This is a genomic window from Microvirga sp. KLBC 81, assembly GCF_003075415.1.
In the GTDB taxonomy this organism is placed as follows: Bacteria; Pseudomonadota; Alphaproteobacteria; order Rhizobiales; family Beijerinckiaceae; genus Microvirga.
The window spans coordinates 1-87,234 of sequence record NZ_QDAH01000016.1 but is presented as its reverse complement, the minus strand read 5'-3'; the positions used below and the strand labels follow the sequence as shown (position 1 = coordinate 87,234).

Genomic DNA, 87,234 nt, shown 5'->3' with positions numbered 1-87,234 from the left:
GGCTCTCCGATCGGGAACTCGATGACCTCGGCATCAGGCGCTTCCAGATCGACCGCATCGCTCGCCGGCGATAGCGGTCTAACATCGTGCGGCACCACAGCGCGCGTCGACGCCCGCTGAAGAGCGGGCGTTTGCGTGATGGATCATGTGCCGCACAACATCCATGCGTCCGCTCGCGCCACCGTATCCTGCTCCATTATCTTTCGGTCCGCGCTGATGATCCCAATAGGCGCGGGGGTTCGATCGCTTTGAAGATCCCGGAGGACTGCCATCGCGGGCGACGCGGGGCACTGGAGCCGCTCTCAACACAGGCCTTGGTGAGAGGATACAAGAAAAGACGAGTTCCTTCGGGACCACCGATATTCGGCCGCTACCCAGCCCAGTCCTCGGCGGCCCCGTCATATTCCCATCGCAACTCACTGATGGCCTTGTGCGCTTCCGCCTTTGTGGTCTTAAGATCCGGGGCTTCAACAACCATATCGTCCGGAACGATCTCTTGCTCGTTTACGAGGTCGAAGTGGCAGCGCATCACCAGCCCTGGGCGACAGGTCGTTGACCGCTTGGCGATATCTCAGGGATGGGTGCTGCGGCTGGTGTCCGCAGCACCCGTTTGCGGCTAGTGGACGACGAAATAATCGCCCGGGCTGGTGTGAACGTCGTCGGCGTTGACATTCACCAGAGTGATGCTGTCGCCGTTGCCGAGATCGACCACCGTGTTGTGGCCGACCTGCTGAACGCGGCTCGCAAGATCGTCGGCAGTGGCAATATCGGTGCCGTTGATCCCTTTCGAGATCTGCAGGAGGTCCTGACCGGCCTTGAAGTCTAGCACGACATCGTTGCCGCCGCCGCCATCCAGGATGTCATCTCCGGCGCCGCCGCGCAGGATGTCGCTGCCAACGCCGCCCTGCATCAGATCGTCACCGGAACCACCTTCAATGATGTCATGTCCGCCGCCACCGAGTTGGATGTCGTTGCCATGGCCGCCGCGGAGGTCGTCGTCGCCAGCGCCGCCGAGTTGAACGTCATCGTCGTTGCCGCCGAACAGACCGTCATTGCCGTCGTTGCCGTCCTGGACGTCAGCTCCCTCGCCGCCAGACAGCCAGTCGTCGCCAGAGCCGCCGGACATCCAGTCATCTCCGCTCCCGCCAAAGATGACGTCCTGGCCTTCGTCGCCGGAGAGAGCGTCGCCCCCTCCTCCGCCGAAGATCAGGTCATCACCGCCGTGCCCAAACACCACGTCGGCAGTGGCAGTGCCGTGCAGGACATCACCGTATGCCCCGCCTCCAATCGTCGCCATGTCTCGTCTCCTTGGTATGCGCGCCACGTGAGTGGACGCGCAGGGTCACAAGTATCAACGTGAAGCAGGGTGTAGCAGTCAGCACCCTGCCTAGGGTTTCTAATTGAAATTCTATGCCTCGTAAATATTTACATCGTAAATATTAGTATTGTCGACTAAAATGCAGAATGTTCGACTGGTTTGATTTTGAAAAATGACAATATTAGTTTCGCAATAAAACGAGAATACAACGATGTTCGAACCATTTTACCACTGGGTTCAGCGAAGTAGCCAGCACTTCGGATGAGAACAACATATCTCAGGAAAGGGCAAGGGATAAGGATCGGGGCCCGGCTGACGGATTGGGCGCGCTATCTACAAGGATGTCATTGCCCTCTCCCCTGCCGCCGGAGACCGCCGGTGCCGGAGTCTGTGAAGGCTGCAGCGGCGGCAACTGCCGCCGATGTCTCAGCCTCGTCGACCTCATCCCGGACGTCTCCCCGTACTGAGCTATCTCGATGAGGCGATCATCCTGCCCGTCGCGAGGGTTCGGCCTGCCATGCGGCAGTCGCCTCCTCGGAGAACCGCACTGTGAGGCTTCTCCGCTGGCGCAGGCAGCGTCATGATCGGCCCAGTTTGTCCCTCTGCGCCGCTGCCTGGGGATGCAATGATGGCGAGCGGCATGGATCTTGACCGGCTTGGCGGATCTTGGCTCAGACAGCGAACAGGCCGCTACGTTACCTCCTTCCGGGTCGCTCCGTGGTCACGAGAGGGCCTTCATTGGCAGCCTGCACGCGGAAGGCCGAGACGAACAGCGCTGTCGCGACGGCAACGACCGTCACCAGGAGCGTTTTGGGGTTCATGTTAACCTTGCAGGGTTGTTCAGCGACGACGCCGGGTGAGTTTTTTACGCGCCGCCCGGCTGGCCTCCTCGATCGAGGCAAAGACGGTCAGATCGAGGGACTTGAAGGCGAAGCCGGCGGCGAAGAACCGGAAGCCGCCTTCGACGGCGACAACGATGCCGGCGGTAACGTCTCCGACTTCAATAACGTGAGTGGTATGTGGCATGACAGAAGCCCCCTGCCGCCAACGCTGGGTTGGCAAGGATGCGGTTGTCTCAAGGACGGGAAAAGGCTGTTTAATAGTGGCGACACCAGCTCCGGGTGCCGCGAGCCCGACGCACCATTCGATGCAAGGCGAAGTTCAGCAGAGCAACAATCATGATCGCAACCCTTCGATGGGATCACGAGGCGCATGCGACGCATCGTGACGCTTTAGCGTTTGGTTTCGCGGCGCAAGCTGCTCACTTCAAATCACCGCGGTCTCGAATGCCAGATCGGGTTCTGAGACCCTGAGAAAGTGGCTTGGCCTCATGGCTCCGTCAACGGGAATGGGTTTTTAATTCATCGCTCAAACGCGAATGACTTTCTGTCGGAAAGCGAACGAAAGAAAACCTTTCCGCAATTTGATGGTGGAGCTTGCTGGATCGGCAGCCCCGTTCCATTAACCTGGACAAGTCACAATATGATGACCGTAGCTCCAAAGCTCTTCAGGGGCACACAGCGAGTGTGATCCTAAGGCTCCCATTGGCGCCGAGGTGGACCTGAGCGCTCGACGGGTGGCCCTGATGATCCTGTTCAAGCCCTTTGAGGCGCAGCGTTTGCTTTGTTTTAACGACAGCCCTGAGCTAAGCAGGCACCAGATCAGCTGAGGACATTCACTCTTCGAAGTTTGTCCTCGCCCCCATCACGCAACGCGGCGCAGCTCCTTCTCAGTCACGCCGAGGCTAGTCAACAGCTGAGCGCGCAGTTGCGCGACGCGTAGCTCGCGCTCTCCTCTGTCAGAGGGTAAATTGACTTCCAGATCCACCGTGAAACGGCCCTGATCGAGAATAAGAATGCGCTGTGCCAGGCGGATTGCCTCATCGACATCATGCGTCACGAACAGCACTGCCGGCTGGTGACGGGCGCACAGATCGAGCAGAAGGGCCTGCATCCGCAACCGGGTCAAAGCGTCGAGCGCTCCGAACGGCTCATCGAGCAGGAGGAACTCAGGCTCGCGGACCAGCGAACGTGCTAGGGCAGTGCGCTGCTGTTCGCCGCCGGAAAGCCGCATCGGCCAAGCGGTTGCGCGCGGCGCCAGGTCGACTTCCTCCAAAGCCTTAAATGCGCGCTCGCGGGAGGCCCCTCCCTTCAATCCGAGCGTGACATTGTCAATCACCTTCTTCCACGGCAGCAGTCGGGCATCCTGGAACACGACCGAGATTGCGTCGGGAGTGTCAACCTGGCCTGAGCCTGGAACGCCATGGTCAAGGCCAGCGAGTGCGCGCAGGATCGTGCTCTTGCCGGAGCCTGAGCGACCGAGCAGAGCGACGAACTCGCCGCGGCCGATATCAAGATCGACGCCGTCGACAATCGTGCGCTCGCCGTAACGGCGCCTGAGCCTGCGCACCTGCACGACAGGCTCCCGGATCAGTCCGCCAAGATCTTTCGCCATGGGAGGGTCTTTCGCGTGATAAAGCGTACCAGCCAGTCCGAGCTCAAGCCGAGCGCAGCATAGACGGCAAGGCACAGGATGATGACTTCGGTCTGCCCGTAGGTGCGGGCAAGATTGATCATATAGCCCAAGCCACTGGTGGCATTGACCTGTTCGACGACGACGAGCGCCAGCCAAGCATAGGTGACGCCGAAGCGTAGGCCGAGAAGAAAGCCCGGCAGAGCTGCCGGAAGCACGACATGGCGCAGGAACTGCAGGTTGCTGAGGCCGAGCGTCTCGGCCAGCTCGATGAAGCGGGCGTCGGTCGAGCGCAGGCCGTCATGGGTCTGGATATAGATCGGTGCGAACGTGATCAGTGCGATGGTCAGAATCTTCATGCCTTCGCCGATGCCGAACCAGAGCATCAGGAGAGAAATCAGGGCCAACGCAGGGATGGCGCGCTTGATTTGGATCGGACCGTCGACGAGATACTCGCCGATGCGGCTCAGGCCGGCGATGACACCAAGCGATGCCCCAGCGACGATGCCCCAGAACAGACCCCAGAAGGAACGGGCGAAGGAGGTCCAGAGATTCTCCTGTAAGCGGCCATCTTGGATCAGTTCAAGGCCGGTCAGCGCGACAGTCCATGGTGCTGACAGGATGCGGTCGTCGATATAGCCAGTGGTCGAGCCGATGCTCCACAAGATGAGGAGTAGCGCAGGGCCAATCGCAGCCCCATAAGGGACGGTCGGACCTGGTCCAAGCTTGCGCCGCCGCTGGCGTCCGGTCCGGTTGCTCGTGGTCGATGGCGAGGATTGGATCCTGCCAAGGCTCGGCCTTCTGAGCCATTGCTGGTGTCTTGGTGCACCGGAGGAAGAATCGGCGCTTGGGATCGAAAGGTTCACCATGGTTTACTCTCCCCGATAGGCAGCGCCGGCAACTGTCTCGAATCGGCGGTCGAACAGGGTTTCCGCTTTCAGGGCCGGCTTCTTCAGTTCTTCCGCGAGCAGGTCGACCGTTTCCTGTTGGCGTTCAATCGCCCCGTTCCAATCGAGTGGCACATCCGGATGGCCGTTCGATTCCACCAGAAACCGCGCAGCGTCCTCTTTCAGGCCCTGGTCCTTGATGTAGTATCCGTTGATCCATTCTTCGGGATGCGTCTCGATCCATTTCGTGGCACGGCCCCATGCCGCGACATAAGCGCGGATGGCTGCGGCCTTATCAGGATCCTCAAGAGAGGATTTCACCACATACAGATACGCGGGATCGTCACGCAGGCCGTGCGCGAGCGCCTTAGCCCCGTCCTTGGCGTAGTTCTGAATGAAGCGCTGCTTATTCGCCTCCGCAATCGGCGCTGCATCGACGAGCTTACTCGCCAGCGCATTGACATAGGCATCGCCGACACTCGGCAATTCGACGAGTTGGACGTCGTCGCGCTGCAAGTTAACCTTTTTCAAGACCCGTAGGACGAGCGCACCCTGAGCCTGCCCAGGACTGAAGGCAATTCTCTTGCCTTTGAGATCGTCGAGCTTGTCAATGCCGGAATGCGGTGCGGTGGCGATGACGTAGATAGGATGCCCCACCGGATCGAGGCGGAATTTTGCCGCGACGATCTTGACATCCAAGCCAGTCCATTGCGAGTGGATCGGAGGAATATCAGCGACTGAACCAACGTCCAGCGCCTTGGCTCGGAACGCCTCGATCGTCTGCGGGCCGCCCGAGATGTTAGCCCAATCGACTTGGAAAGGCAGGTTGCCCAGTTCGCCCGAAAGAGTGAGCGCGACTCGGGTTTGCGGATCGCCGATGACCAGCCTGGTCCCTGGGGCGATCGTGCTGGGGACAGGTGCATTGTCGGGGAGAGGCTCGGCAAGGGCTGCCCCGGTCATCAGGAGGGCTGTCGATAGGATGCATCGGATAGCGGTCGGAAGGCGCAAATATGCTTTCATCATGGTCCTCCACATGAGCTCTGGGTGCAATAATCCCCATAAGGTTATGACCGGGAACTCATATAGTCTATAGAATTAGTATACTAATGTTGCGACGATTGAAGAAGAGTTTTTGGCGAAGCGAGACGTGAGGAGAATATCTTTCAAGTGAGCCGGGGGATGTCGCTTGATGTGCCCGCAAGCGTCTGCCTTCATCGGCTTCTCGCGGTCGATGATGTCGACAACAAGCTGGAACCGACTGGCGACGGCGTTGAGCCCTTTCGTGTCGACAAGGTGGCGAGGAAACGGTGCGTCGAGGTCATGACCTCTTAGATCGATCCCGATCATGCGCTTGAGTTGCTCTAGCGAAGCGGCCGGCTGAATCAACTCGTTAAGCTCCTCCTCCAGTCTATCGGCCTCTGCCTGCATCGAGCCGAGATAAGGACTGATGCCGGGGAGGACGCGAATATGTTCCGGCTGCCGTCCGAGCGCGGAGGCACGGGTCTTTATATCGGCATAGAAGGACTGCGCGCTCGCCAGCGTCTGGTGTGCGGTGAAGATTGCCTCGGCGTGCTGGGCCGCGAAAGAGCGGCCGTCATCAGACGAGCCCGCCTGGACGTAGACCGGCCTCCCCTGGGGTCCGCGCGCGATGTTGAGCGGCCCGCGGACCCGGTAATGCTTGCCCACATGGTCGATGCTGTGCACCTTGTCGGTATCGGCAAAGACCCCGCTATCGGGATCAGCAACGAGCGCCTCGTCCTCCCAACTGTCCCAGAGCTTGGTCACCACCTCAAGAAATTCGCGCGCCTCCTCGTAACGGTCACCATGCGGGGTGCTCCGGCAAGCCGAAATTCTGCGCCGCTCCGGCATCACCTGTGGTGACGATGTTCCACCCAGCCCGCCCTTTGCTCAGGTGATCGAGCGAGGCGAAAAGGCGGGCGAGATTGTAGGGCTCGGTGTAGGTGGTTGAAGCCGGCGCAATCAGCCCGATTTTCTGCGTCGCTGCTGCGATCGCAGCAAGCCAGGTGAGCGGCTCGAAGCGAAGACGGGAGGAATAGCGGACGCTCTCCGGGAGTGAGGGCCCATCGGCGAAGAAGATCGCGTCGAACTTTGCCGCCTCCGTTCGTTGCGCGAGTTCCTGGTAGTAGCTGATGTCGAGCACTCGCCCAGGTTCGGATTCCTTGAACCGCCAAGCCGCCTCGTGGTGGCCACCAGGATAGACGAAGAGATTCAGGGCCAGTTGGCGCTTGGGATTGGACATGGAAACCCTCGCTTCAGAATAGTCGGCTCCGAAGTCGGCAAATCGTGTCACCGCCTCTTCGAGCCAGATTCACCGGCAACGCGATGTCGCTGAACGATGACAAGGGTGATACAAATTGGTCAAGAGGTAATGTTTTTTAAAAAGAACGCAGACAAGAGAATAATAGGCTATGCTTGCACGAGACGCTAAGACTTGTTAGGCGAGTCTATTGCTAGGCAAACAATAGTGTGGGGTAGCTAAACTAAACTTGGCGCGTAAATGACAGCAAGAATAGTGTTCTCCTTGTGGTTCTTCATATCGAACAGTCCTATCAACGAGCGTCAGCCAGCAGGCCCTGATTGATCGAGCAGATCAATGATGCTGACTGTCGATCTTATCAGAGGGAAAAGGGTGAGGCTGACCAACTGCCGTCGTGCAGGCACGAGATGTTGCTGATCGCGGGTTTGGGCCTGAAACTCTCGTCGGCGCCCGCGTGGACATCGCCGGAAGCCACTGTGGGTCGCCAAGCCGTTCGGCGTTGTTGAGTTGCTCCCCTGAAGGGCGAACGACGATAGTCGATCAAGAGGCACGACAAACCATCGAGTCGATACACGGCGGGGGAGACGGTCCGTTGTCGCTAGGAACCGAAAACCGTTGCTGAAATGTCGTTAGTTGATAGAACTAATCGAATATCGACGATGGCTGGGGTATAGGGGTGTTAACCAATAAGGGCAAATACGGACTCAAGGCAATTGTTCATCTCGCGAGGCTCGATGCCGGGGAGACGGCTCAGGTCGCAGAGATTGCTCAGACGAACAACATCCCGAAGAAATTTCTTGATGCCATCCTGCTGGATCTTCGCAATGCCGGCATGTTGAGAAGTAAGAAGGGCCCAGGCGGGGGCTATGCTTTGGCCAAGCCGGCCGGTACCATCAAAGTCGGTGCCGTTATTCGAGCACTCGAGGGTCCGCTCGCGCCGATAGCGTGCGCTAGCCGATCCGCGTTCCGCGCTTGTGACGATTGCGGCAAAATCGAGTTATGTCCTGTTCGTTCGATCATGAGCGAAGTGCGCGATGCCATCGCCTCAGTCGTCGATAACACCACCGTTGCCGATCTCGCCAAACGCACCCCATCACGCTTCAGAACAACGAAGCCGAAATAGACTGATCGCTATTTATCCACCAAGTTAATCGATAATCCTTTAACGATACCATCGTCTGACCGCTCCCAGGGACTTGCGCTGCATGGCGTGTGCCTATCGTTCTCGCAGTCACGGACGGTCTCCATGAATCAACTGATCCGTAGCCTAGAGTCTGCTGATATCGAGCCCTCCGCTTTCCGATCAGTGATGCGCCACATCGCCGGCGCCATCGGCGTTGTTATGGCCTCGGCCGGAGCCATCCGTGCCGGACTGACCACGACTTCGCTGACCGCTGCACCGACCGAGCCTTCATCCGCCCTCATTTGTGTCAATCGGAGCGCGTCTGCTTGGCCGGTTATCCCGTAGGCCTGGCATTTCGCTATCAATATCCTGGCGATCCAGCATCGATCGATTGTTGACCGTTTCGCTGGCCGCGGCGGAATCAAGGACGAGGCGCGCTTTTAGGAGGGCGACTGGACGCGGCTCATCACCGGCGCGCCTGTCCTGAACGGTGTCTTGGCGTTTCTCGATTGCGAGACAGAGGACGTGATCGGCCGCCATTCGAACACGATCCTGATCGGTCGCGTTAAGGCGATCAGTGGGGATGATGAACACGTGGCCTCCTGTGCTGGTGCAGCGATTATGGCGGGTTGGATGAGACCGTCCAGCACGGTGCGGGGATTTGACCGTTTTTCGACAAAGATGAATGATCGCGTTCGGAAGAAAATTCTAAAGCTGAAACTTGTTCTGGGATCGCTGTTCCATCATTTGCCCTGAATTTGGCAACGCGTTTCATTGACCGTTTTTCCCGTGAGCCTGATACTTCTCGGCAGCAGAGGAGGACCAATTATGACTATTCTTATGGTCCCCGGCTTCAAGGGCTCTGAGCCGGAACATTGGCAGAGTCGCTGGGAAGCCGAGTTGAACGACGTCGAACGAGTCCAGCAGGTGCACTGGGATGCACCGGATCTCGGAGTCTGGCTCGCGGTCTTGGCGCACCACGTGAAGAGAAGGCCGGGGGCCATTCTGGTCGGCCACAGTCTCGGAGCGATCTTGATCGCCCATCTGGCACTGCGCCATCCGGACCTGGACATCGGCGGCGCCCTGCTGGTCGCACCAGCCGATCCTGAGGTGCGACGATCCCGCGTGCCTGGGATCACTTCGTTCGGCCCCTTACCGGTTGAGCCCCTCGGTTTTCCAGCCATATTGGTTGCCAGCCGGACCGACCCCTACATGGCGCAGGATCGTGCCCGTATCATCGCCAATCTGTGGGAAGCAGCCTTCGTTGATGCAGGAGAGGCCGGTCACATCAATGTTGCCAGCGGCCACGGCGCTTGGCCGGAGGGTCTCCGTTGGCTTGCCCGCTTGCGGGTCCGTCAGCGTGCCTTCGCGCAACCGCCCCTGTCGCGGAGGTCGACCGGCTCGAGACATTCTGCGCCGTGAGCGCTTAGCGGGGATGCGGCTCGAGCGGTCTGCTGTCGGACACTGCGAAGCCGTCCGAGGTACGATCGCCATCTACTAGTGGGCAATCGCACCTCGCAATGACGCCAAGCGAGAGGCATCCGTCTCTGCTGGCCTTGTTGCAACTTTGCAGAACTCCGAGATGATCATGACGACAACCATCCATTCGGCCTCGCTGCCTCCGATTGACGTCAAAACCTTTTGGCAGACCCTCGCTGAAAGGGTGAGTGGCATGACCATTGTGACCGCTCACGGGGATGACGGCCCGGCTGGTCTGCTGGGGCTTTCGGCTGCGCGCGTCACGGCCAACCCGCCGACGATCCTCGTATCGGTTGATCAGAAGACGACTGCGCTCGGCGCGATCCTCTCGCGTCGCCACTTCGCGGTGAATTACCTGCCGGCCGGAGCAGAAGCTGTTGCAGATGCATTCAGTGGCAAGGCGGGTATTTCAGGGGCCGATCGCTTCATCGAAGGCCAGTGGGACACCCTGGTGACCGGTGCGCCGGTGTTCAAAAAGGCTCTCGGCTCCTTCGACTGTGTGGTGGATGACGTCATTCAGCGTGGCGATATTTCGATTGTGATCGGCATTGCTGTTGCCTCTCGCGTAGACTCCTCACGACCACCGCTCGTTTTCTTTCGGGGAGCCATCCGGAGTGATCTTGGCGGATGATGACTAGCCTTAATCGCAGCCTTCCGGATGCGGGCGGCGAGTGGCGCGACGTGACCGATGGATTGCGACCGCATCCCCAACTGCTCTGGCGCCACCTTCGGCACAAAAGCCGCGGCCGTTTCCTTCAGCATGCCTCAAGCATGCGGGACACGCACCGTCACCGGATGCCGCCATCGTCGGTTGCTCGCATCGCCCAAGCACAAGCCTCGGGTCTCCTGAGGATCGTCAAGGGTCATTTCCACAAGGCGTTGAAGACCGCGCGTGGCACCACTGTCACTTATCGTCCTTCCGGCGGCAGCGAACCTGTAAGACTCGAAGTGTCGCATGCTCTCAACTGCTGCGGTTTCAGGCGCCTCTCGCTTCCCACGCAGAACCGTCTCATGCAGTCTATGCCGGACGGTGGGTTCGCCCGCGCGGACGAATTGAAGCTTGGTCTCGGCTTCGATCAGCACGAAGCCTTGATTGAGTCTCACGGTCGAAGCGCGGAGCGGATCTTCGGCATCGGCCCTCGCATCCGTGGCGCCTCTTGGGAGATAACTGCCGGGCCCAACCTTCGAGAACAGGCAGCCCGCTTGGCTGAACTCCAGCTGGGCATTCCTGGCCTGTCCATCTCGGATGCCTGTCGGGACATCCGCTGAGGAAGGTGAGAGGCCAATCGTCCTCTCACCGTCGCAATCCGCGCTAAACCTCTTCTCTTTTCTACAGCAATTATGAAATGGACGCGGGAGGCGAATCACTATTAGTCTACTTAATCTATAGACTTATAGGAGGAGACGCCATGTCTACAATCGATATCCTCGGCCTCGCCGGTAGTTTCAGCGTACCCTCCCGCACTCGGGGCCTCGTCGAAGAAGCCGTTGCCCGCACTATGGCTCGCTTCGGCGGGCGGTCCAAAGTCGTTGATCTGTCGCAGCTGGGGCCAGATTTTGCTGGCGCCCGCAATCTCACGGAGCTCACTGGACCCGGGCGCGACGTGGTCAGCTCGATTGTCGACGCCAAAGCACTGATCGTTGCGACGCCGGTCTACAAGGGAAGCTATCCGGGCCTCTTCAAACATCTCTTCGACCTGATCGATCCAACGGCACTTGCCGGAAAACCGGTTCTTTTGGCCGCCACGGGAGGAGGCGACAAGCACGCTCTGGTGATCGAGCATCACCTGCGTCCGCTCTTCGCATTCTTCGAGGCCCAGACGCTCGCCACGGGCGTCTATGCCTCGGAGCGAGACTTCGTGGACGGCCAGCTTTCCTCTCCCAGCCTCATCACCAGACTGGACCGCGCGGTTGGGCAATTCGCGCCCCATCTGAAGCAGGACGACCGGGACGTGGTGTTCACGGCAAAGACCGAACGCCGGCGCGGTACCGCAGAAGCGGTCGCTGCCAACGCGTGACCTACCCTCCCCTCAAGTCAATTAGGTGAATTCAGATATGACCCGACAGATCAAGCTAGGTGCCTTTCTGCCCGGCGGGGGCCAGCACATCGCTTCATGGCGTCACCCGGACCAGCCGGCGGACGGCGCCACCAGCTTCGAATTCCATAAGCGGCTCGCGCTCACAGCCGAGCGCGGCCTGTTCGACGCTTATTTTCTCGCCGACGGCCTGGCGGTGTCGTTCGGCGGCGCCTCCGAGGGCGGCAGCGCAAAGGTGGCGGGACTGGAACCCGTAACGCTTTTCTCTGCGCTCGCGCCGCTGACCTCCCAAATTGGATTCATCGCAACGGCCTCCACGACCTATGAAGAGCCATACAACCTCGCGCGGAAGTTTGCGTCCCTCGACCTCATTTCCGATGGCCGGGCCGGCTGGAATGTCGTGACGACAGCCACCGAGACCGCAGCTCACAACTTCAACCTTGATCAGCAGCATCCACATGCGTTTCGGTATGCCCGCGCCAAGGAGCATCTCGACGTGGTCAAGAAGCTCTGGGACAGCTTCGAGGACGACGCCTTCATCCGCGACAAGGAGAGCGGCGCGTTCTTTGATCCGGACAAGCTGCATGCCACCGATCACCGGGGCGAGCATTTCAAGGTGAAGGGGCCACTCAACGTGCCGCGGTCCCCACAGGGACATCCGGTGATCGTGCAGGCGGGGCAATCCGAAGACGGCCGCGGACTCGCCGCCGCGACCGCGGAAGTCATCTTCACGGCGCATCAGCGGCTGGAGACGGCCCAGGAATTCTACCGGGACATCAAGTCCCGCGCGCAAGGGCTTGGCCGTGATCCGCGCCACATCCTCATTATGCCCGGGGTCTCGCCATTTGTCGGCAGAACCTCAGAAGAGGCTCGCGAGAAGTATGACCGCCTGACCAGCCTGATCCTGGAGCAGGACGGGATTGCGCTGTTGAACGGCCTCACCGGCGGTACGCTCGACCTCAATGGCTATGACCTCGACGGCCCTCTTCCTCCCGCAGCGCCCACCGAAGGGAATAAGAGCCGTCAGGCGCTCATCCGGCAGATCGCTGACGAGAACAACTTCACCATCCGTCAGCTCTATCAGTGGGTCGCCTCGGCCCGCGGCCACTTCACGGTGGTCGGCTCGGCGATCCAGATCGCCGATACACTGCAGGAGTGGTTCGAGAACGAAGGAGCGGATGGCTTCAACATCCTGCCGCCCTGGCTGCCGACTGCACTCGAGGACTTTATCGACCTCGTCATCCCTGAGCTGCAGCGGCGCGGGCTGTTTCGCCGGGCATACGAGGGCCGCACGCTTCGAGAAAACCTCGGACTTCCCTATCCGCGCAACCGCTGGTCCGTCGCAAGACATACCGTCCAGGCCGCAGAATGAGGCTGAAGGAAAGGATCAAATCATGTCTTTGATCGATACAGAACAGGGCCATGCCTACCGTCGAACCAGATTTGACAGTGCCTTTGCCGCGGGACTTGCCGAAAAAGCCGCAGCCGGCCTAATTCAAATCGGCGCCCGCTACGGCGTGCTCGTCGGCTTTCTGGTCTTCTGGCAAGTCGCAAGTGAAGTCGGTTGGCTGAACCCCGCGGTCTTCCCGCCGCTCGACAGGATCCTTGCGGCCCTTTGGAACGGCCTGGCCGGCGGATTTCTGCTGGACGATGTGGCCATCAGCCTGCAGAGGGCCGGCCTCGCCTTCTCGGCGGCCGTCGTCATCGGCATTCCGCTTGGGTTATTCATGGGCCAGGTGAAGGCGGTCGAGCGCAGCCTCGATCCGATCCTGCAACTGTTCCGGCAGACGTCGGCCTTGGCGCTCTATCCGGTCTTCATCCTTCTGCTCGGCCTGGGCGAGGCTTCCAAGGTCTTCGTGATCTTCTGGGCCACACTCTTTCCAACGCTCCTGGCCACGATTGGCGGCGTGAAGCAGGCGGATCCGAAGCTCGTCGAGATGGCCCGCGTCTACGGGGCGTCGCGGCTGACGATCTTCCGCCGCGTGGTGCTGCCGGGCGCGGTGCCGTCCATCTTCGTCGGCCTGCGGCTCAGCGCGACCACCGCCCTGCTTCTTCTGATCGCCGCCGAAATGATCGGCGCCAACCGCGGCGTCGGCTTTCAGGTCATGAATGCCCAGTACAACTTCCAGATCCCGCTGATGTTCGCGGCCATCCTGCTGCTCGCGCTTCTGGGACTGAGCGCAAACTACGCGCTGGAGCGCCTGCAGGGCAGGCTCTGCCGCTGGAACCGCCTAGGCCGATAACATCACCCGTCCATCCTCAACCGAAAGGTCATCCCCTGATGAACATCACCCGCAGGTATCTCAATCTCCTGGCGCTGCGCTCGGCCGCGCTCTTCGCCAGCACCGCGCTCATGGGAGCGGCGCAGGCCGCAGAAGGGACGACGAAGCTCCGCTACCTGGCCAGCCACGGTGGCATCTCGGCCTACGAATTGGCTGCCGAACTCGGTTACTTCGAGGGAACGGGAATCGTGCTGCAAAACATCGGCTATGCCGCCGGCGGCCCCGAGTCCCTTTTTGCTCTGGCATCCGGGAACGTGGAGATCGGCGGCGCCGCAACGGCGGCAGTGATCAATTCAATCGCCGGCGCCAATGATTTCGTCGCGGCCTATCCGAGCAACGGGATCAATGATCAGGTTCAGAGCAAATTCTATGTCCTCGAAGACAGTCCGATCCGCTCAGTGAGAGACATCGTCGGCAAGACCGTGGCGATCAATACGCTTGGTGCGCATCTGGACTACACGGTGCGCGAAGCCCTGCATGCCGAAGGCCTGCCTGAGAATGCGGCACGCCTGGTCGTCGTTCCGGGCCCGCAGCTTGAGCAGGTGCTGCGTTCCAGGCAGGTGGATGTTGCCGCCTTCGGCTATTGGCAGACGACCTTCGAGGGCGCGGCGCGCCAGAATGGCGGTCTGCGCCCGATCTTTGACGACACCGACGTGCTGGGCGAAATCGCCGGCGGCTTCGTGGTGCTCCGCCGGGACTGGGTGCAAAAGCATCAAGACGCAGCCAAAACATTCGTCGCGGCTTGCGCGAAGGCGCTCGATTTCGCCCGCGAAAACCCCCAGAGGACGCAGGAGATCCTGGCCCGCGTCTTGAAGGCCCGGGGCGAGAATTCGGACGTCGCGAAATATTTTGCGGGTTATGGCGTGCGGCCCGGCGGCCGCGCAGCCGACCGGGACCTGCAGTTCTGGATCGACGTGCTGGTTCGCGAAGGCAAGCTGGCTCCTGGTCAACTCAAGGTGTCGGATATCCTGTACGCCCCTGAGACGGCCGCGCGCGGAGGTTGATCATGGCCGAGGCCCAGACCATCGGACGCGGAGAGGTCTCCATACGGAATCTCTCCAAATCTTTCTCCCTCAACGGGCGCGACCTCGACGTGCTGCGAGGCATTGACCTTGAAGTCGGCAGCGGCCAGTGCGTGGCGATTGTCGGGGCCAGCGGCTCAGGCAAGACGACCTTGCTGCGCATTCTTGCAGGCTTGGAGCCCGCCGACGGCGGCGACGTTCTGATTGACGGTGCGCCTATCCGTGGCGTGGGGTCTGAGCGCGCCGTCATCTTCCAGGAGCCGCGTCTTCTGCCCTGGCTCACGGTGATGGGCAATGTCGCTTTTCCCCTTGAGGTCCGCGGCCTTGCAGCCAATGAGGCCGCGCAGCGGGCACGCCGCTACCTGCGGCTTGTCGGACTTCTCGATTTCGCAGACGCCTATCCTGCCCAATTGTCCGGAGGGATGGCGCAACGGGTGGGCATCGCCCGGGCGTTGGCAGTGCAGCCGGAACTGCTCCTGCTCGACGAACCTCTCGGAGCGCTCGATGCGATGACGAGGATGACGATGCAGGAGGAACTTGCGCGGATTTGGGCGGAGGAGCATCTGACGATGGTACTTGTCACCCATGATCTCGAAGAAGCCGTGTATCTCGCCGACCGGGTCCTGATCTTGCCAAAGCACAAGGGCAGTGCCATCCGCACCATCGAGGTGGATCTTCCGCGCCCCCGTGACCGCAGCGATTCTCGCTTCGTCTCGCTGCGTCAGTTTCTCTTGGCCGAGTTCGGGCTGCATTAGAGCATTTTTCGACGAAGTGTATCCGGTTCACCGTCAAAACATGCGGCACAGCAAAGAGCAGAGCCGATTCCACTGAGGTGGAATGGGCTCTAGACCGCGTCACGGGAATGCTACAGATCCTATGCGGGTGGATAGCGGTTCACTCTCTGGCAGAGTGAGGTTGCTGAACCACTCACGCTGGAGACCAACCGATGTCCGTCGAGGCCCGATTTGAGCAAACCGCTATCCGCACTGATCTTGGCGCAATCTTCGTCTCAATGGAACTCAGTCGCTCGGTCTGGCTGATCACCTCGCTGTCGCCCGGGGCCGGCGAGACGATGTCCAAGCACAGCGTGCGCGGCGGCGATGTGGCGGGCCTGCTGACGCGGTTTGCGCAGTTGCAGGAGAAAGCGCGCGCTCGAACCGGTCAGATGTTTCCGATTATCGCGGTTCAGGAGGCGGGTCTGGATGGGTTCTGGATCCATCGCGTGCTGGAGAGCGAAGGTATCGAAAGCTACGTGGTCGATCCCGCCTCGATTGCGGTCTCCCGCCGCTGCCGGCGGGCCAAGACCGACAAGATCGACGGGGAGGCCCTGGTGCGCACGCTGCTGGCCTACAAGCGCGGTGAACCACGGGTGTGTGCGATGGTCCGGGCGCCGACACCTGAGGAGGAAGACCGTCGCCGCCTCAGCCGCGAGCGCAAGACGCTGACCGCCGAGCGGGTCCAGCATGTCAACCGGATCAAGGGGCTGCTGTTCGCGCAGGGGATCGGCGACTATGAGCCCCTGCATCGCGACCGCCGGGCCCGGCTCGACGCGCTCATGACCGGCGATGGCCGGCCGCTGCCGGTCCATCTCAAGGCCCAGATCCGGCGCGAACTCGACCGGTTCGAGCTGTTGCTGGAGCAGATCAAGGCGGTCGAAGCCGAGCGGGATGCCCTGCTTGTCCAGGCCGATGAATGCGCCCAGCTGCCGGCCCTGTTGGTCGGCCTCAAGGGCATGGGGTCAGAAGCCGCTGCCCTGCTCTGGGCGGAGGGCTTGTTCCGCACGTTCCGCAACCGCCGGCAGGTGGCGGCCTATGCGGGTCTGGCGCCGACGCCCTGGAAGAGCGGAGCGGTAGATCGCGAGCAGGGCGTGTCGAAAGCTGGCAACCCGCGCCTGCGCACCACCATGATCCAGTTGGCCTGGCTGTGGCTGCGCCATCAGCCCGCCTCGGCCCTGAGCCTGTGGTTCCAGGAGCGGGTCCGGCGCAACGGCGGGCGCCTCAGGAAGCCGATGCTCGTGGCGCTGGCCCGCAAACTTCTCGTCGCGCTGTGGAAGTATGCGACCGCCGGGGTGGCCCTGGAGGGAGCCGTCATAACGCAGGCCTGATTCAAGGGACGCCTTACCTCTCGTCTCCCCCGGGACCTGATCAGTGCCGGGGATCCAGGTGGACGGACCGAAGTGCAACATGGCTTGAAACGCCGCACTACAGAAGGGTCCCGTCGCCTGAGCCCTCGTCCGCTGCAAGCGGGATTATGGTGCGGCTGCGTGCGAGCAGCGACCGGATGTGAGTTGGAGCTGGCGACTGAAACGGGCCAGATCATGCAACGGGCTCAGACCTTGGATGCGCAACATCAACAGGAGGTCTCATCAGTGTCGCGTTCCCCACCCTGTTGACGGATCACTCTCCATGTGAGTTGCACTGGATCGCTCCAGATTGCGCATGATCAGGAGGCTGCAGCAACCGGAGACAGAAGGCTCTTCTCGGCGCCTATAGCAAGCACGACGATGCGGTAGAGCCCGAACGGCAGCCTCTTAGGCGCCATGTCTGCCAATAAGATGACCGGTTGCTTCTCCTGCGGAGCAGTCTAGGCCGACTGCTCCGCAGGAGAAGTAGCCCATGAATAACCACCATCGCACGCCTTGCTCGATCGGGATCGATATCGGCAAGGAAGTCTTTCATCTCGTCGGCTTCGGCGCCGACTGTCGCTGGACATCTTGGCGTGAGATTCCGACTTGTGCAGTAGCCATAGACATGTTGGCGTGAGACCCCCCAGCGCAAGAATCTCAAGTCAATGTCCAATTTGAAACAGGATTTCTGTCTCCCCTTCCCTGCTAATGCTTGGTTTTGTGCCAAGCACTGCATGCCGCTCGCCCACTCCGAATCCAGTCAACGTTTGTGACCCGGCGTCTTACGTTCAATGCTCAAAGTGGACGAGAGTCTCACGTCAAATATCCAAACTGTTGTCTCACGACAACAGCTAAGCACCTGAAATTATTGAATCGGCTGTCTCACGCCAAAATGCTCAGTGACACTCGGCTATCATATCTTCCACGTTTCGGAGGCTCAGGCTGTAAGCCACATACCTCCGGACGCAGAGCAGGATGATTGAGCGATCAAAATGGCGGCCCTTGAACATCAAACATCTTCCCGCTCTCATAGGAGTGTATCAGAGGTGTCCGTTAAAGCGAGGGACGATCAGCCTTGGGGTCGGCGTGGCAACGGACTCTGACTCCGTTAGTCTTGGTTCGAATCCAGGTCCCCCAGCCACTTGATTTTGCTCATCTTTTTCCGCTCCCGACGCGACGGAAATGGTAATTCCGACCCCGGTCGGGAGTTCAGTCGGGAATTTTCCTCTTCTTTTTAGTCGCTCTCTTGGTCTCCCGGACGTTGTGCGAGTCCTCAAGTTTTCGAATTGCAGTCTCCGCGAGTTCTGGATCTCGGCTCAGGTAGTGTTCGTCGAGGATGGAACGCACGTCCCTCAGCGAATGTCCGGTGATGGTTGCGATCTCTGCCTCCGTGCAACCCGCCACGGCCAAACGCGTCACCGCAGTCCCTCGAAGGTCATTGAACGTAAGGCCATTCTCGCCAAACTTGATGCCAGCCTTAATGCAGGCCTTCCGCCAGGAAGAGCGGAAGCCATTGGGAGTCCACGGAACGCCGTCCAAGTTCACGAGAATCCTCTCGCTACGCCTCGGCGTACTGTCGAGGATGCGTTTCAACGGTAACCCGACCGGAATTACGACCTTGGCACCTGTCTTGGACTGCTTCAGCCGGATGTGCGTACCATTATAGGCGGACCAGGGTAATTTCAGGAGGTCGCCTTGCCTCTGCCCAGTCCAGAGGGCCAGGACGAATGCGAGGCGCAAGGGGGCGGAAGCAACATCGAGAAATGCTTTCTCGTGATCCAAGGTCCACACCTTGTCCTTGCGGGATCCCTTGTAAAGGCGCCCGCCCTTGGAACAAGGATTTGCGTCGACCTCTCCCATGTCCATGGCCCAGGACAGGATGCGGCCGAAGACGCTCCAGACGTAGTCTGCCTGCCGACGGGAGCTGCGTGCAAGTTGGGTCCTCCACCTCTTGAACTCGCCACGCGTTCGCTTGTCCTTCAATGCAGCAAGGGGGAGGTCGCCGAACTCCTTCTCGATCTTCCGGATGTTGTATGCATAACCCCTTTGGGTGTTTTCGGAGAGGTCAAGGAAAGCCTCACTCTGTTGATAGGACCGAAGAATCCTCAGGAGGGTATCGGATGCCGAGCCGCGCCCTGCCTTTGTCGCAGCGAAAAAGTTCGCGATGAACTCAGGAGACCCGAACTCGCCGTGCACTCGCGGGCCGCCCTTTCCGGCATAATAGTAGGTTCGCTTCGTACCATCGGCGAGTGTCTTGGTTTTGGAATTGAGACCCTTAAGACGTACGCGCATCGCGTTTGGCCCTCCATGCATCATAGGCGGATTGGGCAGGATCCGGATCCTTCTGGTCCGGGCTGCCTGAGACGAGCACGATTTTTCCCTCTGCATCGATCTCGACGCGCGATACGTGAAGGCCAGCGGCGGTAGCGCCCTTCACGGCGCGCACGATATCGGCTTGCTTGACACGTTGGTTACGAGTCATGGCGCAGCCTCCCCTGCCGCACCGCACGGCCACGCGCATTGTGGGAGGCGTGGAGTGGACGCGAGTCCTTTGCAAACCAGCCGGGAAGCAGTCCGACCGCTTGCGGGGGTGCGTGGGCACCGTGGATGGGAACGGCGCGGATCCTGAGACACATCATAAAGCTCTCCTGTTGCCGCGAGCGATGGCTCGCGGATTGAGTCCCCTTGAAAAGGGCCGCTGATCAGGCTTCGAAGGTTTCAGTCCACTCGACTTGGACCCGTCCAAATCGAGTCGGCATCTTGCCAGGGCAGCGTCCGTTTGTCCGGAGGGGTCGTACTGTGGGCAGGTTGTGCAAGGATTCCTTGGGCGATGCCCGTCATCCCTTGCGAATCCTCCTGAGCACGCGGATAGCCGACGTTGGCACCATCGCCACCGGTGACGCAGCCGACGATCTCCTCGAGGGAGGCTCGCGCGCGCACCACGAGATGGTCGGAGAGGTTCCCGAGGGCGCTCCTGCGCGCACCCAGCATTGCGCGCGCGCGTCCCAGGCATTCGCTCAGGGTGCGCTCCACTGCGCTCCTGAGGGACGGGTCAGCGCGCAGCCGCCGCAGCAACTCGGCGTCGTCGTTCGGCGACAGGTACGCGAGTCCATCGCCCAGACCGAGCGATGCCTCGAGGGCAGTCGCCAGTGCCGTGGCCCGCTGGAGGTCGCTCCCGTCTGACCCGCCGCTCCCGTCGCCCCGGGTTCCGAGCACGATCTCCTCGGCAGCCAGCCCCGCCAGAAGCCCCGTGACCTCGGCGAGGTAGCCGGACCGCGTGCGCACGATGCCGATGCAACGCCTGTAGACGGTGTGCCCGGCGGCCGACTCCGGCGAGACCTCGCGGAACACGCGGACCTCCACGGGGGTCCGCCCAGCTTCCTCCGCGAGCAGGCAGCCGACGACCGCATGCCCCGCCTCGTGCACGCAGGCCCGCCGGAAGGCCTCGTCGGACAGCCGAACGCGCCTGGGCAGCGCCGCCAGCAGGTCGTCGGGGGGTGAACTCCCTCCGGTCCGTCCTGGCCCGGCGTCGGGCGTCGCGCACGACCTGCTCGATCACCGCACCCGATGCGCCCTCCAGCCGCTCGGCCGCCTCCGTCAGGTCGGTGCCCGGCAGCGCATCGCGCAGGTGGTGGCGCAGGATGCCCTTGCGGGCTTTCAGGTCGGGCAGCGCAATGACGATATGCCGGTCGAGGCGGCCCGGCCGCAGGAGCGCGGCGTCGATCTTCCAGGGCATGTTGGTGGCGCCGACCACCACCACGCCCTCGCGCCCATCGGCACCGTCGAGGCATTCCAGGAGGGCGTTGATGACCTCCCGGGTGTACTGCTCGTTCTTGCCCTCAAGCCGCTCGCGGTCGCCGAACGCATCGAGCTCGTCGAGGAACAGGATGCAGGGCGCATCCCTCTTGGCCGCATCGAAGGCGCCGCGCATGGCCTTGAGCAGGTCGTTGAGGTAGCCCCTGGCCTGCCAGCGCGCGAGGGAATGCACGTGGATCGGCACCAGGCACGTGCTGGCCAGCGCCCGGGCGAAGATGGTCTTGCCCGTCCCGGGCGGGCCGCTGACGAGGATGCCGCGGTCCACGTCGGACCACGGGATGCGCCCGGCCCGGTAATCCGCGAGATCCCGCGCCAGCGAGCGGCCCCGTTCGGCGGCCTCACCGAGGCCGTGCAACTCGTCCAGCGTCGGTCCGTCCTGTCCCCTCGTACGCTCCGCCGGTTCGCCCGCCTGGATCGCCCGCAGCATGCGGATGGCCCGGTGCAGGTTCCGGCCGGGCCTGATGATCGTACCGAGCGTGGCGAGCGGGACACCGTCCGCCGCATCCAGGAGATCGTCGGGCGGGGCATGGCCGAGAACCGCCTGCACCGCTCCCTTGAGCGCGTGGCGGCTCACGGGATCGGGCACGATGATCGCATCGGCCGCGGCGCGGAACAGCGGCGGGAAGTCGTCGGGCGTGGGGGCGAAGGCGAACAGGCGGCTGCGCGAGACCAGCCGGTCCCGCACGAGGCTCGCGGTCTTGCCGGAGCGGTTGATCCCGCCGCCCTCGATCGTGATGACGTCGAAGTCCGGGTCGAGGAGGTCGAATTCGTACTCGAAGGGATGGCGGGTCAGGTCGCGCAGCAGCGCCTTGCCGACCTCGGCGAAGACCTCCCGGTCCTCGTCGTGCGCGACAGCGAGGCCCACGGCGCAGGGCTGTCCGTGCAGGACGTGGTGCAGGCCAGCGTGCCTGAGCGTGCGGACGAGTGCGCCGCGGGCGAGGGCCTTCCCGACATCGGTGGGGCGGCGCACCGTCTCCCTATGCCTACCGGGAAAAGAGCGTGCGTGGGGCATCGGCGACCTCCGTCAGGTGCGGGAAGGGATGATCGGGAGGGATGCCCCGCGGTCCTGCCGGCCGAGGGCGTAGTACCGGGACATGGTCCGCGCGTAGCCGAGTTCGGGTGCCAGCACCCACAGGCCCGTCGTGACGCCGGGCCTGCCGTCGGAGATGTGCGGGTGGTTGAACATGACGCCCGTGAGGCACGGGTCGGGGCGCCGGATCACCTGCCAGTCGTGGAGCATCGGGCAGGAGGCCAGCGCGGCACCGTCAGGGTGCCGTCCGCGGCGGATGTCGTCGAGCGCCTGCACGAGGCCGTTCAACCGGATGATCTCGGACTCGAGCTGGGGCGCCGGGCCATCGTTCTTGATGATGAAAGTCATAAGGCATGCTCCGTCGTCGGTCCTGCGACTGCGGGTCGGACGACCTGGATGGATCGGGAAATGGAAGGTTCAGTCGTGGAGGCGGGAGACGCGCGTCTCCGGCCCGATGCGGGCCTCGTCGAGATCGATCTCCACGAAGCGTCGCAGGGCCATGGCGGCGATCGTGCCTATCGGATCGCGTCCGTCACGGATGACCTGCATGCACGCGGCGAGCGGCATCGGTCCCCGCTCATCGAGCAGCGTCAGCAACCGCACGCGGTCCCCGAGGGAGACGTGATGGTTGGCGTAGCGCAGGAGGTCGCGCGCGTTGTCGAGCCGGAAGCCTTCCGGGATGTCGGCTTCGGTGACGGTTTCGTACCGATGGCCCGCTGCGAGAGCCGCTTCCGCCAGCAACGGCGGCGGACAGGGCTCGCGGTTCGGCGGAAGCACGTCGATCAGGGTGGTGCCCGATGTTCGCGTGACTGCGAAATCCGGCACGTGAACGCCTTGCGCGTGATGCAGGATCATCGGCAGGCACGTCCACGAGATCACGGATGGATCGAGGTCGAGCAGGCATCCGAAATCACGCGCCGCCCGATGCCGGAACAACGGCCGACCCTCGCACCGCACCGTGCCGCGGGGGCTGAAGGAGAGTGCCGATGCCTCTTCGCGGATGCGGGCCAGGACATCGAGGCCATCGTCGGTGCCAATGGCGAAAGGTTGGGAGATTGGCATGGGTACGCTCGTCCCATTGCGGACGGCTGATGCCGTCGCGTGAACCGATAGGGCGGGTTCAGGAAGTCAGCGTATCGAGGCTATTCGAATACCGCGCAGGCCGATCGTGCGCTGGAAGCGCAATCCGGTACCGGCGACATATGCGGGAGCCTTGGTCATGACTGGAACAAATAGAAAACATGGCCAAGCTTGTCAACGCGATATTCGCTACCCCTTCCGAGGTTGGTTTGGATTACGGCCCGAACCCGGACCATGGGATCATCCATTCCTCAACACGGCTCGGCCTTGAGGGAACCCATGGCACCGTTCCTGTCCGTCGATGCCGCTGCCCTGCGCCTGGATCATCCCATGGAGAGTATGGTCTGAAAGTAGGGTTGGAACACCGCTTTGACGGTCTCGAATTCCGTCTCGCGCAGAACTTGGCGCTTCGCCTCGCCATAGGTGGCGATCGTGACATCCTCGAGATCGAACCCGCTCGCGTCCTCCGTCGCAACGATGGTCTGGGCATCGTCAGGGACATGGTCGAAGATGAAGTTTATCATCTGCGGCAGGTGCACCTTGTCCTGCCCCTGCTGGTTCGGCGCGTCGATGACGATCGGGAACCGGACGTTCTTCGTGAATTCCGCCTTCGTATGCAGGAACGCGTAGTAGTACGCGAGCAGCGACCTCGGCCCTTCGCTTCCACGGGCCGCCTTCACCGAGGCTATCGATTGCCTGTCCGGATCCTCCAATTGCACGTCCAGTTCCGATGAGTAGGCCGAGAGACGTGCCCTGAAGAATTTCAGTATCTCGCCGGTCCGCCTGGCATCCGCGAATGCGCTCATCGCCGCCCTGAAGGATTCGGCCCTGTTCCTTGAGCCATCCGCGGCAACGATCTTCTCGTCGAGCGAACGGCGCAGGATCCTTGCCGCCTCGGTCTTGCCCGCTGCGACGATGACGTCGCCCAACGACAGGGATTCCTTCCGCACGTCGAGGGTCTTCTGAATGAGCTCGAGGCTTCGACTGACTTCCTCGAGCTTCCGACGTTCGGCCTTCTCCCTCTCGGTCACACGCGCCAGCCTGGCTTGGGCGTCGGTGAGCGCCTTCGACAGCACACCCTCATCCGCGATCAAGGCGAACCTGTCCGCGAGTGAATTCTGGTATTCGTACCCGCAGGTGGGGCATTCAACCTGTTGCGGGAGTGCGGAAGCCAGCTCGAACTCCCCGCGCATCTCCTTCAGCGTCTCGAGAAGGAGATGTGCCTCTCCCCGGAGAAGATGCGCCTCCTCGTGGAGCTCGGACACGACCTGTCGGTGGCGGGTCTGTGCCTGAAGCAGCCGACTGCTTTCAGCGACGAGGGATTCGATTTCGCTCTCGAATTCCGCGAGATCGTAGGTTGGGCTCGTTCCCTCGATCTGCTGGATCTGGGAAACGGCGTCGCGGAGGGTTTCAACGCCGGCTTCAAGGGCATCCAACGTCGTCCGCTCCTTGGCCAGCTCAGCCTTGGCGAGATAGAATTCGTCGGGACGGATGCCGGAATGATAATCCGCGAGCGTCCTCGCGCTGCCGGGCAGGTAGAAGTCGTCGAACGATTTCCACGGATCCTTCCATCCTCCATCCTGGTCGACGTAGAAGGGAGCGACGAGATATGCGGGCGGCGGTGTCACGGTCTCGCCCTCCTTGTCCGCCAGCTCCAACTTGAAGTCGAAGAATTCGGCGAGCTTCGGACCCCAGTCCTTGACCAGGCGCTGACCCCAGAACCTCCTGTTGCCGTCCTGGTCGAAGAGGGAATAGACCCCGAGTGCCTTGACGGCAAACCAGGTGGATCCGCCGTATTCGAACTCAAGGCACGTCGATACGTCTGCCGTCTTCCAACGTCTGTCAACCTTGATCGGCGTCGTCCCGAACGCTTCGTAGAGGCTCTTCATGATCGCCGATTTGCCAAAGCCGTTTGCGCCTTGGATCAACAGCTTTTGCGAGTTCAAGGGTACGTGCAACGCCCTCCTTTCGACCTGTGACAACAGGTAGAGATTGACGAATTTTACCCTTGGCATTGCTGCTCTCGCTTAATTTTCTAAGAACTCGGCGAAGTCTTACGGTGTCGTTGCAGGTCATTTCATGGACTCCATCAGCTCGACGATGAGCGCGGACTGAAGGTCGAACAGTTCCGAGGACGGCTCTGCCAGGCCATGGCCCTTCAAGGCTACGGCGGCATCCAGTACGCTGTCCATGCCGTCCAATGGGGTTCCTGCCATGATGGTGCGGATCGCGTCGCTTAGGTCGGTAGCCTCACGCTCGCCCCTTCGGCGTGCGCTCCAGTAGCCAAGGCACTTGCCCCTGATCCTTTCGACGGCCAGCGCTCGATGGCCATCCTCAATGAGCTCCGACTGCACGCCCGGCCACCACTCGATGACGGTTTTGACCCTGCCCTGCACCTGCCCGATCAGTGCGTTGACATCGTCCCGGCCGAGGCCCTTTCTCTTCTTCAGCTCGACTACGCTCGGGGACTTCGTCTTGTCACCCGTGCACCTGCCGACTTCGGCAAGGAGAGCGACGTAGAAAGGACTCGCGCAGGCGACGCTCTCGGGGTGGATCCTTTCGAGCAGGGAGAGGATCCTGCCCAGGACGGTGGCGCGATGGCTTCCCGGATCGAACGGCACCCGCTCGAACATCAGCAGTTTCGTATGGGAATTCTCGAAGGCGCCGGGGAAATCCTTCTCCAGGGAATTCACCAGGGTCAGATGGTCCTCTGAACACAGATCGGCGAGCACGATCTCTCCATCATGTGGAGCAGGCGTCCCATCGTCGCCGAGCGTGGCGTTGAGCGGACGGTTCGAGAGGATGGCCGCTCGCCGGATCTGCGGGCCGAACTGGGCCACATTGTAGTATGCCTTGCCCACAATGGATCGCGGGAGATCACCCTTCGACGCACGATAGGCCAGCCGTGACGGTGTCCATGTGAGCTCCGTGGTCGCCTTCACCTGATAGAACGAAAGCTCGGAATCCTCTCCGTCCCCGACAAATAGGATCAGGTCATCGTGGTGGTCGAAGAATGCGACGTAATTCTCACCTGCCTGATGCAGGTCGAGGATACGCGCGATCGAGACGTTCATCTGGAAGTCAAACGCCCTGAACGCGTCTGAGCCTGCGGTCTCACGAGGTTTCTTCGAGGCTACGGTCGAGATGTCTGGCTTCGGCAAAGATATTATTCCGGACTGCGTGGGAAGTTCTTACTGCATGCAGCGGAAAATTAAAGTGCGCTCTACGTGCGAACCATCAGCCCCTCCGGGCGGTCACCCACAGCAGGCCGACGAGGCCGAGGTTCAGGCACGCCAGGCCGGAGAGAACGCCGAGCGCGGCATCCGTGCCGCCCCGTTCGATGAGGACGGCCCCGAGCGAGGGCGAGAGTGCCTGGGCGAGGAGGCTCGGCATCGCCAGCCGTCCCATCAGGGAGGCGTACCCGTCCGGTCCGAACAGCGCGAGCGGCAATGTGCCCTTCGCGATCGAGCCGATGCCGTTGCCCGCGCCGTACAACGCCAGGGCCAGCGCCATGATCGGGAATCCGACGAGCAGCAGGACGACCCCGCCCGCGACCAGGGTGACGGAGGCCGCCATGGTCCAGAGCGGATGGTAGTGGCGGCCGAACGCCATCTCGATGACGCGCGCGCCGACCTGCGAGGGGCCGACCAGCGCCCCGAGGGCGACCGCCGCCGCGACCCCGAGTCCCCGTGCCTGGAGGAACGTGAGGAGGTGCACCCCGATCATCGAGGCGGTGACCGCCCCGAGGGTGAGGACCATGGCGAGCAGGGCGAACGCGCGGGTCCGCCTGGTTCCCGTCAGGGGAGATGGAGCCCCCTGCCCCGCCTTCATGCCGGACGGACTGCCGGCGCGCGCGGCCGACCCGATGCCGGGCACGACAAAGGCGTGGAGCGGGAGAGAGACGAGGACGTGGATCGCGGCGTAGGCCGCGCAGGCGCCGCGCCAGCCGAAGTGCTCGACGAGCCAGGCGCTGAGCGGCCAGCAGACCGTGCTGGCGAAGCCGCCCCACAGGGTCAGGGTGGTGATCGCGCGCCGGGCATCCCTCCCGTACAGGCGGCCGAGCGTGGCGAAGCCAGCATCGTAGAGACCCGATCCCATGCCAAGGCCCATCACGAGCCAGGCCATCAGGTAGACGGGCAGGCTGTGGGCAAGCGCCAGGGTCGCGAGTCCGGCGGCGAGCAGGACCGAGCTGGCGACGAGGACGGGACGTCCGCCCCTCGCGTCGATGGTGCGCCCGACCCGGGGCGCGACCAGCCCGGCCGCGAGCAGGCCGACGGACAGCCCGCCGACGACCCAGGCCAGGGACCAGCCCGTGTCGGCGGCTATCGGCTTGGCGAGCACTGCGGGAAGGTAGAAGGACGATCCCCAGGCCAGGATTTGGGTGATCCCGAGGGTGGCGATGACCACCCTCGGACTCGGCTTCGGCATGGCGGGACTACTCGCCAAGGACTCGGTTGCGGAGTTCGACACGTGCGGATCTCAGCAGCAGCCTGCGGGTTCCGCAACCTTCTCCGTCACCGTCCGTTCCGGTGCAGCCGCGGGGCCGCATCCGCAGCCACTCTTTCCTTCGGCCTTGGCCTCGGCATCCGCGGCGCAGCAGGCATCGGCCTTCGCCGGGGCAGGACCGCCGCAGCAGCCCGATGATGCAGGCGCACCGTCGACGGGAAGGTTGGTCGAGCATACGCCCGTCTCCGGCAGGACGAGGTGGATGTCGTCGGCCGCCGCGAGGTCTCCGGCGATGGCTGCCACAACCGAGCGGACCTGCTCGTAGCCCGTGAGCATCAGGAAGGTCGGGGCGCGCCCGTAGCTCTTGATGCCGACCGTATAGAAGCCCGGCTCGGGATGGGCGAGCTCGCGGTGGCCATGCGGAGGCACCGATCCGCACGAGTGCAGGTTTGGGTCGATCAGAGGCCCAAGTGCCTTCGAGCTCTCCAGCCACGGGTCGAGGTCGAGCCGCAACTCGCGTGTCAGGTTCAGGTCAGGGCGTTGCCCAGTGGAGACCACGATCCGGTCGACGGGGCCGATCTCGCGGAGGCCCTGCGCCGTCTCGCCCTCGACTACGACCTGTTCGCCAGCGGTCCGCACGCGGATAACCGAGAAGCCGGGAACCAGCGTGACCTGCCCACTGTCGACGAGCGCCTTGAGGCTGGATCCGAGCGCACCTCGGGCGGGGAGTTGGTCGGCGCTTCCGCCGCCGTACACCCGCATGAGGTTTTCGCCACGCGTCGCCCACACGATGGACGCCGCGGGATTGCGCTCCGCCAGCTTCGCGAGGTCGAGGAGGACGTTCGCGGCCGAATGCCCAGCACCGACGACGAGGGTCGTCCTGCCCTCGTAGGAGGCACGGTCGCGCCCGAACACGTCCGGGATGCCGTAGGCGATCTTCGCCGCGTTCTCGGCCTCGCCCTCGGCGAGAATGCCGCCCGCGCCGAGCGGGTTCGGGGCCGTCCAGGTGCCGGAGGCATCGATCACCGCCCGCGCCAGGTCGCGCCGGATGGAGCCGTTGCCGTTGGAAACGGCGAGCACGAATGGCTTGGTCCCGCGGCCCTTGCTGAGCACCTTGTCGGCGCCGTGCCGGGTGATCGCCTTCACCTTGGCATTGGTCTCGATTACCGCCGCCATCTCCGGCGTCTCGGCGAGCGGCTTGAGGTAGGCCTCATAAAGGTCCGCTCCGGTCGGCATGGCCTTCCTGGGCGGCTCCTGCCAGCCGTGCGCCTGGAGCAGCGCGCGGGACGCCGCGTCGGTGTTGTACTCCCACGGCGAGAACAGGCGGACATGGCCCCAGTCGCGCACGTTGGCGGCGACCGTCTCGCCCGTCTCGTAGACCCTCACGGGAAGGCCGCGCAGGATCAGGTGGGCGGCGGCGGCGAGGCCGACGGGGCCTGCGCCGATGATGGCAACGGGAAGGGCTTCGAGCGAGGTCATGGGGGACTCCTTGGTCAGCAGCAGGAGGCGGGTCGGGGAGCGAAGCCGTCGCGCACGCGCTCGACGAAGACGCGCCCGTGGCAGCAGAGGATCTTGAGCATCCGCGAGGGATCGCGGTGGCGGGGCTGGGCCAGGGCGGCGAGGACGTCCGCCCGCTCGAGGCCGATGTCGCGCAGGAGATGGTCGTCCAGCTCGCCGAGGGCGGCGACGTGCCGACGGTTCCGGGCCGCGCGGGCGAGGTGGAGGACGAAGGGAATGAAGCCAGGCATCTGTCTCTCCTTTTCATATTTCCGGTACTATGGAAATACTGGACAAAAATAAATCAGGCGGCGTTCTCCGCCTGAGTGCCGCATCCGGCATCGGCGCAGCACTCGTCGGCCAGGAAGCCGATGAGGCCGTTCATCGCCGGGTAGCTCGCGCGGCAGATCAGGGTCGTGGCCTGCCGCTCCTGCGTCACCAGCCCGGTCAACAGGAGCCGCTGGAGATGATGCGAGAGCGTCGAGGCCGGAATGCCGAGACGCTCTTGGATCTGCCCGACGGGCAGGCCCGCCTCGCCGGCCCGCACCAGCATGCGGTAGACCTGGAGCCGGGTGACGTTCCCGAGCGCTTCGAGCTGCTTGGCTGCTTGTTCGACTTTCATGGAAATAAGATGCTGGAGACTGGATCGCCCGTCAAGCGATATTTCTAGGATTAACGAAATAAGGCGCCAGACATCGCGGGTGGATGTTGCGCCTCGACAGGCCGCGTGCATGCGTCCCGCGAGCGCGAAGAACCTGGGGAGTGACGGTGTCGCTTGGTTGACTCCGCGGCTGTGGAAAGCTCCGTTATGCAGCCGAGATGCGGAGCTTCACCCATGACCGATCAACCGTCGGAACTTGCACTAGCCGCCCTGAAGAAGCGGATCGAGCAGGACACCGTTCTGGACGCGGCCGTTCGGGAAGGCATGCTCCGGGATCTCGGATGCAGTGAGCCTCTCGCGTTCGAAGGCTTGATGACCGCGTTGAGGGGTGGGGGCAGCAATGAAGATAACGGCACTGCGGGCGAACAGCCTGCGGGGAATTCCGGCTGATTGGCCGGAGGTTGAATTCGGCGAAAAAGGCCTGGTCGTCTACGGTCCGAACGGTGTCGGCAAGAGTTCTCTGATCGACGCCCTGGAATTCGTCCTGACAGGAAAGCCAACACTCTATAGTGCGAACCGAGCAGGCGTGAACTGGCAAACCGGCGGCCCTCATGTTGCCGGCAGCGGCATGGCCGCTTCCATCATATTGCGGGCTGACGGGCAGGACCACCAGGTAGTGGCGGCTTCGACCCCACCTGTGGCCGCATCCGGGTGGTGCATGCAGGCACAGACTGCTGGCTTCGTCCTCCGCCGCCACATGCTCTTGGCCTTCATCGAGGCGCAGCCGAAGCCCCGCTACGAGCGGCTTGAGCCGTTCCTCAATTTACAGGAGTATCTCAAGGTTGAGAGTGCGCTCGCGGCGAAGGCCAAGGCGGCTGCCGATGATGCGACAGCCAAGGAGGCAGCTCATCGTCGGGAGGAGCAAAGGGTCAGGGGCACCTTTGGCTTCGCACCTGAAGTCGCCGTGACCGAGGCAACCCTGCTCGCGGCCTTGAACGAAGTGCTCGCGCGTGCCGGGCTGGCACTCGCCGACAGCTTTCAGACGCTCAGCGTTACGGCGGAGGCCGTAGCTGCCCAATTGGGAACGAACGCGGTCGACGAGCGCCTCGTCAAACTGCATGCGTTAAAAGGCAAAGCCCAGACGCTGGGCTTGGCGTCGAACCTGAAGCCGCTGATGGAAGGGGTCCAGAACGCGCTGTCAGAGTTGGAGCGCGAGGTTGGCGGTCGCGGCGCGGTGCTCATAACCGAACTCCTCACGAAAGGGCGTGACATCATCGTGACGACCCAGCCCGATGACTGCCCTCTGTGCGAGCAGGCGATCGAACGGGATGTCTTGATGGCGCGCCTCAATGAGCGGATCGCTGCTGATGAGCGCGTCACAGCGGCAAAGGCAGCGGTTGCCGCACGGCTGGAGGCCTTGAGCGAGCCCACGAAAGAACTGTCCCGGGAGATGCGGTCCTTCATGAAGGATTGGGAGGCCACGCTCTCCAGTCCGCTTCCGCCAATTTATGGGCAGACCGAGGCACTCCTCGACGCCATCTGCGAGAACACGAAGGGAGCGATGACTCGCGATACCGCGGCGGATTTCGTCGTGCGCCTGTCCGCAGCGGTGGCCTCGCATGGGGAAGTTATCACTGCCATCGACGACGCCATTGTCCGTGCGGGTGGCGGCGAGCACAGGAAGGATCTTTCAGACGCAAAACTGATGATCGACGGCCTCAAGACCGACTGGGTTCGCTGCCTCAAGGCTAAGGATGAGATGGAAGCCGCACGTAGCATGAGCGCAATCCTCGCACGCCTGCACGGCCATGCCACATCCGCCCGGAAGGAAACCGTTCAGGCTCTGCTGGACGAAGTAGCCGGCATTGCGAACAGGTTTTACGAGGTGATCCATCCAGACGAGCAGATCGCGAAATCCAAGCTGTTCGTGAAGGCGAATGAGGATGGCTCCGTTAACATCGAGACCGAATTCTATGGAAGGTCGGCACCGCCGATGCTGTACTACAGCGAATCCCACCTGGATACGCTCGGTCTCTGCTAATTCCTCGCCCTTCGGCGCAGGGAGGCCGATAAGAATCCCTCATTCAAGGTCCTCGTTCTGGATGATGTGGTTCACTCGGTCGACGCAAAACACAGGGCGCGATTTGCCAAGCTGCTCAAGGACGAATTCAGCGACCATCAGATCCTGATCTCAACCCATGACATCATCTTCTACCAGCGCCTGCGCGACGCCTTCGGCTCGAATGGCTTCAGGTATCTCGCGCTGACAGGCTGGGACATCGCGCGAGGTCCTATCAGGGGCGACGCGTCAACGGATATAGACCGCATCGTGAACGAGGAGATCCGGCTCTCGAAGTCCACGGAGGAACTATCGGCGGCGGGCGGGCGCTTCTTCGAGTACGTTCTCCAGAAGGCTACCGAAGCCTTGGACGTCTCGATACCAGCACGTTTTGACAAGAGGCACACGATTGGAAGCATGTGGCCGCCTCTCGCCAAGAAACTTCGGAAGAATCCCTACTTTAAGCAGATGTATCCGACGCTCGCCGACGACATCGACCGCTCTGGCTGGGTCAGGAACGAGGTCGGTGCACACTACAACGAGGCAGACGCTCCAGTTGATCCAGAAGAGGTGCGCGTGCACGCGAAGCATTTGGCGGATCTCTACTCCGCCATCTACTGTGATGACTGCACCGGGTTCATCAGGAAAGTGACGGATCAGGATTTCCGCTGCGGCTGTGAGATGAAAGCCTATCGGGTGCCCCCAGCGGTGCCGTCCGTGGAGGCAGCAGAATAGGTTCTGCGAAGCGTATGGCCCCGGCACGTCACTCGCCGACGGAGATCTCCCGTTGAGAGGACGTCGTACGCCCTATTCCGCGCTCGTACCAGTCCTGGCTGCGGTTCACGATCCAGACGACCGTGAGCATCACGGGCACCTCGATCAGCACGCCGACCACAGTCGCCAGCGCCGCTCCGGAGTTGAATCCGAACAGGCTGATGGCGGCGGCCACCGCGAGCTCGAAGAAGTTGCTGGCACCGATCAGGGCGGACGGGCCGGCAACGCAATGCTTCTCGCCCGCGATCCGGTTGAGGAGGTAGGCCAGACCGGAGTTGAGGTAGACCTGGATCAAGATCGGCACCGCCAGCATGGCGATGACCAAGGGCTGGGCGAGGATCTGCTCACCCTGGAAGCCGAACAGCAGCACGAGGGTGGCGAGCAGGGATACCAGCGACAGCGGCTGGAGGATTCGCAGCAGTCCCGTGAGGGCCGCCTCGCCACCCTGCGCGAGCAGGCGCCCGCGCAGGAACTGGGCCAGGATCACCGGGATGACGATGTAGAGCACGACCGACAACAGGAGCGTGTCCCACGGCACGGTGATCGCTGACAGACCGAGCAGGAGGCCGACGATGGGCGCGAAGGCCACCACCATGATGACGTCATTGAGCGCCACTTGGCTCAGGGTGAAATGCGGCTCGCCCTTGGTCAGGTGGCTCCACACGAACACCATCGCCGTGCACGGCGCGGCCGCGAGGATGATCAGGCCGGCGATGTACGAGTTGATCTGGTCGGCGGGCAGGTAGGGCCTGAACACGTACCCGACGAAGAGCCAGCCGAGCGCCGCCATCGAGAACGGCTTCACCGCCCAGTTGATGAACAGGGTCACGCCGATGCCACGCCAGTGCTCACGCACCCGCCCGAGCGAGGCGAAGTCGATCTTGATCAGCATCGGGATGATCATGAGCCAGATCAGCGCCGCGACGGGCAGGTTGACTTTGGCGATCTCCAGCGCGCCGACGGCGTGGAAGAACCCTGGGAAGACGTGGCCGAGGGCAATGCCGGCCACGATGCACAGGGCGACCCAGAGGGTCAGGTAGCGTTCGAACACGGACATGCGGGAATCCTTCAGGCGGTCGCCACGCGGCGTCCGTGCTCGTCGACGACCCGCTCGCCATCCTCCTTGACGAACTCGCCCTGCTGCGGCGGCAGGAGGTCGAGGACGGCCTCGGACGGACGGCACAGGCGCACGCCCTTGGGGGTGACGACGATGGGACGGTTGATCAGGATCGGGTGCGCCATCATCGCGTCCAGGAGCTGGTCGTCGGTCAGGGACGGATCGTCGAGGCCGAGGTCCTTGTAAGGGGTTCCCTTTTCGCGGATGACCTCGCGGACCGCGACGCCCATCCGCTCGATGAGCTGGCGCAGAAGGAGCCGGGTCGGCGGGGTCTTCAGGTACTCGATGACATGCGGCTCGATGCCGGCGTTGCGGATCAAGCCGAGCGTGTTGCGGGACGTGCCGCAGTCCGGGTTGTGGTAGATGATGACGTCCATCGGGAGTGACCTCAGGTCGGGCGAAAACCGCCGGGGAGCAGGGGCAAGGGGAGACGTCACCCCGCGGCAACCTCCTTGGGAGGGCAGCAGGGTGACAGGGCATCAATCAGCGGGGCGCACAGGCCCGGGTGCCCGCCGCAGCAGTCCTTGAGCAGGAAGGTCACCACCTCGCGGAGCCGATCGAGGTCGGCCCGGTAGATGATCAAGCGGCTCCTGCGCTCGGAACGGACAAGGCCTGCGCGGGAGAGGATGCCGAGATGGGACGACAGGGTATTGTGCGGGACCGCCAGTTCGCGGGCGATGTCGCCGGCGGGAAGGCCGTCGGGCTCGTGCCTGACCAGCAGCCGGAACACGTCGAGACGGGTCGACTGGGCAAGCGCCGCAAGGGCCAGGATGACGTCCTCTGATTCCATATGTCGAGACTTATGGAAGTGTTGTGTCACCGTCAATGGTCTCGAGTGGAGGTATTCATGGATTGCCTGCTGGGGTAAGCCGCCCCCCCGTATGAGCGTTTTTAGGAATCCCTTTTTTCCTTGAGGCTTCCTCATCGAATTCGGGTAAATTTAAAAAGAGCCATTGCCAGTTTTTTAGAAAAGTGCGAATTTGATGAGTATGGCTCATCAAAAATCGCTTGGGTTAAAAGCCCTTCTGGATCGCCTTCCACCCGGCTTCATGACTGATGCCGCGTGGCTCAAGCGGCAAGGTGTCGATCCGCGGTCGATCCACGAGTACGTGGAGCGCGGGTGGCTCGAAAGGGTAGCGCATGGCGTGTACCGCCGGCCCCTGCCCCCGCAGGCCGGCACGACGTCCGAGACGGATTGGCAAGCCGTCCTTCTCTCACTCCAATGGATCCTGGAAAAGGACGTCCATCTCGGTGGACTGAGCGCGCTCGAGGCCCGCGGACATGCCCATTACCTGTCACTCGGCGGGCCGGGCCGCGTCTACCTTTACGGCGACGTGCCGTCCTGGCTCCGGCGGCTGCCGGTCGACGAACGGCTCGTGATCAGGAGCCGATCCCTCTTCGGAACCGATCCACTGGGGGTCGAGAGTACCGAGCAGTCACCCGGGCAGGGAACCGATAGCGGAGGCGGACCGATGCTAAGTCCGTGGAGGTGGCCGATGCGCCTCTCGTCTCCCGAGCGCGCGATCCTCGAGGTTCTCGACGAACTGCCGGATCATGAGAGCTTCCACAACGTCGACATGATCTTCCAGGGACTCACGAATCTCCGGCCCCGGCGGCTGATGTCCCTCCTGCAAGCCTGCCGGAGCGTAAAGGTCAAGCGCCTGTTCTTCGTGTTCGCCGACAAGCACGGCCATGCTTGGCTCAAGCACATTGACAAGGCGGCCATCGATCTGGGATCAGGCCCCCGCGCCTTGGTCAAGGGGGGCAAGCTGCACCCCGCCTATCAGGTCTATGTCCCGGCGGACATGGTCCCGGCGGTGAAGGACGGAGACGGAGCGTATGCGTAACCTCTATGCGGAGCAAGTTCGGCTGCTCGTCCAGTCCCTGCCAACCATCGCCCGGGAGCCGGTCTTTGCGTTGAAGGGCGGCACGGCCATCAACCTCTTCTACCGGGACATGCCGCGGCTGTCAGTCGACATCGACCTGACCTACCTGCCGATCGAGGACCGGGCGACGTCCTTGCGCGGCATCGACGACGCGCTCGGCCGGATCGTCGCCGGGCTGTCGCAAGGCAATCGCGACATGCGCATCCAGCGCATCGCTGGAGGCGGCAACAACGAGACCCGCATCCTGATCGGGAATGCCCGGGCGCAGATCAAGATCGAGACCTCCCCCGTCATGCGGGGAACCGTGATGCCTCCGCGGTTGATGCAGGTCGCCGAGGCCGTCGAGGACGAATTCGGCTTCGCGGAAATGCAGGTCGTCTCGTTCGAGGACCTGTTCGGGGGCAAGCTGCATGCCGCCCTGGACCGGACGCACCCGCGGGACCTGTACGACGTGAAGCTGCTGTATGATCACGAGGGGCTGACGGATGACCTGTTCCGGGTCTTCCTTGTGTACGTGGCGTGCTCAGGGCGACCGATGCACGAGCTTCTGGGGACGGACAGACCCTCGCAGGCCGATCTCTACACCCAGGAGTTCGTCGGCATGACGCGGGAACCCGTGAGCCTGGAGGAACTCGAGGCAGCGAGGGAGCGCTTGGTCGGTGACATCCGATCCAGATTGGGCGGCAGCATCGCGGCCTTCCTGCTCTCGCTCCATGACGCGCAGCCCGACTTCGAGCAGATCGGTCTGCCGCAGGCGAAGGATCTGCCCGCCGTCCGTTGGAAATGCCTCAACCTCGAGCGTCTCAAGACCGACAACCCGGACAAGCACGCGGAGCAGCGGGCGCGGCTGGAGGCGCTGTTCAGGTGATGCAGCATTGAGAGACGGAATCGAATGCTTCAAGAATCCTTCCGCAAGGGCGGAAGCCGGTCGGGAAAACGCCTGTAAGCCATTGATATTTAGCTGTCGATCAAGTCCCTGGTCGGGCGGAAAAGCACAATTTATCAATAACTTAAAAAGGACTCTAAGTCGAGTATTCTTGGCACAGAGAGACAACCACATTCCGACCTTGAGCCTTGGCTCGGTACAGAGCGGTGTCTGCATTGCGGAGCAGGTCTTTCACGGTTGACGTTGCACTGGTCGCACAACCGACGCTGACAGTCACATCCACCCGCTGGCCGCGAACAATCTTCGCAACAGATGCAAACGAATGCCGGATGTGCTCGGCCAGTCTCCCAGCGGCTTCTTCGTCGAGAGGCACGATTGCGCTGAACTCCTCTCCCCCCAAGCGGCCGTAGATGCCACCGGGAAGGTGGTCGGACAAGATCGAGCCGAAGATTTCCAACACATAGTCACCCACCTCATGACCATAGGTATCGTTGATCTGCTTGAAGTTGTCCAAATCGAAGAGCAGACAACTGGTGGGCGCATGGCGCTGCTGTGACATCAGCGCTGAGGCATCTTCGAGAAAGGCCCTGCGGTTCGGGATCTTTGTCAGCGGATCGATCAAAGCTGCCCGCTTGTAGTGATCCTCCAGTTGCTCTTTCGCCATGGACAGAAAGACGAATGCGATCGTCGGCATGAAGGTCGCAGTTCCGATGGCCATCGCACCGGACCATGGTGGCACAGGGCCAGCGATCCAAAAAGACTGCGCGAGCGAAAATCCAAGCAGTCCTCGCAGTGTGTTAAAGCCAACCAGTCCCATCAGGAGAATGATGGCAGCGACTTGCGATGCCAGTCGATGACGGGCATGCCACCAGAGCTCCCAGGCCGACATCAGCGCGTAACCAGCGCCGATTGCGGAGGTCAGGACCAATCTTGTCGTTGAACTGTCAGCGATGAAGGGGAATGCCACCCACCACAGGACCACGCCCACCAAGAGCGACGGGAGACTGATCGATCGAGCATTGAACGCCTGACAGCCTCCGTAGAGGACACTATAGGCGGCTATCAAGAGAGTGTTGGCACTAAGCAGGGTGGCGAGGGACGGTGTCCCCTGCGCAACCACCATGATGCCCATCCCCATGAGGACGAGAAAGAACGCAAGTGCCCACCAAGCAAGGGCTTTGACCTGTCGATTGAGCGCCCAGGCGAAGAAAAGCAGTGCCGTGAGAATGGCTGTGTTCAGAACGAACACAGCACCAAGAGTGGGGAAGTCGAGCTGCATTGATCGTCCGAAGCCTTTGAGCTTCGCTTCAAGGGGGAGGGTCTAGGTCTTCTATAGCGTCGATTTGCCTTGCCAGGGGGCTTTGCAACGGAACCGAAATGATCGGCCTTATCGACGTCGCCTGCCGATGACAGAGATGAGACAGCCCAAGACTGCGCCTCCAAATGCGCCAAGACTGAGCTCGCGAAGACATGGATGACGACGTTCTCTGGAATTTGATGGGAGAAGCCATAATGAAGGTGATGGAGGGAGACAACAATCAGACTGAGCACACTCCCGGTCAGCATGAACAAGCCATCGCTGGCAGGTGCGACTCGGGCCCCTTGTTCATGCTGTCCCAGGATCCCGCTTCTTCTCTGCCACGGCAATGTTGACCGTCAGGAGCGGCTCGGGATGAGAGTCTCTGATCCGCACAGAGATCCGACTGTGCCGACCGACTGCATCCTTGGCGAGTTCTGCCGCGGTCAGGAGAGCCTCCCGGCGCGCATCCGTCGGATGGGGCAGCTCCATTCCGTCTGGATCGGTCAACCACGCTTCCTCATCATAACGAACGTCAAAGTGGTAACGCGGCATGGAAGCAAACCCCGTTGTGCTTAAAAGAAAGGGGCGGCTCTAGAGAGCAGCGGCTCAAGGTGCAGAGCGGAACGGCTCTGTTTTTGGAAACAGCCAGACGCTACGTGATCGTCACGCAGGGCGTTATACGAAAGCCTAAGATCGCGCAAGATCGTATCGGAAGTGAAATCGATTACATTCCATTTATTGCGCAATGGGCCTTTGCTGACGTTCCGACAAGAAAGGGTCACTGTTTCCAGTGGTCCGAAATCCAGTAAGGAAAACGCCCACCAAGAGTGAGTCGCTACACAGCAGTGCGGTGACGTCCTTCCATCCCGTACGTGAGTTGAATGGCGGTTCTCACCCGACATCTATGCAGTCTATGCATCACGCGAGTAAGGCAGCACGTTGATCTCTTGGCAGGGACTTGAGCGTGGTGTCTCCGGATGGGTGCGCCAAAAGATAGAACCAGTGAGCGTTTCCCGTTCCGTCGTCTTCTAGCGCGAGGGCAAGATTCAGCCTGCCATCAGGTCCCAAATCCCCTTCATCATGCTCGTGCGGAGGTGCGCCTCAATTATGCTCTTGGTGCCTGCCGCCCAAAGGGCAATCATCTGCTGCTGCTCTGCGGTCAGCTCTGCACTGGTAGGAATCATAGAACCTCCCTTGCCCGTCGATGCTGTCTGCGTCGGCCTTTTGCAGGTTGAAGAGCATCAAATCACATTGGCTATCACTCAGGAGCACTTGGGCCAGCTCATGCATTCCGTGAGCCGGAGCCAGGCGCAGGCAAGGGGGTGGAAGCCAGTCTTGGGATCAGCCTGCCAGATTACACCCCGCACCTGCTGCCGAATTTCCCAGGCAATCGGCTTGGCGTCTGTGCCTGAGGGAACAACGGGATGTTTACTCCGTACCGCTATACTCAAGACAGGCTGCGTTGTGTATCAAGCCTCCCAAACAGAACCCCGCTCGGCTCTACCCCGAGCGGGGTTTCTTTTTGTTGCCGTTGATGTGAGCCTTGAGAACTGGTGAGGGATTGAACCTGATCACTCGCCGCGGTTCAATCGGCACCTCTACACCTGTCTTGGGGTTTCGCCCCACCCGCTGGCCCTTTTCGCGCGCAGTAAAGGTGCCGAAACCCGACAGCTTCATGGTCTCGCCCGCTGCCAGGGTGGCGCAAATCCCCTCGAGGACCTGTTGAACCATTTCGGTCGACTCCGCCCGCGAGAGGCCGAGTTGCTGGCGCACGGCCTCCATCAACTCCTCCCGGGTTACGTTCTTGCCCACCACCATCACAACCTCGATAAAGAGAAGCACCCGCTGAGGCAGAGGCGCCGGAGTTCCAAGAAAGGAGCTGTCCCTCAGCTTCTCCTCATACACGAGAGGAGAGTGCCCTGGATGTAGGGCTTCGGCTGTACCCGGAAGGACACAGGAGACATCGGATATGCTCGGTGCTGAATTGAAGCGGCTAAGGGACGACAACACGGTCATCGCGGATCTGATCAATGAATTGGAGGAACGCTTGGAGCAGCCGCTCCCCCCTGAGCCGCCGTTTCAGGTCATGTCGGATGTGATTGCCCTCCAAGATCGGGTCTACGAAATGGCCAGAATGGTCGGCGGCAGAAAACGGGCGATCCGCGACGGGATCCTTCAGCAGGCGCTTGCCGCCGACTTCCCTTCTCTGGAAGACAAAATGTGAACGGCTCCCCTTGTACGGGGAGATCTTTGCTTACGTTGAAACTTATTCGCTCGGGGAAGGAGCCCTCGCGCACGCGCTCGCCTCTCCTCATGGTTCAGGCGGGCGAGAGGTCGGCAACCAGAAGCGCCCCGCGTGGCAGAGGCGCTTGAAGCCCAGAGAGGAGGCCCCCGGCCGCTGCATCATGGACCAGACCAGAATGCCGGATGATGCGCTCTCGGGGGCTGGCCAGCAGGAGACTGACACCGATCAGAGCCGCAAGGGAGGCGACAAATCGGATCGCAGCCGCCGTGAACGTCGGTGCCGGCCCAGGAGGCAAAGCAGGCGCTGCGACTTCTGTCTGATGCATGGGGAACACCTTCAGGAAATTCAGCTGGTTCTGGAAATTGGCAACGAGGCGAGCAGCCATGCCGCTCGGCCGGAGTTTCTCTGACCGATTTGCCCGCTGGTGTCCGTAGCCTTGGGGACACACGGGTCACCTTGATGCTGCTACATGGGGGCAGGCCTGTCTCCATCGTCAGTGAAGCTTTGCCCTCAGAACACGGACATGGCTCTTGTGACCTTCCCATCGACACCACCGACAGCAATTGAGAGTCATACGAAGCGGGACCCGCAAGCCCGCTGCCAGATGGGACTAATCCTCCGCCGCGTCAGCTTGTTTGGCCGCGTTCGTCTTTGACGTGGCTTGCGCGCATAAGAGTTAGGCCTGGGCGGATCTGCGGGTTTCTGCGATCTCGGTTTCTGGTTGCTGACGAACACCAGGCTGCAGGTCAGGACGAACAGGAACGGCATCACCAGAAAGGCGAAGATCTGAGGATCGGTCACTTCAATGAATTGAGGGGTGCTATGCGGGAAGGCCGACACTCATAGCAGGATCACGCTGATGAGCCATGCCGGTCAGCGATGGCGAGGGATGCGGCTCAGGCGTGGTGCAGCATGTCAGCGTCAGAGTATGGGTATTCTCATCCAAACATGATGACCTCGTGATGTGACGTGATGCACGAAAGTCTCAGCCCCATGTGAAATCCAGCCGCTGACTGAAACCGGCTTGATCGGCCGTTGGCCGTCTGCGCCTATGCACCAGTTCTTCAGCGGTATTCTGTCCGATGCTGCGTCTGTGTGTTGCCCTTGCCGTCGCCACTCTCACCGTCGGGTTCGCGGTGACGTTTATCCTGTGCCTGGACAGGTTCTCTTCCCGCCATCAAAGATGGCAGCAGGGAGCCTGATCGTCTGAAGGATGGGGACGATCGCCGCTCGAATGAGCAACGTTGACGATGCGAAGGATAAATCTACGTCCAAGGAAGCCTCTCGATCAGAGCCATCAGGTGCCGTGGACCGCAATTCAAGGGCGACGGATGCCGGCGGCAGCCAGCCTCGCCTCCCTGGCCCTGATCTGCTCACGGTGAGCGGTGTAGAGGCCGCTCGCCGCGATAACGAGCCCGCCGACGAGGGTCATGGCCCCCGGAACGGTGCCGAAGACGCCGAAGCCGAGCAGCCCGGCGAACAGGAGCTGGACATAGGAGAACGGGGCGATAGTGGACGCTGCGGCCTTGCGGTAGGCCAGGATGATGAGCCAGTGGCCCATGGTCGAGAAGGCGCCCATCAGGATGGCCAGGCCGATCTCCGCAGCGGTGGGGGTGCGCCAGTTGAACGGCACGAAGGCTGTCAGGGCGATCAGCCCGATCACCGCCGACCACGCCAAGGTCGCCTCGGGCCTTTCAGAGCTCATCCGGCGGGTGGCGATGGCGGCCACGGCCCAAGAGAGTGCGGCGCCGATCGGCAGCAGGGCGGCCAATTGGAAGGCCGAGCTGCCGGGCTGGACGACGAGCATCACGCCAAGAAAGCCCGCCGCCGCGGCCCAACGCAGGAGGCCCACCTTCTCTCCGAGAAGGGGGATCGAGAGGGAGGTGATGAAGATCGGTGAGATGAAGTTGATCGCCGTCGCCTCGGCGACCTGAAGGTGTTCCAGTCCGAGGATGAAGAGGACGGCTGAGCCGGCCACGGCCAGCCCCCGGATAATTTGGGGGCGCAGGCGCGGCGTGTGCATCGCCATCGCGCCACGCGCGACGAAGACCGTCGGAACGACCACCGAGCAGAAAACGATGTAGCGCAGCCACGTGACCTCGATCGCCGGGAGCGTGCCGGTCAGGACCTTCGCGGCGACATCGCCCATGGCGAAGAAGACGGTCGACAGGACAGCCAGGCCGATGGCGGCGAAGGTCGCATCCCTGGCGGGAGCGGTGCCTCTCGCGGTCGGTATCGCGGGGACACCTTCGGCGATGGATGGGCAATCCGCGACGGCGGAGACGGAGGGAGGAGGGCTCATGTGTGCTTGAAGGATCTCGGCGAGCGCATGGGGCTTCACCCGCTCTGTTGAGCTAGCACGATGAACTGACACTGCTGAATCTTGCGTGAACTGAGCTCCTCTTCTCGTGCGGGGGCCCCCTGCGCCGAGCGCATGGAAGTCGCGCCGCAGCTGCGGCGCCCGGTCACCTGCTCTTGGTATTGGAGGCTTATCCCGCGATGCAACTGGCACCAGCGCTGGCAAACGGCGGTGGAGCACTCCCGATTATCCTTGCGCAAAGCAAGAGCCAGAACGCTTGGGGCGCTCTGGTGCGCCATCGGCGATCTCTGTGATCTCTTCGAACCGCACGAGTGCGGAAACGACCTCAAAGCTACTGGAGATGCGCCTGTTTGATCATCCGATGCTGTAACTCCGACAGATCAGATTTCAGTGTGACTGCATGATCAGGTGCGGCGAACCTGCAAGCTTTTCCCAAAGGTGTTGTTCACCTCTGCGTCGACAAGCCAGACGCGGAGTTCTTCCAGAGTCGAAAAGCAATGTTCGATCTGTTTGATCGGAGCAGGTCTCTTGCTGCGCGGCAGATCCTCAAGCTGTTCCGCGGTGCACGTGTAGGGCTATCGTGACCCAATTCTCACCATTCAGAAGGAGGTCATAGGTACCGGGTGCGAGCTGGATCAGACGGTAGGTCATTGCGCGTCCTTCTCAGAGCGACGCTGCGCCTCAATCCATTCGTAGGCCTTAGCAAGAGCAGCTTCACGATCCGGCGCCATGATCAGGGTCGGGCGCTGCTTGGGCAGGGCCACGAACACCATCCACTCCAGGCCACTGGGGCTAAGGCGGATCTGATAACCGTTGTGCTCCACAAGGTCGGTTTCCTGAAGGTGATGCGGGTCAGTCATGGTCGTGATCGCAGGTTTCGGTTCTCAAAAGGCATACATAGGCGGTCGTCTCGACCTTGTGCTTGGATGGGCGGTAATATGGTGGGCCTGGAGGGACTTGAACCCCCCAACCAGACCGTTATGAGCGGCCGGCTCTAACCGTTGAGCTACAGGCCCCAGCGCTTCAACGTTCTAACATAGATCGGTCCGGAGATCTTGACCGGGAGACACCAAGTGCCTGACAGCCTCATCGGGATCGGCCTGGACACCCCGGCCGAGGCGGCGAGGCCCGTCTAGGGTGTCATCAGCGAAATTCCTGCCTTGGCTCCGCGGACATGAGATCTGCGGAGAGCCGTATGATCCACTATCGAGAGACGGCGTATTGCCGGTACGACGTCCTGCCCCGTGTTGATAGATGCCAGCCGAGGCTTGATCCTGGCACGCTCAATCATCTCGGAAGATCACACCGTCCAGAATTTCCAAGCCAATCTCCTCGCCAAGCCGCAGGCTCGTCCGAAGGGGCACCTCGACCTCCAGTGTTGTTCCATTGGCTTGCGAGACCTCGATCCGCCGTATGGATCCAAGGCGCCGAATCCCACTGATGGTGCCCGTGTAGTGTCCTTGGCCGATCGCTGTCGGCGTCAGGTGCCAGGGACGGCAGTAGAGACTGGCTCGTCCGATGGTGGATCTTTGAGCGGCGACAGGTACGGGCTTTCCGTTGACCAGCACCCGTCCGTCACGGATGTCGGCGGAGAAGCGTGCGGCCTGACCGAGAAATGTCATGACGAAGGGCGTCGCGGGATGATCCTGCACGTCATCGGGACTGCCAACCTGCTCCAGACGCCCCTGACTGAGGATTGCCACCCGGTCCGCCAGTTCCAGGGCCTCGTCCTGGTCATGCGTGACGAAGACCGTCGTCTTGCCGGTGCGCTCGTGAATGTCGCGCAGCCAGGCCCGCAGATCCTTGCGCACCTTGGCGTCGAGCGCGCCGAAGGGTTCGTCAAGCAGCAGAACACGCGGCTCAACGGCAAGGGCCCGCGCCAGAGCGACCCGCTGGCGCTGACCGCCAGAGAGCTGGGCGGGGAACCGGCTCTCGTAGCCGGAAAGCTGAACCAGATCGAGCAACTCCGCCGTGCGGCGCCGGATCTCGGCTTTCGGCGGCCGGTTCGCCCGCTCGCGCACCTGCAGGCCATAGGCGATGTTGTCCGCGACCCTCATGTGCCTGAACAGGGCGTAGTGCTGGAAGACGAAGCCCACCTGGCGCTTCTGCACGGGCAGAAAGGTGGCATCCTGTCCACCGAAGAACACCTGCCCGCGGTCAGCCTCCATCAGTCCGGCGATGATGCGCAGAAGCGTCGTCTTTCCGGAGCCTGAGGGGCCGAGCAGCGCCAGGAGCTCCCCGGGCCGCACGGTCAAATCGATGTCGTGGAGGGCGGCCGCGCCCCCGAACTCCTTCGTCACGCCTGCGACGCGGATGTCGACGGCCCGCCCCTGCTCAGTGGGATGCGCCGCCGGCGAGATCGGCTCCGTGACGCCACTCGAGGAAGGACTTGAGCGCCAATGTGAGGAGGGCGAGACAGGCGAGGAGTGAGGCGACCGCAAATGCCGCAACGAAGTTGTACTCATTGTAGAGAATCTCCACATGAAGCGGGATGGTGTTGGTCAGGCCGCGAATGTGGCCCGACACGACGGAAACCGCGCCGAACTCACCCATGGCGCGCGCATTGCAAAGCAGAACGCCGTAAAGCAGGCCCCATTTGATGTTGGGGAGCGTCACAGTCACGAATGTGCGCCAGCCACTCGCCCCGAGGGTCAGGGCTGCCTCTTCTTCCGCTGTGCCCTGCTCCTGCATGAGCGGGATGAGCTGGCGGGCTACGAAGGGAAAGGTTACGAAGATGGTCGCAAGAACGATGCCGGGCAGCGCGAAGGCGATCTTGATGCCGTGCGCCATGAACCAGGATCCCCACAATCCCTGAGCCCCGAAGAGGAGCAGGTAGATCAGGCCCGAGACGACCGGTGAGACGGAGAACGGCAGGTCGATCAAGGTGATCAGAAGGCTCCTGCCCTTGAACGTGAATTTGGCGATAGCCCATGACGCCATGAGACCGAAGACAAGGTTCAGTGGGACCGCGATGGCCGCGACGGTCAGCGTGAGCCTGATCGCCGAGAGTGCATCCTCTTCCTGGAAGGCCGCGAAATAGCCTGCCAGGCCCCGCTTGAACGCTTCCGCGAAAACGACGATGAGCGGGAGAACGAGAAACAGAAGAAGAAAAGCAAGAGCAATCCCGATCGCCACCCAGCGAACCAATTTCCGCTCAGTCACGACGCTGAGCTGTGATTCGACCGGCCGCGGCAATGCGGCACTAAGATCAGACATAACCGTATCTCCTGCGGCTCCAGGCCTGGATCAGGTTGATCAGCAAAAGGGCCGCGAAGGAGATCGCCAGCATGATCGTCGCAATCACGGTTGCGCCCGTATAATCATATTCCGAGAGCTTGATCACGATGAGCAGCGGCGCGATTTCCGAGACATAAGGAAGATTGCCTGCGATGAAGATGACGGAGCCGTACTCACCGACAGCACGGGCGAAGGCGAGCGCGAATCCCGTGAGCGCTCCAGGCAGGAGCGGCGGGAGCAGAACACCCCAAATCGTGCGCCATCGCGAGGCACCCAACGTTGCAGAGGCCTCCTCCAGCTCGCCCTCGATCTCTGCGATCAATGGCTGAACCGTACGAACGGTGAAGGGAAGCCCGATGAAGACCAGGGCCACGAAAATGCCGAGCGGGGTGTAGGCGACCCTGATGCCGAGAGGTTCGAGAAATGATCCGATCCATCCATTCGGCGCGTAGAGAGCGGCCAATGCGATGCCTGCCACGGCCGTCGGCAAAGCAAATGGCAGATCCACCATCGCGTCAACGAGCTTCCGGCCCGGAAAGTCGTAGCGCGTAAGGACCCAGGCAACGAGAAGCCCGAATACGGATGCGACGCCAGCTGCAATCAGGGAGACGCCGAAGCTCGTCCACAACGCGGCCGCGACCCGAGGATCAGCGGCGGTGGAGAGTATCCCGGTGAGGCCGATGCTCGTGGCCTTCGTCACGAGCGCGCCAAGGGGCAACAGCACGATCAAGCCGAGATACAGCAGAGTGTATCCGAGCGTGATGCCGAAGCCCGGAATCACGCTCGACTGCTTGAAACGCCAGGGGGAAGCAGAGCTCATGACTTAGCGCTTGCTGATCTGGTCGAAGAGTCCGCCCGAGTCGAAATTGTTCTTCTGGATGTCATCCCAGTTGCCCTGTAGGGATTCGATCGTGAACAGCTTCAGGTTCGGCAACTCGGCTAGATGCTCCGGCTTGGCGGCCTCGGCCTTGATAGGCCGGTAATGGTGCCTGGCGAAGATCGCCTGCGCCTTGTCGGTATAGAGGAACTTGAGATAGGCCTTGGCGACCTTGCGCGTGCCTTTCGCATCCACATTGCCGTCAACGAGGGCAACCGGCGGCTCGGCGAGGATCGACAGGGTCGGTACGACGATCTCGAACTTGTCGCGGCCGAATTCATCGAGCACGAGGAAGGCTTCATTCTCCCAAGCCGGCAGCACATCTCCCAGGCCACGCTGAGCGAAGGTTACGGTTGAGCCGCGTGCGCCGGTATCGAGCACCGGAACGTTTTTGTAGAGAGCAGTTACGAACTCCTTCGCCTTGTCGGCACTGCCGTCCTTGGTCTGCGCGTAGCCCCAGGCGGCCAGGAAGTTCCAGCGACCGCCTGCGGAAGTCTTCGGGTTGGGCGTGATCACCTGAATGCCGGGCTTCACGAGATCGTCCCAATCCCTGATCCGTTTCGGATTGCCCTTGCGGACCAGGAAGACAACGGTCGAAGTGTACGGCAAGGAGCTGCTCGGCAACTTGCTGCGCCAGTCGGCCGAAATCTTCTTGGTCGCTTTTGCAATAGCATCGATGTCGGACGGAATGCCAAGCGTCACGACATCGGCTTCGATACCGTTGATAACCGCACGAGCCTGTGCACCTGAGCCGCCGTGGGACGCACGGACGGTAACGGTTTCGCCGGTGATCGCCTTCCATTCATCCGCGAAGGCCTGATTGATCTCGCGGTAAAGCTCCCGCGTCGGATCGTACGACACGTTCAGCAGCTGTGTCTCGGCTGATGTGGTGCCGGAGAGGGTCAGAAGACCAGCGCCCCCGATGAAAATCAAACCGACGGCCCGCAAGATCGCCCGCAGCCGAGAATGTGCTTTCGCTCGAGCGATTTCTAGGGAATTGCTTTGCATCCTACCCTCCCGGGTCCCGATCAAAATGGGAGCAGGCGGCAAACCGCCGACCGCTCCCGAGCAGGGCAAAATGTATCCGCTAAAAAGAACAAGTGTCAAACGACTGTGATCATTCGCATCGTTGTTTTGCACCTTCCCTTTGTTCTTTTTGCAGGGATCAGACATAGGCTTGCAGAATAAAGTTCTACTTTATCCGTGTTGCCGTAGCATGTTCTTTTCGAAATCGAGCTTTTCAACGGAGGATTAATTTTTATTTGTTCGGGGCAATTGCCACAAAGGCTTCTACGCGGCTCAGATATGCCCGCAGTGTCTCCCGCTTAGAATATTCTTCTCTAAGCCGAGGCCTTTCAAATCAAGTTAATCCATCACCATAGGTTCGATAAAAAGAACATTTTTGTTGACTTGGTGTTCCTGCTGCCGGAGACTTCAACCGCTGCCAGCCGGTGCATTCTCTCCTCCGGTTCGACTTCGTCGGGAGCCATCTCGTTCAGTGCGAATGGCTGAGGCCGTGACGAGGATTTGGAACATGCGTCTTGTGGCTGGCAGCGAAACAATGAAACGCATGTGGTCGGAGCACTCGATTGCACACTGCTTTGCAAAAGGCAGAGACCGAACCACGTGTACCGGAGAAAGATCCCCTGCCATGACACTTCAAATCGGCCAGATTGCTCCAGATTTTGAGACAGTAACGACCGAGGGTCCAATTCGCTTCCACGAGTGGATCGGCGATTCCTGGGCGGTGCTGTTCTCTCACCCAAAGAATTTCACCCCTGTGTGCACCACGGAGCTGGGGCAAGTGGCGCGGCTCAAGCCCGAGTTCGACCGCCGTGGCGTGAAGGTCATCGGCTTTTCCGTCGATCCTATCGAGAAGCACGAGGCCTGGGCGCGCGACATCGAGGAGACACAAGGGGCGGCCGTCAACTATCCGATCATCGGCGATCCCGACCTCAAGATCTCCAAGCTCTATGGCATGCTCCCAGCCCATGCGGGCGAAACGTCCGAGGGGCGTACGGCCGCCGACAACCAGACCGTTCGCAATGTCTTCATCATCGGTCCCGACAAGAAGATCAAACTCGTCCTGGTCTATCCCATGACCACAGGTCGTAACTTCGACGAAGTGCTTCGGGTCATCGACTCCCTCCAGCTGACGACCGAGCATCGGGTCGCCACCCCTGCAAACTGGAAGCAAGGCGAGGATGTCATCCTCGCCGGCTCTGTCTCGGACGAAGAAGCAAAGAGCCTGTATCCCGGCGGCTGGAAAGCACCCAAGCCTTATCTGCGCATCGTGCCCCAGCCCACGCGGGCAAGCTGATCCGAGACTTCACACACGAAGCGAGGGGCTCTCGCCCCTCGCCCCAAACAGTGACGCCGTCGGCTTGATTGCGGACGGCGTCCAATTGCGCTGACGGCTGGGCTGCCCGACGCTCATATTCAAGGAAATGCAATGACCTGCATGAAAGCGCGCGTGTCCTGGGTCGAGGGCATGATGTTTACGGCTGAATCCGGGAGTGGGCACGCCATCGTGCTGGACGGCGCGCCTGAGAATGGCGGCCGCAATGTCGGGATCCGCCCCATGGAGCTCATGCTGCTGGGTTTGGCCGGTTGCACGGCTTTCGACGTGGTGCTCATCCTGAAGCGCGGTCGTGAGCCTATCGCCGATTGTGTGGTCGAGGTGGAAGCCGAGCGGGCGCAAACGGATCCGAAGGTGTTTACAACGATTCACCTCCAGTACCGTCTCTCAGGCCAGGGACTCTCACCCGAGAAGGTCGAGCGGGCCATCCAACTGTCCAAAGAAAAATATTGCTCCGCATCCATCATGCTGGGTCAGGTTGCGGAGATCACCCACTCCTGGACTGTCGATCCCCGTGTCGTTCCCTAAGTGCCCAGGATCTCACAATGACTATTTCACCACTCGTTTCAACCGAATGGCTTGCAGAGCATATCGCCGACTCCTCGATTCTGATTGTTGATATCCGCTCGGCGGAGAGCGGCGGGCAAGCTGCCTTCGAAGCTGGCCACGTTCCTCGCGCCGTTCACAGCGACTACGCTACTGATGGCTGGCGGATCACTGAGGGTGGCGCCGGCGGCCTATTACCCAACGTAGGTCATTTATCCGCGCTGCTGAGCCGCATTGGCACGACCCCGAGCATCATGTGGTCATCGTCCCGGCTGGGGAGGCTGCATCCGATTTCAGCGCCCTGCACGGGTCTATTGGACCTTCAGGGTTGCCGGGCACGGACGTGTGGCGGTGCTCGATGGCGGCTATCGATCTTGGCGAGAAGCCGGCAAACCCGCGGAAGCGGGATTGTCATGCCCAACGGTGAGCGAGCTTTACCCTTTGCGGCTGACAGGAAGTCTGCGAGCCGAGGTCCAGGCTGTCGAGAAGGCCGTCATGAGAGCCGGTGCTACGCTGCTCGACGGGCGCTCGCAGGCGCAGTTCGACGGGCGCGAGAAGAGCCCGCAGGTTGTGCGCGCCGGCGATCTGCCGGGTGCGGTGCACCTGGACCACAACGGAGCCTTCCAGCCGGGAACGGGACGCCTGCGCCCCATTGCCGAACTCGAGCAGCTCTTCGAGCCTGTTCCGCTAGGGCCCGTGATCAGTTATTGCAACGCCGGCCACCTCGCCTCGACGAACTGGTTCGTTCTCTCGGAAGTGCTCAAATGCCCTGCCATAACGCTCTACGATGGCTCGATGTCGGAGTGGACCCAGGATCCCGGACGACCCGTCGCCACGAACGCGAGCTAGAGCCTCGGATCCAACAGTGGATTTGCCCTTTCGGGATCTGTCCGATGCTCCATCTTGGATGAGCGCATCGTTTGAGCCAGAAAGCCGAGTTCACGTTTTTGCACGGTGCGCAACTTAGCCAAGGGCTTCCACAATGTCCCTCAGGGCATACCGGAAGGTGGAAAGGGCGGAGCTATGTCCATTGCAGAAAAAATCGGCTACCGACGCTTGCCGCGAAACCCAATCCGCCAGCTCTCTTCCAGATCTCGTTCCTCAGCCTCTTCATCTTCGTCTGGGTGCTCGAGGTGAAGCATGACGAGGGCGAAGCCGTCCCGTTGAGCATAGACCTGCTCGTAGAGTGTCGGTGCTCGCTCCCCCCGCTTGACCTCAATCCAGAGGTCAGGGATGCACTCAGCGGGATCGCTGGCGATGTTTTGCTCATGGAGGCCGCGGTGAAAGAGCGAGCCTGCGGGCACCGGGGCGCCCTTGGATGGAACAACGAACGGAAACTGAATGTGCTTATAGCACCGAAGAACTTTGCCATGTCTCGTGACGAGGATGGCAACTGGCTTCTCATGGTGCTGGGCATAGGCCCGCGCCATGGCCTCCTTACTGACCTTAAAATCTCGCGCCAGCTTCGGGATATGGGCCAAATCGGGCTCACGGTAGGGTCTTAAGGCCAACCTAAGAGCAGGCGGTGGAATCAGGATAAGGGAGGCGAAGCGATTGGCTTCAGCCTCCATCCTCTCGCGACGATCGGTCTCCTTAGCCCCGAGCCGAAGCATATCGGCACGGGAACACAAGAACTGCCCCTCCCGATCAGGGATGTGGTGGGGCATCAGAAAATGCCCCAGCTCATGCGCGATCGTGAACCGACGCCGCTCCTCGTATCCCTTCTTAACCAGGATAAAGCCGAACGAGCGGTCACTGTCAGTCAGAAGGCCTCCCTCGAAACCTTCTGACTCGAGGTCTTGGAAGTCCTCAATATCGAGCTGCCGGCAGAGCTCCTCGATAGGAACCGGGATGGACAGATTGGACTCGTACTGGAGGATCAAAGAGACGATCTTCTCGGGCGAGCCTGCATCGGCAAGGTCCATTCGGCAAACGGGCATCAATCCCCTCGTTTCTTCTCTTTGAAGCGCTTCATCAGGCCGCGAATGGCCTCGCGATCCCCCTCATCCAACTCCTTGAGGTCGCGGTAAAGAACAATCAGTTCCTCTTGCTCCTCGGAAGGTGGCTGTTCGCCGACGAGATACGAAACCGATACGTCGAAATATTCGGCAAGCTTGGTCAGGAGATCCATTGAAGGGTTCTTGCTGCCCCCTCGCTCGATCTCCCAAATGTGAGCTTTTGATGCGCCGACTGCGTCGGCAAGTTCTTGGAGCGACTTATTTTTTCTAACTCTGAGCTCCTTTAGCCGAGCTCCGATGCTCATAGTCCTGGTCCCATGGCTTTGGTCCTTTGCTGTCCTCAAGCACGATAGGGCGTCGCCCATAGCAGACACTTGTTCACAGGCACAAACGAAATCGTACTGCTTCACCTTGACGCGCGCAATCGTTCGTTTTATCTATACGGCCAAGGTCGCCAATGGTGGACGGCCCAGAATACGAGGCAACGGCTATGTATCAGACTGCAGCAAGACGAGCTCCCATCGGAACCAAGGCCCGGACGGGGGAAACCTGCCCAGAAAGCGGCGTGTGGCGGGTTGAAGGTACCCCCAGCACAACGGCCCCAATCTCCAAGGGCAACCGCATGCCGCCTTACGGAAATCGGGCGGTGACGTGGGTTCTCGTCCAGTACGCCTAAGCGTGTACTGAGCAACTTGAAGGAGATTGAAGGAGCCCGCCTTGGCGGGCTCTTTTCGTTTCGGAACGGTTGGCAGGGATAGCTTTGATCGCGTTCCCTAAGGCCCGTTCCGCGAAATCGGTCTTTGGCTCTCGTTTAGGATAGGAGCTGTCGCGCTCGCTCCAAATCAAGTTGAGTATCAACGCCGAGAGGCTCGCTATCGACCACGATGACCTCGATGTGGATGCCATGCTCCAACGCGCGAAGCTGTTCCAGGCTCTCTCGGACTTCAAGAGTGCCTCTTGAGAGGCGAACATAGTGCTCCAGAGCACTGCGGCGGTACGTATAGAGACCGATGTGATGGTAATGGGCCCCTTCCCAGCGGGGATCGTTGCGACTGAAGTAAATCGCACGTCCTCGCTTCGCACCATCCGGGTAGGAGAGAGCGATTTTGACAACTTGTTGCGCCTCAAGCTCCGCCCGGCTCCTGATGATATCCTGATGATAGTCGCCAAAGTTGAAAATATGGACTTGACTATCTTGTAGCGGTTCTAACGCTGCGCGAAGGATCGAAGGCGAAGCCGTTGGCAAGTCTCCTTGAAGAGCAACCACAACATCGTAGCGTTGCTCCCTGTCTATCATAGAAAGCGCCGCTTGGACCCGGTCGGAGCCGCTCGGCAAGTGGGGATCAGTTAGAACAGCTTCGCCTCCAGCCGCTCGCACGACATCGGCAATTGCTTGGTCGCCACATACGACGATAGGACCGATATCGGCCTCAAGGCCTCGCCGCCAAACATGCACGATCAATGGCTCACCATGGATATCGGCGAGCGCTTTTCCGGGGAGACGGGTTGAGCCAAGGCGAGTGGGAATAATAATGATAGGGCGCAAGCTGAACCTTGTGCAGCTTGAGGTCAGGCCAAGGACAAAGTACCTTCCACGGTACATACGTTCTGACAATTCCAAAGAGCCTATAAACATCAGAGACCATTCGGATCCGGCCATTTGGCAGCGAAAGCCGCTCAAAAATGTTTTAAGTATTCACGTCGGTCAGCGGCGATCTGGAAAGACAGGTTAGACTGGGTGGCTACAGAGCCGCGCCGAAGCTTCGTGAAATAATCTTCCGAATACGTTAAAGTGATACTGTACTCGGTTCCATGAATGATTGGAAATTGTGAATGCCTCGATCAGCCCTTCAGCTCCTTGAGGAAGTGCTGCACGGGAGTGTCTGACCGAACCTGGATCTCGATGTACTTTTCCAAGGGACGTGGAGAATAACCTTCATGGCCATGGCCATCCTCGTCGCTAAGACGGAAACCGTCTCAAACCCGCTTGAGGGCTCGCAGCAGATCGTTGATCAAGTCATCTGTGTGTTCAAGGCCGATCGACAGCCTGACGAGTCCTTCCGAGACTCCCATTTCGGCGCGCTCCTCCGGCGTGAAGCGCTGGTGCGTTGTCGTGGCCGGATGGGTGATGAGGCTCTTCGCATCGCCGAGATTGTTGGAGATCCGGATCAATTCGAGAGCGTTCAGGAAGCGAAAAGCGCCCGCTTTACCACCTTCGATCTCGAGCGCGATCAGCGTCGAGCCTCCCTTCATCTGCCGCGCGATGACGGCGGCCTGCGGGTGATCGGCGCGGCCAGGATAAATCAGGCGCCTGATCTTCGAATGTCCCGCGAGTGCATCGGCAACGATGGCCGCCGTCCGGGTTTGGCGTTCGACCCGCAGCGGAAGCGTCTCCAAACTCTTCAGCAGCACCCAGGCATTGAACGGCGACATTGACGGACCCGTCTGCCGGAGCAGTGTGTGGATATGGGTCTGGATGAAATCCTCGGACCCTAGAATGACCCCACCGAGACAGCGCCCCTGCCCGTCGATGTGCTTCGTCGCCGAATAGACAACGCAATCGGCTCCGAGCTCCAGCGGCTTCTGCCAGAGCGGCGATGAGAACACGTTGTCCACCACCAGCTTCGCGCCCACCTCGCGGGCAATCTGCGCGACGGCTGCAATGTCGATCACCTCAAGGGTGGGATTCGCCGGACTTTCAAGGAAAAACACCTTCGTCTCCGGCCGCACGGCGCCGCGCCACGCATTGAGGTTCGTTCCGTCGACAAGCGTCGATGCAACCCCGAACCGTGGCAGGAGTTCGGCGACCACATAGCGGCAGGATCCGAACAGCGCCCGCGCGGCAACGATGTGATCGCCGGCCTGCAGCAGGCCCATGAGGGCCGCCGTCACCGCGGCCATGCCGGTCGCCGTCGCCCGCGCGGCCTCCGCTCCCTCGAAGGATGCGATGCGCTGCTCGAACATCGAGACGGTCGGGTTCGAGAAGCGGGCATAAAGGAATCCGGGGCTCTCTCCCTTGAAACGGGCCTCGCACTCCTCCGCGCTGGCATAAACGTGACCCTGGGTCAGAAACAACGCTTCGGATGTCTCGCCGAATTCCGATCTCAGCGTGCCTTCGTGGACAAGGCGGGTCTCCGCATGCAGGCGTCGGTCCCGACTTGAACGCTCGCTCATGGCTCTTCCTTTAAATGGCATCGGCCGCCTGCACGAGTCGCGCAGGAGCCCGAAATATCGATGATTGCTGCTTGGATGAACTGCAAGTTGCTTAGCTGGCCCCCGAACTCTGGGGATCCGTGCGGTGCTGTTTCGCGGCGATGGACAGGCCGAACCTGATGCGGGCCCAGAGTCGCTCATGGCCATAGTAGAGCACGAGCTTGGTCACCACCTCGGTCGCTCCGATGGCTGCAGCAAGACGGGTGTCCTGGGTCAGCACAAAGGCTGCGGCAACTGTGGCAACAGAGCCGATGACCCGCCACGACATGGCCTTGAGCACACTCCGCCGTTTCTGTTCGCGGATTGATTTCAGCCACGTCACCTGGCCATCGTTCCGGGTGGGTTGAAAGCCGGCATCCCGGCGGGATCCCGCGCCATCCACCAGACCGATGGCAACCGTGTCGAAGCTCTCGCGGTCGATGAGAATGAACCCGCCCGTGCGGCGGCTCTCGCCATATGAATCGAATGCAATCGAATAATCGAGCGCGAGAGTGACGTCCCCGACATCGTTGGCTCCGAAGGACGAAGCCTCCACAGGCGCAAGCGTCGTCAGATCGATCCTCTGCCGGACTGAAACAACCTTCGCCGGCACGGTTCCTGCCCCGAGCTTCAGAAGGAACTGGTCTCCTTCCTTCAGATGCTCGGTCGCCATCCAGAACAGGCGCGCCTCGATCCTGTCGGATACGTGAGGCGGTCGCCCTGCGGAGGCGATGATGTCTCCGCGCGAGACGTCCACCTCGTCGGACAGGAGGAGCGTGATGGACTGGCCGGCCACGGCCTCGTCCTGCTCGCCGCCATGCGTCACGATTCTTGTCACGGTGGTCTCCAGGCCGGAGGGCAGTACCCTCACCCGCTCGCCCGGTCTCACCATGCCGCTCGTCACGAGACCGGAGAAGCCCCGGAAGTCCGGGTTGGGCCGGTTCACCCATTGAACCGGCAGGCGGAACGGCTCGGCTCCGCCCAAGGGCTCTACGTCAACTGTCTCGAGATGTGAAAGGAGCGTCGGCCCCTTGTACCAGCGAGCCCTGGAGGATGATGCAACGATGTTGTCGCCATGCAGGGCGGACAGGGGAATAGCGGTCACATGCTCGAATCCAAGCTCCGCCGAGAAGCCTTGGAACTCCGTCACGATCTCGGTGAACTTCGCTTCGGACCAGTCGACGAGATCCATCTTGTTGATGGCCAAGACCACGTGCCGGATCCCAAGCAGCGAAACGAGAAGGCTGTGTCTCCTCGTCTGCCGCGTGATCCCCTTACGTGCATCCACGAGCACGATGGCGACATCCGCCGTCGAGGCGCCGGTTGCCATATTGCGGGTATATTGCTCATGTCCCGGCGTATCGGCGACAATGAAGGTCCGCCGGTCCGTCGAGAAAAAGCGGTAGGCGACATCGATGGTGATGCCCTGCTCCCGCTCACTGGCAAGCCCGTCAACGAGAAGTGCGAAATCGATACTGCCTGCCTGTGTCCCATGCTTGCGGGAGTCACGTTCAAGAGCAGCGATCTGATCGTCGAACAGACGCTTGGATTCATACAGCAAACGGCCGATCAACGTGGACTTGCCGTCATCGACCGAACCACAGGTGATGAAGCGCAACAGACTCTTGCGTTCATGCGCGGCGAGATAGTCGTCGAGCATGAAGCTTGCAGGCGCGGGATGAACCGTCATCAGAAGTAGCCCTCCTGCTTCTTGCGCTCCATGGATGCCGCCGTGTCCTTGTCGATGGCGCGTCCGTGTCGCTCGGATGTCCGCGCCTCGAGTGTTTCGCGAATGATGTCCGGGAGCGTGGACGCCGTGCTTTCGACCGCGCCGGTTAGGGGATAGCAGCCGAGCGTCCTGAACCGGACGGATCGAAGCTGCGGTTGCTCACCGGGATGGAGTGGCAAGCGTTCATCATCAACGAGGATCAACATTCCATCCCGCTCCACCACAGGCCGCTCCGCCGCGAAATAGAGCGGAACGATGGGGATGTTCTCGCGGTGGATGTAGAGCCAGATATCGAGCTCGGTCCAGTTGGAGAGAGGGAAGATGCGCAGGCTCTCTCCCTTGCGCTTGCGTCCGTTGTAGAGCTGCCATGGCTCCGGGCGCTGGCGCTTGGGGTCCCAGCGATGATGAGCGTTGCGCAAGGAAAAGACACGCTCCTTCGCGCGCGACTTCTCCTCATCACGGCGGGCGCCACCGAAGGCCGCATCGAAGCCGTAACGTTCGAGCGCCTGCTTGAGCGCCTGGGTCTTCATCACATCCGTATGGATCTCCGAACCATGGCTGATCGGACCGATATTGCGTGCCAGTCCGTCCGGGTTGGTGTGCACCAGCAGTTCGAGTCCGAGCTCCCGGACGCGCCGATCCCGGAACGCGATCATTTCGCGAAACTTCCAGGTGGTATCCACATGCAGAAGAGGAAACGGAGGCTTCGCCGGATAGAAGGCCTTGAGTGCAAGGTGCAGCAGGACCGATGAATCCTTTCCGATCGAATAGAGCATCACCGGATTATCGCATTCGGCGACAGCCTCACGCATGATGTAGATGCTCTCGGCCTCGAGACGATCGAGGTGCGTCAGGGCTGGCCGGAAGAGCTTGGTCTTCGGTTCATTGCCTTGAGGATCAAGCGTCCTTGCGTGGTGCCCGCCCCGTGCTTCACGCCAGCTGATCATGGAAACGCTCCTGAGGTTCATGTGTCGGCACGAGGTGCAGGCCACATTCTTTCTTAGCTTCCTGCTCCCACCACCAGCGGCCCGCGCGCTCGGGTTCACCGAGACGGACTGCCCGGGTGCAGGGAGCGCAACCGATGGACGGGTAACCCCGATCGTGCAGCGGGTTATAGGGAACGGCGTTGTCGGTGACATACCGGGCGAGATCTTGTCGGCTCCAGTCGGCAAGAGGATTGATCTTGATCAGCCCATATCCCTCGTCAGAGACGGCGAGCGGCACAGCCGCCCGGAAAGCCGATTGTTCGGCGCGCAGTCCCGTGATCCAGCCTGCCGCTCCCGCGAGAGCCCGGCCGAGTGGCTCGACTTTCCGAATATCGCAACAGGCCTTGCGTGCTTCGACCGAGTGCCGGAATCCATTGATGCCCTGGCGGTTCACCAAAGCCTCCACCGCACCGCGATCGGGACTGACGGCATTGATCCGGCGCTGATAACGCTCCTCCGTTTGCTCCCACAAATCGTAGGTCTCAGGGAAGAGTCGCCCGGTATCGAGGGTGACGATCTCGATATGGACATCGAGGCCTGCGCTGAAGATCGCATGGGTAAGCGCCTGGTCCTCGAGACCGAAGCTCGTTGTGAATACCAGCCGACCGGCAATTGATCGCGAGGCAAGAGCCAACCTTTCAGGAAGGCCGATACCACTCAGGGCACGGGCTAAGGCCTCACCTCCCGAGCCGCCTGAACCAAGGTCCATGGCAAAAATCTCCAAACCACAAGATCGAACTTGTTCTTAATAACGAACGATGTCAAGGTGAGGTCGTTCCGAGCCAGGAAGGCGACAGGCCGGCCGGAGGAGCAAGACGTCGCAAGAAGAGAATATTTTTCCCTCAAAGACCAAAGCGGCGGAACTAATATTCGGCAAAAGACGGGATGCAGAGATGGACCGTATCGACCGAAAAATTTTGGATCTTCTTCAGCAGGATGGCACGCTGGCTGTTGCAGACATCGGCCAACGGGTCGGTTTGTCTCAAACACCATGCTGGAAACGGATTCAGCGTCTTGAAGCCGACGGCGTGATTCAGCGGCGGGTCGCACTTCTTGACCCTGAGAAGCTTGGGCTGGGCTTAACGGTCTTCGTCTGCATCGAAGTCGGCGACCATAGCCAAGACTCGATCGACTGCTTCATCAACGCGATCTCGACCATGAGTGAGGTGGTCGAGTTCCATCGCATGGCCGGGGACGTGGACTACCTGCTCCGGGTCGTCGTGCCCGACGTCAAGGCCTATGACGTGTTCTATAAGCGTTTGATTGGAATTGTCCCCCTGAAGAACGTCTGCTCGCGCTTCAGCGTGGAGCGGGTGAAATCCACCACCGCCCTGCCGATTGACACAATGACCTAAGAACGATCGGAGCTTTGGCATAAGTTCCTATACCGTCAGGCCCGCGGAATTCTTTTTCTCGTTTTCGACGCCGGAGAAAAGAAGTTTCTATCAGTTGATGTTCTTTAAAAAGAACATTCCATTGACTTGCCAGAGAGGCTCACCGAGACTGTCCCAATGTCAGCATTTGCCCTTCTGCCTCACACAGCACCCTTCGGCGACGACGACCGGATCAGTCTCGATCGTGTCCTGGGCGCAGCCTCACCGATCCAGCGCGCATGGCTCGCTGGCTTTCTCGCCGGGATCGATGCGAGTCAGGCGCCGCTCCCCCGTGTCGATACGCCCGCCCGCCCGGCAGAGCCCCTAACGATCCTGTTTGCCAGCGAGTCAGGGAATGCGGAGCGGTTGGCGCAGGATGTCGCGAAGCTTGCCCGGAAGGGTGGCTTCAAGCCGAAGATCGTCGATTTCGCCGATCTCGATATTGCCGATCTGCCGAAGCAGAGCCGCCTGGTGGTGATCGCAGCCACTTGGGGCGAAGGTGAGCCGCCGTCGCGAGCCACCCGGGCCTATACGGATCTGATGGGGCCGTCGGCGCCACGTCTTGAGGGCGCCACCTACGCGGTGTTGGCTTTGGGCGACACCGCCTATGCGGAGTTCTGCGCTGTCGGCAAGGCCATTGACGCACGCCTTGCCGAGCTTGGTGCCGTGCGGGCCGTCGACAGGATCGATTGCGACCTCGATTTCGAAGCGCCCGCAGCGGCCTGGATCAAGAGCACGCTCGAAACGTTTGCGCCAGCTCAGGAGAGTTCTGGCAACGTGGTCTCGGTCGACTTCAGCCCGCGTGCCGGCTCCGAGATCAGCCGCGAGCCGCTGACTGCCGAAATCACTGAACACGTGAACCTGAACTCCTCACGCTCCGACAAGGAAACCGTTCACCTGGCCCTCGGCTTCGATGGCGCGGCTCCGCCCTACGAACCTGGCGACGCGCTCGAACTGTTTCCCGAGAACGATCCGGTCCTCGTCGATGCCGTTCTTGCCGCGACGGGGCTCCACACGGACGAGGCCCTGCGCGCAGCATTGATGACCGAGCGGGATATCACGACCCTCTCCGTGAAGACGCTTGAAACTTTTGTCGCCGAGACGGGGCATGCAGAGGTGCGCAAGTTTCTCGACGAGGGGCAGGCTCGCTCCTGGATCGATGGACGCCAGTTGGTTGACCTCGTCGAAACCTTTCCCGTGCCGCTGACAGCTCAGCAGCTCTCAGCTCTCACGCGCCCGCTGCCGCCACGGGCCTATTCCATCGCTTCTTCGCGCAAGGAGGTCGGCGATGAAGCCCATCTACTGGTTGCCGCCGTACGTTATGAGACGCATGGGCGCCAGCGCGGAGGGGTTGCCTCAACCTTCGTCGCTGACCGCCTCAAGTCAGGCGCGACAACGCGCGTTCGGTTGAAGCCCAACAAACACTTCCGATTGCCGGAACCATCAACGGACATTATCATGATCGGTCCTGGCACCGGCGTTGCACCCTTCCGTGCTTTCGTGCAGGAGCGGAACGCCATTGGAGCCAGCGGCAAGTCCTGGCTGTTCTTCGGCGACCGGCGCTACACGCACGACTTCCTGTATCAGCTTGAATGGCAGGATGCCCTGAAGAACGGGTCGCTGACACAGATCGATCTCGCGTTCTCTCGTGATACGCCGAACAAGGTCTACGTCCAGCACCGCCTGTGGGAGCAGCGCCACGACCTCATCGAATGGCTGGACAACGGCGCCCAGCTCTATGTCTGCGGCGATGCCAAGGCCATGGCCAAGGATGTCCGTGCTGCAATCGTCGCGGCTTATAGGGACGTGAAGGCGCTCTCCCCCGAAGCCGCAGAACTCGCCGTGGCAGAGCTTGAGCGTGGCCGCCGCTATCACCAAGACGTTTATTGAGAAACAGAGTATGTCGAAAGAGCTTTCGCGCAACGAGCGTATCAAAGAGGCGAGCGGCTATCTGCGTGGCACGCTTGCGGAAGGTCTGACCGACGGCGTGACCGGCGCCATCAGCGAGGACGATCAGCAGCTGGTGAAATTCCATGGCATGTATCTGCAGGACGACCGGGACCTGCGGGCGGAGCGCACGAAGAAGAAGCTCGAGAAGGCTTATTCCTTCATGATCCGCCTGCGCATTCCCGGTGGTGTCTGCACGCCTTCCCAATGGCTTCAGATCGACCGGATCGCTCAGGATTACGCTAACGGCACACTCCGTTTGACGACGCGGCAGACGTTCCAGTTCCACGGCGTCATCAAGTCGAACCTGCAAGCGACCATGAAGGCCATCGACACGGCGCTTCTGGACACCCTTGCTGCGTGCGGCGATGTCAACCGCAACGTTCTAGCCTCCACCAACCCGGAGCAATCGAGAGCGCATCGGGCAGCCTATGAGCTCGCCAAGTCGATCTCGGACCATCTCCTGCCGCGGACGCCTGCCTATCGGGAGATCTGGCTCGACGGCGAGAAGATCGCCGGTGGTGAGGAAGAGGTGATCGAGCCTGTCTATGGACGCACTTATCTGCCGCGCAAGTTCAAGACCGTCGTGGCGGTTCCGCCGTCGAACGAGGTCGACATCTTCGCTCAGGACCTCGGGTTCATCGCGATCCTCGACAAGAACGGAGAGATTGAAGGGTGGAACGTGACGGTCGGCGGCGGCATGGGCATGACCCATGGCGAGGAGGACACCTATCCGCGCACCGCCGATGTGATGGGCTTCTGTCGGCCAGAGGACGCGCTTGCCGTCGCCGAGGCGGTGGTGACCGTCCAGCGTGACTGGGGCGACCGCACGAGCCGCAAGCATGCCCGCCTCAAATACACCATCGAAGACCGCGGCCTCGCGGCCTTTCGCACGGAGGTCGAGCGGCGCATCGGCAAGTCCTTAGGCGATCCGCGTCCTTTCAGCTTCGACTCGAACGGCGACCGATACGGTTGGGTCGAGGGCGAGGATGGACGCTATCACCTGACTCTGTTCATCGAAAACGGCCGCGTGCGCGACATCCCGAACGGCCCTTCTCTCATGACAGGACTTCGCCGCATCTCGGAGGTGCACGACGGGGAGTTTCGCCTGACGGCGAACCAGAACGTCATTATCGCCAATGTTGGGCCGGAGAACCGTGCCGCCATCGACGCACTGGTTGCAGAGCACGGCCTGACGAGCCATGCCACGGCCCTGCGCCGCAATGCGATGGCGTGCGTTGCTCTGCCGACCTGCGGCCTGGCGCTCGCCGAAAGCGAACGCTACCTGCCCTCTCTCGTGACGGCGCTGGAAGAGCGCCTCACTCTTCGTCGTCTGGAGGAAGATGAGATCACGATCCGCATGACCGGTTGCCCGAATGGCTGCGCGCGTCCCTACATTGCCGAGATCGGCCTCGTCGGCAAAGGCCCCGGCCGTTACAACCTCTATCTCGGAGGCGCTTTCGATGGCTCGCGCTTGTCGAAGCTCTATGCGGCCGATCTGCAGCACGATGAGATCATTGCTGCACTAGATCCATTGTTTGCAGCCTACGCCCATCAACGTGAGCCCCGCGAGCGGTTCAGTGACTTTCTCGTCCGTTCAGGAATTGTCGCAGCAACGACGAACGGGCGCGACTTTCATGCCAATACGGGTCCGATCACGAAGGCGGCGGAATGAATACGGCAGTCCCTCCGGAGGCCTCTCGTCCAGCCCGGCTCAATCCTTTGCCGAAGCTGCCGATCTTCTTCGACCTCACGGGAAAGCGCATTCTCGTGATCGGCGGAAGCGAGGGTGTCGCCTGGAAAGCGGAGCTTCTCGCGGCCGCTGGCAGCACGGTCCCGATCTTCGCAGAGAACCCGTCTCCAGAGTTGCTGGCCCTTGTCCGAAGCGACCCGAACCGGCTCACTCTGACCCGGCGGAATTGGCGAGATGCCGACCTCCAAGGAATCTCAGTCGCAGTGGCCGATATCGAGGATCGGCAGGAGGCTCAACTCTTTGCTGACGCGGCCCGTCGGCATGGGGCCCTGATCAATGTCGTCGATCAGCCTGCCTTCTGCGACTTCCAGTTTGGTACCATCGTCAATCGAGCTCCGGTCATCGTGTCCATATCGACCGATGGAGCTGCCCCGATTCTGGCCCAAGCGATCCGTCGCAGGATCGAGGCGGTCCTGCCGTTCTCCCTTGGTGAATGGGCGCAGACCGCAAAGGACTTTCGTGAGCGGCTGAGGGAGATCGTGCCCTCGAAATCTGGCCGGCGCCGGTTCTGGGAACGCTTCGTGGATGCCGCGTTCACGGGCACGACCCATGAGCGTGAGCGGGACGGCACTCTGGATGATCTTGCCTGTCAGAGCCAAGACGAAGCTCTGGAGAGGGGAACACTCGGCGAGGTTGTCATCGTCGGCGCAGGTCCAGGTGATCCTGAACTTCTGACGCTGAAAGCGATGCGCGAGCTCCAGGCGGCCGACGTGATCGTCTATGATCGTCTTGTCACCTCCGGTACGCTTGAACTGGCCCGACGGGAAGCGCGCCGGATTCATGTTGGTAAGGAGGGCCATGGTGCATCCTGTCGCCAGGAAGATATCAACGCGCTGATCGTCGATCTGGCGCTTGCAGGTCAGCGTGTCGTTCGCCTCAAGGGAGGTGACCCTGCCATCTTCGGCCGCACTGGCGAGGAGGTCGCGGCCTGCCGCGATGCCGGTGTTCCGGTCCGCATTGTGCCAGGAGTCACGGCAGCGAGCGCGGCGGCTGCCTCGCTCAATGGTTCACTGACCCATCGCGATCACGCCCAAAGAGTCCAGTTCATCACCGCTCATGACCGGCACGGCAATCTTCCTGAGAGTTTGAACATCGACGCCTTGGCCGACCCGCAAGCGACAACGGTGGTCTATATGGGCCGGCGCACGGCGTCCAAACTGGCGACGCGCCTGATTGAGCACGGCCTGCCGCCCGACACGCCCGCTGCGGCAGTCAGCAACGTTTCGAGGGACAATCAAGAGAGTGTGCAGACCACGGTCATGGATGTTGCTCAGGGCGTTTCTCTGCCGGAAGAGGGACCGTTGATCATCGCGATCGGGGCATCCGTGAGTGCAAGAAGCGAAGTCCCGCTTCGTGCGAGCAGGGCGGTCATTACTCCCAGCGAGGACCGGCAGCTTGTGCCAACGACAGGACGAGCCGTGTCCGCTCTGCGGGATGATGAGGAAGGATTGAAGCTCCCTCTCTATCGCGGTGTTGACGTCGCGTGTGCCGAAATCTGATCGTAGTAGGCGATCCTGCCGGCTGTGGCCGCTGCTACAACGAGCCAGAAAAGAAGGATACCCAGAGCAAACTTGCGAGAGGAGCGTGAGGGTTCGCGGACCATGTTCTTTGAGAAGCGAGGAGCACTACACTTTGGATAGTATAAGCCCAAGCGTGCTCTCTCACAGCACTTTCGCCGCACCGAACAAACTTTGGAACGTTTTTCTGCTGGCAACGCAAATCGTAGGATAAACGCGCTCTCCTCATGCAATCGCAGAGTTCAAAAATTCACGTAACCATAACCTTAGCCAAAATCGCGCCGCAAAGCATTCCCGACTGGGTCCTCACATGAGCTCGGGCGTTGGATTGCGTCGTCTTACACGAGTTGGATGATCGAATTGCCAGCTACAAACGCTACTGCTTTCCGCCTGAGGTCATTGCTCAGGCGTCTGACCTCTTCAGGGCAAGCAGCGGATAGTCCGATATCCTTCCGTCTGAGAATTGCGGCTATCCGCTCACCCTTCCTGCGCACGCTGAACGTGCCGAACCCCGACATCTTTACGGTTTCGTCCGCTGCGAGGGTCACGCCAATCGTCCCGATAATCTGTTGGCCAACGCGGTTGAGTCTGCTCGTGAGTCGTCGAGTTTTTGATGAACGGCCTTTATCGACTCCATCCAAGTCACGTTCTTGCCCGCCGTCATCGCTCTCCCGCCAATGAGAGACGCCTCAATCACGAGCGGAGGTGCAGCCTTAAAGGATCAGGGGGTGCTCTGCAGCTCTCCATCTTGTCCACCAGCAGACTGCTCGTGATGGCGTTGGACAAATATGACGGCCTTTCTTGCAGGGTGGCGACTATCAAACAGGCTTGGTTCAGGCTAAGCAGGCTTCCCCTCCAGCCATACCCCTCCCGGTGCGATCGTTGCCTATGAGCAAAGTGTTTCGGTCTCTATCTTGGGCAAAACGCCTTGTTCCGGACCTGACCCATATCAGCCCCCTGGAGCAGCTTCGCGTTTGCTCTGGCCTACTCACGGGCATTCTGACGGTCGGCTTCATCGGAGCAGGCTTTCTCGGCTCTTCTGGGGACCTGCCTCTCCTGAGTGCGCCTTTGGGGGCTTCCGCCATCATTCTGTTTGCTCTGCCGGCGAGCCCGTTGGCGCAACCATGGTCCCTTCTCGGCGGCAACGTAGTGTCGGCAGCCATTGGTGTGACATGCGCCAAGTGTCTTGGCGAGCCGCTCCTGGCGGCCACGTTCGCCGGGACTGTCGCGGTGGCCGCAATGTTCGTTCTCCGGTGCCTGCATCCTCCCGGCGGAGCGCTGGCTCTGATGGCGGTTCTTGGCGGGCCGGCCATCAAGGCGGCCGGATACGGGTTTGTCCTCTGGCCTGTCGCGCTCGGATCATTGATCCTGCTGGCGATGGGAGTCCTGTTCAACAATCTCACCGGCCGACGGTATCCGCATCTGACCAAGCCGCCCTCGTCCAATCTTCACAAGACCACGGACCCTGCACCGCTGCAGCGGATTGGGTTCAGGAGTGACGATCTAGATGCCATCCTGCGAGAACTTGACGAAGTCGTTGACGTGAGCCGCGACAGCCTTGAGGCCCTGTTTCGGAAGGCCGAGGTGCAGGCGTATAACCGCCGCTTCGGAGGGATCACCTGCGCCGATATCATGTCCCGCGACATCATCTCCGTCACAGCCGAAACTCCGCTGCGGGTGGCTTGGGGGCTTCTGCGTCGGCATAGCATCAAAGCCTTGCCGGTTGTATCCGATCATCGCCACGTCATTGGAATGATCACCCAGACCGACCTCATCAGGCACAGTGACTGGGATGCCAATCGTGGGCTTCGGATCAGCTTCCGTCAAATGGTCCGTCGGGTGATCCAGCTCGAACGCGGGCAAACAGGTTCGGTGGGGCAGGTCATGACGGTTCCCATCCAAACGGTCCGGCAAGATGTGGCTGTTGCCCAACTTGTTCCGCTGATGGCCGACGCTGGGGTGGAGCAAATTCCGATTGTGAATGACGATGACCAGATCGTTGGCATCGTGGCACAGTCGGATCTGATTGCGGCGCTATTCCGAGTTCAGTTGGCTATGGCATTGGAACCACTCGAGCGCGGACGAGCGACCTTGTCGGTTGTTGAGTAATCTAAGGCCTATCCGTGAAGCATCCTGGATGCGTCAGTTCTCTTGGGCTGAAGCGTAGTGCCTGATTGACTTGGCCTCGGCCATACCGGCAAGGACATTGGCGCTCTCATCCGTAGCCGCCGGGTCGGGACGTATGGAAGCCCGCACGCGGCATTGGTGCGGCAGCCGCAACTCGCGTAACAAGCTTGTTACTCCCTGTTGCTACACGTGACATCGGCTCAGGTACGGATCGAGCCTCCAAAGAAAACCCGTTCAGTTGCTCAGCCAGAGCAGGTTTCATCCACCTGTTTCGGGACGACTAACCCGTTCGCACCCGGGATTCCCAAGGTCGATCAGGTCTGGCCCCGCTGCGCGGTGGCTCATCTGCTGCGGCCAGAGAAACCTAACGCCATAATGCTCACCTCGGCTCCAGACCACATGGGCATCAACACGCAGGGTGAGGCTGGGAATCTCAAGCACGAATTCCGGGGGAAGAGCAACAGCGGTCGCGAACCGGATACGAACACCGCCGGCGGATATGTCTTCGACAGTGCAGGGCAGAGTTGGAGATTGGTTTGGGAGTACAATCTCGGCACTGCGATCCAGCGGTTGCCGGCGATGCCAGCGGCGTTCGCCCTTTCTCGTCATGGCAATCTAGCGCCTCCGGTCGAGCCGATTTCTGAGAGCTGTGATGACCACGAGCAGGATGGCGCGACCCAAGGTTCCTGCGAACCACTTGCCAATGACATGCGTGTCGATATCTTCCGGAGTGTTGGTTGAGATGGCATGATGAGTTTGGCGGAATGTGGCAACAGCCAGGACGATCAAGCCGCCATCGACAGCACTCCTTGAGGCACTGCAATTCTGCTCCGATCCCAATTCCCTTTTCATGGGGTCCGCCTTCTCCGAAGCTCGCTATCCTTCAGTTCACCCAGTGACGGAGAGGAAGCCCGGTTCACATGGGTCTTGAGAACAGGTGAGGCCTGAAACGTGATGGACCGGCGGGGCTCAATAGGCACTTCAATCCCTGTCTTTGGATTCCGCCCTACCCGCTTTGCCTTGTCGCGCACGCGGAAGATACCGAATCCCGACAGCTTCACGGTCTCGCCCGACGCAAGAGCCTCGCAGATCTCTCCGAGAACCTGCGAAACCAGTTCCGTGGCCTCAGTTCGCGAGATGTCAACCTTTTGGCAAATAGCATCAACGAGGTCTGTCCGGATCACGGTCTTGGGCGCCATCACCATACTCTAGTCACGTCAAAGAAATGGGCTGCCGTTGCCGGCAGCCCGAGTTTGGGAGGATACCCTCTTCTCAGAGGAGCGACACCGCAGATGCACAAGGGGGAACGGGTCGCGCAAGCTCCTTACCAATGGATGCTCTCGTTTGAAATGCCCTGTCGCCGATGTAAACGATTGCGCAACTAAATTTTTCTCTAGCCGGCATAACCTGTGATCAGGAAGACACAGGATGTAGGTGCTTTATTCCGCCGTCATGGTTCATCTCGCCTGCTGAATGTCTCAATCTGCTCGTGCAGCGGGGCAGGACGACATCGTCGAACGGTCAGTCGTGTCATTCTCCAGCACCACGTTCTTCCATGAGCAAAGTGAGCCTGCTTAATCCCGCTGTGTCGTGAATTGATCGTCCCTTCGCTTGCGACAATCTCCAAAAAGAGAACAAGCTGACTGTCTGTGATCCAAGGACAGCAAAAACGAACTCTATCGAAGGATGAATATAGAAGATCCAACCCTTGAACCCAGACTCATTGCTACGTTAGAAGCTTTCGCGGAATGAGCGCCTTCTGTTCGTTCATCTGGAGCCCATCTGCGGCGTTGATGTCAGTGCTCCTCCTGAGCATTAAAGTCGATTCTTGCAGCACGGAATTGACCATGATGGATAGCTGGAGCAATGCCTCTGCCTTGCATCCGACCAGGGGCATCAACAGAAGAAGGATCGCGCAATGAGGAAAGTTGTTGCTGCCAAGCTGCATGGCATCCACGTGACCGAGGCAAACTTGGACTATCACGGCTCGATCACCTTGGATCCCGATCACTGTGAAGAGGCAGGGATTTTCCCACTCGAGTTCGTGGAGATCTGGAACAAGAACTCCGGCGCTCGGATCTCGACGTATGTGATTCTGGGTGAGCGCGGATCCCGCTGTTGCATCTTGAACGGAGCGGCGGCGCGAACCTGCCAACCTGGGGATCAGGTGATCATCTGCAACTCGATCTACATTCCTGAAGCGCAAATCGCCGCGATGACCCCGAGGATCTTGACCTTCGACCACGACAATAACGTCGTTGAACGTCTGTGCTATCAGGTGCGGGTCGATGCGACAGGACGCTATCAGTTTTCGATTCTCAATGAGGCCGGCGTCAGGCAGCCGATCCCCCTTCTCACAGGTATCGGGTGATCTCGCCCTCGCCGTTTATGAGCGAAATCCCGATGACTGAAGGAGCAGCTCGGCTCGTGCGCCCGACTCTCACACGATCTTCGACCAGGTGACCTTTGCTCACGGGGAGCACGTTGTTTTCGATGCTTCTCCCTCTCATTGCAGGAGCGGCGCGTCCGCCTCATCGGATTCAATGGCTCAGGAGAGCTCTCTCCTGAAACTGGCCCATGGTTTGGCTTGCAGCCCTGCAAAATGTGCGATTCTGGCAGACCCTTGAATGCGACGCGCCGCTTTAACTGTGCGGGCGAATTCTGGGCGTGAGTCAGCGAGGGTTGACAACGGCTGTTTGAAATACGGTGCGAAGTGCTTTCCCGCGATCAAACCATTGCATTGAAGGCTAGGCGCATCGACGCATTCCGGAGCTGAAAGGCTGCAGTCAACAAACGGCTCAAATACGCTGTGGATAAACCTCATTGATATCGCTCATTGCGATGAGCGCCAGCTTCTGATGGCCCTGATCCCTCAGAAGGCTCGCTGCCCGCCACGCTCGTAGGCCGCTGCGGCAGCAGAGCACGATGCGGCTCGATTCTGAGACATCCCGGCTCCGTTCCACGATCGTCTCGACGGTCGCGCGGCGGGCCTGCGGAAACGGAGAGACCGCCACCTCATCAAGGCTTCTGAGCTCGAAGACAGTATCGTCGGGGTTGACATCAGATGGCGCGATAAAGGGCGGTGCGAAACCCGTAGCCTCCGGCGCATCCAGGAACGAAAACCCGCCAAACTCCAGTTTCTGCAGATCAACCGAAACCAGCCGCCCGTGCGGTGATGGATCCAAGCCCAGAATCAGGGCCAACACCATCTGCGCCTGCAAGCCACCGAGTACGGCAACAACCGAGCCCAGGACACCCAGCGAGGCGCAGTTCCCAAGTTTCTGTGGAATATCCGGGAACACGGAGCGGTAGCTCGGAGCACCAGCACAGAAGGCACCGACATAGCCCTTCAAGCCCACACAGGACGCACTGACCAAGGGTTTGCGCGCTGCCTTGCAGGCATCGCTCAGAATGTACGTGACCGCGATGCTATCGGCGGCATCCACGATGATATCCGCGCTTCTCACGAGATCCGTTGCCACGGCGGGGTCACAGGAGATAGCAAGCGCGTTGACGATCACAGACGGATTGAGGGCTTCGAGAGCTTTTTGAGCCACCTCGACTTTCAGCTGGCCAATGTCAGTTATGCGATAGAGAGGCTGCCGGTGAAGGTTGCTCTCGTCAATGCGGTCATGGTCCACGATCGTGATGCGTCCGACACCGGCGGCCGCGAGATATTGCAGGACGGGACACCCAAGACCGCCGGCGCCGATGACCAGCACCGAGGACGAAGCCAGCTTGGCCTGGCCAGTCTCACCCACCTCCGGGAGGACGATCTGCCGTGCGTAACGTGTGGTCATACGATTGCTCTCGTTGATAAAATCCAACGGCGGGTTTGTTGCTCCGGGTCCGGGTGCCGGAGAATGTCCGTCACCACCGCCGCACTGTCGGCACCCGCAGCCAGAACGCCTGGGGCACGATCGACTGTCAGACCACCGATTGCAACGAGCGGAATCTCGCCAATGAGCTGCTTCCATTCCGGGATGCGGCTCAAGCCTTGGGGAGCCCAGGGCATCTGCTTCAGGACGGTCGGATAGATCGGCCCCAGAGCAACGTAGTCCGGCGCAACTGAGAGCGCCTGATCGAGTTCGGTGTGATCATGCGTACTCACACCCATCCGAATGCCAGCCTTTCGAATGGCGGTCAGATCCGCGCCGGCGAGGTCTTCCTGCCCGAGGTGAACGAAGGTGCAGCCTTCTGCGATGGCGAGCCTCCAGTGATCGTTGACCACGAGTTGAGCGCCATGCTGTTCGCAACAGATCTTCGCCTCTCGGATCTGACTTGCGATCGCGGCATCAGACTCGCCCTTGATGCGAAGTTGAACGAGTTTGACGCCGAGCGGCACCAGGCGCCGCACCCAAGCCGCGTTGTCAACAATGAGATAGAAGGGATCGAGCACGAGGGTCATGCCAGCATCGCCTTCCCGATCACCGGAGTCGAAGGGCTCGCCATCTCCCGTGGCTCCATCGGAATGGAGTGCCGTGCCAGCCGTCCAGCTTCAACCGCCAGGGCGAAAGCCTTGGCCATCCCGACCGGATCACCGGCCTTGGCGACTGCGGTGTTCAGAAGAACCGCGTCAAAACCGAGCTCCATCGCGGCAGCAGCGTGTGAGGGCAGTCCAATCCCTGCATCGACCACAAGCGGCACATCGGGGAAGTGGGCCCGGAGCATTTTCAACCCGAAGACATTGTTGAGACCTCTCCCTGAGCCGATCGGTGCACCCCAGGGCATCAGAACCCGACAGCCCGCCGCCAGCAGGCGTTCAGCCACAACAAGATCCTCCGTCGTATACGGAAAGACCTGGAAGCCTTCTTCGGTCAGAATTCGCGCAGCTTCGACCAAGCCGAAGACGTCCGGCTGAAGAGTGTCCTCCTCGCCGATCACCTCGAGTTTGATCCACGGCGTCCCAAACACCTCCCGGGCCATATGGGCCGTCGTGACCGCCTCCTTGACCGTGTGGCATCCAGCCGTATTGGGCAGGACGCGGGTGCCGAGAGCGCCGATGATCGACCAGAAGGCCTGTCCGGCCAGATTGCCACTCGCCTCGCGCCGGAGTGAGACGGTCACCACCTCCGCACCCGAGGCTTGGACAGCCGCTGCCAGGATGGCCGGTGATGGGTACTGTGCGGTTCCCAGCATCAAGGGTGATGCAAGTTCGACATCATAAAACAGCATGCCTCAGCCTCCTTGCATGGGCGCGAGAACCTCGAGGCGGTCGCCGTCGTTCAACTCGATGGCCGATCGCTGAGATGCGGGCACAAACCGCTCATTGACGGCCGTGGCAACAACCGCATCGCCGAAGTCGAGCTCACACAAAGCGTGCGACAAGATCCGTTCCTCAATCTCACGTTCCTCACCGTTCAGGATAATCTTCATGCCTGGTCTCCTAGTTGTGGAATACGGCATCAGCGACCTGGGTCGCGAAGGCAGGGGCGAGCAAAAATCCGTGACGGTACAGGCCGTTGAAGTAGATCGTTCGGCCGCATTCGCGGATGGCGGGCAAGTTGTCAGGAAAGGCAGGCCTCACATCGGCTCCAAACTCGATGATCTCGGCCTCGCCGAAGGCCGGATGGACAGAGTACGCTCCATTGAGGAGCTCAACCGCTGAGCGCGCCGTGACGCGACCCCGATCTGAACTCTCGATCATCGTCGCTCCAATCATGAAGAGCCCGTTCGCGCGCGGCACGATGTAGAGGGGGATGCGCGGATGCAGGAGGCGGACAGAACGTTGGAGGGAGATCTCCCGTGTCTTGACGAGCAGCATCTCACCCTTGACGCCACGCAAGTCCGGAAGATCGCCCTGCGCGGCAAAGCCGCGACAGTCGATGGTGCGATCCACATCTCTGTCCCCGGTGGGGGCCTCGACACCAAATCGCAGAGAGACACCAAGCTCTACAAGACGGGCGGCGAGTGCTGTCAGCGCGCTGCGGGGGTCGAGGTGTGCTTCGTCCGTGAAGAACAGGCCTTTATGAAACCGTCCTTGAAGATCAGGCTCGAGGTCAGCAATCTGATCAGCGTCGACCCAGTCAAAGCGTTCCGTTCTGCGCGCAAAGTGAGTGAGTTCGCCTACATCGCGTGGCTGTGCGATCACCAACGTCCCTTTGCGCGTGGTCCCTGGAAATCGCCGCAGCCACCAGTCGATTGCACGATGGCCCAGTTCCGCCACGGTAGGATCTGCGCTCTCGCGTTCGCACCAGGGCGCGAGCATACCGCCCGCGCACCAGGAGCAGGCGGCCGCGCCGAGGTGCGGGCCACGGTCAATCACCTCGACTCTAGCGCCTCGCTCGGCCAATTCCAGTGCCGCTGTCAGGCCAGCCACTCCGGCGCCAATGACACGGATGTGCATGCCGCTACTCCGAGGCTGAGACATAGAGTTTGCCGCCGCCGCTCAGGAATTCCTGGCTCTTGGCACGCATGCCGGCCAACTTTTCCTGAGCCTCCGGGCTCATCGCCGCTACCGCCGCCCGCAGGTCCTGGGTGATCTTCATTGAGCAGAACTTCGGACCACACATCGAGCAAAAATGCGCGACCTTGTGCGCATCCTTCGGCAGTGTCTCGTCATGATAGGTGCGCGCCGTGTCCGGATCGAGAGAGAGATTGAACTGATCCTCCCAACGGAAGTCGAAGCGGGCGCGAGACAATGCATCGTCCCGAACTTGTGCGGCTGGATGTCCTTTTGCGAGATCTGCCGCGTGGGCTGCAATCTTGTAGGTGATCACTCCCGTCTTCACGTCATCCCGGTTCGGCAGACCCAGGTGCTCCTTCGGCGTCACGTAGCAGAGCATCGCCGTGCCGAACCAGCCGATCATCGCAGCCCCGATGCCGGAGGTGATGTGGTCATACCCAGGTGCGATATCGGTCGTGAGTGGTCCGAGTGTGTAGAATGGCGCCTCGCCGCATTCACGAAGCTGCTTGTCCACGTTCACCTTGATCTTGTGCATCGGCACATGGCCGGGGCCCTCGATCATCACTTGGCAGCCCTTGTCCCACGCCACCTTCGTGAGTTCTCCCAGCGTTTCGAGTTCCGCGAACTGCGCCGCATCGTTCGCGTCGGCGATGGAGCCGGGGCGCAGCCCGTCCCCGAGCGAGAACGAGACATCATAGGACCGCATGATGTCGCAGATCTCGTCGAAGCGCTCATAGAGGAAGCTCTCCTTGTGGTGCGCCAGGCACCAACGCGCCATGATCGAGCCGCCTCGGGAGACGATGCCCGTGACGCGGTTGGCCGTGAGGGGTACATAAGGCAGGCGCACACCGGCATGGATCGTGAAGTAGTCGACTCCCTGCTCAGCCTGCTCGATCAATGTATCCTTGAACACCTCCCAGTCGAGCTTTGTCGGATCGGCCCCCACCTTCTCCAGCGCCTGATAGATCGGCACCGTGCCAATCGGCACTGGCGAGTTGCGCAGGATCCAGGAGCGGATGTTGTGGATGTTGCGGCCAGTGGAAAGATCCATCACCGTGTCGGCGCCCCAGCGGATCGCCCAGACAAGCTTCTCCACCTCATCGGCTGCCGTCGAAACGACCGCGGAATTGCCGATATTGGCGTTGATCTTGACCAGGAAGTTGCGCCCGATCGCCATGGGCTCCAGTTCCGGATGGTTGATGTTGGCCGGGATGATGGCGCGGCCTCGGGCTACCTCCTGGCGCACGAACTCCGGCGTGATGAAGGGCGGGATGGCGGCCCCGAAGCTCTCGCCGTCGGCAATCTTCTCTTCCGCCTCTTCCAGCATTGCCTCGCGGCAGAGGTTCTCGCGATGCGCGACGTAGATCATCTCCTCTGTGATGATGCCGGCGCGGGCGAACTCGTATTGTGTCACCAGCTGACCGGGCGCGGCACGGCGCACGATGCGCTCGGCCGGGCATGGCGCCACAAGCGCGTCGGCCGAGACATTTCCGTTGTCCTCAGGTTTTACCGGCCGCGGCTCCACCGCCGCACAGTTCCGCGCTGCAATCCATGTTTCGCGCACAAGCGGAAGTCCCTGGCGAAGATCGATGGCTGCATCGTCCTGCGTGTAGGGGCCGGAAGGATCGTAAACGCGCACGGGCGCCTCGCTAGGATCGGTCAGCACGATCTCGCGGTAAGGCACACGAATGTCCGGTCCGCCCGTCGGTGTGGCATAGACCTTGCGTGATCCCTGAATCGGACCGGTGGTGACGGATTGGGGAGCGCCCTTAGGCTTGTCGATGTATACGGTCACTGGATCTCTCCTCTGGGACAAAGGGAGATCCGGGCAAAGCGAGCTGAGGGATTCTTGTCGTGCTCGATAGTTCCAGTCCCTCCGCCGGTATGACCCGGATCAGGTTCAAGGGTCACGGCGGATCAGCCGACTCTCAGCCCCTCACAGGGCTCCCCTCGGAACGAGGCGAATAGTCAGCGAGGTATCCTCTCGTGTCAAGCGGTCGTGCATGACAGCGAGAGATTGCGTCTTGCCAAACGGAGCAGAGGGTGCTTACTTCGGCGCCATCTCCTTGGGGTGCCCATCCGGGCTGAGAGGTCTTTTCGAGACCAACCCATCGAACCTGATCCGGATCATGCCGGCGGAGGGACTGCGAGATGACGAGCGCACCAGCGTCCAATTGCGACGCCCACAATCTTCCACATTTGGCAGGGCTTCTGCTCGACCGTCTTCGCCGCGAGCACACGCGTGTGCATGCGCTTACGAACGCCGCAGCTCAGACCTTCACCGCCAATCTCCTTCTGGCCGCAGGCGGTATTCCGTCGTTGACCTTCGCCCCGAATGAAGTCTCTGCCTTTACAAGCCATTCAGCTGCGCTGCCCGTCAGTCTCGGAACACTCGATACTGATCGCCGCGCAGCGATCCCCCGAGTCATCACCACTGCTCAAGCCCAGAACAAGGCGTGGATCCTCGATCCTGTCTTTGTCGATGCATCGCCTCTCCGTCTGGAATTCGCCCGCGCGTGTCTCGCGAACAGACCGTGGGTCTTGCGCCGCAACGCGAGTGAGTTTGCAGCTGTCGCGGGCGGCCATGCGACGCCTGATGTCGTGAAGGATCTTGCACACTCGCACAGCACCGTCGTCGACATTACAGGTACCGTGGATCTGATTACGGATGGTATGCGCACCTTTCATATCGAGAACGGTCACCCATTGATGACCCGCGTCAACGCCATGGGATGCGCCGCAACGGCCCTGATGGCAGCCTTCACGACCCTGCATGGCACCACTCGAAGCGGCGGCTGCGGCATATGGTGGATCAGGCCCTGACATCGCGGAGCGTTCCGGCATGACTGCCATCGCCGTCACGATCGCGGGCTCGGATTCAGGCGGTGGCGCCGGCATCCAGGCGGACCTCAAGACCTTCTCGGCACTCGGTGTCTATGGGGCCAGCGTGATTACCGCGCTCACGGCGCAGAACACTATTGGTGTTCAGGGCATTCACGATGTTCCGCCCACCTTTGTCACGCAGCAGATCGACAGCGTCTTCTCCGATCTCACCATCAACGCGGTGAAGGTCGGCATGCTGTCACAACCCGCTATCATCGAAGCCGTGGCGGAAGGGCTTACGCGTTACAGTGCGACGCGGATCGTACTCGATCCCGTGATGGTGGCGGCAAGCGGCGACCGTCTGCTCGCGCCGCAGGCCGTTGACGCGCTGCGCCGCGTGTTGCTTCCCATGGCGCTGCTCGTCACGCCCAATCTTCCAGAGGCCGCGGCCCTCCTCGACGAGCCGCTGGCTCAGGACGAGCAGGCCATGTGCCGCCAGGCCGAGCGCATCCTCGCATTGGGCCCCAAAGCCGTTCTGGTGAAAGGCGGCCACGGCACAGGACTGGAGAGCACCGACATTCTCATGGATCAGCAGGGCATACGGCGCTTTGCGGCTTCTCGCATCGACACCCGCAACACGCACGGCACCGGCTGCACCCTGTCCTCGGCCATTGCAGCCGGGCTTGCCAAAGGCCTGTCGCTCGACGACGCGGTTGCAGCCGGGAAGAGCTTCATCAGCGCCGCCATCGGTGCCTCCGACCAACTCCAGATCGGGCGCGGGGACGGACCCGTGCATCACTTCCATGCCAAGTGGTCCTAATCACTCACGCCGTGCGGCGCTTGGCATTGGTGCCTCGGCTCTTGCCGCCCCGACTGTCGTTCGCGCTCAGCCCCTGCACTGGCACAGGGTCACCTCGTGGCCAAAGAACCGCACCGGTCTCGGAATCTCCACGCACCTGATCGCCGAGCGCATCAATGCGATGAGCGGCGGCCGACTTCAGATTCACCTTTTGGCTACAGGCGAGATCGTGCCGCCGGTTGCGGTGCTCGATGCGGTCTCGAATGGAACCGTCGGGATGGGGCACACGGCATCACATGCCTCCCCATAATCCCACTCATGATTCAGCTCCAGATTCGTCAGCTCCGCACCTGGGTGTAACGCTGCCACCCCGCTGACCGCAACCGACAGGCGTCGCACTCGCCACACCCAAAGCCCCAGTCGTGCCGGGTGCCGCGATCTCCGTTGTAGCAGGTGTGGGTTTCCCGCACGATCAGCTCGACGAGCGCGTCCCCGCCCACCGTTTCAGCGAGAGCCCAGGTTTCGGCCTTGTCGATCCACATCAGTGGCGTCTCGAGCACCAGCCGCGCGTTCATGCCGAGGTTGAGCGCGGTCTGGAGTGCTTTGACCGTGTCGTCGCGGCAATCGGGATAACCGCTGAAGTCCGTCTCGCAGACGCCTGTCACCACGCGCTTCAAGCCACGTTGAAAGGCCACGATCGCCGCAAAGGTGAGGAACACCAGATTGCGCCCGGGAACGAAGGTCGCAGGAAGCCCGTCCGCACGGCTGCTGGCCACCGGCAGGTCTGCCGTCAACGCGCTCACACTCACCTCGCCCAGCACATCGAGCGGGATCACCCGGTCCGGTCCGAGGCGGCTGGCCCAGAACGGCGACAGACTGGCAAGCGCCCGCCGGATTGGCTCCCGACAGTCCATTTCGACCGCGTGGCGCTGGCCATACGAGAATCCGATCGTCTCGACCCGCTCATAACGCGACAGCGCCCAAGCCAGACAGGTGGTCGAGTCCTGCCCGCCCGAAAAGACCACGAGAGCGGAGAAGTCAGCGGCGTTCATGGTCAGCCGGCGCGTAGTAGGTGCAGGTTTCGCCGCAGCTATCGCGGTAGATCGTCACCCTTGCGATGGGCCCGACATGCTGGACCCGCTCGAAGATGAACCGGGTGATATTCTCCAAGGTTGGTCGCTCCAGCCCCTCGATCCGGTTGAGGAACTTGTGATCGAGCGTCCGGCGCGTCTCTGCGAGCTTGCCCTCCAGCAGGCCGAGGTCGATCAGCATGCCCGTTTCGGGATCGGGCAGCCCGCGCACGGCGACCTCGGCCCGGAAGGAATGGCCATGGATCTCCTCGCTCGCTGGCCCGAGCGTGGTGCCAGTCAGAGTATGGGCGGCTTCGAAGTTAAACGACTTGGTGAGTTCCCACATCAGCGGATCCCTAAGTACTTGTGTGTTTGGAGGCTCAGCCGCCATTGCGGATGAGCCAGGCAATACTCGACGGCCCGCGCCGTGTTCACGACCTGATCCGGCCCGTCCATGGGCTGAAGCGAGAACCGCTCGAAGGACAAGGAGGCAAACCGCTCGGGCGGCGCATCCTCCTGCGGAAAGACCAGCTTCAGTTCATGACCAGCGCGGATCTTGAGCGCGGTGCTGCCCTTCGGGCTGACGCAGATCCAGTCGAGGCCCGGCGGCGGCTCGACTGTGCCGTTTGTCTCGACCGCAATTGTGAAGGAGCGGCGATGCAGTTCATCGATGAGAGCGGCGTCGACCTGGAGCAGCGGCTCGCCTCCCGTCAGCACGACAAGCCGATGATCGGTCCCGGGTCCCCAAAGCTCCTCGATTCGGTGGCACAGGTCGGCGGCGGTGGCATAGCGTCCGCCGAAGGTCCCATTGGTGCCCACGAAGTCTGTGTCGCAAAACCGGCAAGCAGCCGCGGCCCGGTCGCTCTCCCGCCCTGACCAGAGATTGCAGCCGGCAAAGCGGCAGAAGACGGCGGTTCGGCCGGCTTGCGCGCCTTCGCCCTGAAGCGTCAGGAAGATCTCTTTGACTGCGTAAGTCATTCAGGTCTCGTTGGTGAGCCTGTGCCTGACACGCGGCAGCTGGTCAGCGCCGGTCGGGAGACATCCGACGGCGGAGATCTCGATGGTGTCGTGCGGCACGCTGAGCAGCGTGAAGGTTCGCTCAGCTGCAACCTTGTGCGCGAGCATGGCGGAGTCCAATCCGCCGGAACCGATGACGAGGTGTTCACCAGGGCTCCTTGTTTTGACCGGGTAGGCTGCGACCGGATCGGCTTGCGTGCCGATGAACGTGAAGTGGATGGACCTGTGAACGCGCGGCTCTACCAAGCGCTCACCCCATCTGCTTCTGCGCGGCATAAACGACAATAGACATGCAGGTGTCAATAAGAATGCATTCCATCACACGCTTCCTCAGAGCCGCCATGGCTTCTCAGCAGGAGGGATAAAGAAGCCTGATCTGCTCAAGCACCGGAGCCGAGGATGGACTGAAATTGCGGCTGGCTTCGAGCAGTGCCTCTTGGCCCTCCTATCAACCAAAGCTCGACTTCTGGCGCAAACCGCGACAGAAGGAGACCCGTCTGACCTGAAGTGAGCCATGATAGCGATCCTGAAAGAACTCGGCACACGCACCTTGATCATGGGTGTCCTGAACGTCACGCCCGACTCGTTTTCGGATGGAGGTCTGTTCAGCGATCATGCCACTGCGGTTAAACATGCCCGCGAGATGAAGCAGGCGGGCGCTGACATCATTGATGTCGGCGGAGAGTCCACGCGGCCGGGGCATACGCCCGTGGGGGCCGATGAGGAGCAGCGGCGCGTCATCCCGGTTATTCGTGAGCTTGCGCAGATCCTGAAGGTGCCGATCTCCATCGACACCTATCGGGCGTTGACGGCCCAGGCTGCCCTTAGGGCGGGAGCGAGGATCGTCAACGACGTCTGGGGATTCCAGCGCGATCCCGACATGCCGGCAGTCGTGGCGGAACATGGTGCTTTCGTGATCGTGATGCACAATCGCGCAGAGGTCGATGCTTCGCTCGACATCATGGCCGACATGCTGCGTTTCTTCGAGCATTCCCTGGCTCTGGCCCGCCAAGCCGGCATTCCGGATGCACGTTTGATCCTTGATCCCGGCATTGGCTTCGGCAAAACCGCCGACCAGAACCTTGAAGCCCTCCGCCGCCTGCCGGAGCTGAAGGCACTGGGCTTCCCCGTGCTCGTGGGAGCCTCCCGCAAATCGGTCCTGAGCCGCTTCTACCACCCCCAAGTCCCCCCACGAGACCGGCTCTTTGGCACCTTGGGAGCGCATCTGGCCGCCGTGAGCCGGGGTGCCGATATCGTTCGCGTCCACGACGTGCAGGCTCATGTGGAAGCCTGCCGCGTAGCTGACATCCTGCTGAGGAATGTACCTTGACCGACACGATCACACTCTCTCGTCTGGCGCTGTACGCCCACCACGGCGTTCATGCCGAAGAGGCCCGTCTGGGGCAGCGGTTTTACGTCAGCCTGACCTGCTCGCTCGACCTGAAGCCGGCCGGGCAGGCCGATGATTACCGGCAGACCGTCTGCTACGCGAGCCTCGCCAAGCTCGTTCATGAGATTGGCACGACGCGTCGCTTCCACACCATCGAAGGCTTGGCTGAGGCAATTGCCGCAGGCGCGCTCGAGCGATCCCCACGGATTACATCTGTGGCCGTCCGTGTTGAAAAACCTGAGGCTCCGGTTCCGTTCATCCTCGATGGTGTGAGCGTCGAGATCAGGCGGTCGCGCGATGGCTAGGGTCACGCTCAGCCTCGGCAGCAATCTCGGCGACAAGCGCGGCAACATTGCCAAAGCGCTGTCAGCTCTTGACGCGGGTGGGGCAAGAATTCTCACCCGCTCTGCCGACTACCGCACGGAGCCGTGGGGGCCCGTGGCTCAGGACTGGTTTGTGAATGCCTGCGCAGTCGCCGAAACCGAGCTCGCGCCGCATGACCTCTTGGCCCTGTGCCTTCGGGTGGAGCAGGAGCTGGGGCGGGTTCGCGAGGTCAAGTGGGGACCTCGGGTGATCGACATCGATATTCTCACCTACGATGATCTTGAGGTGAACACCCCCAGCCTGATGCTTCCCCATCCGTATCTGGCGGAGCGCGCCTTTGTTCTGGTGCCGCTGGCCGAGATCGCACCTGATCTGAAGCTCGGTCGGAAAATGATTGCCGACATCCTCGCTGACTTGAATTGCAGTGGCATCACGAAGCTGGCCTAGCTGAGTACACGGCTGCTGCCGCCAATTTCCAACGTCCGGCCAATCTCACAAACTGTTGCTAATTCATCAAGGCGAGGAGATTGGCGCGGATATGCTCGACTGTTTTCCGCCCGGAGCGGGAGAGCGGCTTGCCATCGAGTTCCGTCGCGTGCGCCACAAGCGCCACAGAATTGGTCAGGAACACGGCATCGGCTTGAAACAGGCTGTCCTTCGACAGGTTCACTTCTTGTGGGATCAGACCGAGTTCGAGTGCCAAGACATTGAGAACAAGGGCGCGGGTGATTCCAGGCAACACTCCATTGTCGAGGGATGGGGTGAGGAGCCTCTCACCCTCGATGATAAAAATGTTCCCGGCGCTGGTGCAGGCCACCTGCCCGCCAGCTGCCAGAAGGAGCGCGTCGTCAGCGCCTCGGTCCAACGCGTCCTGTAGGGCGAGGACATTATCGAGATAAGCGAGCGTTTTGTATCGTGATGTGGGCGAAGAAGGATTGCGCCGAATCCGCGTCGTCACCAGGCGCACCTCCGCCGCCGCCGGAGTTGGAGACCATGGTGCGGACGCAGCCGCAAAGATGGTGGGCTGTTGGTCAATCGGAGGCCGTAAGCCGCGTGGTCCCACTCCTCGGGTCAGGGTCAGGCGAATGATGCCACCGTCGGGGAGAGCGGCAGCCAGATCGTCAACCGGCCGTCGCAGAGACTCCCGGTCTACTGGTATGTTCAATGCGGCCGCACCGGCGAGAAGACGATCGAGATGCGCGTCAAGCATGAAGGCTCTGCCATTCGTGACAACCAGCGTTTCGAACAAGCCGTCGCCCAGCAGAAGCCCTCGGTCGCGCAAATCGAAACCGGTTCGCGGATCATTCGAGATCGCCCCATCAAACCATAGCATGGCGACCCTCCTCGGCTTTCGTCGCGATATCGAGGAAGTTGGACAGCAGCGCGTGTCCGTGCTCGGTCAGGATGGACTCCGGATGAAACTGCACGCCATAGGTGGGATGGCGTCGATGCTGCAGGGCCATGATCTCGCCGTCCTCGGAACGCGCGGTTACCGCCAACTCCGTCGAGCGGCGATCCTCTTCCACAATCAGCGAATGATAACGCCCCGCTTGCAACGGATTGGGCAGGCTGTTGAAGATGCCCTGACCGCTGTGACGGATGGCAGAGGAGCGCCCATGCATGGGCCTGCGCGCCCGCGTGACCCGCCACCCGAAGACCTGTCCGATGCATTGATGACCAAGGCAAATCCCAAGAAGCGGGAGCGCTCCCGAGAGATGCCGGATGATCTCGCAGGACGCACCGGCTTCCAACGGAGAGCATGGCCCAGGCGAGAGCACGACCGCTCTCGGCGATAGGACCCGAATTGCGTCGACATTGATCGCATCGTTACGGACCACCTTCACCGTCTCGCCCAGTTCAAAGAAGTACCGTGCGACGTTGAAAACGAAGGAGTCATAGTTGTCGATGATCAGGATCATTCTGGTCGTCTATGCTTCAAAGGCCGCAAAAATGCGCTGGGCCTTCGCCAAGGTTTCCTCGTACTCGGCCCGCGGGTCGGACAGCGCCGTGATCCCGCCGCCGGCATGAAACACCGCTGATCCGTCTGTCAGCATGATGGTCCGAATCGCGATGTTCGTATCAGCCGTTCCGTCGAAGCCAAAGTAGCCGATGGAGCCACAATAGACCTGCCGGGCACAGCGTTCGATCTGTGTGATGATCTCCATGGCGCGGATTTTCGGCGCACCCGTGATCGACCCACCCGGGAAACAGGCGGCGATCACGTCAGTCGCCGTAAGGCCTGAATGGAGTTGACCCTCGACGACCGAGACGAGATGGTGAACGGCCGCATAGCTCTCCAGGCTGCACAGCATCGGGGCGCGCACCGTGTGTGGCTTGCACACCCGCGACAGATCATTGCGCAGCAGATCGACAATCATCAGGTTCTCGGCTCGATCCTTGTCGGAGCGCAGCAGCGTCTCAGCCAAGTCCCGGTCGCGCTGCTGATCGGAGGAGCGTGCAGCTGTGCCTTTGATCGGGCGTGTCTCGACACAGCCCTGATCAACCTTCACAAAGCGCTCAGGCGAGCTCGAGGCAATCGTACTCTCATCGAAGTTGAGAAAAGCACCAAAGGTCGCAGGATTCACGCGGCGGAGTTGGCCGTAGAAGGCAAGCGCATCGAACTCATCGGAAACCTGAGCGGTAAAGCGCTGGGCAATGTTCGCCTGGAAGATGTCTCCGGCCAGGATGGAGTCGATCACAGCCTTGACGGCCTTCATGTAGCCGCTGGCCGAGAAGTTCGACGTCCATGGACTCGCGAGCCTGCAGTCACGGAGCTGGCGCGGTCCATGGCCGAGAAGCCTCCGGAATTGCTGAGCGCGAGCTGCGGCCCGCTTCTGGCGCTTGTCTGGGTCCTGCTCTGGCCAGCCCGTTGAAACAAGCCATGCGTCGCCGCTACGGTGATCGAAGCTCACGACGATATCGTAGAATGGGAGCACGGCTTCAGGGCATGGGACGTCGGTCGGCGCCGGTGTGAGCCTCTCGAGAGTGTGCCGAAAATCATACGCGAAATAACCTGCCGCACCGCCTTGGAATGGCGGCAGGCTGTCAATTCTCGATTGGCGGTACCGATCTAAGAGGGAGCGCAGTGCGGATAGCGGCGGTTGAGGTAAGAGGTCGCCGTTCCAGAGTGCTCGTCCACCCCGTACGACAAACCGGCCGAATGGGTCCGCGGCGACGAAGGAGTAGCGCCCGAGCACAGGATGGCGCAGAGCGCTATCCAGGAACAGCAGATCGGGCAGGTGCGACAATGTCTGCGCGCAGGTGAATGCGTCAAGGCTGCCAAGATGTTCAAGATGGATCGGGTGTCGCATGACATCAGCAGTTGAAAATCAGATCAAGGTTGGCGTTCTTGGCGTGCTGACCTCATCCAACAAGCGGCACACCGAGGCGGGTGAGGGATTGCTCAGCCGCGACCTTGTGGGCGAGGGTGACGGAGTCCAATCCGCCGGAACAGACGACGAGGGTCTTCACGTGAGCTCCTTGTTTTGACCGGGTAGGCTGCGACCGGATCGGCTTGCGTGCCGATGAATGTGCGGCAGACGGACGAGAGGCATCGTTGATGCGCTCACCCGTTAGCGCCAGAGCATCAAGGACTACATCGGAGCGAGTGTCAACACGGTCGCCCGGGCACGAGACATGGGTTGCAGCTCTCTTCCCAAGGTCAGCACCATTACCAGTATTCTCTACGGAACTGTGCCAGCAGGGCGGGTGACCGGGTTCACATCGGTCGGCCTATCAGGGAGTTATAGCGTAACAGCTGCGCCTCACTCAAGATGCCACAGGCCCCGGTACCAGAGTCGATCCAAAGTGTGTCTTGACCCAGCCAACAAGAAAGCGGATCCAGCGAGCTGTCGCGCGGTCTAACCAACGTTTTCCGCGGGTTCTTGACGGCGCGGTGTCGCATGGTGAAGAGAGTAATGTCGTCCGGTTTCAGGAACAACCGCTCAAGCCTCGCGAAAGGGGCGCTGTGGTGTGGGTCCTCGATTTGGCTCGAACGACTGAGATTGTCGCTGACGACGAAGCAAGGGGCGCAGGTCGGTGCAACATCTTCACCATCTCTATATCGATGGACGGTGGGTCTCACCTGAGACCCCGCGGCTTGTCGACCTCATCAACCCTGCCACCGAGGCAGTTTTCGCAACCTTCGCACCGAGTGATGTCGGTGATGTGAACCGCGCCGTTGCCGCAGCCCGGCAGGCCTTCGGAGCGTACGCCCAAACCACACGACGGGAGCGGTTGGATCTCCTGCGGGCCATAGTCGACTGCTACCGGCGACGCACTGACGATCTTGTCGAAGCGGTCTTGCTGGAGATGGGAGCCCCCCTCATCCTGGCCCGCGAGCGGCAGGTCGCGGCTGGGCTCATTCATCTGCAGCAGAGCATCAAGGCGCTGGAAACCTACCAATTCGATATAGTACTGGGTTCGACCCTGATCACGCGGGAGCCCATCGGGGTCTGTGGGCTGATCACCCCGTGGAACTGGCCTCTTCTGCAGATCGCCTGCAAGGTTGGCCCAGCGCTTGCTGCCGGCTGCACGATGATCCTGAAGCCCAGTGAGGTCGCGCCCGCCTCGGCCTCGATCTTTGCAGAAATCCTGCATGAGGCCGGCGTGCCACCGGGCGTGTTCAACCTCATCCAGGGCGACGGACCCACTGTCGGTCAGGCACTTGTGTCTCATCCTGACGTTGATATGGTTTCCTTCACCGGCTCAACCCACACTGGGATCGTTGTGGCGAAAGCCGCAGCTGACACCCTCAAGCGGGTTCATCAGGAGTTGGGTGGCAAGTCCCCCAACATCCTTCTCGACGATGCAAGTTTCGCGACAGCTGTGAGACATGGGGCCTATGCCTGCTTCGCCAACAGTGGCCAGTCCTGCAACGCGCCAACCCGCCTGCTCGTCCCTGCGCATCGACAACCGGAAGCGGCCGCGATCGCCAAGAGCATCGCCGAGGAACTTGTGGTGGGAGAACCGCGCTCGCTATTGACCACCCTCGGCCCAGTAGCGAACAAGGCGCAGTTCGCGCGGGTTCAAAGCCTGATCGCCTCTGGATTGCAGGAGGGGGCAACGCTCGTCACCGGAGGGCTCGGTCGCCCTACGCGATTAGAGCGGGGCTATTATGTTCGTCCGACCGTCTTCATGGACGTGCACAATCAGATGACGATCGCACGGGAGGAGATCTTCGGGCCTGTGCTCTCCATCTTGCCGTACGAAAGCGAGGATGAAGCCGTAGGAATTGCCAACGATACCCGCTTTGGTCTCTCAAGCTATGTGACCTCGGCGGACCTTGAGCGCGCCCGGCAGATCGCCCGGCGCCTTCGCGCCGGCATGGTCCATCTGAACGGCGTGCCAAGTGATCCTGCGGCGCCGTTCGGCGGCTACAAGCAGTCCGGCAACGGGCGCGAGCGTGGGGTGTTCGGGCTTGAAGAGTTCCTCGAGCTCAAATCGATCTTTGGTTACAATCAGATCTGACCTCTTCTTCCCACAGTAAGATGCCTTGGACTTGCGGATCGCAGGTGTGGGGTTGGAAAATAGGCGGGACAACGGTCGGTTCGGTCGCAAACTTGAAGTATAGGCATTCCCAGCGCCAATTTGGCGCTGTGGCAGTGGCCTTAAGCCGTTGGTTTCACGGCAATCAGGCAGTGCGGGACCAACAGTATTGATCAGTAAAAAACGAGCTTGCGACAGAACCGGTTGGAGGCTCGTCATCTGCCTTGGTCTGAGAGCACATCGAATTTAGCGGTTCACAAGATGCAAGATAATGTGTTCGGTCAGCCGGGACTTCGTGACCTGATCTGCTAACAGCAAAGGAGCATTAAGGTCTGATGCTAAGCCATTGAGGAAGCGTTCGTATCTGATGGCATGGATTGGCGATCATGCATCGTCTCTCTCCTGCTTCAAGAGGTATATGTCCATGATCCAGCCCTTCTTCTCGCGAAGGGTTCGACGGACCTCCTCGATCCGATCCGCGACCTCTTCAACAGGACCTGCAATGATCGTCTCATCCGGCATACCGAGGTAGGCGCCCCAATAGATAGTGGAGTTCGTGGCCGGAGCGGACCTGAAGCTGTTCTCGCCGTCGAGCATGACCACGACGCTTTCGGCATCGCCCATGCGGCCCTCGGCGAGCTTCCGTCCCGTGGTGATGTGAACGGCCTCGCCGATGTTGTTCAAGGGAATCTTGTGGGCTGCCGCGAGCGCCTGAACGCTGCTGATACCCGGAATCACCTCATATTCGAAACTCACGCTCCGCTGCGCCAAGACGTGCTGCAGGATCCTGATCGTGCTGTCGTAGAGTGACGGATCGCCCCATACAAGGAACGCGCCACACTCATCCGCTCCAAGTTCATCGCGGATCAGGTCCTCGAAGACAGCGGCCCTTGCCTTGTGCCACTCCTCGACGCCGTGCCGGTAATCGGCCGATCGTGCATCGCGCTCGGGATTGCGAGCGCGCACGATCCGGTAGTGAGGATCCTCAATAAAGCGCCGGCAGATTTCCTCGCGCACGTCGATGAGTTCGCTGGCGGCCGCTCCCTTGTCGACCATGAAGAAAACATCAACCTCGTTGAGCGCCTTGATGGCCTGAATGGTCATGTGATCGGGATTTCCCGATCCTAGTCCGATAACATAGATTTTTCTCATGCGGTGCTCTCTTCACGATAGGAACCTGCGGCGTTCCCGCCCCTAATCGGCGAAATCGGCAAATGCCGCTTCCAGGCGCAACCAAGCCTCATCCGATCCCGGAAGTCCGAGACGCAGGCGATTCGGATCTTCCCTGAATCGCCGGGTCCAGATTCCACACTTCCCAAGATGGGTGAACAGGTCCGCTGCGGCAGGGCTCTCGATCAGCCGATAGAGTATTGTCCCCATTGAGGCCGCTCCGACCACATGCCGCAGGAGCTTGTCGAGACGAACGGCATCTCTCGCTCGGGCCTCGGCAGCGGCAACCCGCCATTGCCCGTCCCGCAGAGCCATTCTCCCCACCTCGATCGCTGGTCCGGCCACCACCCAGGGACCGAGAGCCGCGCGCACGAGGCCGGCGATGGCAGGCTGTGCGATGGCAAAGCCCAGTCGTATTCCTGCAAGCCCGTAGGTCTTCCCGAAAGAACGCAGGACGATGATCCCGTTCGGGAGAGAAGGCACGATCGTCTCGCCGGAGTCGAAATCGGCGAAGGCTTCGTCCACCACAAGCCAGCCGCCGCGCCGATGAAGCCGCGATGCCAGATCGACCAGCGTTCGCCGCTGGAGGATACGCCCGTCGGGGTTGTTAGGATTGACGATAACGAGAACATCCGTCTCGTGATCGTCATCGGGCGAAAAGATTTCCACAACCTCATGCCCTGCTCCGCGCCAGGCCTGCGCATGCTCGGCATAGGTCGGCCCCAGCACGGCAACCTTCGAGCGTGGCCGCAGATGCGGCAGGAGGCTGATGAGGATCTGCGTGCCTGGCGCAGCCACGACTCCCGCAGCATCCGTCGCTCCATAGGCCTCGGCGGCAGCCGCTTCCAGATCCGCGTGAGCGTCAGGTGTCGGCAGCCGCTCGAACGAGGACGCTGGCAAGGCAGGCATGGGATACGCTATGGGGTTGATCCCCGTCGACAGGTCCACCCACGGCTCGGGCGCATCGGGAAAGAGCCTCCGGGCTTCCTCGAGATTTCCGCCGTGAGGGATCTGTGTCTCAACCATTCGATTCAACCCATGTCCTGGTCCGATAGCTTCCTGGTTCTG

Annotated in this window: 90 protein-coding genes, 2 tRNA genes, 4 pseudogenes and 2 riboswitches; of the genes and pseudogenes, 34 read left to right on the top strand and 62 right to left on the bottom strand. The window is 61.2% G+C overall.

All coding sequences use genetic code 11. The features are described 5' to 3' along the window. Window positions 1–616 precede the first annotated feature (616 nt). The 7 genes and pseudogenes from DC522_RS13125 to DC522_RS13100 all read right to left on the bottom strand — a co-directional run bounded on the left by DC522_RS13125 (window position 617) and on the right by DC522_RS13100 (window position 6,937). On the bottom strand, window positions 617–1,297 hold the full coding sequence (locus tag DC522_RS13125; protein ID WP_116529136.1) for a calcium-binding protein: 681 nt from the start codon (window positions 1,295–1,297) through the stop codon (window positions 617–619). A 716-nt stretch (window positions 1,298–2,013) separates the two neighbouring features. Further along, window positions 2,014–2,139, bottom strand: a complete 126-nt coding sequence (locus tag DC522_RS36860) for a hypothetical protein (protein WP_256369853.1) — start codon at window positions 2,137–2,139, stop codon at window positions 2,014–2,016. Window positions 2,140–2,158: 19 nt separating this feature from the next. After that, a complete protein-coding gene (locus DC522_RS13120) occupies window positions 2,159–2,344 on the bottom strand; it encodes a hypothetical protein (protein WP_116529135.1) in 186 nt (61 codons plus the stop codon). A gap of 678 nt (window positions 2,345–3,022) precedes the next feature. After that, entirely contained in the window at window positions 3,023–3,772 is a 750-nt protein-coding gene (locus DC522_RS13115; protein WP_116529134.1) for an ABC transporter ATP-binding protein, read from the bottom strand. Beyond that, the gene (locus tag DC522_RS13110) at window positions 3,748–4,659 is read right to left on the bottom strand and encodes an ABC transporter permease (RefSeq protein WP_116529133.1); all 912 of its coding nucleotides are present in this window, start codon (window positions 4,657–4,659) and stop codon (window positions 3,748–3,750) included. Before DC522_RS13110 ends, DC522_RS13115 begins: the two co-directional genes overlap by 25 nt. A 3-nt stretch (window positions 4,660–4,662) precedes the next feature. Then, complete coding sequence (locus tag DC522_RS13105) at window positions 4,663–5,700, bottom strand: ABC transporter substrate-binding protein (RefSeq protein ID WP_205769629.1); 1,038 nt, start codon at window positions 5,698–5,700, stop codon at window positions 4,663–4,665. 72 nt (window positions 5,701–5,772) lie between these two features. Next, window positions 5,773–6,937 (bottom strand): annotated as a pseudogene (locus DC522_RS13100) (NtaA/DmoA family FMN-dependent monooxygenase). A gap of 694 nt (window positions 6,938–7,631) precedes the next feature. On the opposite strand from DC522_RS13100, the gene DC522_RS13095 reads away from it, so the two are divergent. From DC522_RS13095 to DC522_RS13045, 11 genes are all read left to right on the top strand, one after another. Continuing rightward, a complete protein-coding gene (locus DC522_RS13095; RefSeq protein ID WP_116529131.1) occupies window positions 7,632–8,078 on the top strand; it encodes an Rrf2 family transcriptional regulator in 447 nt (148 codons plus the stop codon). Between the two features lie 495 nt (window positions 8,079–8,573). Then, complete coding sequence (locus tag DC522_RS13090; protein ID WP_245444123.1) at window positions 8,574–8,834, top strand: hypothetical protein; 261 nt, start codon at window positions 8,574–8,576, stop codon at window positions 8,832–8,834. Between the two features lie 72 nt (window positions 8,835–8,906). Continuing rightward, the gene (locus tag DC522_RS13085) at window positions 8,907–9,500 is read left to right on the top strand and encodes an alpha/beta hydrolase (RefSeq protein ID WP_047189160.1); all 594 of its coding nucleotides are present in this window, start codon (window positions 8,907–8,909) and stop codon (window positions 9,498–9,500) included. A 166-nt stretch (window positions 9,501–9,666) separates the two neighbouring features. Further along, a complete protein-coding gene (locus DC522_RS13080; RefSeq protein ID WP_116529143.1) occupies window positions 9,667–10,188 on the top strand; it encodes a flavin reductase family protein in 522 nt (173 codons plus the stop codon). After that, window positions 10,185–10,826, top strand: a complete 642-nt coding sequence (locus DC522_RS13075) for a hypothetical protein (protein WP_133239279.1) — start codon at window positions 10,185–10,187, stop codon at window positions 10,824–10,826. Before DC522_RS13080 ends, DC522_RS13075 begins: the two co-directional genes overlap by 4 nt. A 140-nt stretch (window positions 10,827–10,966) precedes the next feature. Beyond that, a complete protein-coding gene (gene msuE / locus DC522_RS13070) occupies window positions 10,967–11,575 on the top strand; it encodes an FMN reductase (protein ID WP_116529128.1) in 609 nt (202 codons plus the stop codon). A 37-nt stretch (window positions 11,576–11,612) separates the two neighbouring features. After that, the gene (locus tag DC522_RS13065; protein WP_116529127.1) at window positions 11,613–12,965 is read left to right on the top strand and encodes an LLM class flavin-dependent oxidoreductase; all 1,353 of its coding nucleotides are present in this window, start codon (window positions 11,613–11,615) and stop codon (window positions 12,963–12,965) included. Window positions 12,966–12,987: 22 nt separating this feature from the next. Next, the gene (locus DC522_RS13060) at window positions 12,988–13,836 is read left to right on the top strand and encodes an ABC transporter permease (protein WP_116529126.1); all 849 of its coding nucleotides are present in this window, start codon (window positions 12,988–12,990) and stop codon (window positions 13,834–13,836) included. 38 nt (window positions 13,837–13,874) lie between these two features. After that, window positions 13,875–14,879: an ABC transporter substrate-binding protein gene (locus DC522_RS13055; RefSeq protein ID WP_116529125.1), complete on the top strand. Its 1,005-nt coding sequence runs from the start codon at window positions 13,875–13,877 to the stop codon at window positions 14,877–14,879. Between the two features lie 2 nt (window positions 14,880–14,881). Next, window positions 14,882–15,652, top strand: a complete 771-nt coding sequence (locus DC522_RS13050; protein ID WP_116529124.1) for an ABC transporter ATP-binding protein — start codon at window positions 14,882–14,884, stop codon at window positions 15,650–15,652. Between the two features lie 191 nt (window positions 15,653–15,843). Continuing rightward, the gene (locus tag DC522_RS13045; RefSeq protein ID WP_165820149.1) at window positions 15,844–17,001 is read left to right on the top strand and encodes an IS110 family transposase; all 1,158 of its coding nucleotides are present in this window, start codon (window positions 15,844–15,846) and stop codon (window positions 16,999–17,001) included. A gap of 926 nt (window positions 17,002–17,927) precedes the next feature. Here DC522_RS13045 and DC522_RS13040 read toward each other — a convergent pair. Then, a pseudogene (locus tag DC522_RS13040) lies at window positions 17,928–18,032 on the bottom strand (IS6 family transposase); the annotation flags it as partial. A 50-nt stretch (window positions 18,033–18,082) separates the two neighbouring features. Between DC522_RS13040 and DC522_RS34785 the strand changes: the two are divergent. Next, window positions 18,083–18,159: transfer RNA gene (locus tag DC522_RS34785), tRNA-Gln, on the top strand. A gap of 72 nt (window positions 18,160–18,231) precedes the next feature. Here the strand turns inward: DC522_RS34785 and DC522_RS13035 are convergent. The 12 genes and pseudogenes from DC522_RS13035 to DC522_RS12980 form a co-directional block, all read right to left on the bottom strand. Then, window positions 18,232–19,218, bottom strand: a complete 987-nt coding sequence (locus tag DC522_RS13035; RefSeq protein WP_371679476.1) for a tyrosine-type recombinase/integrase — start codon at window positions 19,216–19,218, stop codon at window positions 18,232–18,234. A 79-nt stretch (window positions 19,219–19,297) separates the two neighbouring features. Next, entirely contained in the window at window positions 19,298–19,504 is a 207-nt protein-coding gene (locus DC522_RS13030) for a hypothetical protein (RefSeq protein ID WP_116529122.1), read from the bottom strand. A gap of 236 nt (window positions 19,505–19,740) precedes the next feature. Continuing rightward, on the bottom strand, window positions 19,741–20,448 hold the full coding sequence (locus DC522_RS35885) for a hypothetical protein (protein WP_245444130.1): 708 nt from the start codon (window positions 20,446–20,448) through the stop codon (window positions 19,741–19,743). Between the two features lie 259 nt (window positions 20,449–20,707). Then, window positions 20,708–21,265, bottom strand: a pseudogene (locus DC522_RS35880) (AAA family ATPase); the annotation flags it as partial. 597 nt (window positions 21,266–21,862) lie between these two features. Next, window positions 21,863–22,216, bottom strand: coding sequence for a DUF6634 family protein (locus tag DC522_RS13015; protein ID WP_116529119.1), 354 nt, complete (start codon window positions 22,214–22,216; stop codon window positions 21,863–21,865). A 69-nt stretch (window positions 22,217–22,285) separates the two neighbouring features. Beyond that, entirely contained in the window at window positions 22,286–22,930 is a 645-nt protein-coding gene (locus DC522_RS13010) for a hypothetical protein (protein WP_116529118.1), read from the bottom strand. A 341-nt stretch (window positions 22,931–23,271) separates the two neighbouring features. Beyond that, window positions 23,272–24,963: a hypothetical protein gene (locus DC522_RS13005; protein ID WP_133239277.1), complete on the bottom strand. Its 1,692-nt coding sequence runs from the start codon at window positions 24,961–24,963 to the stop codon at window positions 23,272–23,274. A 57-nt stretch (window positions 24,964–25,020) separates the two neighbouring features. Further along, window positions 25,021–26,109 carry a dsDNA nuclease domain-containing protein gene (locus DC522_RS13000; RefSeq protein WP_165820148.1) on the bottom strand — a complete coding sequence of 363 codons (1,089 nt, stop codon included), beginning with the start codon at window positions 26,107–26,109 and terminating at the stop codon, window positions 25,021–25,023. A 76-nt stretch (window positions 26,110–26,185) separates the two neighbouring features. Further along, entirely contained in the window at window positions 26,186–27,376 is a 1,191-nt protein-coding gene (locus tag DC522_RS12995) for an MFS transporter (protein WP_116529115.1), read from the bottom strand. Window positions 27,377–27,427: 51 nt separating this feature from the next. Then, on the bottom strand, window positions 27,428–28,873 hold the full coding sequence (locus DC522_RS12990; RefSeq protein ID WP_116529114.1) for an NAD(P)-binding domain-containing protein: 1,446 nt from the start codon (window positions 28,871–28,873) through the stop codon (window positions 27,428–27,430). 14 nt (window positions 28,874–28,887) lie between these two features. Then, complete coding sequence (locus DC522_RS12985; RefSeq protein ID WP_116529113.1) at window positions 28,888–29,142, bottom strand: DUF1127 domain-containing protein; 255 nt, start codon at window positions 29,140–29,142, stop codon at window positions 28,888–28,890. A 53-nt stretch (window positions 29,143–29,195) separates the two neighbouring features. Next, complete coding sequence (locus DC522_RS12980) at window positions 29,196–29,513, bottom strand: helix-turn-helix transcriptional regulator (RefSeq protein WP_116529112.1); 318 nt, start codon at window positions 29,511–29,513, stop codon at window positions 29,196–29,198. A gap of 213 nt (window positions 29,514–29,726) precedes the next feature. Here DC522_RS12980 and DC522_RS12975 point away from each other — a divergent pair, with 213 nt between their 5' ends. From DC522_RS12975 to DC522_RS12965, 3 genes are all read left to right on the top strand, one after another. After that, on the top strand, window positions 29,727–29,942 hold the full coding sequence (locus tag DC522_RS12975; RefSeq protein WP_133239276.1) for a hypothetical protein: 216 nt from the start codon (window positions 29,727–29,729) through the stop codon (window positions 29,940–29,942). After that, window positions 29,893–31,533: an ATP-binding protein gene (locus DC522_RS12970; protein ID WP_116529110.1), complete on the top strand. Its 1,641-nt coding sequence runs from the start codon at window positions 29,893–29,895 to the stop codon at window positions 31,531–31,533. The genes DC522_RS12975 and DC522_RS12970 overlap by 50 nt, the downstream gene beginning before the upstream one ends. A gap of 66 nt (window positions 31,534–31,599) precedes the next feature. Then, window positions 31,600–32,286 carry a hypothetical protein gene (locus DC522_RS12965; protein ID WP_116529109.1) on the top strand — a complete coding sequence of 229 codons (687 nt, stop codon included), beginning with the start codon at window positions 31,600–31,602 and terminating at the stop codon, window positions 32,284–32,286. Between the two features lie 28 nt (window positions 32,287–32,314). Here the strand turns inward: DC522_RS12965 and arsB are convergent, their stop codons facing one another. Genes arsB through DC522_RS12950 form a run of 3 tightly spaced genes read right to left on the bottom strand, consistent with a single transcriptional unit; the run spans window position 32,315 to window position 34,232 of the window. Next, entirely contained in the window at window positions 32,315–33,382 is a 1,068-nt protein-coding gene (arsB, locus tag DC522_RS12960) for an ACR3 family arsenite efflux transporter (RefSeq protein ID WP_116529108.1), read from the bottom strand. 11 nt (window positions 33,383–33,393) lie between these two features. Next, a complete protein-coding gene (gene arsC / locus DC522_RS12955) occupies window positions 33,394–33,819 on the bottom strand; it encodes an arsenate reductase (glutaredoxin) (RefSeq protein WP_116529107.1) in 426 nt (141 codons plus the stop codon). 56 nt (window positions 33,820–33,875) lie between these two features. Next, window positions 33,876–34,232: a helix-turn-helix transcriptional regulator gene (locus DC522_RS12950; RefSeq protein WP_116529106.1), complete on the bottom strand. Its 357-nt coding sequence runs from the start codon at window positions 34,230–34,232 to the stop codon at window positions 33,876–33,878. A gap of 193 nt (window positions 34,233–34,425) precedes the next feature. On the opposite strand from DC522_RS12950, the gene DC522_RS12945 reads away from it, so the two are divergent. After that, a complete protein-coding gene (locus tag DC522_RS12945) occupies window positions 34,426–35,289 on the top strand; it encodes a type IV toxin-antitoxin system AbiEi family antitoxin domain-containing protein (protein WP_371679468.1) in 864 nt (287 codons plus the stop codon). After that, window positions 35,282–36,196, top strand: coding sequence for a nucleotidyl transferase AbiEii/AbiGii toxin family protein (locus DC522_RS12940; RefSeq protein WP_116529104.1), 915 nt, complete (start codon window positions 35,282–35,284; stop codon window positions 36,194–36,196). The genes DC522_RS12945 and DC522_RS12940 overlap by 8 nt, the downstream gene beginning before the upstream one ends. Before the next feature lie 154 nt (window positions 36,197–36,350). Here DC522_RS12940 and DC522_RS12935 read toward each other — a convergent pair whose 3' ends face one another. The 4 genes from DC522_RS12935 to DC522_RS12920 all read right to left on the bottom strand — a co-directional run bounded on the left by DC522_RS12935 (window position 36,351) and on the right by DC522_RS12920 (window position 39,329). Beyond that, entirely contained in the window at window positions 36,351–37,493 is a 1,143-nt protein-coding gene (locus tag DC522_RS12935; protein ID WP_116529103.1) for a GGDEF domain-containing protein, read from the bottom strand. Between the two features lie 327 nt (window positions 37,494–37,820). Then, the gene (locus DC522_RS12930; RefSeq protein ID WP_371679465.1) at window positions 37,821–38,066 is read right to left on the bottom strand and encodes a hypothetical protein; all 246 of its coding nucleotides are present in this window, start codon (window positions 38,064–38,066) and stop codon (window positions 37,821–37,823) included. A 494-nt stretch (window positions 38,067–38,560) separates the two neighbouring features. Then, a complete protein-coding gene (locus DC522_RS34775; protein WP_165820147.1) occupies window positions 38,561–38,698 on the bottom strand; it encodes a hypothetical protein in 138 nt (45 codons plus the stop codon). A gap of 316 nt (window positions 38,699–39,014) precedes the next feature. Beyond that, on the bottom strand, window positions 39,015–39,329 hold the full coding sequence (locus DC522_RS12920; protein ID WP_116529141.1) for an integration host factor subunit alpha: 315 nt from the start codon (window positions 39,327–39,329) through the stop codon (window positions 39,015–39,017). A gap of 154 nt (window positions 39,330–39,483) precedes the next feature. Here DC522_RS12920 and DC522_RS12915 point away from each other — a divergent pair, with 154 nt between their 5' ends. Further along, complete coding sequence (locus DC522_RS12915; protein ID WP_116529101.1) at window positions 39,484–39,738, top strand: hypothetical protein; 255 nt, start codon at window positions 39,484–39,486, stop codon at window positions 39,736–39,738. 94 nt (window positions 39,739–39,832) lie between these two features. On the opposite strand, the gene DC522_RS12910 is transcribed toward DC522_RS12915, so the two are convergent. The 8 genes from DC522_RS12910 to DC522_RS12865 form a co-directional block, all read right to left on the bottom strand. Beyond that, window positions 39,833–40,144 (bottom strand): hypothetical protein, encoded by a 312-nt coding sequence (locus tag DC522_RS12910; RefSeq protein ID WP_047192619.1) that lies wholly within the window; start codon window positions 40,142–40,144, stop codon window positions 39,833–39,835. A gap of 933 nt (window positions 40,145–41,077) precedes the next feature. Beyond that, entirely contained in the window at window positions 41,078–42,061 is a 984-nt protein-coding gene (locus DC522_RS12905) for a DMT family transporter (protein ID WP_245444119.1), read from the bottom strand. Between the two features lie 665 nt (window positions 42,062–42,726). Next, on the bottom strand, window positions 42,727–42,939 hold the full coding sequence (locus DC522_RS12890) for a hypothetical protein (protein WP_047192184.1): 213 nt from the start codon (window positions 42,937–42,939) through the stop codon (window positions 42,727–42,729). A gap of 79 nt (window positions 42,940–43,018) precedes the next feature. Continuing rightward, window positions 43,019–43,095 (bottom strand) — tRNA-Ile (locus DC522_RS12885). A 267-nt stretch (window positions 43,096–43,362) separates the two neighbouring features. Next, the gene (locus DC522_RS12880) at window positions 43,363–44,520 is read right to left on the bottom strand and encodes a sulfate/molybdate ABC transporter ATP-binding protein (protein WP_256369854.1); all 1,158 of its coding nucleotides are present in this window, start codon (window positions 44,518–44,520) and stop codon (window positions 43,363–43,365) included. Then, entirely contained in the window at window positions 44,414–45,295 is an 882-nt protein-coding gene (cysW, locus tag DC522_RS12875) for a sulfate ABC transporter permease subunit CysW (protein WP_116529099.1), read from the bottom strand. Before cysW ends, DC522_RS12880 begins: the two co-directional genes overlap by 107 nt. Next, entirely contained in the window at window positions 45,288–46,136 is an 849-nt protein-coding gene (cysT, locus tag DC522_RS12870; protein ID WP_116529098.1) for a sulfate ABC transporter permease subunit CysT, read from the bottom strand. The genes cysW and cysT overlap by 8 nt, the downstream gene beginning before the upstream one ends. Before the next feature lie 3 nt (window positions 46,137–46,139). After that, entirely contained in the window at window positions 46,140–47,201 is a 1,062-nt protein-coding gene (locus DC522_RS12865; RefSeq protein ID WP_116529097.1) for a sulfate ABC transporter substrate-binding protein, read from the bottom strand. Window positions 47,202–47,844: 643 nt separating this feature from the next. Here DC522_RS12865 and DC522_RS12860 point away from each other — a divergent pair. The 3 genes from DC522_RS12860 to DC522_RS12850 all read left to right on the top strand — a co-directional run bounded on the left by DC522_RS12860 (window position 47,845) and on the right by DC522_RS12850 (window position 49,947). Further along, on the top strand, window positions 47,845–48,513 hold the full coding sequence (locus DC522_RS12860) for a peroxiredoxin (protein WP_116529096.1): 669 nt from the start codon (window positions 47,845–47,847) through the stop codon (window positions 48,511–48,513). Window positions 48,514–48,654: 141 nt separating this feature from the next. Next, window positions 48,655–49,080 (top strand): OsmC family protein, encoded by a 426-nt coding sequence (locus DC522_RS12855; protein WP_116529138.1) that lies wholly within the window; start codon window positions 48,655–48,657, stop codon window positions 49,078–49,080. A gap of 363 nt (window positions 49,081–49,443) precedes the next feature. Continuing rightward, a complete protein-coding gene (locus DC522_RS12850; protein WP_371679485.1) occupies window positions 49,444–49,947 on the top strand; it encodes a sulfurtransferase in 504 nt (167 codons plus the stop codon). Window positions 49,948–50,144: 197 nt separating this feature from the next. Here the strand turns inward: DC522_RS12850 and DC522_RS12845 are convergent, their stop codons facing one another. From DC522_RS12845 to DC522_RS12810, 7 genes are all read right to left on the bottom strand, one after another. After that, a complete protein-coding gene (locus DC522_RS12845) occupies window positions 50,145–51,038 on the bottom strand; it encodes an ImmA/IrrE family metallo-endopeptidase (RefSeq protein ID WP_047192180.1) in 894 nt (297 codons plus the stop codon). Beyond that, the gene (locus DC522_RS36855) at window positions 51,038–51,361 is read right to left on the bottom strand and encodes a helix-turn-helix domain-containing protein (RefSeq protein ID WP_047192179.1); all 324 of its coding nucleotides are present in this window, start codon (window positions 51,359–51,361) and stop codon (window positions 51,038–51,040) included. Before DC522_RS36855 ends, DC522_RS12845 begins: the two co-directional genes overlap by 1 nt. A 506-nt stretch (window positions 51,362–51,867) precedes the next feature. Beyond that, window positions 51,868–52,602 (bottom strand): 3-deoxy-manno-octulosonate cytidylyltransferase, encoded by a 735-nt coding sequence (locus DC522_RS12830; protein ID WP_245444117.1) that lies wholly within the window; start codon window positions 52,600–52,602, stop codon window positions 51,868–51,870. 431 nt (window positions 52,603–53,033) lie between these two features. Further along, window positions 53,034–54,230 (bottom strand): O-succinylhomoserine sulfhydrylase, encoded by a 1,197-nt coding sequence (locus tag DC522_RS12825; RefSeq protein ID WP_116529094.1) that lies wholly within the window; start codon window positions 54,228–54,230, stop codon window positions 53,034–53,036. A gap of 91 nt (window positions 54,231–54,321) precedes the next feature. Beyond that, window positions 54,322–55,938 (bottom strand): sulfate adenylyltransferase subunit CysN, encoded by a 1,617-nt coding sequence (gene cysN / locus DC522_RS12820; RefSeq protein ID WP_116529093.1) that lies wholly within the window; start codon window positions 55,936–55,938, stop codon window positions 54,322–54,324. Further along, window positions 55,938–56,924, bottom strand: coding sequence for a sulfate adenylyltransferase subunit CysD (gene cysD, locus DC522_RS12815; RefSeq protein ID WP_116529092.1), 987 nt, complete (start codon window positions 56,922–56,924; stop codon window positions 55,938–55,940). Before cysD ends, cysN begins: the two co-directional genes overlap by 1 nt. Beyond that, on the bottom strand, window positions 56,908–57,672 hold the full coding sequence (locus tag DC522_RS12810) for a phosphoadenylyl-sulfate reductase (protein ID WP_116529091.1): 765 nt from the start codon (window positions 57,670–57,672) through the stop codon (window positions 56,908–56,910). The genes cysD and DC522_RS12810 overlap by 17 nt, the downstream gene beginning before the upstream one ends. Window positions 57,673–57,856: 184 nt before the next feature. Here DC522_RS12810 and DC522_RS12805 point away from each other — a divergent pair, with 184 nt between their 5' ends. The 4 genes from DC522_RS12805 (at window position 57,857) to cysG (ending at window position 63,535) form a co-directional block, all read left to right on the top strand. Further along, complete coding sequence (locus tag DC522_RS12805) at window positions 57,857–58,318, top strand: Lrp/AsnC family transcriptional regulator (RefSeq protein WP_047192173.1); 462 nt, start codon at window positions 57,857–57,859, stop codon at window positions 58,316–58,318. 156 nt (window positions 58,319–58,474) lie between these two features. Continuing rightward, window positions 58,475–60,226, top strand: a complete 1,752-nt coding sequence (locus DC522_RS12800) for a sulfite reductase flavoprotein subunit alpha (RefSeq protein WP_116529090.1) — start codon at window positions 58,475–58,477, stop codon at window positions 60,224–60,226. A 10-nt stretch (window positions 60,227–60,236) separates the two neighbouring features. Then, the gene (locus DC522_RS12795; RefSeq protein ID WP_116529089.1) at window positions 60,237–61,958 is read left to right on the top strand and encodes an NADPH-dependent assimilatory sulfite reductase hemoprotein subunit; all 1,722 of its coding nucleotides are present in this window, start codon (window positions 60,237–60,239) and stop codon (window positions 61,956–61,958) included. Continuing rightward, window positions 61,955–63,535, top strand: a complete 1,581-nt coding sequence (gene cysG / locus DC522_RS12790) for a siroheme synthase CysG (protein WP_116529088.1) — start codon at window positions 61,955–61,957, stop codon at window positions 63,533–63,535. Before DC522_RS12795 ends, cysG begins: the two co-directional genes overlap by 4 nt. 356 nt (window positions 63,536–63,891) lie before the next feature. Here the strand turns inward: cysG and DC522_RS37245 are convergent, their stop codons facing one another. Then, on the bottom strand, window positions 63,892–64,194 hold the full coding sequence (locus DC522_RS37245) for an HU family DNA-binding protein (protein ID WP_116529087.1): 303 nt from the start codon (window positions 64,192–64,194) through the stop codon (window positions 63,892–63,894). 247 nt (window positions 64,195–64,441) lie between these two features. Between DC522_RS37245 and DC522_RS12780 the strand changes: the two genes are divergently transcribed. Beyond that, the gene (locus tag DC522_RS12780) at window positions 64,442–65,662 is read left to right on the top strand and encodes an HPP family protein (protein ID WP_116529086.1); all 1,221 of its coding nucleotides are present in this window, start codon (window positions 64,442–64,444) and stop codon (window positions 65,660–65,662) included. Window positions 65,663–65,938: 276 nt separating this feature from the next. Here DC522_RS12780 and DC522_RS37240 read toward each other — a convergent pair whose 3' ends face one another. Genes DC522_RS37240 through DC522_RS12765 form a run of 3 tightly spaced genes read right to left on the bottom strand, consistent with a single transcriptional unit; the run spans window position 65,939 to window position 66,879 of the window. Next, window positions 65,939–66,289 (bottom strand): PilZ domain-containing protein, encoded by a 351-nt coding sequence (locus tag DC522_RS37240; RefSeq protein WP_116529085.1) that lies wholly within the window; start codon window positions 66,287–66,289, stop codon window positions 65,939–65,941. Window positions 66,290–66,295: 6 nt separating this feature from the next. Further along, complete coding sequence (locus DC522_RS37235) at window positions 66,296–66,532, bottom strand: hypothetical protein (protein WP_133239273.1); 237 nt, start codon at window positions 66,530–66,532, stop codon at window positions 66,296–66,298. Then, window positions 66,529–66,879, bottom strand: a complete 351-nt coding sequence (locus DC522_RS12765; RefSeq protein ID WP_047189717.1) for an integration host factor subunit alpha — start codon at window positions 66,877–66,879, stop codon at window positions 66,529–66,531. Before DC522_RS12765 ends, DC522_RS37235 begins: the two co-directional genes overlap by 4 nt. Window positions 66,880–67,598: 719 nt before the next feature. Here DC522_RS12765 and panD point away from each other — a divergent pair. Beyond that, a complete protein-coding gene (gene panD, locus DC522_RS12760) occupies window positions 67,599–68,051 on the top strand; it encodes an aspartate 1-decarboxylase (protein WP_116529083.1) in 453 nt (150 codons plus the stop codon). 427 nt (window positions 68,052–68,478) lie between these two features. Here panD and DC522_RS12755 read toward each other — a convergent pair whose 3' ends face one another. From DC522_RS12755 to thiC, 6 genes are read right to left on the bottom strand one after another with little or no spacing between them, the layout of a single operon-like run. Next, window positions 68,479–69,480 carry a HesA/MoeB/ThiF family protein gene (locus tag DC522_RS12755; protein WP_116529082.1) on the bottom strand — a complete coding sequence of 334 codons (1,002 nt, stop codon included), beginning with the start codon at window positions 69,478–69,480 and terminating at the stop codon, window positions 68,479–68,481. Then, window positions 69,477–70,088 (bottom strand): thiamine phosphate synthase, encoded by a 612-nt coding sequence (locus DC522_RS12750; protein ID WP_047189713.1) that lies wholly within the window; start codon window positions 70,086–70,088, stop codon window positions 69,477–69,479. Before DC522_RS12750 ends, DC522_RS12755 begins: the two co-directional genes overlap by 4 nt. Next, window positions 70,085–70,855 (bottom strand): thiazole synthase, encoded by a 771-nt coding sequence (locus tag DC522_RS12745; RefSeq protein ID WP_116529081.1) that lies wholly within the window; start codon window positions 70,853–70,855, stop codon window positions 70,085–70,087. Before DC522_RS12745 ends, DC522_RS12750 begins: the two co-directional genes overlap by 4 nt. A gap of 3 nt (window positions 70,856–70,858) precedes the next feature. Further along, on the bottom strand, window positions 70,859–71,056 hold the full coding sequence (gene thiS, locus DC522_RS12740) for a sulfur carrier protein ThiS (protein WP_047189711.1): 198 nt from the start codon (window positions 71,054–71,056) through the stop codon (window positions 70,859–70,861). A 10-nt stretch (window positions 71,057–71,066) separates the two neighbouring features. After that, entirely contained in the window at window positions 71,067–72,026 is a 960-nt protein-coding gene (gene thiO, locus DC522_RS12735; protein WP_116529080.1) for a glycine oxidase ThiO, read from the bottom strand. A 4-nt stretch (window positions 72,027–72,030) separates the two neighbouring features. Then, on the bottom strand, window positions 72,031–73,881 hold the full coding sequence (thiC, locus tag DC522_RS12730) for a phosphomethylpyrimidine synthase ThiC (protein ID WP_116529079.1): 1,851 nt from the start codon (window positions 73,879–73,881) through the stop codon (window positions 72,031–72,033). A 58-nt stretch (window positions 73,882–73,939) separates the two neighbouring features. After that, window positions 73,940–74,047, bottom strand: a riboswitch (TPP riboswitch). Between the two features lie 96 nt (window positions 74,048–74,143). After that, a riboswitch (TPP riboswitch) is annotated at window positions 74,144–74,247 on the top strand. Between thiC and DC522_RS12725 the strand changes: the two genes are divergently transcribed. The 3 genes from DC522_RS12725 to DC522_RS12715 all read left to right on the top strand — a co-directional run bounded on the left by DC522_RS12725 (window position 74,238) and on the right by DC522_RS12715 (window position 76,018). Beyond that, on the top strand, window positions 74,238–74,909 hold the full coding sequence (locus tag DC522_RS12725) for a hydroxyethylthiazole kinase (RefSeq protein WP_052954726.1): 672 nt from the start codon (window positions 74,238–74,240) through the stop codon (window positions 74,907–74,909). (Overlaps the previous riboswitch by 10 nt.) Before the next feature lie 19 nt (window positions 74,910–74,928). Beyond that, window positions 74,929–75,729, top strand: a complete 801-nt coding sequence (gene thiD / locus DC522_RS12720; protein WP_116529078.1) for a bifunctional hydroxymethylpyrimidine kinase/phosphomethylpyrimidine kinase — start codon at window positions 74,929–74,931, stop codon at window positions 75,727–75,729. Continuing rightward, the gene (locus DC522_RS12715; RefSeq protein ID WP_116529077.1) at window positions 75,713–76,018 is read left to right on the top strand and encodes a hypothetical protein; all 306 of its coding nucleotides are present in this window, start codon (window positions 75,713–75,715) and stop codon (window positions 76,016–76,018) included. Before thiD ends, DC522_RS12715 begins: the two co-directional genes overlap by 17 nt. 28 nt (window positions 76,019–76,046) lie before the next feature. On the opposite strand, the gene queC is transcribed toward DC522_RS12715, so the two are convergent. The 4 genes from queC to DC522_RS12695 are packed head-to-tail and all read right to left on the bottom strand — an operon-like array spanning window position 76,047 to window position 78,041. Next, a complete protein-coding gene (gene queC / locus DC522_RS12710; protein ID WP_047189707.1) occupies window positions 76,047–76,760 on the bottom strand; it encodes a 7-cyano-7-deazaguanine synthase QueC in 714 nt (237 codons plus the stop codon). Then, on the bottom strand, window positions 76,747–77,124 hold the full coding sequence (locus tag DC522_RS12705; protein WP_047189706.1) for a 6-carboxytetrahydropterin synthase: 378 nt from the start codon (window positions 77,122–77,124) through the stop codon (window positions 76,747–76,749). The genes queC and DC522_RS12705 overlap by 14 nt, the downstream gene beginning before the upstream one ends. Beyond that, a complete protein-coding gene (queE, locus tag DC522_RS12700) occupies window positions 77,124–77,756 on the bottom strand; it encodes a 7-carboxy-7-deazaguanine synthase (protein ID WP_047189705.1) in 633 nt (210 codons plus the stop codon). Before queE ends, DC522_RS12705 begins: the two co-directional genes overlap by 1 nt. Continuing rightward, entirely contained in the window at window positions 77,757–78,041 is a 285-nt protein-coding gene (locus DC522_RS12695; protein WP_047189704.1) for a hypothetical protein, read from the bottom strand. Between the two features lie 268 nt (window positions 78,042–78,309). Between DC522_RS12695 and folP the strand changes: the two genes are divergently transcribed. The 3 genes from folP to folK are packed head-to-tail and all read left to right on the top strand — an operon-like array spanning window position 78,310 to window position 79,956. Next, window positions 78,310–79,125 carry a dihydropteroate synthase gene (gene folP / locus DC522_RS12690; protein WP_116529076.1) on the top strand — a complete coding sequence of 272 codons (816 nt, stop codon included), beginning with the start codon at window positions 78,310–78,312 and terminating at the stop codon, window positions 79,123–79,125. Next, entirely contained in the window at window positions 79,122–79,490 is a 369-nt protein-coding gene (gene folB / locus DC522_RS12685; protein WP_047189702.1) for a dihydroneopterin aldolase, read from the top strand. Before folP ends, folB begins: the two co-directional genes overlap by 4 nt. Next, entirely contained in the window at window positions 79,483–79,956 is a 474-nt protein-coding gene (folK, locus tag DC522_RS12680) for a 2-amino-4-hydroxy-6-hydroxymethyldihydropteridine diphosphokinase (protein WP_116529075.1), read from the top strand. The genes folB and folK overlap by 8 nt, the downstream gene beginning before the upstream one ends. A 58-nt stretch (window positions 79,957–80,014) precedes the next feature. Here folK and DC522_RS12675 read toward each other — a convergent pair whose 3' ends face one another. From DC522_RS12675 to DC522_RS12660, 4 genes and pseudogenes are all read right to left on the bottom strand, one after another. Next, a complete protein-coding gene (locus DC522_RS12675) occupies window positions 80,015–80,842 on the bottom strand; it encodes an aminotransferase class IV (RefSeq protein WP_116529074.1) in 828 nt (275 codons plus the stop codon). Further along, window positions 80,829–81,428 carry an aminodeoxychorismate/anthranilate synthase component II gene (locus DC522_RS12670; RefSeq protein WP_116529073.1) on the bottom strand — a complete coding sequence of 200 codons (600 nt, stop codon included), beginning with the start codon at window positions 81,426–81,428 and terminating at the stop codon, window positions 80,829–80,831. Before DC522_RS12670 ends, DC522_RS12675 begins: the two co-directional genes overlap by 14 nt. Window positions 81,429–81,437: 9 nt before the next feature. After that, window positions 81,438–82,820: an aminodeoxychorismate synthase component I gene (gene pabB / locus DC522_RS12665; protein WP_116529072.1), complete on the bottom strand. Its 1,383-nt coding sequence runs from the start codon at window positions 82,818–82,820 to the stop codon at window positions 81,438–81,440. A 73-nt stretch (window positions 82,821–82,893) separates the two neighbouring features. Continuing rightward, window positions 82,894–82,980 (bottom strand): annotated as a pseudogene (locus tag DC522_RS12660) (7-cyano-7-deazaguanine synthase); the annotation flags it as partial. 567 nt (window positions 82,981–83,547) lie between these two features. On the opposite strand from DC522_RS12660, the gene DC522_RS12655 reads away from it, so the two are divergent. Next, the gene (locus DC522_RS12655; protein WP_116529071.1) at window positions 83,548–84,978 is read left to right on the top strand and encodes an aldehyde dehydrogenase family protein; all 1,431 of its coding nucleotides are present in this window, start codon (window positions 83,548–83,550) and stop codon (window positions 84,976–84,978) included. Window positions 84,979–85,380: 402 nt separating this feature from the next. On the opposite strand, the gene cobF is transcribed toward DC522_RS12655, so the two are convergent. Continuing rightward, a complete protein-coding gene (gene cobF / locus DC522_RS12650; protein WP_116529070.1) occupies window positions 85,381–86,148 on the bottom strand; it encodes a precorrin-6A synthase (deacetylating) in 768 nt (255 codons plus the stop codon). A gap of 42 nt (window positions 86,149–86,190) precedes the next feature. Continuing rightward, a complete protein-coding gene (cobD, locus tag DC522_RS12645) occupies window positions 86,191–87,192 on the bottom strand; it encodes a threonine-phosphate decarboxylase CobD (protein ID WP_116529069.1) in 1,002 nt (333 codons plus the stop codon). Between the last annotated feature and the right edge of the window lie 42 nt (window positions 87,193–87,234).

Excerpts from the sequence above, each read along its gene's own strand:
- DC522_RS12975 (WP_133239276.1), top strand. The coding sequence starts at position 29,727 with ATGACCGATCAACCGTCGGAACTTGCACTAGCCGCCCTGAAGAAGCGG.
- DC522_RS37235 (WP_133239273.1), bottom strand. The coding sequence starts at position 66,532 with ATGAAAAGGGAATTGGGATCGGAGCAGAATTGCAGTGCCTCAAGGAGT.
- DC522_RS12745 (WP_116529081.1), bottom strand. The coding sequence starts at position 70,855 with ATGCTGTTTTATGATGTCGAACTTGCATCACCCTTGATGCTGGGAACC.
- DC522_RS12860 (WP_116529096.1), top strand. The coding sequence starts at position 47,845 with ATGACACTTCAAATCGGCCAGATTGCTCCAGATTTTGAGACAGTAACG.
- msuE (WP_116529128.1), top strand. The coding sequence starts at position 10,967 with ATGTCTACAATCGATATCCTCGGCCTCGCCGGTAGTTTCAGCGTACCC.
- DC522_RS13075 (WP_133239279.1), top strand. The coding sequence starts at position 10,185 with ATGATGACTAGCCTTAATCGCAGCCTTCCGGATGCGGGCGGCGAGTGG.
- DC522_RS12795 (WP_116529089.1), top strand. The coding sequence starts at position 60,237 with ATGTCGAAAGAGCTTTCGCGCAACGAGCGTATCAAAGAGGCGAGCGGC.
- DC522_RS12910 (WP_047192619.1), bottom strand. The coding sequence starts at position 40,144 with ATGGCTGCTCGCCTCGTTGCCAATTTCCAGAACCAGCTGAATTTCCTG.
- thiS (WP_047189711.1), bottom strand. The coding sequence starts at position 71,056 with ATGAAGATTATCCTGAACGGTGAGGAACGTGAGATTGAGGAACGGATC.
- DC522_RS13080 (WP_116529143.1), top strand. The coding sequence starts at position 9,667 with ATGACGACAACCATCCATTCGGCCTCGCTGCCTCCGATTGACGTCAAA.
- DC522_RS36860 (WP_256369853.1), bottom strand. The coding sequence starts at position 2,139 with ATGAACCCCAAAACGCTCCTGGTGACGGTCGTTGCCGTCGCGACAGCG.
- DC522_RS36855 (WP_047192179.1), bottom strand. The coding sequence starts at position 51,361 with ATGAGCATCGGAGCTCGGCTAAAGGAGCTCAGAGTTAGAAAAAATAAG.
- arsC (WP_116529107.1), bottom strand. The coding sequence starts at position 33,819 with ATGGACGTCATCATCTACCACAACCCGGACTGCGGCACGTCCCGCAAC.
- cysD (WP_116529092.1), bottom strand. The coding sequence starts at position 56,924 with ATGATCAGCTGGCGTGAAGCACGGGGCGGGCACCACGCAAGGACGCTT.
- DC522_RS13085 (WP_047189160.1), top strand. The coding sequence starts at position 8,907 with ATGACTATTCTTATGGTCCCCGGCTTCAAGGGCTCTGAGCCGGAACAT.
- DC522_RS12825 (WP_116529094.1), bottom strand. The coding sequence starts at position 54,230 with ATGAGCGAGCGTTCAAGTCGGGACCGACGCCTGCATGCGGAGACCCGC.
- DC522_RS13125 (WP_116529136.1), bottom strand. The coding sequence starts at position 1,297 with ATGGCGACGATTGGAGGCGGGGCATACGGTGATGTCCTGCACGGCACT.
- DC522_RS12905 (WP_245444119.1), bottom strand. The coding sequence starts at position 42,061 with ATGAGCCCTCCTCCCTCCGTCTCCGCCGTCGCGGATTGCCCATCCATC.
- queC (WP_047189707.1), bottom strand. The coding sequence starts at position 76,760 with ATGAACGCCGCTGACTTCTCCGCTCTCGTGGTCTTTTCGGGCGGGCAG.
- cysN (WP_116529093.1), bottom strand. The coding sequence starts at position 55,938 with ATGACGGTTCATCCCGCGCCTGCAAGCTTCATGCTCGACGACTATCTC.
- DC522_RS12750 (WP_047189713.1), bottom strand. The coding sequence starts at position 70,088 with ATGACCCTCGTGCTCGATCCCTTCTATCTCATTGTTGACAACGCGGCT.
- cobF (WP_116529070.1), bottom strand. The coding sequence starts at position 86,148 with ATGAGAAAAATCTATGTTATCGGACTAGGATCGGGAAATCCCGATCAC.
- DC522_RS12780 (WP_116529086.1), top strand. The coding sequence starts at position 64,442 with ATGAGCAAAGTGTTTCGGTCTCTATCTTGGGCAAAACGCCTTGTTCCG.
- folP (WP_116529076.1), top strand. The coding sequence starts at position 78,310 with ATGATAGCGATCCTGAAAGAACTCGGCACACGCACCTTGATCATGGGT.
- DC522_RS12995 (WP_116529115.1), bottom strand. The coding sequence starts at position 27,376 with ATGCCGAAGCCGAGTCCGAGGGTGGTCATCGCCACCCTCGGGATCACC.
- DC522_RS13030 (WP_116529122.1), bottom strand. The coding sequence starts at position 19,504 with ATGACTCGTAACCAACGTGTCAAGCAAGCCGATATCGTGCGCGCCGTG.
- panD (WP_116529083.1), top strand. The coding sequence starts at position 67,599 with ATGAGGAAAGTTGTTGCTGCCAAGCTGCATGGCATCCACGTGACCGAG.
- DC522_RS12670 (WP_116529073.1), bottom strand. The coding sequence starts at position 81,428 with ATGATCCTGATCATCGACAACTATGACTCCTTCGTTTTCAACGTCGCA.
- DC522_RS12865 (WP_116529097.1), bottom strand. The coding sequence starts at position 47,201 with ATGCAAAGCAATTCCCTAGAAATCGCTCGAGCGAAAGCACATTCTCGG.
- DC522_RS13055 (WP_116529125.1), top strand. The coding sequence starts at position 13,875 with ATGAACATCACCCGCAGGTATCTCAATCTCCTGGCGCTGCGCTCGGCC.
- cobD (WP_116529069.1), bottom strand. The coding sequence starts at position 87,192 with ATGGTTGAGACACAGATCCCTCACGGCGGAAATCTCGAGGAAGCCCGG.
- DC522_RS13105 (WP_205769629.1), bottom strand. The coding sequence starts at position 5,700 with ATGATGAAAGCATATTTGCGCCTTCCGACCGCTATCCGATGCATCCTA.
- DC522_RS12980 (WP_116529112.1), bottom strand. The coding sequence starts at position 29,513 with ATGAAAGTCGAACAAGCAGCCAAGCAGCTCGAAGCGCTCGGGAACGTC.
- DC522_RS12970 (WP_116529110.1), top strand. The coding sequence starts at position 29,893 with ATGAAGATAACGGCACTGCGGGCGAACAGCCTGCGGGGAATTCCGGCT.
- DC522_RS12810 (WP_116529091.1), bottom strand. The coding sequence starts at position 57,672 with ATGGACCTTGGTTCAGGCGGCTCGGGAGGTGAGGCCTTAGCCCGTGCC.
- thiO (WP_116529080.1), bottom strand. The coding sequence starts at position 72,026 with ATGCACATCCGTGTCATTGGCGCCGGAGTGGCTGGCCTGACAGCGGCA.
- DC522_RS12890 (WP_047192184.1), bottom strand. The coding sequence starts at position 42,939 with ATGACTGACCCGCATCACCTTCAGGAAACCGACCTTGTGGAGCACAAC.
- pabB (WP_116529072.1), bottom strand. The coding sequence starts at position 82,820 with ATGCGACACCCGATCCATCTTGAACATCTTGGCAGCCTTGACGCATTC.
- DC522_RS12765 (WP_047189717.1), bottom strand. The coding sequence starts at position 66,879 with ATGGCGCCCAAGACCGTGATCCGGACAGACCTCGTTGATGCTATTTGC.
- cysW (WP_116529099.1), bottom strand. The coding sequence starts at position 45,295 with ATGTCTGATCTTAGTGCCGCATTGCCGCGGCCGGTCGAATCACAGCTC.
- cysG (WP_116529088.1), top strand. The coding sequence starts at position 61,955 with ATGAATACGGCAGTCCCTCCGGAGGCCTCTCGTCCAGCCCGGCTCAAT.
- DC522_RS12725 (WP_052954726.1), top strand. The coding sequence starts at position 74,238 with ATGACGAGCGCACCAGCGTCCAATTGCGACGCCCACAATCTTCCACAT.
- arsB (WP_116529108.1), bottom strand. The coding sequence starts at position 33,382 with ATGTCCGTGTTCGAACGCTACCTGACCCTCTGGGTCGCCCTGTGCATC.
- queE (WP_047189705.1), bottom strand. The coding sequence starts at position 77,756 with ATGACTTACGCAGTCAAAGAGATCTTCCTGACGCTTCAGGGCGAAGGC.
- DC522_RS13065 (WP_116529127.1), top strand. The coding sequence starts at position 11,613 with ATGACCCGACAGATCAAGCTAGGTGCCTTTCTGCCCGGCGGGGGCCAG.
- DC522_RS12935 (WP_116529103.1), bottom strand. The coding sequence starts at position 37,493 with ATGCAGCTCGACTTCCCCACTCTTGGTGCTGTGTTCGTTCTGAACACA.
- DC522_RS12715 (WP_116529077.1), top strand. The coding sequence starts at position 75,713 with ATGCCAAGTGGTCCTAATCACTCACGCCGTGCGGCGCTTGGCATTGGT.
- DC522_RS13005 (WP_133239277.1), bottom strand. The coding sequence starts at position 24,963 with ATGCCAAGGGTAAAATTCGTCAATCTCTACCTGTTGTCACAGGTCGAA.
- DC522_RS34775 (WP_165820147.1), bottom strand. The coding sequence starts at position 38,698 with ATGATTCCTACCAGTGCAGAGCTGACCGCAGAGCAGCAGCAGATGATT.
- DC522_RS12915 (WP_116529101.1), top strand. The coding sequence starts at position 39,484 with ATGCTCGGTGCTGAATTGAAGCGGCTAAGGGACGACAACACGGTCATC.
- DC522_RS13120 (WP_116529135.1), bottom strand. The coding sequence starts at position 2,344 with ATGCCACATACCACTCACGTTATTGAAGTCGGAGACGTTACCGCCGGC.
- DC522_RS12990 (WP_116529114.1), bottom strand. The coding sequence starts at position 28,873 with ATGACCTCGCTCGAAGCCCTTCCCGTTGCCATCATCGGCGCAGGCCCC.
- DC522_RS12805 (WP_047192173.1), top strand. The coding sequence starts at position 57,857 with ATGGACCGTATCGACCGAAAAATTTTGGATCTTCTTCAGCAGGATGGC.
- DC522_RS12675 (WP_116529074.1), bottom strand. The coding sequence starts at position 80,842 with ATGCTATGGTTTGATGGGGCGATCTCGAATGATCCGCGAACCGGTTTC.
- DC522_RS37240 (WP_116529085.1), bottom strand. The coding sequence starts at position 66,289 with ATGACGAGAAAGGGCGAACGCCGCTGGCATCGCCGGCAACCGCTGGAT.
- DC522_RS13015 (WP_116529119.1), bottom strand. The coding sequence starts at position 22,216 with ATGACTTTCATCATCAAGAACGATGGCCCGGCGCCCCAGCTCGAGTCC.
- DC522_RS13115 (WP_116529134.1), bottom strand. The coding sequence starts at position 3,772 with ATGGCGAAAGATCTTGGCGGACTGATCCGGGAGCCTGTCGTGCAGGTG.
- DC522_RS13110 (WP_116529133.1), bottom strand. The coding sequence starts at position 4,659 with ATGGTGAACCTTTCGATCCCAAGCGCCGATTCTTCCTCCGGTGCACCA.
- cysT (WP_116529098.1), bottom strand. The coding sequence starts at position 46,136 with ATGAGCTCTGCTTCCCCCTGGCGTTTCAAGCAGTCGAGCGTGATTCCG.
- DC522_RS13050 (WP_116529124.1), top strand. The coding sequence starts at position 14,882 with ATGGCCGAGGCCCAGACCATCGGACGCGGAGAGGTCTCCATACGGAAT.
- DC522_RS13045 (WP_165820149.1), top strand. The coding sequence starts at position 15,844 with ATGTCCGTCGAGGCCCGATTTGAGCAAACCGCTATCCGCACTGATCTT.
- DC522_RS12705 (WP_047189706.1), bottom strand. The coding sequence starts at position 77,124 with ATGTGGGAACTCACCAAGTCGTTTAACTTCGAAGCCGCCCATACTCTG.
- DC522_RS12945 (WP_371679468.1), top strand. The coding sequence starts at position 34,426 with ATGAGTATGGCTCATCAAAAATCGCTTGGGTTAAAAGCCCTTCTGGAT.
- DC522_RS13060 (WP_116529126.1), top strand. The coding sequence starts at position 12,988 with ATGTCTTTGATCGATACAGAACAGGGCCATGCCTACCGTCGAACCAGA.
- DC522_RS12985 (WP_116529113.1), bottom strand. The coding sequence starts at position 29,142 with ATGCCTGGCTTCATTCCCTTCGTCCTCCACCTCGCCCGCGCGGCCCGG.
- DC522_RS12950 (WP_116529106.1), bottom strand. The coding sequence starts at position 34,232 with ATGGAATCAGAGGACGTCATCCTGGCCCTTGCGGCGCTTGCCCAGTCG.
- DC522_RS12940 (WP_116529104.1), top strand. The coding sequence starts at position 35,282 with ATGCGTAACCTCTATGCGGAGCAAGTTCGGCTGCTCGTCCAGTCCCTG.
- folK (WP_116529075.1), top strand. The coding sequence starts at position 79,483 with ATGGCTAGGGTCACGCTCAGCCTCGGCAGCAATCTCGGCGACAAGCGC.
- DC522_RS12755 (WP_116529082.1), bottom strand. The coding sequence starts at position 69,480 with ATGACCACACGTTACGCACGGCAGATCGTCCTCCCGGAGGTGGGTGAG.
- DC522_RS12800 (WP_116529090.1), top strand. The coding sequence starts at position 58,475 with ATGTCAGCATTTGCCCTTCTGCCTCACACAGCACCCTTCGGCGACGAC.
- DC522_RS12855 (WP_116529138.1), top strand. The coding sequence starts at position 48,655 with ATGAAAGCGCGCGTGTCCTGGGTCGAGGGCATGATGTTTACGGCTGAA.
- DC522_RS12930 (WP_371679465.1), bottom strand. The coding sequence starts at position 38,066 with ATGCCGCGTTACCACTTTGACGTTCGTTATGATGAGGAAGCGTGGTTG.
- thiD (WP_116529078.1), top strand. The coding sequence starts at position 74,929 with ATGACTGCCATCGCCGTCACGATCGCGGGCTCGGATTCAGGCGGTGGC.
- DC522_RS12845 (WP_047192180.1), bottom strand. The coding sequence starts at position 51,038 with ATGCCCGTTTGCCGAATGGACCTTGCCGATGCAGGCTCGCCCGAGAAG.
- DC522_RS13010 (WP_116529118.1), bottom strand. The coding sequence starts at position 22,930 with ATGCCAATCTCCCAACCTTTCGCCATTGGCACCGACGATGGCCTCGAT.